100 protein-coding genes, 1 tRNA gene, 2 pseudogenes and 1 riboswitch (2 of these 104 running past the window's edge) are annotated in these 115,343 nt (G+C 58.7%); of the genes and pseudogenes, 67 read left to right on the top strand and 36 right to left on the bottom strand.

Features of this window, described 5'->3' with window-relative positions:
• The 5 genes from mnmE to FPY71_RS18145 all read left to right on the top strand — a co-directional run.
• A protein-coding gene (gene mnmE, locus FPY71_RS18165) for a tRNA uridine-5-carboxymethylaminomethyl(34) synthesis GTPase MnmE (protein ID WP_246160717.1) crosses the window boundary here: on the top strand, positions 1-359 show its end. Its footprint begins 964 nt before the window's first position; only the last 359 of its 1,323 coding nucleotides appear in the window; the start codon falls outside the window, past its left edge; its stop codon occupies positions 357-359.
• Positions 360-404: 45 nt separating this feature from the next.
• Positions 405-2,279, top strand: a complete 1,875-nt coding sequence (gene mnmG / locus FPY71_RS18160; RefSeq protein ID WP_149301759.1) for a tRNA uridine-5-carboxymethylaminomethyl(34) synthesis enzyme MnmG — start codon at positions 405-407, stop codon at positions 2,277-2,279.
• Between the two features lie 18 nt (positions 2,280-2,297).
• Positions 2,298-2,957, top strand: a complete 660-nt coding sequence (gene rsmG / locus FPY71_RS18155) for a 16S rRNA (guanine(527)-N(7))-methyltransferase RsmG (protein WP_149301758.1) — start codon at positions 2,298-2,300, stop codon at positions 2,955-2,957.
• 91 nt (positions 2,958-3,048) lie between these two features.
• Positions 3,049-3,843 (top strand): ParA family protein, encoded by a 795-nt coding sequence (locus tag FPY71_RS18150; RefSeq protein WP_149301805.1) that lies wholly within the window; start codon positions 3,049-3,051, stop codon positions 3,841-3,843.
• 126 nt (positions 3,844-3,969) lie between these two features.
• A complete protein-coding gene (locus FPY71_RS18145) occupies positions 3,970-4,914 on the top strand; it encodes a ParB/RepB/Spo0J family partition protein (protein WP_149301757.1) in 945 nt (314 codons plus the stop codon).
• Between the two features lie 34 nt (positions 4,915-4,948).
• Here the strand turns inward: FPY71_RS18145 and holA are convergent, their stop codons facing one another.
• From holA to leuS, 3 genes are read right to left on the bottom strand one after another with little or no spacing between them, the layout of a single operon-like run.
• Positions 4,949-5,989 (bottom strand): DNA polymerase III subunit delta, encoded by a 1,041-nt coding sequence (holA, locus tag FPY71_RS18140; protein WP_149301756.1) that lies wholly within the window; start codon positions 5,987-5,989, stop codon positions 4,949-4,951.
• A gap of 12 nt (positions 5,990-6,001) precedes the next feature.
• Entirely contained in the window at positions 6,002-6,658 is a 657-nt protein-coding gene (lptE, locus tag FPY71_RS18135; protein WP_149301755.1) for an LPS assembly lipoprotein LptE, read from the bottom strand.
• Complete coding sequence (gene leuS / locus FPY71_RS18130) at positions 6,645-9,275, bottom strand: leucine--tRNA ligase (RefSeq protein ID WP_149301754.1); 2,631 nt, start codon at positions 9,273-9,275, stop codon at positions 6,645-6,647. The genes lptE and leuS overlap by 14 nt, the downstream gene beginning before the upstream one ends.
• Before the next feature lie 176 nt (positions 9,276-9,451).
• Between leuS and FPY71_RS18125 the strand changes: the two genes are divergently transcribed.
• The 4 genes from FPY71_RS18125 to FPY71_RS18110 all read left to right on the top strand — a co-directional run bounded on the left by FPY71_RS18125 (position 9,452) and on the right by FPY71_RS18110 (position 18,012).
• A complete protein-coding gene (locus tag FPY71_RS18125) occupies positions 9,452-10,114 on the top strand; it encodes a YggS family pyridoxal phosphate-dependent enzyme (protein ID WP_149301753.1) in 663 nt (220 codons plus the stop codon).
• Entirely contained in the window at positions 10,114-13,719 is a 3,606-nt protein-coding gene (locus FPY71_RS18120) for a hydantoinase B/oxoprolinase family protein (protein WP_149301752.1), read from the top strand. The genes FPY71_RS18125 and FPY71_RS18120 overlap by 1 nt, the downstream gene beginning before the upstream one ends.
• Before the next feature lie 131 nt (positions 13,720-13,850).
• Positions 13,851-15,806: an acetate--CoA ligase gene (gene acs / locus FPY71_RS18115; protein ID WP_149301751.1), complete on the top strand. Its 1,956-nt coding sequence runs from the start codon at positions 13,851-13,853 to the stop codon at positions 15,804-15,806.
• Between the two features lie 223 nt (positions 15,807-16,029).
• Positions 16,030-18,012: an oleate hydratase gene (locus FPY71_RS18110; protein ID WP_149301750.1), complete on the top strand. Its 1,983-nt coding sequence runs from the start codon at positions 16,030-16,032 to the stop codon at positions 18,010-18,012.
• A 110-nt stretch (positions 18,013-18,122) separates the two neighbouring features.
• Here FPY71_RS18110 and FPY71_RS18105 read toward each other — a convergent pair whose 3' ends face one another.
• Entirely contained in the window at positions 18,123-21,254 is a 3,132-nt protein-coding gene (locus tag FPY71_RS18105) for an efflux RND transporter permease subunit (RefSeq protein ID WP_149301749.1), read from the bottom strand.
• A gap of 12 nt (positions 21,255-21,266) precedes the next feature.
• On the bottom strand, positions 21,267-22,481 hold the full coding sequence (locus FPY71_RS18100; protein WP_149301748.1) for an efflux RND transporter periplasmic adaptor subunit: 1,215 nt from the start codon (positions 22,479-22,481) through the stop codon (positions 21,267-21,269).
• Between the two features lie 259 nt (positions 22,482-22,740).
• On the opposite strand from FPY71_RS18100, the gene FPY71_RS18095 reads away from it, so the two are divergent.
• Positions 22,741-23,931: an acetyl-CoA C-acyltransferase gene (locus FPY71_RS18095; RefSeq protein ID WP_149301747.1), complete on the top strand. Its 1,191-nt coding sequence runs from the start codon at positions 22,741-22,743 to the stop codon at positions 23,929-23,931.
• A gap of 58 nt (positions 23,932-23,989) precedes the next feature.
• Here the strand turns inward: FPY71_RS18095 and FPY71_RS18090 are convergent, their stop codons facing one another.
• The 4 genes from FPY71_RS18090 to FPY71_RS18075 all read right to left on the bottom strand — a co-directional run bounded on the left by FPY71_RS18090 (position 23,990) and on the right by FPY71_RS18075 (position 27,709).
• On the bottom strand, positions 23,990-25,120 hold the full coding sequence (locus FPY71_RS18090) for an iron-containing alcohol dehydrogenase (RefSeq protein WP_149301746.1): 1,131 nt from the start codon (positions 25,118-25,120) through the stop codon (positions 23,990-23,992).
• 75 nt (positions 25,121-25,195) lie between these two features.
• Positions 25,196-26,098: a dihydrodipicolinate synthase family protein gene (locus tag FPY71_RS18085; RefSeq protein ID WP_149301745.1), complete on the bottom strand. Its 903-nt coding sequence runs from the start codon at positions 26,096-26,098 to the stop codon at positions 25,196-25,198.
• Positions 26,099-26,102: 4 nt separating this feature from the next.
• On the bottom strand, positions 26,103-26,933 hold the full coding sequence (gene pdxY, locus FPY71_RS18080; protein ID WP_149301744.1) for a pyridoxal kinase: 831 nt from the start codon (positions 26,931-26,933) through the stop codon (positions 26,103-26,105).
• Positions 26,933-27,709 (bottom strand): YggS family pyridoxal phosphate-dependent enzyme, encoded by a 777-nt coding sequence (locus tag FPY71_RS18075; RefSeq protein WP_149301743.1) that lies wholly within the window; start codon positions 27,707-27,709, stop codon positions 26,933-26,935. Before FPY71_RS18075 ends, pdxY begins: the two co-directional genes overlap by 1 nt.
• 97 nt (positions 27,710-27,806) lie before the next feature.
• On the opposite strand from FPY71_RS18075, the gene pdxR reads away from it, so the two are divergent.
• Positions 27,807-29,279: a MocR-like pyridoxine biosynthesis transcription factor PdxR gene (pdxR, locus tag FPY71_RS18070; protein ID WP_149301742.1), complete on the top strand. Its 1,473-nt coding sequence runs from the start codon at positions 27,807-27,809 to the stop codon at positions 29,277-29,279.
• On the opposite strand, the gene thiC is transcribed toward pdxR, so the two are convergent.
• From thiC to FPY71_RS18055, 3 genes are all read right to left on the bottom strand, one after another.
• A complete protein-coding gene (thiC, locus tag FPY71_RS18065; protein ID WP_149301741.1) occupies positions 29,252-31,060 on the bottom strand; it encodes a phosphomethylpyrimidine synthase ThiC in 1,809 nt (602 codons plus the stop codon). The genes pdxR and thiC overlap by 28 nt on opposite strands.
• 92 nt (positions 31,061-31,152) lie before the next feature.
• Positions 31,153-31,271: riboswitch (TPP riboswitch) on the bottom strand.
• A gap of 27 nt (positions 31,272-31,298) precedes the next feature.
• Positions 31,299-31,742, bottom strand: a complete 444-nt coding sequence (locus FPY71_RS18060) for a YqaA family protein (RefSeq protein WP_425457914.1) — start codon at positions 31,740-31,742, stop codon at positions 31,299-31,301.
• A gap of 5 nt (positions 31,743-31,747) precedes the next feature.
• Positions 31,748-33,061: an MFS transporter gene (locus tag FPY71_RS18055; protein ID WP_149301739.1), complete on the bottom strand. Its 1,314-nt coding sequence runs from the start codon at positions 33,059-33,061 to the stop codon at positions 31,748-31,750.
• A gap of 257 nt (positions 33,062-33,318) precedes the next feature.
• Between FPY71_RS18055 and FPY71_RS18050 the strand changes: the two genes are divergently transcribed.
• The 4 genes from FPY71_RS18050 to FPY71_RS18035 all read left to right on the top strand — a co-directional run bounded on the left by FPY71_RS18050 (position 33,319) and on the right by FPY71_RS18035 (position 37,510).
• Positions 33,319-33,861, top strand: a complete 543-nt coding sequence (locus FPY71_RS18050) for a biliverdin-producing heme oxygenase (RefSeq protein WP_149301738.1) — start codon at positions 33,319-33,321, stop codon at positions 33,859-33,861.
• A complete protein-coding gene (locus FPY71_RS18045) occupies positions 33,848-35,995 on the top strand; it encodes a histidine kinase dimerization/phosphoacceptor domain -containing protein (RefSeq protein WP_149301737.1) in 2,148 nt (715 codons plus the stop codon). The genes FPY71_RS18050 and FPY71_RS18045 overlap by 14 nt, the downstream gene beginning before the upstream one ends.
• A 42-nt stretch (positions 35,996-36,037) precedes the next feature.
• Entirely contained in the window at positions 36,038-36,808 is a 771-nt protein-coding gene (locus FPY71_RS18040) for a DUF899 domain-containing protein (RefSeq protein WP_149301736.1), read from the top strand.
• Between the two features lie 66 nt (positions 36,809-36,874).
• On the top strand, positions 36,875-37,510 hold the full coding sequence (locus FPY71_RS18035) for a LysE family translocator (protein ID WP_149301735.1): 636 nt from the start codon (positions 36,875-36,877) through the stop codon (positions 37,508-37,510).
• Between the two features lie 23 nt (positions 37,511-37,533).
• On the opposite strand, the gene acnA is transcribed toward FPY71_RS18035, so the two are convergent.
• The 9 genes from acnA to FPY71_RS17990 all read right to left on the bottom strand — a co-directional run bounded on the left by acnA (position 37,534) and on the right by FPY71_RS17990 (position 48,693).
• Entirely contained in the window at positions 37,534-40,158 is a 2,625-nt protein-coding gene (gene acnA / locus FPY71_RS18030; protein WP_149301734.1) for an aconitate hydratase AcnA, read from the bottom strand.
• Positions 40,155-40,985, bottom strand: a complete 831-nt coding sequence (locus tag FPY71_RS18025; protein WP_149301733.1) for a citryl-CoA lyase — start codon at positions 40,983-40,985, stop codon at positions 40,155-40,157. The genes acnA and FPY71_RS18025 overlap by 4 nt, the downstream gene beginning before the upstream one ends.
• A 48-nt stretch (positions 40,986-41,033) precedes the next feature.
• Complete coding sequence (locus FPY71_RS18020) at positions 41,034-42,188, bottom strand: iron-containing alcohol dehydrogenase (protein ID WP_246160714.1); 1,155 nt, start codon at positions 42,186-42,188, stop codon at positions 41,034-41,036.
• Complete coding sequence (locus tag FPY71_RS18015) at positions 42,188-43,624, bottom strand: NAD-dependent succinate-semialdehyde dehydrogenase (protein ID WP_246160713.1); 1,437 nt, start codon at positions 43,622-43,624, stop codon at positions 42,188-42,190. Before FPY71_RS18015 ends, FPY71_RS18020 begins: the two co-directional genes overlap by 1 nt.
• A 14-nt stretch (positions 43,625-43,638) precedes the next feature.
• Positions 43,639-44,652, bottom strand: a complete 1,014-nt coding sequence (locus tag FPY71_RS18010; RefSeq protein WP_149301731.1) for an NADP-dependent oxidoreductase — start codon at positions 44,650-44,652, stop codon at positions 43,639-43,641.
• On the bottom strand, positions 44,649-45,446 hold the full coding sequence (locus tag FPY71_RS18005; protein WP_149301730.1) for an ABC transporter permease: 798 nt from the start codon (positions 45,444-45,446) through the stop codon (positions 44,649-44,651). Before FPY71_RS18005 ends, FPY71_RS18010 begins: the two co-directional genes overlap by 4 nt.
• 37 nt (positions 45,447-45,483) lie before the next feature.
• Positions 45,484-46,359, bottom strand: coding sequence for an ABC transporter ATP-binding protein (locus FPY71_RS18000; RefSeq protein ID WP_149301729.1), 876 nt, complete (start codon positions 46,357-46,359; stop codon positions 45,484-45,486).
• A gap of 3 nt (positions 46,360-46,362) precedes the next feature.
• Positions 46,363-47,388, bottom strand: a complete 1,026-nt coding sequence (locus FPY71_RS17995) for an ABC transporter substrate-binding protein (RefSeq protein WP_149301728.1) — start codon at positions 47,386-47,388, stop codon at positions 46,363-46,365.
• Positions 47,389-47,460: 72 nt separating this feature from the next.
• On the bottom strand, positions 47,461-48,693 hold the full coding sequence (locus FPY71_RS17990; RefSeq protein ID WP_149301727.1) for a CaiB/BaiF CoA transferase family protein: 1,233 nt from the start codon (positions 48,691-48,693) through the stop codon (positions 47,461-47,463).
• Between the two features lie 180 nt (positions 48,694-48,873).
• On the opposite strand from FPY71_RS17990, the gene FPY71_RS17985 reads away from it, so the two are divergent.
• The 7 genes from FPY71_RS17985 to FPY71_RS17955 all read left to right on the top strand — a co-directional run bounded on the left by FPY71_RS17985 (position 48,874) and on the right by FPY71_RS17955 (position 57,574).
• Positions 48,874-49,587 (top strand): IclR family transcriptional regulator, encoded by a 714-nt coding sequence (locus tag FPY71_RS17985; RefSeq protein WP_188052410.1) that lies wholly within the window; start codon positions 48,874-48,876, stop codon positions 49,585-49,587.
• A 155-nt stretch (positions 49,588-49,742) separates the two neighbouring features.
• Positions 49,743-50,537, top strand: a complete 795-nt coding sequence (locus FPY71_RS17980; protein ID WP_425457913.1) for a FadR/GntR family transcriptional regulator — start codon at positions 49,743-49,745, stop codon at positions 50,535-50,537.
• A complete protein-coding gene (locus FPY71_RS17975) occupies positions 50,534-52,051 on the top strand; it encodes an ABC transporter substrate-binding protein (protein ID WP_149301725.1) in 1,518 nt (505 codons plus the stop codon). The genes FPY71_RS17980 and FPY71_RS17975 overlap by 4 nt, the downstream gene beginning before the upstream one ends.
• Positions 52,052-52,138: 87 nt before the next feature.
• On the top strand, positions 52,139-53,086 hold the full coding sequence (locus FPY71_RS17970; protein ID WP_149301724.1) for an ABC transporter permease: 948 nt from the start codon (positions 52,139-52,141) through the stop codon (positions 53,084-53,086).
• Complete coding sequence (locus tag FPY71_RS17965) at positions 53,083-53,952, top strand: ABC transporter permease (protein ID WP_149301723.1); 870 nt, start codon at positions 53,083-53,085, stop codon at positions 53,950-53,952. The genes FPY71_RS17970 and FPY71_RS17965 overlap by 4 nt, the downstream gene beginning before the upstream one ends.
• A 21-nt stretch (positions 53,953-53,973) precedes the next feature.
• Positions 53,974-55,755 (top strand): gamma-glutamyltransferase family protein, encoded by a 1,782-nt coding sequence (locus FPY71_RS17960; RefSeq protein WP_149301722.1) that lies wholly within the window; start codon positions 53,974-53,976, stop codon positions 55,753-55,755.
• Position 55,756: 1 nt separating this feature from the next.
• Positions 55,757-57,574, top strand: coding sequence for an ABC transporter ATP-binding protein (locus tag FPY71_RS17955; RefSeq protein ID WP_149301721.1), 1,818 nt, complete (start codon positions 55,757-55,759; stop codon positions 57,572-57,574).
• A 6-nt stretch (positions 57,575-57,580) separates the two neighbouring features.
• On the opposite strand, the gene FPY71_RS17950 is transcribed toward FPY71_RS17955, so the two are convergent.
• Positions 57,581-58,495, bottom strand: coding sequence for a LysR substrate-binding domain-containing protein (locus FPY71_RS17950; RefSeq protein ID WP_188052409.1), 915 nt, complete (start codon positions 58,493-58,495; stop codon positions 57,581-57,583).
• A gap of 89 nt (positions 58,496-58,584) precedes the next feature.
• Here FPY71_RS17950 and FPY71_RS17945 point away from each other — a divergent pair, with 89 nt between their 5' ends.
• Positions 58,585-59,514 carry an MBL fold metallo-hydrolase gene (locus FPY71_RS17945; RefSeq protein WP_149301719.1) on the top strand — a complete coding sequence of 310 codons (930 nt, stop codon included), beginning with the start codon at positions 58,585-58,587 and terminating at the stop codon, positions 59,512-59,514.
• Positions 59,515-59,540: 26 nt separating this feature from the next.
• On the opposite strand, the gene FPY71_RS17940 is transcribed toward FPY71_RS17945, so the two are convergent.
• Positions 59,541-60,446: a LysR family transcriptional regulator gene (locus FPY71_RS17940; protein ID WP_149301718.1), complete on the bottom strand. Its 906-nt coding sequence runs from the start codon at positions 60,444-60,446 to the stop codon at positions 59,541-59,543.
• A gap of 103 nt (positions 60,447-60,549) precedes the next feature.
• Here FPY71_RS17940 and FPY71_RS17935 point away from each other — a divergent pair, with 103 nt between their 5' ends.
• The 3 genes from FPY71_RS17935 (at position 60,550) to FPY71_RS17925 (ending at position 63,646) form a co-directional block, all read left to right on the top strand.
• The gene (locus tag FPY71_RS17935; protein ID WP_149301717.1) at positions 60,550-61,722 is read left to right on the top strand and encodes an MFS transporter; all 1,173 of its coding nucleotides are present in this window, start codon (positions 60,550-60,552) and stop codon (positions 61,720-61,722) included.
• 256 nt (positions 61,723-61,978) lie between these two features.
• Positions 61,979-62,236 carry a hypothetical protein gene (locus FPY71_RS17930; RefSeq protein WP_149301716.1) on the top strand — a complete coding sequence of 86 codons (258 nt, stop codon included), beginning with the start codon at positions 61,979-61,981 and terminating at the stop codon, positions 62,234-62,236.
• Between the two features lie 126 nt (positions 62,237-62,362).
• Positions 62,363-63,646 (top strand): hypothetical protein, encoded by a 1,284-nt coding sequence (locus tag FPY71_RS17925; protein ID WP_149301715.1) that lies wholly within the window; start codon positions 62,363-62,365, stop codon positions 63,644-63,646.
• A 125-nt stretch (positions 63,647-63,771) separates the two neighbouring features.
• Here the strand turns inward: FPY71_RS17925 and FPY71_RS17920 are convergent, their stop codons facing one another.
• From FPY71_RS17920 to FPY71_RS17900, 5 genes are all read right to left on the bottom strand, one after another.
• Entirely contained in the window at positions 63,772-65,328 is a 1,557-nt protein-coding gene (locus FPY71_RS17920; RefSeq protein WP_149301714.1) for a hypothetical protein, read from the bottom strand.
• Positions 65,329-66,042: 714 nt separating this feature from the next.
• A complete protein-coding gene (locus tag FPY71_RS17915) occupies positions 66,043-69,651 on the bottom strand; it encodes a DEAD/DEAH box helicase (RefSeq protein WP_149301713.1) in 3,609 nt (1,202 codons plus the stop codon).
• Positions 69,638-70,600: an aminotransferase gene (locus FPY71_RS17910; protein WP_149301712.1), complete on the bottom strand. Its 963-nt coding sequence runs from the start codon at positions 70,598-70,600 to the stop codon at positions 69,638-69,640. Before FPY71_RS17910 ends, FPY71_RS17915 begins: the two co-directional genes overlap by 14 nt.
• Before the next feature lie 426 nt (positions 70,601-71,026).
• Positions 71,027-71,722: a hypothetical protein gene (locus FPY71_RS17905; RefSeq protein WP_149301711.1), complete on the bottom strand. Its 696-nt coding sequence runs from the start codon at positions 71,720-71,722 to the stop codon at positions 71,027-71,029.
• A gap of 106 nt (positions 71,723-71,828) precedes the next feature.
• Positions 71,829-74,120 (bottom strand): AAA family ATPase, encoded by a 2,292-nt coding sequence (locus FPY71_RS17900; protein ID WP_149301710.1) that lies wholly within the window; start codon positions 74,118-74,120, stop codon positions 71,829-71,831.
• 457 nt (positions 74,121-74,577) lie between these two features.
• On the opposite strand from FPY71_RS17900, the gene dcm reads away from it, so the two are divergent.
• The 3 genes from dcm to FPY71_RS17885 are packed head-to-tail and all read left to right on the top strand — an operon-like array spanning position 74,578 to position 77,518.
• Positions 74,578-75,846 (top strand): DNA (cytosine-5-)-methyltransferase, encoded by a 1,269-nt coding sequence (dcm, locus tag FPY71_RS17895; RefSeq protein ID WP_149301709.1) that lies wholly within the window; start codon positions 74,578-74,580, stop codon positions 75,844-75,846.
• Positions 75,839-76,294, top strand: a complete 456-nt coding sequence (locus FPY71_RS17890; RefSeq protein WP_149301708.1) for a very short patch repair endonuclease — start codon at positions 75,839-75,841, stop codon at positions 76,292-76,294. The genes dcm and FPY71_RS17890 overlap by 8 nt, the downstream gene beginning before the upstream one ends.
• 3 nt (positions 76,295-76,297) lie before the next feature.
• Positions 76,298-77,518 carry a type II restriction endonuclease gene (locus FPY71_RS17885; protein ID WP_149301707.1) on the top strand — a complete coding sequence of 407 codons (1,221 nt, stop codon included), beginning with the start codon at positions 76,298-76,300 and terminating at the stop codon, positions 77,516-77,518.
• A 3-nt stretch (positions 77,519-77,521) separates the two neighbouring features.
• Here FPY71_RS17885 and FPY71_RS17880 read toward each other — a convergent pair whose 3' ends face one another.
• Genes FPY71_RS17880 through FPY71_RS17865 form a run of 4 tightly spaced genes read right to left on the bottom strand, consistent with a single transcriptional unit; the run spans position 77,522 to position 82,307 of the window.
• On the bottom strand, positions 77,522-78,382 hold the full coding sequence (locus tag FPY71_RS17880; RefSeq protein ID WP_149301706.1) for an HNH endonuclease: 861 nt from the start codon (positions 78,380-78,382) through the stop codon (positions 77,522-77,524).
• Entirely contained in the window at positions 78,372-79,982 is a 1,611-nt protein-coding gene (locus FPY71_RS17875) for an ATP-binding protein (RefSeq protein ID WP_149301705.1), read from the bottom strand. The genes FPY71_RS17880 and FPY71_RS17875 overlap by 11 nt, the downstream gene beginning before the upstream one ends.
• Entirely contained in the window at positions 79,979-80,407 is a 429-nt protein-coding gene (locus FPY71_RS17870; RefSeq protein ID WP_149301704.1) for an EcoRII N-terminal effector-binding domain-containing protein, read from the bottom strand. The genes FPY71_RS17875 and FPY71_RS17870 overlap by 4 nt, the downstream gene beginning before the upstream one ends.
• A 10-nt stretch (positions 80,408-80,417) precedes the next feature.
• Entirely contained in the window at positions 80,418-82,307 is a 1,890-nt protein-coding gene (locus tag FPY71_RS17865; protein ID WP_149301703.1) for a DEAD/DEAH box helicase, read from the bottom strand.
• 603 nt (positions 82,308-82,910) lie between these two features.
• On the opposite strand from FPY71_RS17865, the gene FPY71_RS17860 reads away from it, so the two are divergent.
• The 3 genes from FPY71_RS17860 to FPY71_RS17850 all read left to right on the top strand — a co-directional run bounded on the left by FPY71_RS17860 (position 82,911) and on the right by FPY71_RS17850 (position 84,416).
• On the top strand, positions 82,911-83,438 hold the full coding sequence (locus FPY71_RS17860) for an antirestriction protein ArdA (RefSeq protein ID WP_149301702.1): 528 nt from the start codon (positions 82,911-82,913) through the stop codon (positions 83,436-83,438).
• Between the two features lie 194 nt (positions 83,439-83,632).
• Positions 83,633-83,848 carry a transcriptional regulator domain-containing protein gene (locus FPY71_RS18735; RefSeq protein ID WP_149301701.1) on the top strand — a complete coding sequence of 72 codons (216 nt, stop codon included), beginning with the start codon at positions 83,633-83,635 and terminating at the stop codon, positions 83,846-83,848.
• Positions 83,849-83,894: 46 nt separating this feature from the next.
• Positions 83,895-84,416, top strand: a complete 522-nt coding sequence (locus FPY71_RS17850) for a DUF2285 domain-containing protein (protein ID WP_149301700.1) — start codon at positions 83,895-83,897, stop codon at positions 84,414-84,416.
• Positions 84,417-84,435: 19 nt separating this feature from the next.
• Here FPY71_RS17850 and FPY71_RS17845 read toward each other — a convergent pair whose 3' ends face one another.
• Positions 84,436-84,723, bottom strand: coding sequence for a DNA -binding domain-containing protein (locus FPY71_RS17845; protein WP_149301699.1), 288 nt, complete (start codon positions 84,721-84,723; stop codon positions 84,436-84,438).
• A 125-nt stretch (positions 84,724-84,848) separates the two neighbouring features.
• Here FPY71_RS17845 and FPY71_RS17840 point away from each other — a divergent pair, with 125 nt between their 5' ends.
• From FPY71_RS17840 to FPY71_RS18800, 9 genes and pseudogenes are all read left to right on the top strand, one after another.
• Positions 84,849-85,070 (top strand): helix-turn-helix domain-containing protein, encoded by a 222-nt coding sequence (locus FPY71_RS17840; protein WP_149301698.1) that lies wholly within the window; start codon positions 84,849-84,851, stop codon positions 85,068-85,070.
• A gap of 192 nt (positions 85,071-85,262) precedes the next feature.
• Entirely contained in the window at positions 85,263-85,532 is a 270-nt protein-coding gene (locus FPY71_RS17835) for a helix-turn-helix transcriptional regulator (protein ID WP_137709403.1), read from the top strand.
• Positions 85,533-86,609 (top strand): annotated as a pseudogene (locus FPY71_RS17830) (replication initiator protein A).
• 61 nt (positions 86,610-86,670) lie between these two features.
• A complete protein-coding gene (locus tag FPY71_RS17825) occupies positions 86,671-87,189 on the top strand; it encodes a DUF2840 domain-containing protein (protein ID WP_149301697.1) in 519 nt (172 codons plus the stop codon).
• A complete protein-coding gene (locus FPY71_RS17820; protein WP_149301696.1) occupies positions 87,186-87,731 on the top strand; it encodes a S26 family signal peptidase in 546 nt (181 codons plus the stop codon). The genes FPY71_RS17825 and FPY71_RS17820 overlap by 4 nt, the downstream gene beginning before the upstream one ends.
• Positions 87,732-87,766: 35 nt before the next feature.
• The gene (locus FPY71_RS17815) at positions 87,767-88,099 is read left to right on the top strand and encodes a DUF736 domain-containing protein (protein WP_149301695.1); all 333 of its coding nucleotides are present in this window, start codon (positions 87,767-87,769) and stop codon (positions 88,097-88,099) included.
• Positions 88,099-89,031: a lytic transglycosylase domain-containing protein gene (locus FPY71_RS17810; protein WP_149301694.1), complete on the top strand. Its 933-nt coding sequence runs from the start codon at positions 88,099-88,101 to the stop codon at positions 89,029-89,031. Before FPY71_RS17815 ends, FPY71_RS17810 begins: the two co-directional genes overlap by 1 nt.
• Entirely contained in the window at positions 89,028-89,357 is a 330-nt protein-coding gene (locus FPY71_RS17805; protein WP_149301693.1) for a hypothetical protein, read from the top strand. The genes FPY71_RS17810 and FPY71_RS17805 overlap by 4 nt, the downstream gene beginning before the upstream one ends.
• Positions 89,354-91,408 (top strand): relaxase/mobilization nuclease domain-containing protein, encoded by a 2,055-nt coding sequence (locus FPY71_RS18800; protein ID WP_149301692.1) that lies wholly within the window; start codon positions 89,354-89,356, stop codon positions 91,406-91,408. Before FPY71_RS17805 ends, FPY71_RS18800 begins: the two co-directional genes overlap by 4 nt.
• Before the next feature lie 33 nt (positions 91,409-91,441).
• On the opposite strand, the gene FPY71_RS17795 is transcribed toward FPY71_RS18800, so the two are convergent.
• A complete protein-coding gene (locus tag FPY71_RS17795) occupies positions 91,442-92,176 on the bottom strand; it encodes a helix-turn-helix transcriptional regulator (protein WP_246160712.1) in 735 nt (244 codons plus the stop codon).
• Between the two features lie 159 nt (positions 92,177-92,335).
• On the opposite strand from FPY71_RS17795, the gene FPY71_RS17790 reads away from it, so the two are divergent.
• The 24 genes from FPY71_RS17790 (at position 92,336) to FPY71_RS17680 (ending at position 111,672) form a co-directional block, all read left to right on the top strand.
• A complete protein-coding gene (locus tag FPY71_RS17790) occupies positions 92,336-93,904 on the top strand; it encodes an MFS transporter (RefSeq protein ID WP_149301690.1) in 1,569 nt (522 codons plus the stop codon).
• A 199-nt stretch (positions 93,905-94,103) separates the two neighbouring features.
• Entirely contained in the window at positions 94,104-94,379 is a 276-nt protein-coding gene (locus FPY71_RS17785) for a LysR family transcriptional regulator (protein ID WP_149301689.1), read from the top strand.
• Positions 94,355-94,975 (top strand): LysR family substrate-binding domain-containing protein, encoded by a 621-nt coding sequence (locus FPY71_RS17780; protein ID WP_149301802.1) that lies wholly within the window; start codon positions 94,355-94,357, stop codon positions 94,973-94,975. Before FPY71_RS17785 ends, FPY71_RS17780 begins: the two co-directional genes overlap by 25 nt.
• A gap of 155 nt (positions 94,976-95,130) precedes the next feature.
• Positions 95,131-97,119, top strand: a complete 1,989-nt coding sequence (locus FPY71_RS17775; protein ID WP_149301688.1) for a conjugal transfer protein TraG — start codon at positions 95,131-95,133, stop codon at positions 97,117-97,119.
• 10 nt (positions 97,120-97,129) lie between these two features.
• Positions 97,130-97,609: a CopG family transcriptional regulator gene (locus FPY71_RS17770; RefSeq protein ID WP_188052408.1), complete on the top strand. Its 480-nt coding sequence runs from the start codon at positions 97,130-97,132 to the stop codon at positions 97,607-97,609.
• A gap of 146 nt (positions 97,610-97,755) precedes the next feature.
• Positions 97,756-98,739: a P-type conjugative transfer ATPase TrbB gene (trbB, locus tag FPY71_RS17765; protein ID WP_149301686.1), complete on the top strand. Its 984-nt coding sequence runs from the start codon at positions 97,756-97,758 to the stop codon at positions 98,737-98,739.
• On the top strand, positions 98,736-99,068 hold the full coding sequence (locus tag FPY71_RS17760) for a TrbC/VirB2 family type IV secretion system protein (protein ID WP_149301685.1): 333 nt from the start codon (positions 98,736-98,738) through the stop codon (positions 99,066-99,068). Before trbB ends, FPY71_RS17760 begins: the two co-directional genes overlap by 4 nt.
• Complete coding sequence (locus tag FPY71_RS17755) at positions 99,068-99,349, top strand: VirB3 family type IV secretion system protein (protein WP_149301684.1); 282 nt, start codon at positions 99,068-99,070, stop codon at positions 99,347-99,349. Before FPY71_RS17760 ends, FPY71_RS17755 begins: the two co-directional genes overlap by 1 nt.
• A gap of 14 nt (positions 99,350-99,363) precedes the next feature.
• Positions 99,364-101,856: a conjugal transfer protein TrbE gene (trbE, locus tag FPY71_RS17750; protein WP_149301683.1), complete on the top strand. Its 2,493-nt coding sequence runs from the start codon at positions 99,364-99,366 to the stop codon at positions 101,854-101,856.
• Positions 101,853-102,632: a P-type conjugative transfer protein TrbJ gene (trbJ, locus tag FPY71_RS17745; protein WP_149301682.1), complete on the top strand. Its 780-nt coding sequence runs from the start codon at positions 101,853-101,855 to the stop codon at positions 102,630-102,632. Before trbE ends, trbJ begins: the two co-directional genes overlap by 4 nt.
• A gap of 14 nt (positions 102,633-102,646) precedes the next feature.
• Entirely contained in the window at positions 102,647-102,913 is a 267-nt protein-coding gene (gene trbK-alt / locus FPY71_RS17740; protein WP_149301681.1) for a putative entry exclusion protein TrbK-alt, read from the top strand.
• A gap of 2 nt (positions 102,914-102,915) precedes the next feature.
• Complete coding sequence (trbL, locus tag FPY71_RS17735) at positions 102,916-104,274, top strand: P-type conjugative transfer protein TrbL (RefSeq protein ID WP_149301680.1); 1,359 nt, start codon at positions 102,916-102,918, stop codon at positions 104,272-104,274.
• On the top strand, positions 104,271-104,960 hold the full coding sequence (gene trbF / locus FPY71_RS17730; RefSeq protein ID WP_149301679.1) for a conjugal transfer protein TrbF: 690 nt from the start codon (positions 104,271-104,273) through the stop codon (positions 104,958-104,960). The genes trbL and trbF overlap by 4 nt, the downstream gene beginning before the upstream one ends.
• A complete protein-coding gene (trbG, locus tag FPY71_RS17725) occupies positions 104,957-105,958 on the top strand; it encodes a P-type conjugative transfer protein TrbG (protein ID WP_149301678.1) in 1,002 nt (333 codons plus the stop codon). The genes trbF and trbG overlap by 4 nt, the downstream gene beginning before the upstream one ends.
• Entirely contained in the window at positions 105,955-107,082 is a 1,128-nt protein-coding gene (locus tag FPY71_RS17720; protein ID WP_149301677.1) for a TraB/TrbI/VirB10 family type IV secretion system protein, read from the top strand. Before trbG ends, FPY71_RS17720 begins: the two co-directional genes overlap by 4 nt.
• A gap of 2 nt (positions 107,083-107,084) precedes the next feature.
• Entirely contained in the window at positions 107,085-107,303 is a 219-nt protein-coding gene (locus FPY71_RS17715) for a DUF2274 domain-containing protein (RefSeq protein ID WP_149301676.1), read from the top strand.
• A 60-nt stretch (positions 107,304-107,363) separates the two neighbouring features.
• The gene (locus FPY71_RS17710; protein WP_149301801.1) at positions 107,364-107,867 is read left to right on the top strand and encodes a winged helix-turn-helix transcriptional regulator; all 504 of its coding nucleotides are present in this window, start codon (positions 107,364-107,366) and stop codon (positions 107,865-107,867) included.
• Positions 107,868-107,879: 12 nt separating this feature from the next.
• On the top strand, positions 107,880-108,203 hold the full coding sequence (locus FPY71_RS17705; protein WP_149301675.1) for a YciI family protein: 324 nt from the start codon (positions 107,880-107,882) through the stop codon (positions 108,201-108,203).
• A gap of 89 nt (positions 108,204-108,292) precedes the next feature.
• Positions 108,293-108,925, top strand: a complete 633-nt coding sequence (locus tag FPY71_RS17700) for a LysE family translocator (RefSeq protein ID WP_149301674.1) — start codon at positions 108,293-108,295, stop codon at positions 108,923-108,925.
• Positions 108,926-109,139: 214 nt separating this feature from the next.
• The gene (locus FPY71_RS17695; RefSeq protein WP_149301673.1) at positions 109,140-109,457 is read left to right on the top strand and encodes a hypothetical protein; all 318 of its coding nucleotides are present in this window, start codon (positions 109,140-109,142) and stop codon (positions 109,455-109,457) included.
• Positions 109,454-109,807, top strand: coding sequence for a toxin-antitoxin system TumE family protein (locus FPY71_RS17690; RefSeq protein ID WP_149301672.1), 354 nt, complete (start codon positions 109,454-109,456; stop codon positions 109,805-109,807). The genes FPY71_RS17695 and FPY71_RS17690 overlap by 4 nt, the downstream gene beginning before the upstream one ends.
• Entirely contained in the window at positions 109,804-110,202 is a 399-nt protein-coding gene (locus FPY71_RS17685) for an HVO_A0114 family putative DNA-binding protein (RefSeq protein ID WP_149301671.1), read from the top strand. The genes FPY71_RS17690 and FPY71_RS17685 overlap by 4 nt, the downstream gene beginning before the upstream one ends.
• Positions 110,199-110,705 (top strand): recombinase family protein, encoded by a 507-nt coding sequence (locus FPY71_RS18725; RefSeq protein ID WP_246160711.1) that lies wholly within the window; start codon positions 110,199-110,201, stop codon positions 110,703-110,705. Before FPY71_RS17685 ends, FPY71_RS18725 begins: the two co-directional genes overlap by 4 nt.
• Entirely contained in the window at positions 110,650-111,672 is a 1,023-nt protein-coding gene (locus FPY71_RS17680) for a recombinase family protein (RefSeq protein ID WP_246160709.1), read from the top strand. The genes FPY71_RS18725 and FPY71_RS17680 overlap by 56 nt, the downstream gene beginning before the upstream one ends.
• On the opposite strand, the gene FPY71_RS17675 is transcribed toward FPY71_RS17680, so the two are convergent.
• A tRNA-Arg gene (locus FPY71_RS17675) sits at positions 111,643-111,719 on the bottom strand. The genes FPY71_RS17680 and FPY71_RS17675 overlap by 30 nt on opposite strands.
• A 284-nt stretch (positions 111,720-112,003) precedes the next feature.
• On the opposite strand from FPY71_RS17675, the gene FPY71_RS17670 reads away from it, so the two are divergent.
• Complete coding sequence (locus FPY71_RS17670) at positions 112,004-113,533, top strand: aldehyde dehydrogenase (NADP(+)) (protein ID WP_149301670.1); 1,530 nt, start codon at positions 112,004-112,006, stop codon at positions 113,531-113,533.
• Positions 113,534-113,695: 162 nt separating this feature from the next.
• On the opposite strand, the pseudogene FPY71_RS17665 reads toward FPY71_RS17670, so the two are convergent.
• Positions 113,696-113,962 (bottom strand): annotated as a pseudogene (locus tag FPY71_RS17665) (cell wall hydrolase); the annotation flags it as partial.
• Between the two features lie 381 nt (positions 113,963-114,343).
• On the opposite strand from FPY71_RS17665, the gene FPY71_RS17660 reads away from it, so the two are divergent.
• Positions 114,344-115,343, top strand: the 5' portion of a protein-coding gene (locus FPY71_RS17660) for a serine hydrolase (protein WP_149301669.1). It continues 224 nt past the right edge of the window; the window shows 1,000 of its 1,224 coding nt (coding positions 1-1,000); its start codon is at positions 114,344-114,346; the stop codon falls past the right edge of the window.

The following is a 115,343-nucleotide window of genomic DNA, read 5'->3' as shown; positions in this document are numbered from 1 at the left end:
CAAATGAGGCGCCCGTTCTGAAAGTTCGCTCGAAATCGGATCTGGGAACTGCACAAGATGGCGAGCTCGCAATATCCACTCGCACAGGCGAGGGGCTTGATGAACTTGTGGAGCGCATAGCGCAAATCGCTGCCGAAGCAGCAGGAGATCCTTCGCAGCTTGTGCCGGTGCACACGAGGCAAAGGGATATCATCGGACAGGCTATTCTTGTTCTGTCGGATTGCCAGGATGATCTGCCATTGGAAATCTACGCAGAAGTTCTGCGCTCGGCATCGGAGCGGCTTGGTGCGCTGACCGGGCAACGCGGCGTGGAAGACATGCTGGATGTTATCTTTTCGCAATTCTGCATTGGTAAGTAACCACGGAATTGACACGCGGCGATGAATGGCGCTTAACCCAAAGCTATGGATAAAGAATTTGATTTTGATGTGGTGGTGATCGGTGGGGGTCACGCCGGGTGTGAGGCAGCAGACGCGGCGGCCCGTGTTGGCGCGCGCACGGCATTGGTGACACATCGTGCAGACACGATCGGCATTATGAGCTGCAACCCGGCCATTGGCGGTATCGGCAAGGGCCATCTCGTGCGGGAGATTGATGCTCTGGGCGGCCTGATGGGCAGGGTGGCTGATCAGTCCGGTATCCAGTTTCGTCTGCTCAATCGTCGCAAGGGGCCAGCGGTTCGCGGACCACGCACTCAGGCCGATCGCAAGCTTTACGCCGCAGCCATGCAGGCTGCCATCAACCAGCGATCCGGACTGACAGTCCTGACCGGTGATGCGTTTGACATTGGTTTTGATGGCGCGGGAAATATTGCTTCGGTGATTATGGCGGACGGCCGCGCACTGACGACACGCAGCGTTGTCATCACCACTGGCACGTTTCTTCGAGGGCTGATCCATATTGGTGAAAAGCAGATACCTGCTGGGCGCGTGGGGGAGGATCCCTCTGTTGGACTGTCGGCAACACTGGGTCGCCTGGGGCTTCGACTGGGCCGCCTGAAAACAGGCACTCCGGCGCGACTGGATGGACGCAGCATTGACTGGTCGGGGTTGGACCGCCAATCGGCAGATGATGAGCCATATCCATTTTCTTATCTGACGAAACAGATCACCACGCCGCAGATTGATTGCGGCATAACCCGCACGACTGCAAAAACCCATGCCATCATCCGTGACAACCTGTCCCGTTCGGCGCTCTATGGAGGCAGGATTGAGGGCACAGGACCGCGGTATTGCCCGTCTATCGAGGATAAGGTTGTCAAGTTCGGCGATAGGGAAGGGCACCAGATTTTTCTTGAGCCTGAAGGCCTGGACGATCACACGATTTATCCCAACGGTCTGTCCAGCTCCTTGCCGGAAGACGTGCAGGCAGAGTTTCTCCGCTCAATTCCCGGGCTGGAAAATGTGGTGATCCTCAAGCCGGGCTACGCGATTGAGTATGACCATGTTGACCCGCGCGAGCTGACCCGTGGTCTGGAGCTCAAGGCACAACAAGGCCTGTTTCTGGCGGGGCAGATCAACGGCACGACTGGATATGAAGAAGCGGCGGCGCAAGGGCTTGTCGCCGGGCTGAATGCTGCTCGCTTCGCCTCCGGCGCGCAAGCAGTGACCTTTGGCCGGGAAGACGCTTATATCGGCGTGATGCTGGACGATCTGACACGCACGGGCGTCAGCGAGCCCTATCGCATGTTCACCTCTCGTGCTGAATTCAGGCTGTCACTGCGCGCAGACAATGCCGACAGGCGATTGACCCCGATGGCATCAGAATGGGGCTTGGCGGAGCGTGACAGAGAACGGGTGTTCAAGGCCAGCGAGACTGCGTTGATTGATGCAGAAACCCGTTTGAAAAATCTGTCACTGACGCCCAATGAGGCTGCCCGCCACGGTTTGGCGGTCAATCAGGATGGACGCCGTCGTACAGCATGGCAGTTGCTGGCTCAGGGCGATGTCAGCCTGATGACCCTTGCAAATATATGGCCGGAACTGTCGACTGTGCCTGCGCCCATTCGGGAACGGGTTGAGATTGAGGCCGCCTATGATGTTTATCTGGACCGTCAGAGGCGCGATCAAGCCAATTTGAAAAGGGACGAGCAGCGGCTTATTCCCTCAGGCATTGACTATTCCCAGCTGAAAGGACTCTCCAACGAGATTGTTCAGAAACTGACAGCTTACCGTCCAACAACAATTGCTGAAGCCGAGCGGATTGATGGAATCACGCCAGCAGCCCTGGCGATCATTCTTGTCGCGATCCGCCGACACGAAATGTCGAAAGCTGCCTGAGAGTTGAGCGACCACACAATGCATTCATCATCTGTTGTTTCGCAGGATGCCAATCTGAAAGAGGATCGAGCGGAGGTCTTAGCCCGGAACATTGTTTCACGTGAAACGACAGACAAGCTGGATCGGCTGGTTGAACTGACGTTGCAATGGCAACGCAGCATCAATCTCATCGCTCCCTCGACAGTTTCTCACATATGGACGCGTCACATTGAGGACGGTCTGTGGTTGGATCACGTTGCAGGCCGTCAATCGCTCTGGGTCGATATTGGTTCAGGCGGGGGATTCCCCGGGCTTGTGCTTGCCATAACGGCCTCCGCGAATCCGGGCACCAAAGTGGCAATGATCGAATCGAATGCAAAAAAATGTGCGTTCCTGCGAACTGTTGTCCGTGAGTTGGCACTACCGGCTGAAGTGCATTGCCAGCGAATTGAAAGCAGCGCCGCGGTCGTGGAGGCAGCAACTGCGGTCAGTGCCCGGGCCTTGGCGTCTCTGCCTGACCTGCTCAATCTGGTTGCACCCAACTTGAACAAAGAAGCTGTGTGTTACTTCTTCAAAGGACGCGCGCATCAGCAGGAAATCGATGAAGCCTCTGCCAATTGGCGATTCAGCATGGTAAAGCATTCGTCAACAGTTGAAGTGGATTCTGTCATTCTCGAGTTGCGAAGCGTTGAAGCCTGACTAAGGCCAGCATTTGCTTCACGTGAAACAATCCACCTCGCAATGGTAATATGACAGGAGCTTATCGGTGGATAGTCATTCTCGCAGCAGAATGCGCGTCATCACGATAGCCAATCAAAAAGGCGGTGTGGGCAAAACCACCACCGCAATAAATCTGGCTACTGCACTTGCAGCCATCGGCCGTCGAACGCTGCTTGTAGATCTGGATCCGCAGGGCAATGCATCGACCGGGCTCGGCGTTGAAAAGGATATGCGTGATCGCTCTTCCTATGATGTGATACTTGGTCACGCGACCGTTGCTGAATCGGCCATGCCAACCGTGGTGCCCAATTTGACCCTCGTGCCTTCAACGCTCGATCTTCTGGGCGTTGAAATGGAAATTGCTTCGGCAAATGAACGCGCCTACCGCCTGCGTGATGCCTTGCACCGCCATTCGGTTGACGCTCGCCCGGCCGAACAATTTGATTTTGTGCTGGTGGACTGTCCACCCTCACTCAATCTTTTGACCATCAACGCAATGGCCGCTGCCGATGCTATCCTTGTGCCACTGCAGTGCGAATTTTTTGCGCTGGAAGGCCTAAGCCAGCTTTTGGAAACCGTAGAGCAGGTTCGCGATACATTGAACCCGGCATTGGCGCTGCATGGCATTGTTCTGACCATGTACGACGGACGCAACAATCTGGCAGAACAAGTGGTTGCAGATGTGCGCACCTATATGGGTGACCATGTCTACGACACGGTTATTCCGCGCAATGTCCGCGTGTCGGAAGCTCCGTCTTTCGGTAAGCCAGCCATACTTTATGATATGAAATGTCCCGGCAGCCAGGCCTATATCCGGTTGGCGTCGGAGGTTATTCAACGCGAACGAGAAATGCTGGCGGCTTAGACAAACAGAGTTGCCTTCAACTCGGGCGTTAGACGGCGGAACAGTGTGACAGACAATGAGGTGGGACGTTGAAGTTGATCGAAGGATCACATTTAACGGTCCAGGCCTGAACAGGAGAGAGTTTCGATGAGAGAAGAAAAGTCACGCGCTCGCCTTGGCAGAGGTTTGGCGTCGTTGATTGGCAATGCGCCATCGGCGGATCGTGTGACCACGCCATTCTCCGTCAATGCAACCGCGGCTGTTGTGCCGGGTGAGGCCAAGGCTCCTGTTGCATCTCTGGTTCCCAATCCAAAAAATCCGCGGCGCAGCTTCAACCAGGATGAGCTGGCCGAACTGACGGCGTCGGTTCGTGTTCATGGCGTCGTCCAGCCAATTCTCGTCCGTCGGATTCCAGGCATGGATTCTCTCGAAATTGTAGCGGGGGAGCGTCGCTGGCGCGCTGCCCAGGCCGCCGGTCTGGTTGAGGTGCCTATTGTCGAGAGAGAAATTTCTGATCGGGAATCGCTTGAGATTGCCATCATAGAAAATGTGCAGCGCGCTGATCTCAATGCGATTGAAGAAGCGCTTGGCTATGAAATGCTGATCGATGAACATGGTTACACGCAGTCTGACCTTGCCGATATTGTCGGCAAAAGCCGGAGCCACGTGGCCAACACATTGCGGCTTTTGAAACTGCCGGAAACTGTGCGTGGCATGGTTGAGCGGGGAGAGCTTGCACCCGGCGCGGCGCGAAGTGCGGTGTCGGTGGACGATCCCGAACTGTTTGCCCGGCAGGTTGTCGCCGGCGGTATGAGCGTTCGTGACGCGGAAAAGCTGGCGCGTGGTGAATCGGTTATAGCGCTGCCTCAGGAAAAAGGCCGTAAGGCCCGCACCAAGGCCGACACGTCTGCTAAAGACGAAGACACCAAGGCGCTGGAAAGATTGCTCTCAGAGGCACTGTCTATGCCTGTTTCCATCGGTCTTCAGGGGCAGGCGGGCCAGTTGGTTCTCAATTTCCGAAATCTTGAGCAACTGGACGAAATCTGCCGCCTTTTGCAGGCTGGCTCCGCCTACAGCCCGGCAACTGAATAGACACCCGCACCAGGGCGGGCGAAGGATCACCCCACTATCTGCGGGCACGCAGCCTTGCAGCCTCGACGCTGATTTCCATCAGGGTCCGGTGCATGATGCTTTGCTGAAGGATCGCTTCCTTGCGGCTTTGCAGAATGTCCGCTTCCAGCCTCGACAAGACGCTGGAGATGGCAGGGACGGGCCAATTGGCCAGCGCCAGCTCCATAGATCGGGCGCGGCTGAAATGCACACGCTTTCGTGCAACCACGTCGCTTGCGGTCAGGCCCTGCTTTTCCAGTTCCTCGCGCATCAGCAGCAATTGCTGGAAATAGCGCAGAAGCGGGTTTTGAAGTTGAAAACCGCTCACTCCGGCGGAAATCAGCCTCTCTATCAGATAAGGCAGCTTACGCACTTCGCCCGTTGCGGCAGCATCCACCGCTTCATCCACAGTCTCGGCTGATACATCGCCCACAACTGTGGTGACATCGCTGAGGCTGATGGTTGATTTGCCAAGGGCATAGAGGCAGAGCTTCTGCACCTCTGCACGGGATGCAAGGCGATTGGCTCCCAGCCGCGCTTTCAATCCTTCACGCCCGGCACGGTCAATCGTCAGACTGGCATTTGCCAGCTCCTCATCGATCAGCCGGTCCAAAGCTCTGGCCTCGTCCTGATAACAGGGCAGGGCCATTGCAGCCTTGCCACGCTCAGCATTCACCCGTAGCCCGGCCGTTTTCTTCAGCTCACCCGCCTCGATGATAATGGTTGTGTCGGTTGGTGGGTTGGACGCCAGATCAGCCACGGCGTCGGCCAGGGCTTTGCCGTTGCCTGCACCCTTGATGCGTATCAGCCGTCTTCCGCCGAACATGGAGACTGTGCCGGCTTCATCAAAAAGCCTTCCGATCGATTTTTCCAACTCGTCCGCCATCAGCACAATGCTGGCAAACGGGTCGGTGTTATCAACACCAGACAGCGCAGCCAGTTTGGTGGCGCGCTCAGACACCAGTCCGGAATCCGGCCCATAGAGCAGAAGAACAGGGAAGGATGTGTCAGGTCGAGACAGAAATGCCTCGACCTCGCCGGCTTTTTTCTGGGCCATGGTTCAAACGGATCAGTTTACAGGGGTCGGTTCACCTTCGCGCTTCAACACGGGCAAAAGTGCCATGCCGACCCGCTCCGCCAGATCCTTGCCCGCCCGTTCGCGCGCATCTTCCACGGCGCTTTGCGAGGCATAAAGCTGCGAGTTACGGTCATATGGCACGGTGCTGAAACGTGTGCCCGCGCCAATGGTCTGCCCGTCAGAAAGCCGGATGAGCGTGTAATCAGCCTGCATGCGATAAGTGCTTGCCGCAGGCACACCAGAGCCACTTTCAATCGAGGTCACCGTGTCCATAGCGCTGACGAAATACCGCACCTCGAACAGAGGTGACGATACGGGTTCAGCGCCATTCAGCCGAAACAGCAGAGCATTGCGGAAAATCTGATCCGTCCGCGTGTTTGGCTCTGCCACCGCCACCCTGCCTCGCATCGTGGTCAGAAGGGCTGGCTGAGACGGAGAAGCCGCCCCCGCCTGCTGCGGCCCACCATTGCTGTAAACCGGCCCGGAGGTGCAGGCAGCAAGACCGCCCATCGCTACCAAAGCAGCCACCACAGCGGCTTTTCGCAAGGAAAAACCGTTCCGCACTCTTGCTGGAATTGGCTCAGCTTTCGCAATTCCGAACGCAAAACCGCTCCACACTTTTGCTGGAATTGCTTTAAACCACAACATTGATAATCCTTCCCGGCACCACAACAACACGTTTAGGCTGGCCACCCGCCAACAATTCCTGAACAACAGGTAGTGCCAGAGTCGCCCGCTCAATCTCTTCCTTGGTGGCCGTCGCCGCAACGCTTACATCGCCGCGCTTCTTGCCATTGACCTGCACTGGCAGCACCAGTTCATCGTCGGTAAGTAGCGTTGCATCATAAACCGGCCAGCCTTGAGAAGCTACCAGCCCCTTTCCACCCAGAACCACCCAGCATTCTTCCGCCAAATGAGGCATCATCGGCGCAACCAGCTGAACCAGAATTGCCAAAGCTTCACGTGTGGCCGCTGGCGCAGACATCTTTTCAGCAGAAATACTGGCTGAAAGTGTGTTCACAAGCTCGTAAAGCCGAGCCACAGCCTTGTTGAACGCCAGGCGCTCAATATCGTCACTGACGCCGGCAATCGCGCGGTGAGCGGCCTTCCTCAGCTGCTTCGCAGCACTCTCGTCATCGCTTTCCTCCGCTGCCACGGAATTCAGCCGCTCCGCACCCTCGTTCACCACACGCCAGAGCCGCTGCACAAATCTATGCGCACCCTCGACACCGGATTCCGTCCAGATCACATCGCGGTCTGGCGGAGAATCGGACAGCATGAACCAACGCGCCGTATCCGCCCCGTAGGAGCCGATTATGTCATCGGGATCGACGACATTCTTTTTCGACTTCGACATTTTTTCGATCGAGCCAATCTCGATGGGCGCTCCGGTAGACAGGCGTCGCGCACTGCGCGTTCCATCCTTTTCCTCAACCACCACATCATTGGGTGATACCCATTCGCCATTATCGCGGTAGGTCTCGTGCACCACCATCCCTTGTGTGAACAGGCCTTTGAAGGGCTCGTCCAAATTCACATGGCCGCACACACTCATCGCACGGGTGAAAAAACGCGAGTAAAGCAGGTGCAGAATGGCGTGCTCGACACCGCCTATATACTGATCAACCGGCAGCCAGGCGTTGGCCACCGCGGGCACAGTCGGCTCTGCCGCATGTGGCGCAGTAAAGCGGGCAAAATACCAGGATGAATCGACAAACGTATCCATCGTGTCGGTCTCGCGCAGGGCTTTGCCGCCACATTCCGGGCAAGTTGCATTGCGCCACGTCGGGTGGCGGTCCAACGGGTTCCCAGGTTTGTCAAAATCAATATCATCCGGCAGTTTCACCGGCAGATTTTCGCTTGCCTCGGGCACTACTCCGCATGTCTCGCAATGCAGTACGGGTATCGGACAGCCCCAGTAGCGCTGCCGTGAAATGCCCCAATCCCTGAGCCGGAAATTGACCTTGCGCTCGGCCTGCGGCCGGTTGCTCAAATTGCCGGTTTCCAGCATTTCGGCGACTTTGTTAAAGCCCTCAGCCGGTGTCAGCCCATCCAGAAATTGCGAATTGAACAAGGTGCCTTCGCCCGTGTATGCTTCATTGGCAATGCTGAAGCATGCCGCATCAGATCCGGTGGGCAACACAACCGGCTGCACCGGCAGTTGATAGGCACGTGCAAAATCCAGATCGCGCTGATCATGTGCCGGGCAGCCAAAAATTGCTCCGGTGCCATAATCCATAAGGACAAAATTGGCGACATAAACCGGAACAGTCCACTGAGGGTCCAGGGGATGCACCGCGCGCAGGCCAGTGTCGTAACCCTTTTTCTCTGCAGTTTCGATCGCCTCGGTTGACGTGCCGCTGCGCCTGATTTCCGAAATGAAGTCGGCCAGGCGCGGATCGGTGGCTGCGGCGGCGCGCGCCAGCGGGTGGTCTGCTGCGACGGCGATGAACGAAGCACCAAACAAGGTGTCAGGCCGGGTGGTGAAAACCTCCACCTCGCGGCCAACGCCTTCACCCGTGGCCTGCGCCGTGGCGCGGCGCTCATTGTCAGCCAGGGCCCAGCGCACCAGCAAACCCTCTGAGCGGCCGATCCAGTTCTTCTGCATGATGCGAACTTTTTCAGGCCAGCCGGGCAAGTGGTCCAGCGCTGTCAGCAATTCATCAGCAAATTGCGTAATGCGGAAAAACCACTGTGTCAGCTCTCTCTGCTCCACCAGAGCACCGGAGCGCCAGCCCCTGCCGTCAATCACCTGTTCGTTGGCCAGAACCGTCTGGTCCACCGGGTCCCAGTTGACCTTGCTTTTGCGTCTGTAGGCCAGACCGTTCTTCAAAAGGTCCAGAAACAAGATTTGCTGGCGGTGATAGTAATCGACATCGCAAGTGGCAAACTCACGGCTCCAGTCCAGTGAAAGACCCATGGACTTCAATTGCTCGCGCATGGCGGCAATATTGGCATATGTCCAGTCCCGCGGGTGCACCTTGTTTTGCATCGCGGCATTTTCCGCAGGCATGCCAAATGCATCCCAGCCCATGGGGTGCAGTACGTTGAAGCCTTTTGCGCGCTTGTAGCGGGCCACAACATCGCCCATGGCATAGTTGCGCACATGGCCTATATGAATTCGTCCGGAAGGGTAGGGGAACATTTCAAGGACGTAATATTTTTCGCCCTCGGCACCATCCTGCGTTTCAAAAAGCTTCGCGTCGGTCCATGCCTTTTGCCAACGGGTTTCAGCGGCGCGGGGATTATAACGTTCAATGGCCATGATAACGCAGCGATCTTTCAAAAATTTCACGACGAAGGAATTGCAGTGCTTCACCATGACAGAAGCACTACGTCAACCATTGCAAGCTTCATGCCATGGTTGAACTGGGCTATGGAACCGATAAACGGATGACATGGATAGGGCAATCCGAAGTCTTCACGGGAGAGGCATATATAATGAATGTGACAGCACGCTACGAGTCGGTGAAGGCAGATATTGCCAATGCGGAGCTTGCCGCAGGGCGCAATCCGGGTTCAACACGGCTTGTTGCGGTTTCCAAAACCTATCCGGCGGATGCCGTGCTGCCATTGCTTCATGCCGGACATCGGCATTTCGGTGAAAACCGCGTGCAGGAGGCGGCTTCGAAATTTCCTGCGTTGCGCAGTGAATTTCCCGATCTTGCGCTGCATCTGATCGGGCCGCTGCAATCCAACAAGGCGGCGGATGCCGTGGCGCTTTTTGATGTGATCGAGACCGTTGACCGGGAGAAAATTGCCCGGGAACTGGCGCGTGAAATGGACAGGCAGCAAAAATGGCCGGAACTCTATGTCCAGGTGAACACGGGCAACGAGGCGCAAAAGGCTGGCATCCTGCCTGACGAGGCGGTGGCATTTGTGGCGCGGTGTCGTCTGGAACATGGGCTGACGATCAGCGGGCTGATGTGCATTCCCCCCGTTGACGAGCAGGCCGGTCCGCATTTTGATCTCTTGCGAAAACTGGCGGGTGAGGCGGGTGTTGACGTGATTTCAATGGGCATGTCCGGTGATTACGAGATTGCGGTGGCACATGGCGCAACCAGCGTGCGGGTGGGCAGTGCAATCTTTGGAGTGCGTTCCTGATGCGGCAAGACACAGGGGTTTGGGATTTCTGGATTGACCGGGGCGGCACGTTTACCGATGTGATCGGGCGGGATCCGCAGCAAAATCTGCATGCGCTGAAGGTGCTGTCGGAAAACCCGCAAGCCTATGGCGATGCTGGCGTGCATGGCATTCGACAGCTTTTGGGTTTGCGCTTGGGCGAGCCGATTGCACCGGGTCTTGTGGGGGAGGTGCGAATGGGCACCACCGTTGCCACCAATGCCTTGCTGGAGCGCAGAGGTGAGCGGCTTGCCCTTCTGACGACCAAAGGCTTTCGCGACGCACTCGCTATTGGCTATCAGGAGCGGAAGGATATTTTCGCCCGCAATATCATCAAGCCCGATGTCCTTTATGATCAGGTTTCGGAAATTGCCGAGCGCGTCCTGGCCGACGGTACGGTGGAAATCGAGCTGGACGAAGCGGAAGTGCGTTCGACACTCAGGCGTTTGCAAAGCGAAGGCTATGAGGCTGTCGCCATTGTTTTCATGCATGCACACCGCTTTCCCGAACATGAAAAGCGCATTGCAGCCATTGCTCGGGACATTGGCTTTGCGCAGGTTTCCGTCAGTCACGAAGTGTCCCCACTGATCAAGCTGGTCGGGCGTGGGGACACGACTGTGGTCGATGCCTATCTGTCACCAGTGTTGGCGCGCTATGTCCAACGCGTGGCGCAAGAACTGAACGTTGAACACTCGGGAATTCGCCTGATGTTCATGATGTCATCCGGTGGGCTGACTGCGGCTGAGCTGTTCCAGGGCAAGGACGCCATTTTGTCCGGTCCGGCGGGCGGTCTGGTCGGCATGGCGGAAACGGGTCGTCTGGCGGGCTTTGACCGCGTCATTGGATTTGACATGGGTGGCACATCCACCGACGTGGCGCATTATGATGGCGAATATGAGCGAACACTGGAAACCGAGGTTGCCGGAGTTCGCGTGCGCGCACCCATGATGCAGATCCACACGGTTGCAGCCGGCGGTGGTTCGATATTGAGCTTCGAGGCGGGGCGTTTTCGGGTGGGGCCGGAATCGGCCGGCTCTGATCCCGGCCCAACTGCCTATCGCCGCGGCGGGCCGCTGACCGTTACCGACGCCAATCTGATGCTGGGCAAACTGCTGCCAGACTATTTTCCCGCATTGTTCGGGCCGGAGCAGAACCAGAAACTCGACGCAGCAGCCGTGCGGGAAAAATTCGATGCCATGGCTGCAGAGCTGGACGATGGCCGCAGTGGCGAGGAAATAGCGGATGGCTTTGTCACAATAGCGGTGGCAGCCATGGCCGAGGCTGTGAAAAAGATCTCCGTACAGCGTGGGTATGATGTATCCGCCTATGCACTGAACTGTTTTGGCGGGGCTGGCGGGCAACATGCCTGCCTGGTTGCTGATGCATTGGGCATGCGTCAGGTGCTCATTCATCCATATTCCGGCCTTCTGTCGGCATTTGGCATGGGGCTGGCCTCCATTCGCTCGGTTCGTCAAAAATCGCTCGATGTTCCGCTGGATGATGAAGCGCCCGCCAAAATTGCTGAACTGGCTAAGGAGCTGCGTCACAGTTGTCTGGATGAGCTGATTGCGCAGGGCATAGGAGCACAGAACAGCGATTATTATTGCAGGGTGCATATTCGCTATGCCGGTACAGACACCAGCCTTGCCGTTGCCACAGACCAGAGTGTGGCCATGCTTCGATCGCGGTTTGAAGAGTTTCACGTGAAACGCTTCGGCTTCAGCGATGAAAATAAGCCGTTGGTGGTTGAGGCGGTCGAGGTTGAACTGGTTGGAGGCGGGGCAGAATTGCCGGCGTTGCAAATCGACGAAGGTGATGGCCAGCCACGAATTGATCAAACCACGAGACTGTTTTCCGGGGGGAAATCACATCAGGCTGCGGTCGTACTGCGTCAGGATATCCAGGCCGGTCAGGCAGTAAATGGTCCAGCGGTGTTGATCGAGCCGAACCAGACTGTCGTGATTGAGCCAGGTTGGCAGGCCCGTCTGACCACCGGTAATGATATTGTTTTGACGCGCGTGGAAGCACTGCCCGCTCGCAAGGCGGTGGGTACGCAGGTTGATCCGGTTATGCTGGAAATTTTCAGCAATCTTTTCATGTCGATAGCCGAGCAAATGGGTGTAACGCTTCAAAACACCGCCTATTCGGTGAACATCAAGGAGCGGCTGGATTTTTCCTGCGCGATATTTGATGCGGATGGCCAGCTCGTCGCCAATGCCCCGCATGTGCCGGTTCACCTTGGCTCTATGGATGCATCGGTTGATGCCGTCATCAAGCAGAACCCAACCATGCGACCGGGGGACGTTTTCTGCCTGAATGCACCCTATAATGGCGGAACCCATCTGCCGGACATCACTGTGGTCACGCCTGTCTTTGACAAAGCCGGCAAAGCAATTCAGTTTTTTGTAGCGTCCCGTGGTCACCATGCCGATGTCGGCGGCATTGCACCGGGCTCCATGTCTCCGCTGGCCACCACTATTGAGCAGGAAGGCGTGTATATCGACAATTTCAAGCTGGTGGAAAAAGGCCGGCTTCGAGAGGAAGCGTTGACACGGCTGCTGACGGAGGCACCCTATCCTGTTCGCAACGTGGCGCAAAACATCAATGATCTGAAAGCGCAAATCGCTGCAAATGCCAAAGGTGTTGCCGAGCTGACTCGAATGATCAGCGATTACGGGCTTGATGTCGTGCAGGCCTATATGGGGCATGTGCAGGACAATGCGGCCGAAAGTGTGCGCCGGGTGCTGGAGCAATTGCCGGACGGGCAGTTTACGCTGGAAATGGACCAGGGGTGTGAAATCAAGGTCTCGGTCTCGATAGACCGGCAGAAACGTGAAGCTACGGTCAACTTCACCGGCACATCGCCACAGCGGGACGATAACTTCAATGCTCCCTCAGCCGTTACGCGTGCCGCGGTGCTGTATGTATTCCGCGTGCTGGTCAGCGATCCCATTCCTATGAATGCCGGCTGCCTGCGGCCAATCAAGCTGATTGTTCCGGATGGCTCAATGCTGTCGCCGCGCTATCCAGCGGCGGTGGTTGCCGGCAATGTCGAGGTCAGCCAGGCGGTCACCAACGCATTGTTCGGGGCGGTCGGGGCGCTGGCCGCTGCGCAGGGCACCATGAACAACCTGACCTTCGGCAACCAGAACTACCAGTATTATGAAACAATCTGTTCCGGTGCACCGGCGGGGCCGGGGCATGATGGCGCGGATGCAGTGCACACCCATATGACAAATTCCCGGCTGACCGACCCGGAAATTCTGGAAAGCCGTTTTCCTGTGGTGCTGGAGGATTTTCACATCTGCAAAGGGTCTGGCGGCAAAGGGCGCTGGCATGCCGGAGATGGCACGGAGCGTACGATACGTGCGCGTGAGCGGCTGGAATTTGCGATACTTTCCGGCCATCGCCGTGTTGCGCCTTTTGGTTTGGCGGGCGGTGAGCCGGGGCAGATTGGCAAAAACCAGGTGCGGCGAGCCGATGGCGTTGTGGAAGACCTGCCGGGCTGCGCCGCCACTGTGCTGCAGCCGGGTGAGGCCTTTATTCTAAAAACCCCTACCGGTGGTGGTTACGGCGAGCCGCAATAAAGAGTAGTGCAATATTGCGACAGGCACCGGCAGTTAATCTCACAAAGGGTATTTTTTTGCTTCGGTGAGATGGTCTAGATTGTGACGAGGCACTCTGAATTTCGGTGCATATTCATGCGGGAGGAACAGGAATGGAACCTACGGTCGTCGATATCAAGGACGAGTGGAAACAAGGCGCCGGGCTTGATGAGGCGGGTTATGCCGCGTGGTATGCGCAAAGCTTGCAGGATCCGGATGGATTCTGGGGAGAGCAGGGCAAGCGGATCGACTGGATCAAGCCATATACCCGTGTGAAAAACACGTCCTTTGAACCCGGCAATATTTCCATCAAATGGTATGAAGATGGAACGCTGAACGTTTCAGCCAATTGCATTGACCGTCATCTGGAAAAGCGTGGCAACCAGACCGCCATTATCTGGGAAGGAGACGACCCGGCAGATTCACGCGCCATCACCTATCGCGAACTGTATGAGGAGGTTTGCCGCATGGCCAACCTTCTTAAAGAGCGCGGGGTAAAGCGCGGCGACCGGGTGACGCTGTATATGCCAATGATACCGGAGGCGGCCTTTGCGATGCTGGCATGCTCCCGCGTTGGAGCCATCCACTCCGTGGTGTTTGGCGGCTTTTCGCCAGATGCACTGGCGGGCAGACTGGAAGGTGCTGCGTCTTCGGTTTTGATAACGGCTGATGAGGGGCTGCGCGGCGGCCGTAAAATCCCGTTGAAGAAAAATGCAGATCGGGCGGTCGAGATTGCCGGCAAGGCTGGTCAGGCCGTGGACACGGTGATTGTTGTGCGTCGCACGGGTGGCGATATCAATGTCGTCGAAGGGCGAGATGTCTGGTGGCACGAAGCGCGGCTTACCGTTGCGGCCGAATGCCCGCCGGAAGAAATGAGCGCTGAAGATCCGCTTTTCATCCTCTACACCTCGGGTTCAACCGGCAAGCCAAAGGGTGTTCTGCACACGACGGGCGGCTACCTCGTCTATGTTTCGCTGACCCATCAATATGTTTTCGATTATCGCGATGGCGAAGTTTACTGGTGCTCTGCAGATGTGGGCTGGGTGACGGGCCATAGCTACATCGTCTATGGCCCGCTGGCCAATGGCGGCACGACATTGATGTTTGAAGGTGTGCCGAATTACCCGGATACATCGCGGTTCTGGCAGGTTGTCGACAAGCATAAGGTGTCGATTTTCTATACGGCACCAACTGCCATTCGCGCGCTGATGGGCGCGGGCGATGAGCCGGTGCTGAAAACCTCACGCAAATCCTTGCGGGTTCTGGGGTCTGTGGGTGAGCCTATCAACCCTGAAGCGTGGAACTGGTATTACCGTGTCGTCGGGCAGGAGCGTTGCCCCGTGGTGGACACGTGGTGGCAGACGGAAACCGGGGGCATCCTCATCAGTCCGCTGGTCGGGGCAACAAAGCTGAAGCCCGGCTCAGCCACATTGCCGTTCTTTGGCGTTGTGCCGCAGCTTGTGGACAATGAAGGCAAGGTGCTGGAAGGTGCGGCGGATGGAAATCTGTGCCTGACGGATTCATGGCCATCACAAATGCGAACAATTTTCGGCGACCATGACCGGTTTGAGCAAACCTATTTCTCCACCTATCCGGGCAAGTATTTCACCGGCGATGGATGCCGTCGTGATGAGGATGGCTATTACTGGATCACAGGCCGGGTGGATGATGTCATAAACGTTTCAGGCCATCGCATGGGCACAGCAGAGGTGGAATCCTCGCTGGTAGCGCATCCGCTTGTGTCTGAGGCCGCTGTGGTCGGCTATCCGCATGACATCAAGGGGCAGGGCATTTACTGCTATGTCACCCTGATGGAAGGGGTGGAGCCAACGGATGAGTTGCGCAAGGAACTGGTCCAGCATGTGCGCAACGATATAGGCGCGATTGCCTCACCGGACAAGATTCAGTTTTCTCCGGGCCTGCCGAAAACCCGATCGGGCAAAATCATGCGGCGCATTCTGCGAAAGATTGCCGAAGATGATTTTGGCGCGTTGGGAGATACATCAACCCTGGCAGATCCGGGTGTGGTGGATGATCTGATCGGAAATCGCCAGAACCGCAAAGGCTGATGACGTCTCGTTGAAACGGATCGTTTTGACGTCAAGATAACGTGACCTGGCAAAGAAATACTGCGCAACAGGTGATCAAAGGATCACCTGTTGCGGGCGTGCGCGGTAATTTGTTCTTCGTATAACGCAGGCCGGCATGAAAATGCGGGCGACCTTGCCAATAATGGTTCACGCAGAAATAGTATATCGGCTGTGTAACTGAGTTTGGTGGAGGTAAACTGGCATGACAAAGGCAAAATTCCCCGTCGTGGATAATGGCGCGCCGTTCCGCGTGGAAAACGACACGACGGCTGGCTACTGGCATCATCGCCCCGAAAATACTCTTCCTCCACCCGACATGATGGGCGCTTATATGCGCAACCGGCCAGTGCCCGGAAATCAGATCAAAGGGCGCAGAGCATGGATCATCGGTAGCGGCATCGCCGGGCTGGCGGCCGCGTTTTACATGATCCGCGACGGCGGAATGGCGGGCGAAAACATCACCATCCTCGACGCCATGGATATAGAAGGTGGCTCGCTCGATGGAGCCGGCAATCCGGATGACGGCTACATCATTCGCGGTGGCCGCGAGATGAACTGGAACTACGACAACCTGTGGGACATGTTCCAGGACATACAGGCGTTAGAGCTGCCCGAGGGTTACAGCGTTCTGGACGAATACCGGCTGGTCAACGACAACGACCCGAACTACTCGAAAGCTCGCTTGATGCACAAGCGGGGCGAGATCCGCGACTTTTCAACTTTGGGCCTGTCCCATTCGCAGCAATGGGAGCTCATCCGCCTGCTGCTGAAGCGCAAGGAAGATCTCGACGACATCACCATTGAGCAATATTTCAGCGCTGGCTTCCTGGAAACCAATTTCTGGTATCTCTGGCGCTCGATGTTCGCGTTCGAGAACTGGCAAAGCCTGCTCGAAATGAAACTCTACATGCACCGTTTCCTTGATGCACTCGACGGCCTCAAGGACATGTCGGCGCTGATTTTTCCCAAGTACAATCAATATGACAGCTTCGTGCGGCCGTTGGTCGACCATCTGAAGAAGCAGGGTGTCAAGGTCCAGTTCGACACGCGTGCCTACGACCTCGACATGGCGGTGGAAGGCGCAGCTCACACTGTCACCGCGATCCGCACAAAAATTGGTGAAAAGGATGAGGTGATCGCCGTCGGCCCGAACGACGTGGTGTTTGCCTTGACAGGATCAATGACCGAAGGCACCGCCTACGGCGACATGGAAACCGCCCCTGTCCTCCAGCGCGGACAGCACGAACCCGGCGAAACGAGCGACTGGGCACTGTGGAAGAATCTCGCGAAGAAATCCCCGGTGTTTGGAAACCCGCAAAAATTCTATGGCGATATCGATCAATCGATGTGGGAGTCGGTCACCCTCACATGCAAGCCGTCGCCGTTTGTGGAAAAGCTGAAGGAGTTGTCGGTCAACGATCCCTATTCGGGTAAGTCCGTTACCGGCGGCATCATCACCTTTACTGATTCAAACTGGGTGCTCAGCTTCACCTGCAACCGCCAGCCGCATTTTCCCGACCAGCCCGGTGACGTGCTCGTTGTCTGGGTCTATGCGCTGCTGATGGACAAGCAAGGCAACTACGTCAAAAAGCCAATGCCCGCCTGCACCGGCCGGGAGATCATCGCCGAGCTTTGCTATCATCTCGGGATTGAGGATCAGGTTGATGCGGTTGTCGCCAATACCAAAGCGCGCCTCGCCCTCATGCCCTACATCACATCCATGTTCATGCCGCGAGCGGCCGGGGACCGGCCTCATGTCGTTCCCGCTGGCTGTAAAAACCTGGCGCTGCTGGGCCAGTTCGTTGAAACGTCCAATGATATCATCTTCACCATGGACAGTTCGATCCGAACTGCGCGCGTCGGCGTTTACACCCTGCTCGGGCTTCGCAAGCAGGTGCCGGACATCAGCCCCGTTCAATATGACATTCGCACGCTTTTCAAGGCTGCGCGGGCGCTAAACAATGACCAGCCGTTTCCCGGCGAGCGCCTGCTTCACCGATTGCTCGACAAGACTTACTTCGCGCATATACTTCCGCCGCTTCCAGAGCGTGAAGGGTCTATACGCGAGAGGGCGGAAAGCGAATTAGCAGGGCTGCTGGGCGCAGGCGAACAGGCGGCCGGTCGTGTCTTTGGCTGGCTGGAAAAGCTGCGCGAGGATTTCACCGACCGAAAAAAGGGTGGCTGAAATGCAAAGAAGCGTGTCAGCCTATCTTGCGATCACCGACACGCTCCAACTCTTTGATCTGGCCATTTTATTGCCGTTGAAACAACCGCGTTTCAACGGCAATACCAGTTTTAAGCGCCGGTTTCCGGCTTTTGGTCAGCGGGTTTGTCGCGGTTGAAAATCCGCATAACAAACACGAAGAACACTGGCACAAACAACAGGGCCAGAACGGTTGCCGAAATCATGCCGCCAATAACGGCGGTACCAATTGCATTCTGGCTGGCGGCGCTGGCTCCGGTGGCAATCGCCATCGGGATAACACCCATGGTGAATGCCAGCGACGTCATCAGAATTGGCCGGAAGCGCAAGTGCGCCGCTTCAACAGTGGCGTCTGCCAGGCTCTTGCCTTCCTTGCGCAGATCTTTGGCAAATTCCACAATCAGAATGGCGTTTTTGGCAGACAGACCGATAATGGTGATGATGCCAACGGTGAAGTAGACGTCATTGTCCAGCCCACGCAACATGACGGCGATGACGCAACCTATAACGCCCAGGGGCACGACAAGCATGACCGAAAACGGAATGGACCAGCTTTCGTAAAGCGCTGCCAGACACAGGAACACGAACAGAATGGACAGGGCTATCAGGAAAGGTGCCTGGGAGCCTGACTCGATCTCCTGCAGCGACTGGCCGGTCCACTCGAAGGCAAAGCCCTCGGGCAGGGCTGAAGCCAGCCTTTGCATTTCAGCGATTGCATCGCCACTGGAATAGCCGGGGGCGGCGCTGCCGCTGATGCGGGCAGACGGATAGCCATTATAGCCGATCAGCTGCGAGGTACCGACAGTCCAGTTTGCAGTGGCCACCGAAGACAGCGGCACCATTCCACCCTGAGAGTTGCGCACATTGAGGTTCATAATGTCTTCAATGCGCATTCTTGCCCGTTCATCGGCCTGCACAGTCACGCGTTGCATGCGCCCGACATTTGGAAAGTCGTTCACATAGGCCGAGCCCAGACTGGTGGAAATGGTGGAGTTGATATCCGCAAAGGTGATTCCAAAGGTGTTGGCCTTTTCGCGGTCAATGTTGATTTCCACCTGTGGCCCGTCTGGCAGGCCATCAAATCGCACATCGGCCAGCACAGGGCTTTCCATCGCAGCGCCGAGCAACTGGTCGCGTGCCGCACTTAATGCTTCCGGTGTCTGGCCAGCGCGATCCTGCAGGCGGAATTCAAAGCCGCCGGTGCTGCCAAGACCCTGAATGGGTGGTGGTGAAAGGGCAAATGCAATGGCATCGCGGAATTGCAGGAGACGCATGGTGAAGGCGCCACCCAGCGCGCCGGCGCTCTGGTCAGCCTCTTTGCGCTCTGACCAGTCCTTCAGCGTTATGAAGGCAAGGCTGGCGTTCTGACCCTGACCAGAGAACGAAAAGCCCTGAATGGTGATCATTTTATCAACCGAAGGATTTGCGAGGATATAGTCCTCACTGGCCTTGGTGACTTCCCGCATGCGGTTGCTGGTGGCACCAGCCGGACCCTGGAAGTTGGCGATCAGATATCCCTGATCTTCCTGAGGCAGGAAGGCCGTTGGAATTTGCACAAATGTGTAGCCAAGCCCAACCAGCAGAGCCAGATAAATTATCATCAGTCGGCCCGCACGGCGCGTGGAACCGCGCACCATGCCGCTATAGCCATGGGATGTCTTGTCAAAACCGCGGTTGAACCAGCCGAACAGTCCGCCCTTCTGGTGATGATGGCCCGCTTTGACCGGCTTGAGGAAGGTGGCGCAAAGCGCGGGCGTCAGTGACAGCGCCATGAGCGCCGAGAACAGAATTGACGTTACCATTGTCAGCGAGAATTGCTGGTAGATAATGCCGACGGAGCCGGGGAAGAATGCCAGAGGCACGAACACCGATGTCAGGACCAGTGTGATACCGATGATCGCGCCGGTGATCTGGTCCATCGCCTTTTTGGTTGCCTCTTTCGGTGGCAACCCTTCTTCCGACATGATGCGCTCAACGTTTTCGACAACCACAATCGCGTCATCCACCAGAATGCCGATGGCGAGCACCATGGCAAACATGGTCAGCACGTTGATCGAAAATCCTGCCACGAGCATGACCGCCAATGTGCCGGACAACGCGATGGGAACGACCAGCGTTGGAATGATCGTGTAGCGGAAGTTCTGAAGGAATATGAACATCACCACAAACACCAGCACCATGGCCTCGATGAGTGTGTGAATAACCTTTTCAATCGACGCCTTTACGAAGGGCGAACTGTCATAGGGTATGTCATAGCCCACGCCTGCCGGAAACAGCGGCGCCAGATTCTCCATAACGCGCGCCACACCTTCGGCAGCATTCAAAGCGTTGCCATCGGGCGAAAGCTGCACGCCCACGGCAGCGCTTGGCTGGCCGTTGAGGAAGGTGTTGAACGCATAGGATTCGGCGTCAATTTCAACATCGGCAACGTCGCGCAGACGCACCAGTGAACCGTCGGCGTTGGTGCGCAGAACAATAGCGCCGAACTCTTCCGGCGTGGAAAGCTGCCCACGCACCAGAATGGTTGCGGTGGTCTGCTGGCTGATCGGGTTGGGCTCTGCACCGATGGAACCGGCAGCGACCTGCGCATTCTGAGACTGGATAGCGTTGGTGATGTCGCTGGTCGAAAGGTTCAGGCCAATCAGCTTGTCGGGATCAATCCATATGCGCATTGCCCGTTCGGATGCGAAAAGCTGGGCGCGGCCCACGCCCGGCACGCGGCGTATTTCGTTGATGACGTTGCGCGAAAGATAGTCGCCCAGTCCGACAGCATCGAGATTTGAGGATTCATCAGCGGTCAGCGCAACGACCATCAAGAAGGCAGAGCTGGCTTCTTCAACCTGCAAACCCTGCTGCATCACCTGTGTCGGCAGCGAGGATTCCACACGTTTGATGCGGTTTTGCGTGTCCACCAGCGCCTGTGAAATATTGGTGCCGGATGCAAAGGTTACGTTGATGGATACCGCGCCGGTGGCGTCACTTGTCGATTCAAAATACAGCAGCCCGGGAATGCCGTTCAGCTCTTCCTCAATGGGCTTGGTAACCTGCAGATACAGGTCTTCTGGCGCAGCACCGGGATAAATCGTGGAAATCGTCAGCTGCGGCGGTGCGACGTTTGGATATTGGGCAATGGGCAGGCTGGGGATAGCGAGTACCCCGGCCAGCACGATGAAAATTGCTACCACCCAGGCAAAGATTGGACGGTCAATGAAAAAACGGGGCATTGGACCTGATCCTTATTCCGCCGATTGATCAGGATCGGCCGCGTCGGTCGCTGCCTCTTCCGATGGGTTTTGCGTGGTTGTCGGATCTGTCCATTCCACAGGTTCAACAGTAGCGCCCGGGCCGGTTTTCTGAAAACCGTCCACCACAACGCGTTCCCCCGGCTTCAAACCGGTGGAGATAATGGCCAGATTGCCCAGGTTTCGGTTGATCGTCACAACGCGGCTTTCAACCGTGTTCTGGTCGTCCAGCACGTAAATCAACGACCGTCCAGCCGTGTCGCGCTGTATCGACTGGTCGGGAACGGCAATCGAGCTTTGGTCAATGCCCTGTTCAAGCGCAACACGGACATACATACCGGGCAGCAGGTCATTATCGGGGTTGGGAAACTCTGCCCGCAATGTCACCTGGCCACTGGAAGGGTCCACCGTGGCTTCTGAGAAGAGCAGGCGACCTGGATGCGGATATGTTGAACCGTCATCCAGCAACAGCTTGGCGCGTGCAACATCGGGCGCAATCTGTTCCAGTGCACCGTCCTTCAGCGCCTGGCGCAGGCGGATCAATTCGCCCACAGGCTGCTGTACGTCGGCATAAACCGGGTCAAGCTGTTGAATGGTGGCCAAGGCTTCAGCGTTGTTCTGGCTGACAAGGGCACCCTCTGTCACCAGTGCGCGGCCAGTACGGCCGGCAATCGGGGCGCGAACAATGGTGTATTCCAGATCAATTTCAGCGGCGCGTTGCGAGGCCCTTGCAGATGCAAGATCAGCCTCGGCTTGTTTCTGATTGGCGATGCTTGTGTCCAGCGTCGCCTGGCTGGTTGTGCGGCTTGCCACAAGCTGTCGTGAGCGGTCCGCATCCTGCGTTGCCTGCAGCAGCACGGCTTCTGCTTTCATGACTGCAGCCTTTGCAGCATCAACCTGCACCTCATAGGTGGCGCGGTCGATTTCAAACATCGGCTGCCCTTCCTCGACGTCAGAGCCTTGCTCAAAAACCCGGCGCAGAATAATGCCGCCCACTCGCGGCCGCACTTCGGCAATGCGTGTGGGTGAAACGCGACCTGGCAAATCAGAAATCACCGGAAGAGGCTCTTGCTTCGCCGTAATAATTCCGACTTGCGAGGGCGGCATCTGTGGCGCCTCGGCCGCAGATTTGTCTTCGCCCTGGCATGCTGCAAGCAGAAGTATAGAGGCCAGCAAAGGCCCGGTGGCGGCGATCTTCAAACTACGCATTAAATTTGCCTCTGAAATATTCGGCTGCGCCGCTTATACATGTTGGTGTGCCGGTTTGGTAGACGTGCCAACACAGGTTGCGCGCCATATAAATACGTTGATGAATGTATAAGTGCAAGGTGTCATCCGGCGATAAATCGACGTAAAAATTCCTATGAATGTTTGCATCCTGCTACTGGTTCCGACGTGCAGCATCGCTCATATGTGCATTTGCAGATGGAAATTTCCCACTGCAACAAGCTCCGGGGAGAGAGTGAAAATGTCTGACGTGCACGATCCTGTTGTCATCATATCCGCCACGCGCACGCCGTTGGGCCGATTTCTGGGCGATCTGTCCGGCCTGACGGCGCCTGCCCTGGGCGCGCATGTTATTGCGGAGGCTGTGGCGAAAAGTGGCATCGATGGCGCTTTGATTGATGAGGTGCTGATGGGCTGCGTGCTTCCCGCCGGGCAGGGGCAGGCACCGGCGCGGCAGGCCGCGCGAGGCGCAGGTCTGGGGGATGGTGTTGGCGCAACCACGGTTAACAAGGTGTGTGGTTCCGGCATGAAGGCAACAATGCTGGCGCACGACATTTTGATGGCGGGTTCTGCCAGGGTGGCTGTTGCCGGGGGCATGGAATCAATGTCGAATGCGCCCTATCTGCTGGCGCGGGCGCGGGCCGGCTACCGCGTGGGCCATGACCGGATCTTCGACCATATGATGCTGGACGGGTTGGAGGATGCTTATGAAGTGGGCCGTCCGATGGGAGATTTTGGCGAAGCGGCGGTTTCTGCATATCAGTTCACGCGCGACGATCAGGATGCTTACGCGGTTGAAACCCTGACACGTGCGCGTGCAGCGATTGAATCCGGAGCGTTCCAATCAGAGATTTCGCCCATTCCCATTGCCATCAAAGGCGGTGAGCGGCTGGTGGATACAGATGAGCATCCGCTGAAAGTCTCGCCTGACAAAATTCCAAGTCTTAAGGCGGCATTCCGGCCAGATGGAACGATCACTGCCGCCAGCGCGTCGGCCAATGCCGATGGTGCTGCCGCAATGGTTCTGGCGCGCCGCTCTTTCGCAGAAAAGCACAATCTGCCGGTTCTGGCGGTTATTCGTGGTCATTCCACCCATGCACAGGAGCCAGCGTGGTACTCAACCGCACCAATTCCGGCCATTCGCAAACTGCTTGAAAAAACTGGCTGGACGATGGGTGACGTGGATCTGTTTGAAATCAATGAAGCCTTTGCGGTGGTCGCCATGGCGGCAGCAAAGGAACTTGGCATTCCACGCGACAGGCTGAACGTTAATGGCGGTGCATGTGCACTGGGGCATCCCATTGGTGCAACCGGTGCGCGGCTGATTGTGACCCTGCTGCACGCGCTTAAAAATCGCGGGCTCAAGCGCGGCGTTGCCTCTTTGTGTATCGGTGGGGGCGAGGCAACCGCAATTGCTATTGAAGTGGCCTGAACCCTCGAAATGAATGGGCATTTTCGCTGACTGAACCACACGAAAATGCCCTTATTATTCAACCAGACACTTCGTCGAACAGTTTTGCATAATCATCTGCTGAAACCGGGCGACCATTGGTGATAGTGGAATGGTCGGCAAGCGCACGTTCCACCATCAACGGCAGCACATCCGCCGGAACGCCCATTTGCGACAGACTTTCAGGCATGCCCAGTTCTTTATTCAGAGTGGAAATGGCTTCTGCCACATCGGCATTTTCCGACAGCCCCATTGCAGTGCGCAAAGCAGCGTATTTTGCTTCATTTCCGGCTTTGTTAAACCGCAGAACAGCCGGGAGAATAACGGCATTCAGCGTGCCGTGGTGCAGGCGCAGTTCCTTCAGGCCTCCCAGCGCGTGGCTCATGCCATGCACTGCGCCCAGTCCTTTTTGAAATGTCATGCCACCTTGCAGCGACGCCATCATCATGCCTTCGCGCGCTTCCAGATCGCCGCCATCACGATAGGCACGGGCGATGTAACGCACGGCACGCGCCAGGCCGTCCAGAGCAATGGCGTCGGCGGGCGGGTTGAAGCGCGGCGATAGAAAGGTTTCGATGCAATGGGTCAGGGCGTCCATGCCGGTGGCGGCAGTCAGGCCAGCGGGCAGCTTCAGGGTCAATGCAGGATCACAGATCGCAACATTCGGAATCATGTAAGGCGACAGGAAACCGAGCTTGCGGCCATCTTCCAAGGTGATGAGCGCGGCACGCCCGACTTCGCTGCCGGTACCTGCTGTGGTCGGAATGGCAATAACGGCCGGTTTGTCCGGGCCAATTCGTTCTATCCCGCCCAATATGGCCGCATATTGCTCCAGTGCGCCGGGATGGGTTGCCAGAAGGGAAACGGCTTTTGCCAGATCAAGCGGTGAGCCGCCGCCAACAGCAACAATGCCGTCACAGCCAGCGGAAAGGTAAAGATCTCGTGCGGCCAGTACGGCGCTTTCAGTCGGGTTGCCCGGCGTGTCGTCAAAAATTGCCGGCTGGCTCAGCCCGCCACCGGCCAAAACAGCATCCAGGACACCGGCTGCGCGCACACCCTTGTCGGTCACGATCAAAGGCCTGTTGATTTTCAACAGCGCCAGTTCACTGGCAAGCAGGTCGATAGCGCCAGTTTCAAACTGAATGCGCGTCAGGTAGGTGATCAGGCTCATGCCAAGGCTCCGTATGTAACTTTGCAAACCAGTGGTAGCACAAGCTATTGCGGGAGCAATCCGGGAACGGCACAGTCACTGCATAAGTTCGGCAGGCATGGCTGACAGACGTGATATGATTTCCTGTCTGGTCGCCTCTGGCAGCGACAGAAGGGGCCGTGGTGGTGCGGCGTTGCTTAGCCCCATCTCATTGGCCAGCACATGCATGACCCGCAAACTGCTGTGGTTCCGGAACAAAGTCCAGATCGGTTCCAGCTCAGCGTTCAATCGGCGCGCTTCAACCGTGTTTCCAGCTTTGGCCGCATGCATGACTTTCAGGCAGACCTTTGGCCATAAACCGGCCAGAACACTGTACCATGCGTCCGCGCCGGCGATCATCGATTCAGTGCAAAGCCAGTCGCCACTATAGCCAATGGAAAATCCATCATGCGTCAGTTTTCTCTGATCAGCCAAATGCAGGGCGGTGTTCTGCGGCTCCTGACCCGGATTTTTAATTGCAATGATCTCCGGAAGTCTGGCGAGTTCACTGATAAGCGCATCAGAAAATTTGAAATGCGTGGTTCCGGGATTGTCGTATATGATCAGGGGAAGCTGGCTCTCGCGTGCAACGCTGGCAAAATGTTCATACACTTCGCTATCCGTTAGACCCGTATAGGAAACCGCAGCCAAAAGTCCGGCCGCGGCACCCATCGCCCGGGCATCCTGCGCCAGTGCGATCGCCTCATCCGTGCGCAGCGCGCCAACACCGACAATGACAGGAACGCTGCCGAACGTTTGCGACAAGGTGATTTCAAGGGCGCGACGGCGCTCCTGCCTGTTCAGATACATGTATGTGCCGGTGCTGCCCAGAAGGCCAATCGAGTCCACCCTGGCATCTGCCAGTCTTTTGACCAATCTGCCCAACGCCAAACAGTCGACTCGCCCCAGCGCATCTGCCGGCGTTAATGGAAATGCGCAAAGCCCCTGAAAAACTGTCATCGGACTATTTTTCCTGCCCGCATGGAATGAAAGGAAAGCCGGTGATCCGCATTTCGGTAGCAGGATTTTCTGCCGTGCGTTGCAGAACCTGAAAAATCTCTGCTGTTGCTTCCTGGGCGGCTTGCGCCAGCGGCTTATTCTCACAAAGCCGGGCTATCATCAAAGCCGTGAACAAATCCCCCGTGCCGCACGGGCGTATGGGCAGTCGCCGGACCGCCGTCCGGGCGAGGCCGTCAGTTGGCGACCATGTCACGCTTTCAACCATGCCAGGCGGCGTGTCATGCAGTACGCAGCCGGTGATTGCCCCGGATTGCACGCCGCGTGCAGCCAAGGCTTCCATTGCGTCGGCCAGTGCAGGCGCGGTGCGGGCGCTCAGGCCGGTCAGCAACTCCAGTTCATATTGATTGGGAGTCATCACCGTTGCCATTGGCACAAGCACATCGCGAAAGGCTGGTATCAAACCATCCTGGACAAAAATGCCGATATCATCGTCACCCATAACAGGATCGCAAACAAAGATCAGATCCGGATTTCTTTGCAGTGCGCGTTCAATGAATGCGGCAACCACAGCGGCGTTTTCAGCCGACCCAAGATAGCCGGTCACCACAACTTTTGCTTCATCAACCAGGCCGCGCTCTTCAACGCCTTGCAAAAGCGCTGCCACCAGCTCCGGTTCCAGTATCTTGCCGTGTATGGTCGGGTAATGCGGGTGGTTTGACAAAAGTGCCGTTGGCACTGCGGCCACTTCCAGGCCCTTGGCCTGCATTGGAAAAACCGCTGCACTGTTGCCAACATGGCCGTAGACAACCTGACTTTGAATAGAAATGACGTCCATTACAAACTCCCGGCGAAGCCTGGCCAATAATCAGAATCCGGTGTGGGTCGCCGACCAAAAATGGCTTGGCCCACGCGCACCACATCCGCGCCCTCCATAATTGCCTCTTCGAAGTCGCCAGACATGCCCATCGACAGTTCGGTCAAGGCTGCATTGTGCTTTATGGCTGTGTCGCGCAGGCGTCGAAGCCGCGCAAAACACGGGCGCACCTTGGCCATGTCCGTGCTGAACAGCGCCAAAGTCATCAACCCTCGTGGGCGCAGGCGGGGAAACAGCGCAAGCATGTCGGCAAATTCCGGCAAGTCATCTGGTGACAGCCCGAACTTGCTGTCTTCGTTCGATGTGTTGACCTGCACGTAAACGTCCAGCGTACGGTCTTCCAGTTCCAGCCTACTGTTCAGCAGTGCGGCAAGCTTCAAACTGTCGAGCGCGTGAAACTCCTGCGCGAACCGCGCCAGATATTTGGCCTTGTTGGTCTGAAGGTGGCCGACAACACACCAATCTATGGCCAGATCCTGCAAGGCCTCCTGCTTTGACATTGCTTCCTGAATTTTGTTTTCACCAAAAGACCGAAGGCCAGCCTGCCAGGCATGACGCAAAATCTCCGCAGGGACAGTTTTGGTAATGGGCAGAAGGCGGATGGACGTCGCATTGCGGCCTGATGCTGCGGCGGCGCGGGCAATTCGCGCCTGCACTTCTGCAATATTGTGCTGAAAGGTTGCGAGGGGGTCTGTGCCGAAGCGCTCTGCTGTTTCAGTTTCGAATAATGTGGCCATGGGTAATACGCGCCATCCTGACTTGAATTTCTTCAATTTATGGCAATAACTGGACCAATAGAAACGTCCAGTTAATGAGGAAAATAGTGGGCCAGTGATGACCAAGGGTCGTGTACGAACCTCACTCGGCGCCCGGCAGATATACGAGGCGCTGAAAGATCAGATCCGAAGTGGTGTTTTCGGCGATGATGGGCAATTGCCGTCATCACGAATACTGGCAAACGAGCTCTGCGTTTCGCGCACTACAGTCACCGCGGCTTACGAACAATTGCTGGCTGAAGGGTTCATAACTGTCAGGCAGGGCTCGCGCCCTCGGACAGCGGCGGCAGTTCATCCTGCGCCTCCAGTCAAAGCGCATCAGCCTTCAGCGGCCATGCACCTTTCTGCATTCGGTCAGCGGGTCAGCTCCATGCCAGAGCAACGGCGAAGCCAGGCGGCAGGCAGGCTGGTGGCAGATTTTCGATATGGAGATCTGGCACAATCAGACTTTCCGGCCGTCAATTGGAAACGGGCAATGAATGCCGCCATGGCGACCAGACCTGATCGGCTGGCATATGATGATCCGCGCGGATCGCAGCGCCTGCGCAAGGCTCTGCAGGGTTATTTGTGGCGCGCGCGTATGTTGCAGTGTGAACCGGAGCAGATCGTTGTCGTCAACGGTTCTCAGCAGGGGCTGGATCTGTGTGCGCGGTTGCTGCTGGATGCCGACGACAAGTTCGTGATTGAAAACCCGTGCTACGCGATGGCGCGCCAGATTTTCAGCAGCACCGGTGCTGCTGCTGTGCCGATTGATGTCGATGGTGAGGGGATGCAAACCGGGGCGCTTGCAGATGTTTCTGCCCGGCTGGCATATGTTACCCCGTCCCATCAGTTTCCGCTTGGTGGTGTCATGCCGGTTTCACGCCGGCAGCAATTGCTGGAATGGGCACAGCGCAATGATGCCTGCGTCATCGAGGATGATTACGACAGTGAATATCGCTACGATATCAGCCCGATACCGACTCTTTACGGGTTGGCGAAAAGCCATGTGATCTATCTCGGCACCATATCCAAAACGCTCTCTCCCATGCTGCGCATTGGCTATCTGGTGATACCGTATGATCTGCAGCAGGTTTTCGCCACGGCCAAACAACTGACAGATCGCCATTCGCCTGTAGCAGAGCAGGAGGCGCTGGCTTCGCTGATAGAAAGTGGGCTGTATGAACGGCATGTGCGCAAGGTCCGCCGGTTAAACGGCCAACGGCGTGAAATGCTCATGGGCGCATTGGCCAGAAGATTTGGCGATTCCATCAGCATTGAGGGCGCAGATGCTGGCCTGCATCTGGTGCTCTGGTTCAGGGATCTGCCCGCAGCACTGGAAAACGAACTGGTTGACGGCGCACGAGAGGCTGGCCTCGGCGTTTACTCCGTATCGCGCCTTTATCAGACCCCGGCTGCCGGCTTTCACGCCGGCTGCCTGGGTCTGATCATGGGTTACGCCGCATTGGATGCGCGCCAGATTGCGCGTGGTGTCGACATTCTGGCGCAGGTGGTTGCAAGAGTTCAGGCTTTCGCTTTCAAAGGCACATAGAGATCGCCGCCGCCACGATACTTCTCTGCCATTTCCATCATCCCCGCCTCGGCGCGGGCGGCATCGCGAATGTCATGACTGATTTTCATCGAGCAGAATTTTGGCCCGCACATCGAGCAGAAATGTGCCACCTTATGCGCATCCTTTGGCAAGGTCTCATCGTGAAACGCCCGTGCAGTGTCCGGGTCGAGTGAAAGATTGAACTGATCTTCCCAGCGAAACTCGAAACGGGCACGGGAAAGCGCGTCATCGCGTAAGCGTGCTGCCGGATGGCCCTTGGCAAGATCGGCTGCGTGAGCGGCGATCTTGTAGGTGATAACCCCGGTCTTCACGTCGTTGCGGTCCGGTAGTCCCAGATGCTCTTTCGGAGTCACATAACAAAGCATCGCAGTTCCGAACCAGCCGATCATCGCTGCCCCTATGCCGCTGGTGATATGGTCATAGCCGGGCGCAATGTCCGTGGTCAGCGGCCCGAGTGTATAGAATGGAGCTTCGCCGCACACGGCCAGTTGCTTGTCCATATTCTCCCTGATTTTGTGCATTGGCACATGGCCCGGGCCCTCAATCATCACCTGGCAGTCATGCTTCCAGGCGATCTGCGTCAGTTCGCCCAATGTTTCCAGCTCGGCAAACTGGGCGGTATCATTGGCATCGGCAATCGAGCCGGGGCGCAAACCATCACCCAGGCTGAAACTGACATCATAGGCACGCGCAATCTCGCAAATCTCTTCAAAATGCTCGTAGAGAAAGCTTTCACGATGGTGGTGAAGGCACCACTTGGCCATGATCGAACCGCCACGTGAGACGATGCCGGTCACGCGGTCCACGGTCAGCGGAATGTGAGCAAGCCGAACCCCGGCATGGATGGTGAAATAATCGACGCCCTGTTCGGCCTGCTCGATCAGCGTGTCGCGGAATATATCCCAGTTCAGGTTTTCAGCGATGCCTCCCACCTTCTCCAGTGCCTGGTAAATCGGCACGGTACCAATCGGCACGGGTGAGTTGCGGATGATCCATTCGCGGATATTGTGGATGTTGCGGCCGGTGGACAAGTCCATCACGGTGTCCGCACCCCAGCGAATGGCCCAGACCATTTTTTCCACCTCTTCCGCCATGGAGGAGGTAACTGCGGAGTTGCCGATATTGGCATTGATCTTGACCAGAAAGTTTCGGCCAATTGCCATTGGCTCGACTTCAGGATGGTTGATGTTGGCCGGAATGATGGCGCGCCCTCGTGCCACCTCGTCACGTACAAATTCCGGGGTGACGAAATCAGGAACAGCCGCGCCAAAACTATCGCCATCCCGGATCAGGCTTTTGTGCATTTCTGATCGCCCGAGATTTTCCCGAATGGCGACAAACTCCATTTCAGGAGTGATTATACCGGCGCGCGCATAGGCAATCTGACTGACTGCTTTTCCGCCAACTGCACGCCGGGGAGAATTGTGAACAGGAAACTCCGGCGTCAGCCTGTCGGCCGAAACGAAGCCATTATCAGCCGGCTTAACATGCCTGCCAATATATGCCTCCGTGTCAGCGCGTGCCGCTATCCAGCCATCTCGCAAGCGAGGCAGCCCGTGCTCAATGGAAACGTTCCCCTCCGGATCAGTGTAAGGGCCGGAGGCATCGTAGACGGTCAAGGGTGGCTCGATTGCGCTGGGATGCAGGGCAATTTCCCGCATGGGCACGCGAATATCGGGGTGCATCGCGCCAGGTTTGAACACTTTGGTGGAAGCGGGCAAAGGACCGGTCGTTACCGTTGGTGGAGTATAGGTCGTCATGTCAGGCTCCTCGCTGATCAGCGGTGGAGACCCAGCACGAACTGGAAGGGGGAATGAATGCCCGGCGACGTGACAATGATCCATAGCAGACCATAGGGGCATCCGCACCGTCCCTACGCCAGTATGAACTGGATCAGGTTCATCGGGTCCCTGCGCTGCCTTGCGGCCAGCAGTATCTCAGCCCCTTGTCGGGACACCCCTGGTGAGACCTGGATTTTGGGCAGGCCAAGCCCGCTTGTCAACTTGCCAGAAGCCTGACAGTCACAAATGCGAGCACACAATAGCGACCAGCCTTGGCAATCGTGACCAGCAGCACAAAGCTCCAGAACGGTTCTCGCAGAACCCCGGCCGCAACAGTCAGGGCATCCCCCACAAGAGGCGCCCAACTGAGAAGCAGGCTCCAGCGGCCCCATCGCCCATACCATCCTGTTGCACGCTCAAGTGCCTTGTCGCTGACCGGAAACCAGCGTCGATGTCTGTAATGCTCAATCCAGCGGCCAAGCAGCCAATTGGTTATGGAGCCGAGCACATTGCCGATTGTTGCTACAATCACCAGCAGAACCACGGATTGCTGACCCAGCACCAGAAGACCAACCAAAGCGGCTTCGGATTGGGCAGGGAGTATGGTTGCTGCAACAAAGGCGACGGCAAACAGCCCGGTCAGGGGAATCAAATCATCCACTTTTGCTAACCCTGACGAGGCCATACGGCATGAAGATCGTCGATCACATAGGCATGGGCATGGCGGTAGCCTGGAGTGGCATCGGCCAGATGTGGATGATCCGGCGGAAGATTGTCATGGCGATGCTCGACAATCTGCGGCTCTGATGCGGGCCAGACGACCAACGCTGTGGCAAGGGCAATGGATGCCAAGGCGGCAAGAAGACCTGCCGCCACTGGCAGGCCAAACACAGCTCCAGCCCAGCCCGCCAGTGAATAGGCCCCAAGCCAGCACAGATGCGAAAGAGCAAACTGGGCGGCAAAAAGTGATGGGCGGTCTTCTGCATGGGCGGAGCGGCGCAGCAGCCTGCCGGAAGGTGTCTGCGCTGTGGAGTAACCCAGTCCCAGAACAAACCATAAAACAAGCAGCCAGCCATAGCCGGGAAGCGTCGTTGCCATAAAAGTGCCTGCTGCCAGCACCAATGCGCCAGCCAGCATGACGGTGCGATCTGCCAGGGTTTCCAGAAGCCTTGGCAGTGCCAGAGCTGCCAGCATGGAACCGCCGCCGAATGCCGCAAGAGCAAGTGCAGTGGCCTGATTGTCCAGTGCGTAGGCGCCTTGCACATAGACCACGGTGTTGACAATCACCAATGCACCCGCCGCAGCAACGGCAAGGTTGATTGCCAGAAGACCGCGCAGCCTGGGCGTTGCCAGGTAAATGCGAATGCCGCGGGTTGTCCGGTCATAGATACCGCGTTTCTGCGCGGGTTTGGGGCTGGGCAGCACGACGCTTAACACCAGCATTGAAGAGATGGCGAAACCAATTGCCGTTGCGGCGAACAGGCTGTGAAATGAAATGAACGCCAACATCGCGGCGGCCAGTATCGGGCTGACCAGACTTTCCAGATCATAAGCCAGACGTGAAAGCGACAGTGCCCGCGTGTAGTCTTTTTCGTCAGGAAGAATGTCGGGAATTGTTGCCTGAAAGGTTGGCGTAAACGCGGCCGATGCCGATTGAAGCAGAAAGATCAGCACATAGACCTGCCAGATTTCGGTAACAAAGGGCAGGAGAATGGCAATTGCCGCCCGCACCACATCCAGCACGACCAGCATGGCCCGGCGAGGGAAACGCTCGGTCATTGCAGAAGCAACAGGTGCAATACAGACATAGGCGCACATTTTGATCGCCAGTGCGGTGCCGAGAACGGCTCCCGCATTCGCACCAGCCAGATTGAAAGCAAGCAGCCCAAGCGCCACCGTGGCTATGCCGGTTCCCACCAAAGCAACGATTTGCGCAAAAAACAGATACCGATAAGTCCGGTTTTTCAGAATTGACAGCATCTCAGCCACTTTTCGGCAAAAGGCAGCACAAAAACCCATGTCAGTGATTGTTAAGCTAGCTCACAGTGTGAAAAGGAAAGGTTAAGTCTGTGCTGCGTGATGCATGTGGACGAACTGATTCTGAGCCGATTGCCAACCGAACCTGAAGCATCTGTTCCATGAAAGAGGGACAAAATGTCACTGGGCGTAACGTCGCAATGTTCGTTATTTTGCCGCACATCCGGTTCTCCACTTCGGGTTCCGGCCGGAGTTCTCTATTGACCGACGACAGTTTACGCAGTGCGCTCAAGCGCCACACTCTCGATCTTCACCATATTCTGGAAAACGCAATTGGTTCATTTGACGATATTGAACAGTACAAGATCTATCTTGTCGGTAGTTTCCGGTTCCGGAGCGTCGTAGAGCCAGCCTTGAAAGATTCGGACTTCTGGTCTGCGCAACTGATATTGGATGCCATCAGCCACGATCTCGCCGATCTCGATCTGGCGCGCCCGACGCCGATTGATCCTGTGCTTGAATTTGGCTCTGAAGGCGAGAAACTTGGTGCATTCTATGTGCTGGAAGGTTCGTCCCTGGGCGCAAAGCTTCTTTTGCGCCGTGCCGCAGCGCTTGGCTTTGACGCAGAATGGGGTGCTCGCCATCTTGCCCTGCAATCTGCGGACATGAGGCGCTGGCAGGCTTTCCGTCAATTGTTGGAAACCGTTCCCAATGTTGACCATGCTGCGGCTTTGGCGGCAGCCAGGCGCGTTTTTCAAACTGCCCTTACCGCATACGAAAGTGACGTTAATGAGCGAGTTTAATGCAAGCGACCTGACCTCCTGCGATCGCGAACCAATTCATATACCCGGTGCGATTCAGCCATATGGGGTTATGTTGATTTCCGATCTCTCGGGAACAGTGGTTGGCTATGCAAACAGCGAGCAGAACGTTCTGGGCCGCGCCATTGCAGACTTGATCGGGCTGGATTGCACAGCCTCGGTGTCGGCCAGAGCCGGCCTTGTGGCACTTGGCGTCGTCACATTTGAGGGCTCGCTCTTTGATGCGGTGGCCTATCGCAGCGAAAATCATCTTGTTGTTGAATTGACGGCAACGGTTCGCGGTGAGGCGCTTGATGCTGCGTTTCTGGCAGACATGGAAACCATTGGTGTCAGTCTTGATCAGACGGGCTCACTTGGCGACCTGTCTCAGCAGGCCGCCCGTATTTTCCAAGAACTGACCGGTTACAGCCGCGTCATGATCTACCGGTTCACTGATGATGATGCGGGTGTTGTTCTTGGCGAAAGCATTAACGACCAGTCTGCCAGCTTCATGAATCACCACTTTCCTGCTTCGGACATTCCTAAACAGGCGCGGGCGCTTTACGTGCGCAACAAGGTGCGGGTGATTGCCGATGTGCATTACACGCCCGCGCCGGTTGTCAGCGCGAGCACGGATTTATCGTCCATCGATATGAGCGATTCCACCCTGCGCAGCGTTTCGCCGGTTCATATTCAGTATCTTAAAAACATGGGGGTCGCGGCTTCTGCATCCATGTCGATTGTTATTGACGGCATTTTGTGGGGTCTGGTGGCTTGCCACCACCATGAGCCAAGGGTCCTTTCCCTCACCACGCGGCTTGCCTGCCAGACAGTTGCCGCTGCCCTGGCCCGTCAAATCAAGACACGGGACGAAAACGAGCTTTACCGTGAGCGCATGCGCCTTCGTGCCCATGAGGACAGGGTCATTCGGCATCTGGGATCAAATGACGGGCTTGCCGGATTTTTTGAAAGTTCGGGCGAGGAACTGGCAACGTTGATGCATGCTGATGGCTTTGCCGCGGCCCAGGGAGGTGACATTTTCTGTGCGGGAAATTGCCCCGAAAACCTGGATTTGCGGGCTGTGGCCGAGCATGTACGGCAACCGGCGGCCATAAAGCCCTTTGTGACCAGCACGCTGTCAAAACGCATGCCGGGTGCAGAGGCATACAAGGATGTTGCCAGCGGCTTGCTGGCGGTGACTATGTCGACTGAGGTGCCAACCATTCTGATGTGGTTTCGTGCAGAGCAACTGCAAACCGTCAAATGGGCAGGCAATCCTCATAAGGACGTGGAATATTCACCCGATGTCACGCTGGCGCCCAGAGTATCTTTTGAAGCGTGGTCTGAAAGCGTTTCCGGCCGCTCGCGCGAATGGACGCATGCCGAAACGGAATCGGCGACCAGAATCGTCAAGCTGATGCTGGAAGTACGGAACAATCGGCGCATGCGGGAACTGAATCGCGAATTGACAACGACATTGCGAGAGAATGAAAGCCTGATCCAGCAGAAGGATTATCTGCTCAAGGAAGTGAACCACCGGGTGCAGAACAGTCTGGCGCTTGTGGCTGCATTTTTGCGGATGCAAAGCCGAAATGCCGACGCGGAAGTTAAAAAGCAGCTCGATGAGGCTCAAAGGAGACTGGTGTCTGTCGGTCTTGTGCATCGTCGCCTTTATCAGGCCGACAGTGTCAGCGTCATCGACCTCTCGCGCTATTTGGAAGAGCTGGTCGACGAATTGAAGACGACAATGGACGCCGACTGGGATAGGCGGATAACGGTGGATCTGACGCCAATTCTCATCAGCACGGACAAAGCCGTGCGGCTTGGCCTTGTGGTGAATGAGCTGATCACCAACGTTTCCAAATATGCCTATGACGGGCAACCCGGACCGGTTGTTGTGCGGCTGGAGCAGTTCCGGGAGAATCTGCGCCTTATCGTGTCGGACCGCGGCAAGGGTTACAGTGGCAAGACGGAAGGTACCGGGTTCGGGTCAAAGATGCTGACATCGCTGGTGCAGAGCCTGAACGGCACAATTCAGGCCGAAGACAACGCACCGGGCCTGAGGATTGTCATGACATGCCCCATTATGGATGCAGACGAAGCGCGCCATGCCGATGCCGGACTTGATTCAGTATGATTTTCATACTAAGCTTCCGCCGGGTTTACGGAGGAAGCAAGAATGGTTCACCATGCCGTCGTATCTCAAAAAGAATGGACACAGGCTCGCGTCTCACTGCTTGAAAAAGAAAAGGCACAAACGAGGCTGAGAGACGCTATCGCCGCCGAGCGTCGCGCTTTGCCCTGGGTGAAAGTTGAGAAAGATTATTCATTCGACACCGAAGACGGCCCCAGAAGCCTGAGCGATCTGTTCGATGGTCGCAGCCAGCTCATCATCAAGCACTTCATGTTTGGGCCCGAATGGTCAGAGGGATGCACCGGCTGCTCCTTTGAGATGGACCATTTTGAAGGCGCAATGCTGCATATCCCACACCATGATCTGACCCTTGTCGCTGTATCGCGGGCTCCTTTGAAAGAACTTCTGAAGTTCAGGCAACGTATGGGATGGACTATCCCGTGGGTGTCTTCGGCATCAAGCGACTTCAATTTCGACTTTGGTGTTTCGTTCACCGAAGAACAGCGAGCCGCAGGGCGCGTCGTCTATAATTATCGGGAAGAAAACTTTCAGATCGACGAATTGTCAGGACTGAGCGTTTTTTACAAGGACGAGGACGGTGTGGTTTATCACACATATTCGACCTTTGGGCGCGGCGCGGAGGAAATACTGACCAGCTATATGCTGCTTGACCTGACACCCAAAGGGCGCAATGAGACAGGCCCGAACCATAATCTGACCGACTGGGTGCTCCATCACGACAGATATGGCGACAATGGGCAGGTTGCCAATGCTGACAGGATTGAGGCAGAAGCAGGCGCGTGCTGCAAATCCTGATTGGCAACTGTGGGTCAGGGCCTCGGCGCTTGCACCAGGTTGTCATTGTGGTGTCCGGAGCGGTAGATGCCTGATCTGACCAGTCTTTTGGCCTTTGCGTTGATCGCACTGGGCATGGTTCTCACGCCCGGGCCGAATATGGTCTATCTGGTCTCCCGTTCGATTTCACAGGGACGAATGGCCGGTTGGATTTCCCTTGGCGGCGTTGCCGCCGGCTTCATATTCTATATGCTCTGCGCTGCATTCGGCATAACGGCGTTGGTCATGGCCGTGCCTTTTGCCTATGATGCCTTGCGCATTGCCGGCGCCGTTTATCTGCTTTTTCTTGCCTGGCAGGCCGTGAAGCCGGGCGGTCAATCGGCATTTGAAGTTCGGGTTCTTGTCAAAGACAGTCCACGCAGGCTGTTTGCAATGGGCTTTCTGACCAACCTTCTCAATCCCAAGATCGCCGTCATGTATCTGTCAATGCTGCCGCAATTCATTGATCCGGCAGCGGGCAGCGTGCTTGGTCAGTCGGTTATACTGGGCTTTGTACAAATAGCGGTCAGTGTCAGCGTCAATTCAGTCATCATCACGCTCGCCGGCTCAATCGCCGTTTTTCTGACGGCCCGCCCTGGCTGGATTCTGGTGCAGCGCTGGTTGATGGGATCTGTGCTCACTGCTTTGGCATTGCGGATGGCCACAGAGGCGCGTCGAGCCTGAACGCTGCCCTTCACGCCAATCCATCAGCCTTGTACTGACGCACGGGCCATCACGTCTCCTGCGATGGACTGCAATATTCCGCCATTCTGAAAATAGCGAAGCTCTTGCGCCGTATCGATCCGGACCAGCATATCAATCGGCGCAATGTCCACCGGGCCGCCGCTGATCTCCAGCCGCACGGACATTCGCGGTTCCAGCGCTTCCATTGTTGTAGCAATGGAAAACCGGTGCTCTCTGCCAAGGTTCAGCGTTGCCACAGAAAATCCGTCGGGAAATTGCAGTGGCAGCACACCCATACGCACCAGGTTGGAACGGTGGATCCGCTCAAAACTTTCCGCCAGAATCGCGCTGACGCCCAGCAGCCGGGTTCCTTTTGCAGCCCAGTCGCGTGCAGAACCAGCACCATAATTTTTGCCAGCAATGACCACCGCTGAGCAGCCTTGTTGGGCAAAGTTCTCAGCGTCACTGAACACCGTCATCGCGGCATTGCCATTTCCGCTTTCGGCAAGTCGGTTTTTCAGGCGGGGGTTGGCAAAGGTGCCTCTGGCCATAACCTGATGATTGCCACGTCTTGCGCCATAGGTGTTGAAGCTTTCGCGTTCCACGCCCAGTGAAACAAGATATTGGCCAGCCGGGCTGTCTGGCCCGATAGAACCGACAGGCGATATGTGATCGGTTGTGACGCTGTCGCCCAGCAGCAGAAGCGGCCGGGCTTGATTCAGCACTGGTGAATGGGGTGCGGCAACCGGCGGCATGTCAAAAAATGGCGGCCGTTTAAAATAGGTGCTTTCCTCTGCCCAGGAAAAGCGTTCGCCCGTGTCCGCTGGCAGGTCTGCCCACAACGGTCCACCGTCAAAGACGCCGGAATATCGCGCAGCAAAACGCTCGGGGTTTTCCGCCACAAGCGCGGCGGTCTCAATTTCCCCGGCTGTTGGCCAGATATCGGAAAGATGCACCGGATTGCCTGAAGTCGAGATGCCGATCGGCTCTGAGGTCAGATCGCGCAACACTGTTCCCGCCAGAGCATAGGCAACAACCAGAGGCGGTGAGACCAGAAAATTGCTTTTGATCTTCGAATGGATGCGCGCTTCAAAGTTACGGTTGCCCGACAGAACGGCTGCAACATCCAGACCGTGCGCATCAATAGCAGTGCTGATCGGGCCTGCCAGTTCGCCGGAATTGCCGACACATGTTGTGCAACCAAACCCCACCAGATCAAACCCCAAGGCAGATAAATCTTCCATGAGGCCGGTTTCCTGCAGGTAATCGGCAACAACGCGGGAACCTGGTGCCAGCGATGTTTTGACATGATCCGGCACGTTCAGCCCCAGTATGCGAGCTTTTCGAGCCAGAAGCCCTGCCGCAAGCATGGCCACCGGGTTGGATGTGTTGGTGCAACTGGTGATTGCCGCAATGACGATGTCACCATCCCGCACCACGGCTTCATCCGGTATCGCTGCGCCTTCGGGACGCTTTGAAATCAGGCCGGGCAGTTCAGACAGGTCCCGTCGCTGCTCGGGACGGGCTGGCCCTGATGCAACACGGCCGACCGTAGAAAGGTTGAACTCCACGACATCGGCAAACAGCGGCTCCACATCGTCATTGCGCCAGAAGCCATTGCGTTGGAGATAGGTTTGCGTTCGGTGCTGTTGCGCTGGTGTGCGGCCGGTCAGCGCAAGGTAGCGCATAGTGCTGCTATCGCAGGGAAACAGCGAAATTGTCGCGCCAAATTCCGGCGTCATATTGGCAATTGTTGCGCGATCGGCCACCGAAAGGGCTGCAACGCCCGGCCCAAAAAACTCCAGAAATGCACCAACGACGCCGCGCTTGCGCAGGCATTCCGTGAGGGAGAGAACAATATCCGTGGCCAGAATTCCCTCGCTGATCGAGCCGGTCAACCGCACGCCGATCACCGGCGGAACCAGCATCGACACGGCTTCACCCATCATCACAGCTTCTGCCTCAATTCCGCCGACGCCCCAGCCCAGTACGCCAAGGCCGTTGATCATGGGTGTGTGACTGTCGGTGCCGATCAGCGTATCGGGCACCAGCCAATCGCCATCCTCTGCGGTGATGTGGCTGACAACATCAGCCAGATATTCCAGATTGATCTGGTGAACAATGCCTTGGCCCGGCGGCACGATGCGCAGATTGTCAAAGGCTTGTTGTGCCCATTTCAGAAATGCGAAACGCTCGTAATTGTCTTCAATCTCGCGTGCTTGGTTGATGCCAAGCGATTGCGGAGAGCGTGCGTCATGAACAATGATCGAATGGTCTACCACAACGTCAGTTCGCACTCGCGGATTAACCGCCTGCACTGAAAGCCCGCTGGATGCCACATAGTCACGCAGCGCTGCCAGGTCGATCAGGGCCGGCATGCCTGCATAGTCCTGCATCAGCACGCGCGTCGGGTAGAAGGCGATTTCCAGTTCTTCCGTGTCGCCATACGCACGCCGTGCGAGAGCTTCAATATCGGCAGAGGTGACTGAGGTGCCATCCTCATTGCGCAGCATGTTTTCAAACAGCAGCCGAAGAGAGATCGGCAGCCTGTTCAGGCCCGGAAAACAGGCATCAGCGGCATGCATGTCCACAAACTGCTGACCGGCATCGGTCCGCAATGTTCTGAAGCTGTTTTTGCGGGCAATCATTGCTGTTCAGGCACGGTGCGTTTCGGCTCGCCGGTATAGCGATATCCAAGCGAGGGCGGGGTAGGGCCTTTAATCCGTCCGCCCATCTGCGACTGCTCATAGGCATGCGAAAGAATGCCGATGGAACGCGAGATGATGAACAGTCCGCGGGCCATTGTCGGATCAAATCCAAGCTCGCCATAAATTGCGGCGGTGATACCATCGATGTTCATCGGCAGGTGCTTACCCTTTGCGGCGGCCAGCCAGCTTTCCACCGAAACGGCAATATCGAGAAACCGCCCGGTAATCTGCCCATGCGTGCGCGCAACGGTTGCCAGCTCAATCAGACGCGGCGTGCGTGGGTCAATCGGGTGAAAGCGATGTCCGAACCCCGGCATGATCTGCCTTGCATCCAGCATCGGCCGCAACACAGAATCGGTTGCCGTATCAAGCGGTTCACCCTGTTCCATGCGTTCGGAAATCTGGCAATAGACAACCAGTGCGCCTTGCCCCGCGCCGCCATGCACATCATCCAGCACATTGATGGCGGAAGCCATGGCGTTGTTGACACTGCCGCCGCAAGTCATGGCCATTCGGGCAATCGCAATGGATGGTGCCTGCGGGCCATGATCAACCGCCGCAACCAGCGCCGCTTCAAGCAATTTTGCCTGTTCGCGCGCAGGCAATTCGCCGCGCACCATCAACCAGATCATTTCAACAAAACTGACTGAACCGATGAGCTGTTCGATGGGGTAGCCGCGAATGCCGATACGCCCGGGCTCCATGTCGATAATTGCGGTCTGCCACCAGTCCTGAACTGCATTTCTGGTTTTGTCGTGCTCTGTCATAGTCGAACGGCTCCCCGCTTTGCTGCGCAAAGCTTGCAATTTCTGCTTTTAAAACACCGTCGCGATCAGCTCTCGATAGCCGGAAGCATCGATCTGACGGGGATTGGTCTTGTGAGCATTGTCGAGCAACGCCTTCTCAGGAATGGCGTCCAGTTGCTCAACCGTCAGACCCAACTGTGACAGGCGGCGCGGTATGCCCAATCTGTCATTGAGGTTGTCCAGATGGTCGGCAAGGTCGCCGGTAGCGCCGTCGGGCAGTGCAGCGGTCAAAGCCTGATACTTATCGCCCAGCGCTTGCCGGTTGTAGCGCAGCACAGAAGGCATGAAGATGGCGTTCAGCGTGCCATGATGATGGCCAAGCGCGCCTATCGGATGGGAAAGTGCATGCACTGCTCCCATGCCTTTCTGAAAGCAGACGGCACCCTGCAGCGATGTCATCATCATATGCCAGCGTGCCGCTTTGTCAGTCGCGCCATTGGCAACGGCGTTTTCCACATGGGCCAGCCCACGCTTCAGGCCATCCAGCGCAATGGCGTCGCATGGCGGGTTGGCCACCGGCGAAGAATAGGTTTCGATGCAGTGGGAAAGCGCATCCATTGCCGTAACGGCCGTGACGCTGGCAGGCAGACGCAATGTCAGGTCCGGATCGCAGATTGCGGCACTCACCAGACCCGATGCCCCGACCCCGGCCTTGATGCCATTGTCAAAAACAATGACTGCAGAGCGCCCGACTTCACTGCCGGAGCCGGACGTGGTGGGCATCAGCAGAAGTGGAGCAGGGTTTTTTATCGGGCGCGATGCGCTGTGGCGGTTGCAGAATTCCCACAGCGGTGCGTCCGTTGTGGCAAGAATGGCAATGGCCTTCGCCAGATCCAGCGCGGCCCCGCCACCCACACCAATAACGGCGTCGCAGCCCTGTCTGACATAGAAATCAGCGCCTGCGCGGGCGGCTGCCTCGGTCGGGTTTGCCGGCGTATCAAGGAAGCGTGGATGGTCCGACGCCGAATTCAGGGCAGACAGCGCCTGGTCGAGCACCCCTGCCTTGGCCACTCCGTGATCCGAAACGATCAAGGGCTTTTTGCTTCCCACCTGCTCAAGCAGAGCGGGCAACCTTTGCGATGCGCCGAAGCCGAAATGCACTGTGGTGAGAAATTGCAGAATACTGATCGTGTCAGGCGCTTGCAGTGACGGTGTTCCAATCATCAGTCGAGATCTCCGCCTGCAACGCGCGTCGTCACTGTCTTGCTGACCAGATAGGCATCCAGACCCTCAATGCCGCCTTCCAGCCCGTCGCCGCTTTCCTTCATGCCGCCGAATGGAGAATAGGGGGTGGAAACGCTGAAGTGGTTCACCACGACCATTCCCGCCTCTATCTCTTCACTCAACCGCGCCGAACGGGACAATGAGCGGGTCATCACATAACCGGCCAGTGCATAGGGCAGGCTGTTGGCCTTGCAGAGGGCTTCGTCCAGCGTGTCGAATGACTGGAATGGCACAACCGGTCCAAAGGGTTCTTCCGTCATGATGCGAGCGCTGTCCGGCACATCGGCCAGCACAGTTGGCTCATGGAAAAACCCGCGATTGCCAATTCGCTTGCCGCCAGTGGTCAGCCTGGCACCGGCTGCCACAGCATCTGCAACAAAGCTTTCCGCAGCTTTGAGCTGACGCTCATTGGCCAGCGGCCCCATATCAACCTTGTCTTCAGTGCCCTCTCCAATGCGCAGGGCCTTGGTGGCTGCTGTGAAAGCCTCGACAAAGGGCTCGTAGACACCCTTTTGCACAAAGAACCGCGTCGGGCTCGTGCAGACCTGTCCGGCGTTGCGGAACTTCGATTTCGCTGCAAGTCGGGCAGCACTGTCGACATCCACATCATCGCAAACAATGACAGGGCCGTGCCCGCCCAGTTCCATGGTTGCGCGTTTTACACCCTGTGCAGCGCGCGCCTGCAAAATCTTGCCAACCGCGGTAGATCCGGTGAAGGTGATTTTACGGATGATCGGCGAGTCAATCAGATGCCCGGAAATCAGCCGGGAGTCGCCGAACACAAGATTGATAACGCCGGCTGGAACGCCAGCATCGGCAAAAGCGCGTACCAGCTCAACCGCGGTGAACGGTGTTTCTTCAGACGGCTTGAGAATGATGGAACATCCGGCTGCAAGCGCCCCGCCAATCTTGCGCATCGGCGTCAGCGCAGGAAAATTCCATGGCGTGAAGGCGGCTACCGGGCCGATGGGGGATTTGCGAACAATCTGCTCAATTCCCGGCGTGCGGGGAACCAGCAAACGTCCATAAGCCCTGGTGGCTTCCTCTGCCATCCATTCCAGATTATCGACGCTGGTCTGCACTTCACCAACCGCCTCAGCAACTGGCTTACCCTGCTCGGCGGAAAGAATGCGCCCGATGCCTTGTGCACGTTCCCGAATGATATCGCAGCCCTTGCGCATGATGGCCGCCCGCTCGTGGGCCGGCACATTGCGCCAATGTGCAAAGCCTTTGCGGGCTGCTTCAAGGCTGCGGTCAAGCAGGGCCGCATCGGCCCGGCTGACTGTGCCGATGCCTTCCCCGCTGGCCGGATTGAAGACAGTGGCTGTGGCTTGCGCTTCGATCCACTGCCCATCGATGAAGAGAGGAGCGTGCATGTCAGATTCCATTACTAAGTTACAATTCGGATGAGTTGCTTGCCAACATTTCCGCCCTGCAACATGGACACAAAAGACGCAGGCGCGTTCTCAAGCCCGTCATGAATGGTTTCCTCATACACAAGGTCACCATCGGCATAAGCGGCTTCGAGTTCGCTGGTGGCGGCTGCAAAAACATCGCGGTGATCTGAAATGACAAATCCGCGGATGGTCAGGCGCTTGTTGAAGACTTCGCGCATGTTTTTCACGCCATATGGCTCGGTCGCGTTGTATTGTGACACCAGACCGCACAGCGGAATTCTGCCGAAATTGCGCATCAGCGGCAGGGCTGCATCAAAGATAGGGCCGCCGACATTGTCATAATAAATGTCGAAACCATCTCCCGCTGCCTGTCCGATTTTCTCAAGAAAATCGTCGGCCTTGTAATCGATGCAGTCATCAAAGCCGAATTTTTCCCGCACAATGCCGCATTTGCGCGCGCCGCCAGCTATGCCAACCACCCGGCAGCCTTTGCGACGGGCCAACTGGCCTACAACGCTGCCCACCGCGCCGGAGGCTGCAGACACCAGCACGGACTCGCCTTCACGAACACCGCCAATGTGAACCAGCCCGACCCAGGCGGTAACGCCGGTTGACCCAAGCGCACCCAGATAGGCAGAGGCGGGAGCTTTGGCAGTATCGATGCTCTGAAGTTCCGACGGGGTGGCGGTGCTGTAATCCTGCCAGCCCAGCCGCCCGACAACCCATGCACCTTCTGCAACGCCAGGCGCGCGGCTTTCCACAACCTGCCCGGCAGTACGGCCGATCAGCACGTCGCCCAGCGCCATCACCGGCGCATAGGAATCCTTTTTCTCCATCCGCATACGGATGTAGGGGTCCAGCGCAAGATAGTGATTGCGCACCCGGACCTGCCCCTCGGCCAATGGCTCAATAGGGCGTGTTTCCAGCGTGAAACATTCAGTGTCAGGCATGCCCTCCGGATGGCGGGCAAACCTGATCTGGCGATTGGTGGCAGGGGTGCTGCTCATGTCACAGCACCTCCAACAGTTGCGGCATCGCGCGGCTGCCAGTGCAACAGACGTTTTTCGGCAACGGTTACGATTGCATCAAGGGCAATGGCAAAAAATGTCAGAAGGATGACCCCGGCAAACACGCCATTGATGTCGAAAAGGCCTTCAGCCTGCAGAATGAGATAGCCGACACCAGCAGCCGAACCCATGTATTCACCGATAACGGCACCAACAAAGGCCATGCCCACGGCAGCGTGCAGGCTGGAGAACACCCAGCTTGTAGCCGAAGGAATGTAGACTGAACGCAGCAACTGTCGCTTCGAGGCACCCAGCATGCGGGCATTGGCCAGAGTAACCGGACTAACTTCCTTGACGCCCTGATAAACGTTGAAGAACACCACAAAGAACACCAGTGTGATACCGAGGGCAATCTTGGACGTCATGCCAAGTCCGAACCAGACCGAAAAGATCGGTGCAAGGATTACGCGTGGCATGGCGTTGAAGCCTTTGAGATAGGGCGAGGCCAGCCGTGAGGCCGATTCACTCAATCCCAGCCACAGCCCGGCCATCAGGCCCAGCAAAGACCCAATGACAAACGCCACCACGGTTTCAGTCAGCGTGACAAGCAGGTGCCGGAAGATCATTCCGGAAAGGAACCAGTCGATGATGCGGCGGAAAACGATGAACGGATCGCCGACGAAAAATGCCGACATCAGATCGAAGGCCGTCAGCGACTTCCAGAACGCGATAAAACTGACAAAGATCAGCAGGTGATAAAGAAGAAGGTTCTTGTCGTTGGGGAAAAGGCGCATCGCCCAACTCTTGCGATTTACACGAGCGTCCAAAACGCTACTTCTGCTTTTGCTGGGCATAGCCTTTAAGAACCTCCTCCTTCATCACATCCCAGATTTGAGCGTGAAGATTATTGAATTCATCGAGATGACGGATGTCTGCAACGTCGCGCGGGCGCGGCAGGTTGATGACAAATTCGCCAATCGGGTGCGTGCCCGGCCCTGCGGAAAGGGCGATCACGCGGTCTGAAAGGGCAATGGCCTCTTCAAGATCGTGGGTGATGAACATCACCGATTTGCGGTCGGCCTGCCAAAGGTCCAGGAGCTCGTTTTCCATGAGCTGCCGTGTCTGCACATCCAGCGCGCTGAACGGCTCGTCCATCAATATGATCTTGGGATCCATGATAAGCATCTGCGCAAGGGCCACGCGTTTGCGCATGCCGCCCGACAGGTGGTGAGGGTAGCTCTTTTCAAATCCGGCCAGTCCGACACGCGCCATCCAGTCAACGCCACGCGCTTCGGCCTCGCGTTTGTCCACTCCGTTGAACTCAAGCCCGGCAACCACATTTTCCAACGCCGTGCGCCAAGGCATCAGCGCGTCCGTCTGAAACATGTATCCAGCCTTGCGGTTGATACCTTTCAGCGGCTCGCCGAAAATCTCGATGCGCCCCGTGCTGGGGCCAAGCAGCCCCGAAGCAACGTTCAACAGAGTGGATTTGCCGCAACCGGTCGGTCCGACAATCGAAACAAATTCGCCATCCGCCACGGTGATCGTGGTGTCGCGAACGGCGGTGTAGGTTCCACCCGGATTGCCGCGCGCCGGAAATGTGCACGTGACATCATAGATGCCCAGCGCGGGCACCGCGGTTTCCGGCTGGAATGCCGCTGCCTCACCACCCGGTGAGACAGCGTTGAGTGGCTTGACAGCGTTCATGGGTCATTCCGCTCCATGGGCAGCTTCAACAAAGCTGTTGGTGTAAGTGGCTTCAAGATTGATTTCGCCCGCGGCGCGAACGGTTTCATTATAGATCTTGAGCGCGTTGTAAGTGGTTTCGACAGCCTCTTCAGACAAAAGTCCGTCCGGCGAAAAAGCTGGCTTCACCAGTTCCAGCATCTTGGCGTAGGCGGCCTCGTCCCCACCGATCAGATATTCCTGCGGCAGAACTGCAACAATTTCCTCAGGGGAAGAATTGTCGATGAATTCCAGTGCCTTAACAACGGCGTTGGTCAGTGCCTGGACAGTTTTGGGATTGGCGTCAACAAAACGCGTCGTTGCCATCATCGCCGCGGCAGGCATCGGACCGCCATAAACCTGTTCCGTTCCTTCCAGGTTACGGGTGTCAACCACCGGCACGGAAAGTCCGGCCTGCTCCAGCAGCGTGGTTGCCGGGTCTGCTTGCACAGTGGCGGCAACAGAACCGTTCTGGAATGCAGCAAGAACGCTCGGTCCTGCTCCAATGCCAACGATAGACACGTCAGAAGGGGCCAGGTTTTCGCCGATCAGCAGAAGATCAACCATTTTATTGGTGCTGGAACCGGGTGCGGTCACGCCGACATTTTTGCCCTTGAGCGAGGCCATACCATCCCAGTTCTGGGCAATTTCCGGTGTCACGCTCAGCACAAAGCCGGGATAACGGCCCATAAGCGCAAAGCTGGTCAGAGGCTGCCCCTGTGCCTGCATGGTGACGGAGTGCTCAAAGGCTGCGGCCAGAATATCCGCACTGCCGCCAACGACCGCCTGAACAGAGCGGGAGCCGCCCTGAAAATCGACGATGTCGACATTGATGCCCTCTTCGGCAAAGTAGCCATTGATCTCGGCAATGTTCAACGGAAGGTAGTAAAGCGCCACGCGTCCGCCGACAGCGAGCGTGACATTGTTGCGTTCCAGCTCCTGCGCGATCGATGGCGCTGATGCCATTGCAAGCGTCAGGCCGGCAACGGTGGCAACGAAAAATTTCCTCATGCTAGTCCTCCCAGATTTGCCGCCAATATGGTCGGCAATGTGTTGGCTCTCCAAGCCGGTGGTTAAAGATGTTCAAAAATTTGCGGCGCAAGCCTCTTCGGTACTCGATGTCGGGCTGACGTAAATCACCGAAGATTTTATCAGGCGTTCGATCTCGGACCGGCTGTATCCGGCAGCGAGAAGGATTTCATCGCTGTCTTCGCCAATCTGCGGCGGACTGGACACCAGATCCGTATTGGCAGTTTCCATAACGATTGGCAGTCGTGGCAGCCCGGCTTTAATGCCGCCGGGAAGAATGGTCTCCAGCAAGCCATTGGTCGCCTTGAGATGCGGATCGTTGAACAGGTCCTCCGGCCGGGCGACCGAGGCGAACGGAATTCTCGCCTTAAGGCACAGTTCGCTGGCCGCCTCTGTATCAAGTGTCAGAAACATCTTGCGCAATTGCGGCATCAGGCGGTCGCGCGCCTTGATGCGTTGATTGTTGGTTGCAAGGCTTTCGTCTGACGCCAGATCGTCGCGGTCCAGCGTGGCACAAAACCGCTTCCAGTGCTGGTCGGTGGTTATGCCCACAAACATCTGGGTTCCGTCAGCCAGGGTGAACAGGTCATAGACTGCCCATGCCGACACGCGTTCGGGCATTGGCGGAATTGGCTTATCCGACTGCGCGGCATAGCAGAGATGCTGGCCCATCAAAAAGACGGCTGTTTCAAAAAGCGCGGTTTCAACCTTCTGTCCGTTGCCAGTGGATTCACGTTCACGCAGGGCCAGCAGAATGCCAATCACACCAAACATGCCGCCAGCAATATCGATGACCGAGGTGCCTGCTCGCAGGGGGCGGCCGGTAGGTCCGGTCATATAGGCAAGCCCGCTCATCATCTGCACAATTTCGTCAAGCGCCAATCGCTCGCGATAGGGCCCGTCCAGAAAGCCCTTCAGGCTGGCAAAGATGATGCGAGGGTTCATCTGCCGGATGGCGTCATAACCCAATCCCAGTCGCTCCATTGTTCCGGGCGCAAAATTCTCCACAACAATGTCAGCACTCAAAAGCAGACGGCGGACAATTTCATGGCCTTCAGGAGTTTTCAGGTCGATGGAGAGGCTGCGCTTGTTGCGGTTGAAATAGCCAAAATATCCTTGCCCGAATCCTCGAAGATTGCGGGTCGGATCTCCAGCCGGAGCCGGCTCGATCTTGATGACCTCCGCACCCAGATCGGCAAGCACCATAGTACAGGAAGGCCCCATTACCGTGTGACCAAAATCGAGCACCCGCAGGCCACGAAGCGGTTTAGCGTCAGAATGCGTCATGGGTCTCCCAGTATCCTCCGATGCCAGCTTCCACCCTGGCATTTTGTTCTGTCTAGCAGAACTTAATTCTGACTAATAGAACGATAAATCGCGCAGGGTTGTCAAGTGGTGTCTTGTCGGCCTTCAAACCGCGTGAGAAAAGCAGCTATGATTAAGGATCAGGAAAAGCGGAATCCGGCCGTGTCTCAGCCAAAGGGTGTGGAAGCAGTTGACCGCGCAATTTTGATTTTGCGCAGCTTCGACATGCATTCAGGAAAGCTGACGCTGGCGCAGATCGCAGAGCGCACAGGGTTTTACAAAAGCACCATTCTGCGGCTGGTTGCCTCGCTTGAGCGGGAGGGTTTCATTGTCCGCACGCAGGACAAATCCTATTCGCTGGGACCGGAGTTGCTGCGGCTGGGCAGCCTGTACCAGCGGTCTTTGAAGCTGGAGGAATATATCCGCCCCGCTTTGAAACGGTTGCTTCAGGCAACAGGGGAAAGCGCCTCTTTCTTCATCCGAAGCGGTGAAGGGCGCTCCTGCCTGTTTCGCGAGGATTCCAGCCACACCGTGCGTGACCACGTGGTGGAGGGAGAAACGCTGGTGCTGAAGCAGGGGGCAGCGGGCCACGTGCTGGTTGATTACGCACTGCAACTCGGCCAGGACAGCGCCACAGTCGCAAAAGGCACTTTGCCGCGCTTCTCATTCGGCGAAAGAGTGCCTGATGTTGCGGCATCTGCCGTGCCGGTTTTCGGACTTCAGCACTCCAGCACCGTTCTGATTGGAGCATTGACCTTGTCTGGCCCAAAAAGTCGGTTCACCCCGGAACTCTGCGAGATGATGGGGCCGCATCTATTGCGGGAAGCCAAAGCGCTCTCGGATATTCTCGGTGCAAGAATCACTTGGGTTGATTGATTGGTTCGCCCGCAGGTTCGCGGCATAAACAACCCGCAATGGCCTGAAAATTAGACCATATGCTCCAAAAACGAGCTTTTGTTGCCTATGATTGATGCTTGCCTTGCTAACTTAAGGTGTTAATCTGAGACCAATTCAAGAGATTGGTTCGGGGCGTGAGCAGTAATTTCCATGACAGTTCCGTGGTGAAGCTGGACGAGGACGGGAGCAATTCCGATGTCGCGCTGGAACGACTGCGCCATTACCTGCAGAACAGCAAAGTTCCTGCCGATGGCAAGCTGCCAACAGAGCGGCAGTTTGCTGAACTTTTCGGCGTTGGTCGCCGGGCAGTGCGCCGTGCATTGGAGGCTTTGGAAGCAGAAGGCGTCTTATCACGCAGGCAAGGTGCGGGCACCTTTTTCGGCGGGCAGGGCGCTTTGCTCGAGACCGGGCTGGTTGATGTTTCCAGAACGGATTTCATCGAGATTATGGAAGTTCGGCTGCGGCTGGAGCCGCAGCTGGCGCAATTGGCGGCTTTGCGTGCAAAGCCCGAGCATGTGGCACGCATGCGCGCGCTGGCGGTTAAAATTGGCCAGCTGACAGATTTTGATGAGCGCGAATTGTGGGACGGCCAGCTTCATCGCTCTATTGCGCTGGCGGCCGGAAACCGGCTGTTTCTTTCGCTTTTTGACGCAGTGAACCGCATTCGCCAGGACGAAGCATGGCGGGCAGTCCGCGAACGGGCACGCAATACCAATCGTTCCGGCGATGTTACGACCGAACAGCATCTGCATATCGTAGACTGTATCGCCCGGCGCGATCCTGTTTCCGCAGGCGAGGCGATGAGCAGTCACCTTCTGATCCTTCAGGAAAGTCTTATGCGGCAAACGTCGCTGGATGGCGCGGTTGGCCCGGTGGAAAAAGACAGTGAAGACCCTGGATTCTTAAACAACGGAGCATTCAAGAGATGAAAAGACACAGCGTTTACAGCTATGCGTGGGGAGCAGCACTGGCGCTTGCTCTCGCCGGTCCGGCCGCTGCCGCCGATCTGCGCATTGGCATGCAGGATGATCCGGACGTGCTGGACCCTGCGCAGTCGCGCACTTTTGCCGGTCGTTTGATTTACACCAGCCTGTGCGACAAGCTTGTGGACATCTCCAAGGACGTGCAGATTGTTCCGCAGCTCGCAACCGACTGGACGCTGTCTGATGACGGGCTGACAATGGTGATGAACCTCGTGGAAAATGCGACTTTCCACGATGGCACGCCTTTCAACGCCGAGGCCGTTGCCTTCAACATCGAGCGCGGCAAAACCTTGCCGGAATCCGTTCGCAAGTCGGAACTGGCATCTGTTGAAAAGGTCGAAGTGACTGGCCCATATCAGGTCACAATCACTCTGGCAAAACCCGACGCATCGCTTCTGTCGCAGTTTTCCGACCGCGCTGGCATGATGGTTTCGCCCACTGCCGCCAAAGAGGCGGGCGCCAATTTTGGTCAGAAACCGGTCTGTTCAGGCCCGTACAAATTTGTAGAGCGTATTCAGCAGGACCGCGTCGTCCTTGAAAAGTTTGCCGAACATCGCAATGCCGATGACTATCATTTTGACAAGCTGACGTTTCTGCCACTTCCTGATTCCACCGTCCGCCTCGCCAATCTGCGCTCCGGTGATCTGGACTTTGTAGAGCGTATGGCAGCAACCGACGCCGGCACAGTTGAGGCCGACCCGAACCTGAAGGTCCTGGACGTAACCAGCCTTGGTTACATCGCCATCTACATGAATGTCGGCAATGGCGAACGCGCCAAGACGCCAATCGGTGAAGACAAGCGGATTCGCCAGGCGTTTTCCAAGGCGATTGATCGTGAAGCGCTGATTCAGATCGTTTATGATGGCAAGGCTACAGCGGGCAACCAGCCTTTCCCGCCGAACAGCATCTGGTACAACAGCGAATTTCCGGTTGAAGAACGTGATGTCGAAGGTGCCAAGGCCCTGCTTGCCGAGGCAGGCCATGAACGTCTTGAAATTGAGCTTCAGCACCCGAACAATCCTGTCGTGACCCAGATGATGCAGGTTATTCAGGCAATGGTCGCGGAAGCCGGCTTTGATGTCCGGTTGCGTGCGACGGAATTTGCCACCCTGCTTTCGGAACAGACTGCCGGCAACTACCAGCTCAGCCGCATGAACTGGTCAGGGCGTCCTGATCCGGACGGCAGCATCCACCAGTTTGTGACCTGTGGTGCCGGGCTGAACGACACGCGTTACTGCAATGAGGAAGTTGACAGTGTCCTGAACGAGGCGCGCACGATCATCGACTTCGATCAGCGCAAGGCGCTTTACGACCAGGCGACAGCCACTCTCATTGATGAAGTGCCAATTCTGTACCTTGCTCATGAATCCTATGTCTATGGCATGAAAAAGGGTGTGGAAGGCTTCGAGCTTTATCCCGATGGCATGATCCGCCTGAACGGCGTGACATTGGCCGACTGATCCTGGTTTCCCCCTCCGGGCCTGTTTTCCGGAGGGGGACAACTTCCGATTTGGCCCTGATGATTGAACCTGTGGCGACGATGAAACATGATTCCATATATCGCTAAGAGAATTCTGGTTGCGCTGCCAACACTGATCATTGTTTCGATCATCGTGTTTCTGCTGCAGAAGCTGCTGCCCGGTGACCCGATACTGGCGCTTGCCGGTGAGGAGCGGGATCCAGCCACCCTTGAGTTCCTGCGCGAGCAATATCACCTCAACGATCCGGTGCCATTGCAGTATATCCGCTGGCTTGGGGGCGTTGTCACAGGCGATTTCGGGATTTCCCTGCGCACAAACCAGCCTGTTCTCGAATTGATTTTGCAGAAACTGCCGGTCACTCTGCAACTGGCGCTGATGTCGATCATGTTCGCACTCGCCATCGGCATTCCCACTGGCATTATTGCCGCTGTCTACAAAAACAGTGTGTTTGACTGGCTGGCCAATTTCGTTGCGCTTTCGGGCATGTCCATTCCCAATTTCTGGCTGGGCATCATGTTGATTCTGCTGGTGTCGGTCAAACTCGGATGGTTGCCTGCTTCGGGTTATGAGCCATTTTTCAGCGATCCGGTACGTTCACTTCAGACTATGATCATGCCATCCTTTGTTCTTGGCACTGCACTGGCTGCAACCATTATGCGCCATACGCGCTCGGCGATGCTGGGGGTTCTCAAGTCCGATTACATTCGAACGGCACGGGCCAAGGGTCTGACCCGCCGCGAGGTCATTCTCAGCCATTCCTTCCGCAACGCGGTTCTGCCCATCATCACACTGACTGCTGTTCTGTTTGGTGAGTTGATGGCGGGCGCAGTGTTGACCGAGCAGATCTTTGCCATTCCAGGCTTTGGCAAGCTGACTGTGGACGCGGTTTTCAACCGTGATTACGCCGTTGTTCAGGGCGTTGTGCTTTGCACCGCCATCGGCTTCCTCATCGTCAATCTCATCGCCGATATCCTGTACGGCGTTTGCAACCCGCGTATCAGGGCTTCGCAATGACGATGTCAGCCGCCACCTTACCAAAGGCTTCCACATCGCGCAGCCGTGGCTGGCAGAAGTTTCGGCGCAATCGCGCCGCGCTTGTCGGTCTTGTCATTGTCTCCATCATTGCCGCACTGGCAATTCTTGCCCCCGTGCTGCCCATTGCAGACCATCTGCAAACAAGCTGGACCGCCATTCGCAAACCACCCTCGGCAGAATACTGGATGGGCTCGGACGACCTTGGTCGTGACATTCTTTCCCGCATGATCTGGGGTGCGCAATCCTCGCTGCTTGCAGGTGTTGTCTCGGTAACAATCGCCGTGGTCATTGGCGTGCCCATCGGGCTGATTGCCGGCTATTTTGGTGGCTGGACGGATATTGTCATTTCCCGCTTCACCGACGCGCTGCTGGCCCTGCCCTTTCTGGTCATGGCCATCGCGCTTGCCGCATTTCTCGGGCCGAGCCTGACAAATGCAATGATTGCGATTGGTCTTTCAGCCACGCCAATCTTCATCAGGCTGACGCGCGGCCAGGTTCTGGCCGTGCGCAGCGAAGAATATATCGAGGGTGCACGCTCGGTCGGCCTGGGACATGTAGAGATCATGAGCCGCTATGTCCTGCCGAATATTCTTCCGCCCATCATCGTGCAGGCGACATTGACTATTGCCGCGGCAATCCTTGCCGAGGCAAGCCTCTCGTTCCTTGGCCTTGGGCAGCAGGCACCGGAGGCCAGTTGGGGCTCCATGCTCAGCACTGCCAAGAACTTTCTGAATCAGGCACCGTGGATGGCGATGTGGCCGGGTGCTGCAATCTTCCTTGTCGTCATTGGCTTCAACCTCCTGGGCGACGGGCTGCGTGATGCGCTCGATCCGCGCGAAAATTGACACATACTGAACGGACAAAACATGACAGCCTTTACAACCCGCCCTGAAATCGTTGGTACTTTTGGCGTTGTCGCCTCCACCCACTGGATCGCCACATCCGTTGGCATGCGCATGCTCGAACTTGGCGGCAATGCCTTCGATGCGGCAGTTGCCACGGGTCTTGCGCTTCAGGTTCTGGAGCCTCACCTGAATGGGCCTGCAGGTGATCTGCCTGCCATTATCCATAGCGCCAAGACCGGCAAGACCGAGGTCATTTGCGGGCAGGGACCAGCACCCGCCGCCGCTACAATCGAGCGCTACCGGGCCGAGGGGCTGGACCTCATTCCTGGTGACGGGCTGCTTTCAACGGTTATTCCGGGTGCATTTGATGCGTGGATGCTGATGCTGCGCGATTATGGCACGCTGCCGCTGCGCACTGTTCTGGAGCCGGCAATCCACTATGCCGAGCACGGCCACCCCTTGCTGGGTCTTGTGGCAGATGCAATTTCAGGACTGGAAGAGTTCTTTAAAACCGAGTGGCCAACCTCTTACGCAACCTGGGTTCCGGGTGGCACAGTGCCAAAGGAGGGCGAGTTGTTCCGCAATCCCGCTCTGGCGCAAACATGGAAGCGGGTGCTGGAAGAGGCTGAAGCAAAGCCGGGTCGTGAGGCGGGCATTGATGCTGCTCGCGATGCATTCTATCGCGGCTTCATTGCCGAGGCGATTGACAGTTTTGTCCGCAATAATGAGGTTCTGGACGCCAGCGGCAAAAAGCACCGTGGCGTGCTGACCGCTGAGGATATGGCCAACTGGTCGGCCACGATCGAAGAGCCGCAATTTGGCAGCTACAAGGAATGGACGATTGCCAAGACCGGACCTTGGGGGCAGGGACCGGTTCTGTTGCAAGGGTTGAAGATTCTTGAAGGCTATGACCTCGCATCGCTTGATCCCAATGGCGCAGACTTCGTGCATCTGGTGGTCGAGGCCCTGAAGCTGGCCTTTGCCGACCGCGAGATCTATTACGGCGACCCGGCCTTCAGCAAAGTGCCGATGGAGACGCTGTTGAGCGAAGCCTATGCGGCGACCCGGCGTAAGGAAATTGGTGAAACAGCCGCGCGTGACCTTAATCCGGGTACGGTTCCGGGTTTTGAGACGCAGCGTGAAGAGATGCTGAACCTGCTCAACAATCTCGGCACTGGTGCGATTTACGAGCCGACAATGGCGCATTTGAGCGACAAGAAAGGCGACACCGTTCATATTGATGTCATCGACCGCTGGGGCAATATGGTATCGGCCACACCTTCGGGTGGCTGGCTGCAAAGCTCGCCCATCATTCCGGAACTGGGTTTCTGCCTCAATTCGCGGGCGCAGATGTTCTGGTTGAAAGAAGGTCTGCCGTCTTCTCTTGCGCCGGGCAAGCGCCCGCGGACAACGCTGACTCCGTCCATTGCTCTGCAGGATGGCAAACCGCGGCTGGCCTTTGGTACGCCAGGCGGTGACCAGCAGGACCAGTGGCAGCTGGTTTTCTTCCTGCGCTACGTCAATCATGGCCGCAACATGCAGGCGACCATCGACCAGCCGCTGTTTCACTCAACGCATTTCCCCGGCTCTTTCTTCCCGCGCACGCGGGTTCCAGCCGGAATGATGATTGAGTCGCGCGTGGGCGCAGATGTCATTGCCGAGTTGCGCAGGCGCGGCCACGACGTGACCGTTGCTGGCGACTGGGATATCGGACGCCTGACTGCAACCCGCCGTGAAGATTCCGGTCTGGTGCGTGCGGCGGCAACGCCGCGTTTGATGCAGGCCTACGCAGTGGGAAGATGATGTGACCCGGCCCGTTCTCTCCGTCAAAAACCTCACCACTTCCTTTCGTTCGGATGGCGATTGGAAAAGCATTGTGCGCGACATTTCATTCGATGTCGCGCCGGGCGAAACGCTGGCCATCGTGGGAGAAAGCGGGTCTGGCAAAAGCGTGACCTCCATGTCGATCATGCGGCTTCTGGATCCCGCAGCTTCGCGCATCGAGGGTTCGGTGCAACTGGACGGGCGCGAACTGCTGACGCTGTCGGAAGGTGAAATGCGGCATGTGCGCGGGCGCGACATTGCCATGATTTTTCAGGAGCCAATGACCTCGCTGAACCCGGTGTTCACGGTTGGACGCCAGATTGGCGAGGTTTTGACCCGGCACAGGAAAATGTCGAAAGGTGAGGCCCGCAAGGCAGCGCTGGCGATGATGGATCGTGTGCGCATTCCCAATGCCGCCCAACGCATTGACGAATATCCGCACCAATTTTCCGGTGGCATGCGCCAGCGCATCATGATTGCCATGGCGCTGGCCGCGCGGCCACGGCTGTTGATTGCGGACGAACCGACAACCGCGCTCGACGTGACCATCCAGGGGCAGATTCTTGACCTGATCAAGGAATTGCAGCGCGAGGAACAGATGGCGATGCTGTTCATCACGCATGACATGGGCGTTGTGGCAGAAATAGCCGACCGAACCTTGGTTATGCTGCGCGGCGACCTTGTGGAAACCGGCACGACAGAGGATATTTTTGCGCGCGGCACGCATCCTTACACGCGGGCCTTGCTGGCGGCTGTGCCGCGCATCGGCTCCATGGAGGGCGAGGCAAAGCCACTGCGTTTCCCGGCCATTGATCCGGCAACCGGCGAGCCAAAGCCCTTGCCACCTGTTGCATCAGATATTGACCGCAATGCAGCGCCGCTGTTGTCGGTGCGTGATCTGGTTGTCCGCTTCAAATCCGGCTCAGATATTCTCGGCCGTCCCACCGGTGCTGTTCATGCCGTCGAAAAAGTGTCCTTTGATCTTTTCCATGGCGAAACCTTGAGTCTTGTTGGCGAGTCAGGCTGTGGCAAGTCCACGACCGGGCGTGCAATTCTGCGATTGGTCGAGCCAAAGTCTGGCGACGTTGTGCTGGATGGAATGAATGTGCGAGAGCTTGGGCATTCCGAACTGTTGCGTCTGCGCCGCCGCGGCCAGATGATTTTCCAGGACCCGTTTTCCAGTCTCAATCCGCGCATGACAATTGCCCAGACTGTCGCCGAACCGCTGCTGAAGCACCGGATCGTTGATCGCAAGGGTGCCCGGGACATGGCGGGCGATCTTTTGCGGCAGGTGGGGCTGGATCCGGTGATGCTGGATCGTTACCCGCACGAGTTTTCCGGTGGTCAGCGCCAACGGGTTGCCATTGCACGGGTGCTTGGCCTCAAGCCCGAAGTTATTGTGGCAGACGAAAGCGTTTCGGCGCTGGATGTCTCCATCAAGGCGCAGGTGTGCAATCTCCTGATGGACCTTCAGGAGCGCCACGGCATCGCGTTTTTGTTCATCAGTCACGACATGGCCGTGGTGGAGCGGATGAGCCACCGTGTTGCAGTCATGTATCTTGGCGAGATTGTGGAAATCGGCACCCGCGAGCAGATCTTTGCTGATCCGCAGCACCCCTATACCAGAAAGCTGCTGTCAGCCGTTCCTGTGCCGGATCCCACGCGCCGCAGCGAACGACGCAATCAGCCGATTGAAGAGCTGAAAAGCCCGATCAGGCCGCTTGGCTACGAGCCACCGGCGCGCCACTGGCGGGAAGTGGTGCCGGGCCATCTGGTTATGCATGAGGCCATCGCCTGAGGCGCTTCAGGACCATTCGGCTTTTGGCAGGGCGAAGCTGGCCGCAGTGTCCAGAAACCGCTCCACCAGCGGATTGTCGTGTCTGACAGGCACGGCAAACGCCATGTCGTAAACCAGCGGCTCACCATTTTCGAGCAGCGGAATAAAGACCACATCCGGCATCGGTACCGCGGTAAAAGCGATTGGTATCAACGCGATCCCTGCACCTGTCGCCACCAGCATCAGCTTGGTGAGCATTTGCGACACTTCCTGGCTGATTGTTGGCGAAAAGCCGGCGCGCTGGCAGGCTGAAAGGAACTGGCTTTCAAAACCCGGCCCTTCGGAAAATGGAAATGTGAGGAAAACTTCCTCGGCAAGATCGCCAATTTCAACAGTTTGCGCGCCCGCCAGTCTGTGTCCACGCGGCACAGCAAGAACCATTTTTTCCTGGCGAAACGGCACCAGCCGGATGTTGCTTCGGTCTTGCAACGGCACAACCACCAGCGCAACGTCGGATCGCCCATGGCGCAGGGCGGCAAGCTGGCTGCCGGTCGTATCGCTATCAAGCCTCAGTTCCGTATCGGGGTGCTGTTCCCGGAAACGGCGAACCAGTTGCGGCAGAACGCCCAGCGCCGCGCTGGCCACGAATGTTATGCGCAAGCTGCCGACAATTCCGTCCCCAGCGCGTCGCGCAATATCCACTGCATGCTCTGCCTGGGCCAAGGTGCGCCGCGCCTCGCGCAGAAAAATCTCGCCGACCTGCGTCAGGCGTACACTGCGGCTGTTGCGATCCAGAAGGGTTTCACCAAGCTCCTGCTCAAGCCGGTTGATGGCCATGCTCAAGGGCGGCTGAGACATGTTCAGCCGTATGGAAGCGTTGCGAAAGCTGAGTTCTTCAGCGACGGCAACGAACTGCCGCAACTGTCGCAGATCAATGGGCATTGATATATTCCAGATATCAATCGAGCAAAAAATGATATTTGTCATATCGCACTTGTGAAGCCAAGCTGGCTTTGAACAAGGAGATATCAATGAGCACCAATGATCTGCAGGATGTAAGCCTGCAACTGACCCATTACGGGGCCGCTGCATGGCGAATTACCGATGGTAAAACGTCGATCCTGCTGGATCCATATTTTACGCGGCTGCGCTATTCCGGTCGTTTCATGGGCGCCGCGGATTCGCCGACCGCACCCGGCGACACACGGCCGGTTTATAAGGATAATGATGCGCTGCCATCCGACGCCGCGCTGATCGACAAGCACATCGATGGCGCTGACCTGATTGTCCATTCGCATTCTCATTTCAATCACTGCATGGACATGCCGCACATTGCCAAAAAATATAAATCACTGGTGATGGGCACGGAAAGCACAACCAATATTGCGCGTGCCAATGGTGTTGCTGATGACCAGTTGCTGACGGTCAAGGGTGGCGAGGACTACCAGTTTGACGGGTTTTCCATGCGTGTGCTGCCCAGCCTGCATTCGCCATTGTTGGAAAAGCGCTATTACGAAGGTGGCACAGTGCCGCGCGATATCGCTGCACCAATGGTGATGTGCGAATATTGCGAGGGCGGCACGCTTGGCTATTACCTGCGATGGGGAAAGCACCGCATCGTCATGTTTGGCTCCATGAACTACATCGAGCGCGAATTGCATGATCTTGACACAACCATGGTTCTGGTTGCTGCGGCTGCACCGCGCCTGCATATTCATGACTATACTGGCCGGCTGCTGCGCAGGCTTGGTCAGCCGCCTGTCGTGGTGGCAACGCACTGGGATGTGCAGGCGTTTCCCTACGGTGCCTCACAGGATGCAGCCCTGAAGCAGGCCGAAACCTTCGTTGCGGAAGCAAAGGCAGCATCTCCGCAATCTCAGATTATTGTTCCGCGCCACTTCGACACAATCCATGTCGACGCAAACTGCAAGGTCACGGGCGTGGTGCCGGGCGCATCCTGAGCTCATACAGCAGGCGCTGCTGCCTATCAGCTGACCTTGCCCTTATCAGCAAGGAAGTCCAGCAGCGCCCGCACGCGTGAGGGTAAGGGGCCGCCTTGGCCGACATAAACGGCGTAGAAGGCCTCCTTCTCACTGACACTGAAATCGGCAAGGATCGGTACAAGTCGTCCGGCTTCAATGTCATTTTTCACGGTAAAGCTGGCCAGGCGGGCAATGCCAACTCCTGCCAGCGCCAATTGACGCAGACCTTCACCATCGCTGACCTGCACCTGGCGGGTCGCAGGCAGGATGATCGTTTGACCATTCTTCACAAGCGGCCAGCCATTGACCTCTCGGGTATAGCCCGGGCCCAGGCGGTTGTGATGTTCAAGCTCGGCCAGATTCCGCGGCTCTGAAAAGCGCGCGAGATAGGACGGCGCCGCCACAATGGTCAACGCTGTCTCTCCCAGTTTACGTGCAACAAGGTTTGAGCTTTTCATTGGTCCGGCCCGAATGGCCACATCGGTGCGCTCTGCCAGAAGGTCGATCACCATGTCGGTTTGAACAATATCCAGCGTGACATCCGGATAGGCGGCCAGAAACTCCGGCAAAGCTGACGAAAGAATATGATTGAAGTAGGCGGCACTGGTGTTGATGCGCACACGACCCACCGCGCGTTCGCCGACGCCAGCCGACCGCTCCGCATCCTCGAGATCTGCAAGAATTCGCGTTCCGCGTTCGTAGTAAGCGCAGCCTTCCGGCGTTAGCTGCAATTGCCGTGTGGAGCGGTTGATCAATCTCGAGCCAAGGCGGTTTTCAAGCCTCGTCATCAGTTTGCTCACCGCCGATGGTGTCATGTGTGAGGCGCGTGCGGCGGCGGAAAATCCGCCGAGTTCGACCACACGAACAAACATCTCCATTTCGCCGGATCGGTTGACGTCAAGTCGCGCCATGGTGACTTCATCTCACAAGTGATGTTCCTGAGCGCATTCTATTTCATTGAAAACCAAACCGCTATGTGTTCCGCACAGTTGCGAATGAAGATCGAGAAACACAATGCATTTGGCACTCTATGCTCTTACGGCCGGGGCTTTTGGCATCGGCGTCACCGAATTCGTCATCATGGGCCTGTTGCTGGAGGTCAGTCGTGAGCTGAATGTGACGATCTCCGCTGCCGGCCTTCTGATATCTGGTTATGCGCTGGGCGTCACAATAGGCGCCCCGATCCTGACAGTGCTAACTGCCCGCTGGCCACGCAAACAGGTGCTGGTCGGGCTGATGGTCATCTTCGTCATAGGCAACGCCGCGTGTGCTCTTGCGCCAAGCTATGGCTGGCTTATGGCGGCGCGCATCTTGACTGCATTGACCCACGGAACGTTTTTCGGTGTCGGTGCGGTGGTTGCAACTGGTCTTGTCGCACCGGACAAGCGCGCATCGGCCATCGCCATCATGTTCACAGGCCTGACGGTCGCAACCGTGCTTGGGGTGCCATTCGGCACATGGCTGGGCCAGCATTATGGCTGGCGTGCAACATTCTGGGCGGTGACACTGGTGGGGCTGGTGGCACTGGTTGTGCTTGCAGCGCTCGTGCCGCGGGATCGGTCGCAACCCGAGGCATCCGACTGGCGGGCCGACATCCGCGCAATTGCGCGTGGGCCGGTGCTGCTGGGCCTGTTGACGACGGTCTTTGGCTATGCGGGTGTTTTTGCCGTCTTCACATATATCGCACCTTTGCTGACCCAGATCAGCGGGTTTGCGGATAGCGCCGTGTCTCCCATCCTTCTGATTTTCGGTGGCGGGCTTGTTGCGGGCAACCTTCTGGGCGGCAGGTTGGCAGATCGCAATCTGAGCCGCTCCATCATTGGCACCCTGGCAGTGCTGGCCGCCACTTTGGCATTGATGACTTTTGCCTTTACCAACCAGATAGCGGCCATCGCGTTTACCGGCTTGCTTGGCGCGGCCGGGTTTGCAACCGTCGCACCTTTGCAGATGTGGGTGTTGTCCAAGGCAGATGGGGCAGGGCAGAGCCTTGCTTCCAGCTTCAATATAGGGGCGTTCAACCTTGGCAACGCCATAGGAGCCTGGGCGGGTGGAATGGCCATCGCCTATGGTCCGGGCCTTGCCCTGGTGCCACTGGTTGCTGCAATATTTCCGCTGTTTTCCATTGCAGCAGCGCTGCTTGCCATCAGGGCAAGCAAGCAGCCCGTCCTGGCAACAGCCTGCACTTAGGGGGCATAAATCTCTCCGTCACCGACCGCCGAGCCACTGAAAATGATCTTTAATTTGCTTGTTATCGGGTGCAGCCTTCATATGGCTCGTCAAAGCTTCGATGAAATTTTGATCTTACGTGGATCAGTTTTTGTGCCGCCATCAAGCTTCTCATTCAGATAGCTCAGTTTCATCGGTTTTTGGCTAGTGATTTGAAGGAGCAACCCTCAGTGCAAGGTGCGTGGCCTACGCCTCTGGCAACGTGGAGCCGTAACTGATGCGGCTCACTTCTGACCTGATTAAAGTTGATTTTTGCGACCGGCCGGCGATCTGTGAGGAAAGCATCGCACGAGATATGATCAAATTTGGATTCGTTTTTTCCGGTGCCGAAATCTGGTCGGCTGCGTCCGTCGCGTTCCAGCAAGTTTTGCCATGCTCCAAAACAGACGGAAATTTCAGAGAGGAGCGGCAACGAAAAAATCTAAATTCAACTGTTTATCAAAAGGAAATGGTGCGCCACGCCGGGTGGAGATGACAGCTACGTCTACGCCATAGCCCTCTAAAACTGGCACTAGAAAAGGACAGAATCCCCCTCAAAAGACGGGGTCAATGCGTGTACCTGCAATGCGATATCGATGTTGAGGAAATTGAGACATTCGCTATGCAGGTGACACGCCTTGAGCTTTATAAATGGGTCTGTGAAAGGCCACTCAGCAAAGTCGCACCGGAGCTCGGAATTTCCGGCACCGCACTCGCAGCCATCTGCAAACGATATCAAGTACCCTATCCCGGATCGGGGTACTGGACCCGCAAGTCCTTAGGACTTCCGGCAGAGTTACCTTCCTTGCCAGAAGCATCCGATGAGACCATCGATATCGTGCCCCCAGCCGTCAAACCGCGCAAAAAGCGAACGATGGAGGAACGAGCCGCGCGCAAGCCAAAGCTCGTTGCAAAAACTCGCCGCCCGGTTCGTCACCCGCTGCTTTTTGGTGCAGAAGAACATTTGCGGAAAACACGGGAGGTCAAGAACAGCGAGTTCCTCAGGCCCTACAAGAGGATTCTGCCGGATCTGATCTCATCAGAAGCCGCGCTTCTGCGTGCTCTCTCCATCGCCAACGCTCTGTATCTTGCGCTTGATGAGCAAGGTTACCGCGTTCACATCGCGCCCGCCGCCGACAATCTTCTGCGGATTCATGTCGGGGAACAAGAGGTCGAGCGAAAGGATCGTAGATACGGTCGATACCACTCAGGAAGCATTTGGGCTCCTGACAGGCCGACTGTTTTTTATATCGACATGGTGCCAGTCGCGCTCGCCATCACCGAGATGACCGAGCGCGTAACGATGCGCTACTTCAATGGCGACTATCATCGTGAGGACAGCAAGCTCATACGCTCAGCCAAATCTTGGCAACTGACGCACTCGTGGACAACCGAACAGGATATGCCGTGCGGGCGTTTTCGGATCGTTGCCTACTCACCCAAAAAGGGCGTCAAGTGGTCTCGCAACTGGCAGGAAACGGAGCAGCAGTCGCTTGAGCGCCTGATCCCAGAAATTGTCGAAATGTTAGGTGCGTCCAAAGCTGATCTACAACGCCTTATGAAGGCCGAAGAAGCGGCGGAGGAGCAGAGGAAAAAAGAGCAGAAGGAGCGGTGGGAACGCTACGAACGGGAGGAAGATGCGCGAAAGACAGCCCAGGCTCTCGCTGACAGTCGGCAGCAGTTGGCTGAGATTATCGAGAAGTGGGGAAAAGCGATAACCGTAGAGCTCTTCTTCGCGGATGCAACAGAGCGCTTGAACAGCGCGGATGACGATCGTCGGAAGCGTTTAGAAGGACGTTTAGCGCTCGCCAGATCAGTGATGGGAAGCGTTGATCCGCTAGAGTTCATTGAAAACTGGGTCGCCCCGGAGGAAAGGCACCGTTCGAAATTTTCTAGCGGGTCGTAAGGTCGTTTGGACAATCCGCATGCATTGGGATGAGAGCATCCTAGGACAACAATGGGGCCGGTAGCGGACTAGCCGTTATTCTCCGCAGACGATGATTAGCAGACAGACGAAGTGGAGACCCTGGATTATGGCACTGTCTGTGAAACGTCTGGGTTGGCTTCCAGCCCCACGACGATCCTTAGCTCAAAGCGTGCGAGCTTTTCCACCCTCCGTACAAAGTGGTCGTAGCTCTCCAAGACCGGTTCACGCAGCAATTCAATCGTGGCAGTCTGCTTCCCTATTCTGCCGCGGCCTTGCCCGTCGTCGCCGTCCCGTTCAAACGAAAACGACATCGGAAGCGCTAGCCCGAATACACGTCCGTCACCCAACTGCGCCGCCGTTATGTAAATCCCATCCTGATCGTGCAGCTCCTGGGTGGAGTTCCAAACCACACCGAACGTCGCGTCTGTCCCGCCTTCCAGATACTGCCAAGTCTCATCAATGGCTTTGCGGTTCTCGTAGAGCGCTTCGAGCGAGACGGGAATATCCTCGGCGTTAGCCGCGTCCAAGATGCCCAGATAGCGACGCACCAGTCCGATGGCACGAATATGGGATGGCATCGGCTCCATCGTAAAGGCCCCGTCCATCAAACGTTGGCCTTCTGTCGACGTGACCACCATCGTGGATGAGCCGCTGCCCACTATTTTTGAAACCAGCAGGCCCGCCAGCCATTCTGTCGCCGGATGCGGATCGTCCCACCGGAGATTCTGAGTAAAATTGCAGTTGTTGGGCCCTTCGAACGCAAGCGCCACGCGGCCCATGGGCCAACTGAACACGGCTTTTTTTCCGCCATGATCGAAAATGTCTCTGGGCGGGAGATACACATCCACTTCGACAGAGACCCGCTCCTCCGAATTGTAAAACTCGGCGACGGCCCTTCCGACTGGTTGCGGTGTAATCTTAAGCTCTCCAGGTCCCTCGGGAACGGGGAGAGGCAGATCGATCTCAAACCTGCGCTCCATCATAGTCACGGACACGCCTTCAAGTGGCGACAGGCCAAGAAAGCCGTCAGCAAGGCTTATCGCATCGATGGCCGCGATATTGAGCGTTCCAAGGATACGAACCTCGTTGAAGCCCAGCTCCTCGATTTGTTGCGCCTTCGCATCGGCGTAGCTCTTCATGCCATCTGGCACAAAAGACGCGAGTGCGGCCCTCAAGGAAGGCGGCGAATACTCGATCTTGTTGCCCGCACTTGTGGCGAACGTCAGGGTCAGTTCGTTCAGTGCTTTGTCGGACCCCGTCGCCGCCCGCAACCTCGCGAGAACACGTCCCAGCGCAGCGCTTTGAAAATGAATCAAGTGCAAGGCGACGAACTGATCGTTCGCGTCGATTTTGAAGACGCATATCATGGACGGCCGCAGGTCGCGGGCAAGCCGCTCCGCAACCGAAAGCGTAAGGACGGCCGACCTGCGGTGTGAACGGATCGTTTTGACCTGGACTGCAAGCTGCAACGGGGCCGCCCTGCGATCGAACGATTGCCATTCCCCGATAGCTGGTGGCGGGAATTCGACGATGAAGTCTTTTCCGGTGCGGTCCGGTTCGACCTTCGAGCAGCTCAGCTTTGCAAGTTCGCAAAGACGCGCAAACTCAATCTCCCCCAGCCGGCCAATCCGGTCGTTGTCTACCCCCTCATCAGTGCCCAAAACCGAATCCCACCCGCGCACTTCTCTTTCACATCATGACGGGACGCTTCACTAGGGGCAAGAGATCGTGGATCGGCACCGATGCCATCTCACTGGCCGGTTACGCCGAGGACAATATGGGGGCTGGGGTGCCAGACCCAGCGTGTCGATCCGGTGGCATCAGCTTTTCAGAAGGCCCGCTAGTTCGCCGACCGACAGGATTGTGGGCGCGTTTGCTATTCGGCAGAGTCTGAGCCTAGGGGAGCACTAGGGCATGGCCTATTTCGGTTCCGTCTGTGGAGCTGGAGCCTTTTAAGAAATCGAAGAGATGGGGAGAATGCTGGCTGGGCGGGGCGGTAGAGGAATGGGGGGGCAAAAGTAGGCTGTCGACAGCGGACCCTAGCGCGATAGGCGGATGAAATTGTCCACCTCATTGCTCGCACCCGGACCGACATGACTTCCGAGTTATCCAGTGTCGGCGATCGCAACAAAGACTTCGTTCACCCCACCGGCCGTGGCGACGAATTTGGCATGTTGGGGCGGGAACAGTCAGCCGAGTGCGAGAGCCGAAGGATTTCCGGCAGCGCGATATCTATGTTCCGGACCTGCATATCGACAGCATTCGGGTGCGAGGACGGAACTTCACTGACATACGCACTTTCCGATAAAAGTGGACCTGTGATGTTAGGAGGTGTGGGCCTGTTCCACTAGTATTGCAGCGAAAATCTCCCCCTTCTAAAAAGTCTTTATCACCGAAACGCTGTTGCCCTGAACTATCAAGTCGTAGTCGCTGTTTTGGAGTGTCCCTCGAGGGAAGGTCTCGGGAACCTCTGAGACAGCAAGTTTATACCCGGAGGCATCAAGCCACCGGATCCGGTTCGGCGATCTGACTGGAATGACGGCGTAACGACCCCGTCGGCCGTCGGTACCTGACAGCGTGGCTTGGATTGGAAGTCGCTGCTCCGTGCTTGAACGGGTGGCGCGAAGAGATCGAGACCATTCGAGGAAGTGGTTCGGGTTGATGTGATCCTCTGCCGACACATCCCCATTCAGACTTTCGTGGAGCCAAGCCAAAAAGGTGACGCGCATCGCAGTCGCTTCTGGTCGTGATTTCGCGAGGCCCATTGAGAGCGCAAACGCCACAAATGGGTCAAGAGTGCCCCAACGCAGCAGTTCCTTAGCCCAGAAAGCGAACCAGGGTAGTTCGGTGACCTCCTGCCAGCTATCCAATGTGGGCGTATCAAACGCACCCTCAGCCTTCTGCGTCCAAATTCGAGCGACAACGGCGCCCACAGCCACACCGAGCCTGAATTCCAGATTGTCGGTAGTAAAAATCTGCCAAGCACGCAGATCGCCAGGGCTTGGCTGCGCCGCGCCTTCGACCGCCATCCACCACGCCAAGACATGTCGCCAGTTTGCGTAGAGGTTGCGCCCCATCTCGGTGTCCCGCACCGAAAATCCGAAGCCCCCATCGTCTGCCACGACATTTCCCAGGCTAACCAAGACAGCCAGCCTGTCAGCATCCGACTGGGCGCCGTAGTTCCCAGTGGCCTCCAGTATCGTTCGCAGTCTGGTCGCAGCGGTTTCAAAACGTCTGCCCACATGAGGGGAATAGCCATAGTCGTAGAGACGCTTGCGCTCCTCCGCATCGGGGTAAACAGTTTCAATGACGGCGTTGCCACGTTTGATAAATGCCGTCTCCATCCAGTCCTGGTGGACGGCGGAAACGCGAGTGAACGTTTGCCGCCAGAGAGCGGCCAACATTGCCTCGGTGGCTGCCGGGGTCGCTGCTGCGCCACTGATGGCTCGAGCCTCCTCAACGGCCGACAATATCATGGCATCAAGTTCATCAACGCTGTCCGCGAGCTTGGCGCGTGTCGTAGTTCGAGCTTGCCCAGCCAATGCCGAAATGTCGCCGGGCGCGACTGTCTCCAGCCAGTTGATGAAATCGCTGTTGTCATCTATTCCCGGTAGACGCAGTGCCTGCTTGCGGATTTCAGACATGAGCAGCGCGAGCGGACTTGAAGTTTGCCCAGCTCCTGCACCGGCCAGACGCGCAAGCAAATCATTGTAGTCGCTCCGGAATGCCCCTAACTGTCTGTCCTGCGTATTTACTTTGCTTGGGGCCGTCGTTGATCGAACCAGCGGCAATGCAACAAGGGTTAATCCCTCCATACCCCTCGCCGCGCCAGGCCGGCCCGCTCGCCCCGATAGATTACGAAACTCAGACGTCGACATCGGATATTCGTGTCGCTCCTGATTTTCGACGTCGAAGGACGTTCGCTTGAGCGAGGGCAAGAAGATCATATCGAAAGGTAGGTTGACCCCTTCAGTCAATGTCGCGGTCGCAACGGTTATCCGACAAATCGAACGGTCAATCAGGGCCACCATCATTCGCCTTAACCGCTGAGGCATTTGACCGTGATTTGTAGCGATGCCGCGGTCGAGTAGACGCAACTCGTAGGAATCCCGGCCGCAGTAATCCAGGCATACCGAGCGTGCCTCAGCAAACAGTTCAGCGTCCGGGCCTTCTTCCGGGGCAGAGAAGGAGGGCGAATTCTCCCACCCGGCCTGGTCGAAGGCTTTCGCATACCACCCGATTGTCACTTCAGGTGACTGTGTGAGCGAAATCAGGATGCGCCGCTCGCCGTCACTCAAATGCAATGCTGTCCAGAGAATGGTGTTTTGCATATAGTGGTTGAGGCTGTCTCGGACCTTGGCCAAAGGATCGGGCATAGGTGGAATACGGAGCGGAATGTAGACCGCTCCAGCATCTTCGACGTTCAAAACATGGTCGTTCAGTCGGCTCAGCTCGATACGGGGTGCGCCCTTCGAGATTTGAAGAATGCCAAGGGCCTGACGTGTGCTACGGTAGTGCGAGCCGACAGGCTCCGCTTCGTTGTCGGACTCAATCCAACGAGCTACTGGGCCCGCAGCACCGCCGGCAACGGCTGTCAACGCCAGCCGAACAACGTTCGGCTTGCGAGCCAGAAGGCGAGACACAAAGCTTTCCAGCCGGATAGCACGGTTAGTGTGCTCAGCCAGGCTATCTCGCTCGCGGTCGTTGTCCTCAATCACCACCTGATGGGCTTCATCAAGGATTAGGAGGCGTAGTCGCGCGAGCAGCATCGGTCCAAGATAGCGCATCAGCGCTTCGGCCTTTTCGACCGTAGCGATCAAAACCGTTGGTTTATCCGACGTAAGCCATGCATCCGTGACACCCCAGTCTGATCCTCCATATAGGCCAGTTACCAGTACCTCTCGCCCTAACTCCAATCCGAGTTTGGCCTCGACTTCGCTCGCAAGAGCACGGGAGGGCACGACATAGAGTGCAAGGGGAGCGAGTAGGTCATCGCTCCCGAGAATTAAGAGCTCCTTGAGAATGGCGAGATTGGCGACGAGGGTCTTTCCGGATCCGGTGGGGGTGCAGAGTGCAAAAGATGAGTCATTGACGAGGCGCTCAATGCCTTGTTGCTGCGACTGCCAAAGAATCCCGCGCCCCCGGGAATACTGGCGGCGGGCAAATGCCAAGGCGTGAAATTCGTGGGCCGGAGCCAAGGCAGCAAGTCGCCTTAGCGGATCGTAAATTGTGGCCTTGCCAAATTTTTCGCAGGTGGCACGCAGAAAATAGGCCAGGAGCGCGACGTCGTCTGATGCAGAGCGGACAAGAAAGCGCTCTACGTCTTGGAGCCTCGTCAATGCCGCGTCAAATCTCTTCGTGTCACCCCGGCGAAGAGACTGGGCAGCCAAACCGATGCTGCGGACAAGTTCGACGGTCCCAAACCATGCGGTGCTGTCGCGTGTGTCCTCGCCGAAAAAACGCCTCGAAGCCCCTGGTTCCGTCAGGGACCTGTTTTTGGCCCAGAAACGCGCCGCTTTTCGCAGAACACCATCAAAGTCTGCCCGCAGGAAATCCGCAAAAAGGCGTGTTCCTCGATCGTCAGATGCCACCTGGCGTAAAAGTCCAGCTGCCATGGCAGGTAAGCCCCCCAGCTGGTAGCACCCAGCTGCCAGGAGCGCCGCTGGCGTCTCAGCACCGATCTCATCATCAGATCTAGCCAACCATTCCAGGAGCTCTCCAGCACGGCGAAAGGCCAGGGCCGCCGTTTCGGGGTCGCCTTGCTCAACTGTGGTCAAGATGCGTCCAGCACGGATCAAGTGTCGAGCCTGATCAAGTGTCGTCCGCGAATCCCGTTCAGACCATCGAATTGCCTCGACTTCCCAGGTCAGCTGCATACAGCGAACAAACGATCGGGCCTGCAACGAGCTGAGCGTGCCTTCCTGGCCTAGGTCGTTCTGGATCGCGGTAGCCAGTGCAATGCGTTCGTCGTCAAATTCCGGCATCGGGTTTGTCCTTTGCCCATAGAACGTCATAGATGGAGTTGATCACCTCATCGCCGTCTTCGATGATCATTTCAACGACCTGCAAATCTCGGCCGGCCTTATATTCCTCGGGGATCGTTTTCCAAGGCAGAAGGGACGTTTGTGGCTTACGCTTTTTCGATGCACCGCCGGCCAGCAAAATCAGATCTGTTCGCTCGACTGGATCGGGGTTTCGATGTGCGAGGATACGATCGAGCGATGCAATTATAGAAGCGAACTTTGACGGCTCACGATCCAGCAGAATGGCTTGGAGCTGCTCAAGACCCAAAGGTACATTAAGCGCCCGGTTGACTTCGAACCATACACCACGATTGTTGTAGACCTTGTCCCCTTCCGGCCCTATCTTGGGTCCCAGCATGACGGTGGCTAAAGTCGAAGCGTTCCAAGTGCCTCGCCACTTGGCTTCACCAGCGATGAACCGCACCACCTTGCCGTCCTTGTCGACAACAATAGCGATGAAATCGTCACCTTTGCGTCCAAGCACCTCGCGCTTACGTTCGGGGTCCCGGTTCAAAGTGTAGATGTATTGCCCGGCATCTTCATGGTTGCGGAAGAGGAACACCGGGATCAGCCATTCGTGCTTGCCGACGAACTCGTACGCTTCGGTGAACATCCCTGACATTACTTCGCCAAACAGGCCCTTGCGGGTGATCAGGGGAAGCGCATTGGGATACTGGCAATCGCACCCTATGTCCCCGTCGTCTGGATGGAGGCTGATGCGGGCCAGGCGATGAAAGCACTCACGAGCATCCAGGTGAGCAGACTCAAAATAGGGGACTATCGATGCCTTTATTTCATCGTCGATTGCCTGCAGCTGTTCCAGCAGCAGGTGACCGTAATTATCAACCTCACTGGAATAGTCATCAAGCCACTTGAGCAGCGCTTTTTTTGGAGGTCGGACACTGTGCATGTTTTACTTCAAGGCAACGTAATTTATGCTTGAGGCGGCTATTGCTGCCTGTAGATTGGCTATGCAGTTTGTGAATGGCACCGGCAGCTCAAGTCAAGGCGCGTTCTCCAGGTTCAACAGAAGCTTGCACTACGGCTCCGGAATTACGCTTGATGGCGAGAAGAAGGAAAATGGCGCCCTAGTTACGTTTACTTTCCGATCCCAATATGGCCGTGTCCGATTTATGCTCGAAGTTACAAAAACCAGACGGACGGCATCCCACGCCATGCAGGTCGTTCGTTGGGCGAATGGTGATGTCCGCTTTCGGGAGTTCGCCAAGGGACGTTTAATGACCTGGATGGGGCGCATAACGGCCACTCTAAGCCCATACACGATGCCTACGATGGTAAGGAAACGCCCAATCGAAACTTTAGAAAGCACCCATTCCTAGCTTTCCATACGGAAGCTGCGCTCGCGCTTTCGCGCAACCATAGTCCCGAAGAATTGCCGAACAGGCCCCATATTTGCCAGCTCACGATGGAGTTTTCCCTCTGTGAAGAAACCGGCATCCGCGATCAAGAACTTGCCGTCACTGCGCCCTTTAAGCCAGCATTCGGGCGGCAACACATTATCATTAGGCCGCTTGTCAATCTTAAGATAGATGACGAAACTTCCGACTGAAAAACGCACCGAATTAATGCCGCCATGGCGTGCAGGTACCGGGGCACGGTAGAAATACACGTCGCCATCAAGTTCGACGAGACGGATCAACGCAATATCGAGCGTCGAAGGGATCGGCCCGTTGCCGAGCGCCACATCCTGTAGCACCGAGGCGTAGGGCCCGATATTGATGCGCCCGAACTGGGATTGCGTCGCAGTATATTTCCAAGCGATGCCGGCGGCGAAGCGGAGCATTATATCGCCGTCGATCGCCCCTATATCTACGATTGAACCCAGATCAGCCCGTATCGTACGCAACCGCCGGAGAAGTCTGAAGGCATAACCCTCATAACGGCCGAGAATTCCATCGCAGGTACCGCACAGCAGGTTAGAGTCATAGACGCCGGTATTGCTGACCTGTGGCTTCGTCATCTCCTCATGGAGAATCAGATGCTGCTCTCCTCGATCGGCTTTGACCTCCATTACGAAGGCCTCCGGAATTAGGTGCGCCTTGATGGTCTTGCTAGACCCGCAGTGCCGACATGCCATAGCTGATGCGACCTCAATCATTTGATAATTTCTGCGGCACCTATGCTCCTTCCATGCTAGGTCGAATCTTGGCGGTTTCTGTCACGAGCTCGAAGGCAGCGGCAGCAATCTCTTCGTTGGGGACGGGCGTGGCCTCCTCTGGCCCCATCATCATCTCGTAGTGCGCACCATGGTTGGTCGACTCGAAGATCAACTTGAAAACTGCGAGGTAGCGCTCCACGGTCGTATCGTCGGCTGCAACATAGAGGTCGTCCGCGAAGTTATGCGATCCGTCGTTGATCCACGAAAACAGCGATGCGCAGATCTGCTGATCGCGTCCTTCGAACTTGGCAATGACGGCATCCTTGTCCATGTTTCCGAGGATGGTGAAGTAGTGCTCCAAAATCCGCCGCAGGACATTCTGGATCGTCAGGTTTGATCGATTAGAATTCCTGACCTCGGCCCAGAGCAATTCGTACGAGGTGCGGATAGGATTCCTCTTGTAGCCTTCGACGATTGTGGCAGCTCCGGCTTTGCGAACGACCCAGAAAGTCTCGTGTGTACGGCGTTCTCCCTGCTGCCGCTTCGGATCGAACGACACCTCCTTGTGGAAGTAAATGTTGTGGGTCAGCACAAAGACCTGCTTCACGCGACCGTTGCCGTCGACGGCCTCAGCCAAGACGCGCTTGATAAGCGCGCTAACGATGAAGAGCACGTCGCTGTCGAGGCTTGATACCGGATCGTCGAAGACGACGATGCGATCGACGTTCACGCCGCTGGCGGACGTGCTACCCCGGATTAAATGATAGAAGTACAGGAAGGTGATGAAGCTGCGTTCACCCTCACTGAGCGTCTCCCGGGCGTCGCTGCCGTCGCCACGGACAATGGCGTAAAATTGCTGCTTATCACCGGCTGTCGCGAGCCTGAAGCTGGTGAAGCCGAAGGACGCGAGGGTTGCATTGATCTCGGTCACCGTGGGCTGAACGCTGGTCACCTGCTTTTCGAGGTCGGCCAATGTTGCTTGCGCTGCGGTTAGGACCTGGGTCTTGGCCTCGATGCCGGTGGATATTCCCGCGATGGCCTTATCGAGATTGCTCTTGGCGCTCGTATATTGCCCGATGACGTCCTTCTTCTCGTCGGTCAGGCATTTCCAGATTTCGGAGGTGAGCGTCTTGCGCTCAGCGACGAGATTATCGACCAGGGCATTGTGTTTCGCTATATCGCTGTTCGCCTGTTCGATGATGGTGGTCACGGCGGCCAAAGGCTCGGCGAGCGGCTCCAGCTTTACCGGTGTGCTGGGCTCCTTCCGCTTCCGTTCGATATGACCCTTGTTGAGAGTGATGAGCGTGCGCAGTCGATCGCAGAGGGGGCGCAGCTTCTCCACGTCGATATGCGGGCTCCCCGATGCGAGAACGGCATCGATCGTGGCCAGGATTGCGTTGGCGAAAGTGCGATAGGCTTCATCGGCGCGCGCGATCGCCTCGATGTCGGCGAGGTATGCTTCGTCGAAGAAGGCGTTCAGCTTGGCCAGAAGCTCCTCGTCGAGCGGCTTCTGGCAAAGCGGACATGGCGTGCCCGGCCCTTCCACGTATCGCAGTCCCTGGCGCACCCAATCGCTGTTGCCGAGGCGGCGAATGAGTGCGCCGATATCTATGTCCTCTTTGCCGACGACCTTCTTGGCGAGTACGGGCTTCTGCTCGATACCGAGCAGGTCCTCTGCGGCAATCGTTGGCACGGTCGCCAGTCGAGCGACCCCTTCGGCGAATACGGTTCGGGCGCGGGCCATCAGATCGTCGACTGGGTGAACAGCCGCTTGGTTGCCGTCTGTCTCCTCGAGCACCTTGTCGCAGAATCTCGTGCGCGAATTGCGCAAACCTGTGAATGCGCCCTGGAAGTGGGGATCATGCGTGGTCTTGATCTTCCAGCATTGCTCTTCGAATGCATTGCGTAGGTCGCGAACTTCGGCCCGCTTGCCGCTTGAGTGATCCGCGGCCCCGAGAGATGTTTTCAGGCTGCCGATCTGGGTTTCGATTTCGGCGACCTTGGCGCGGGCTTCTTCGATCTTTTCGAGGGTATCAGCCTCAACCTCTCCGAGAGTGAATATGCCACGAAGCTCAGGGGTGAAATTTCGATCAACGAAGTCGCTGTTGTAGACGAGTGTTTCAAGGGGACGAGCACCGCGCCAGTTCACGGCGCAGGACAGATGCTCATTTGGGTCAGCAATGACCCGAGAGATCGTCGTCTTGCCTGATCCGTTTGTGCCGAACAAAAAATTGATTTGGCTAAGGTCATAAAGACGCTGCGGCTGTTCCCCATAAGTTGCCACTTTGGCAATGCTTACTTCTTCAAGCATCGTATCCCCCACATGGCGACATTGTTGTTTATTTATCGCCAAGCCCGAGAGTGATTGAGCGTCAATGAGACAGAAAAATCAATCCGCCTCTGGCCGACTGGGTAGCAAAAGAGGCCATCGAGGGCGGATCGCGAAACGCCGTGAGAGGTCCAGAATGCACCATCAAACCAAAAAACGCACGAACACGCCGATAGCCGCCGCTTCTTCGCCTGAGGCCTTTGTGGAGCGTTTTTGTGCAGTAAACTTCGGTGTTTAGCGTTCTGAAATACGGCAGATTTCGAGGAAGTTGGCTCATCGATTCTGTCGGAGTCCAGCACTTGAACGGTATCCAGAAAATCCAATAAAGTTGGGGAGCCAAAGCGATGATCGCCGAACAAATCAAGAACATTTATTGTTTGTAAGGAAGAATAGTGTCAATCTGACAAAAATTTACCCAGAGGATGATTCGGGCCATATCATGCGAACCAAAAAACGGACGGAATTTAGCAGGTTAAGGGAGCAGGCGGGGCTCACTTTAGAGGAAACCGGGGCCCTTCTTGAGATTTCCTCCCGCACTGCCTACCGCTATGAAGACGGCACGTCCCGAGTTCCCAAGCTGGCCCTGAAAACCCTTAAGGTTGCTGCCGAACGCCGAATTCAGGAATGTGATGCCGGCAAGGCTGACTTCCGCTTCATTGACCTGTTCGCCGGAATAGGTGGATTAAGGCTTGGCTTTGAAAGCATTGGCGGGCATTGCGTCTTCACATCCGAGTGGGACCCGCACAGCCAGCAGACCTATTCTCTGAATTTCCCCGACAATCATCGCATTAACGGTGACGTGCGCGAGTTTTCCAAAAATCCGGACCTGATCCCGGAACACGACGTTCTGCTTGCCGGATTTCCCTGCCAGCCGTTTTCATTGGCGGGGGTTTCCAAGAAGAACTCTCTCGGTCGGCCACATGGCTTCTTGTGCGATACGCAGGGGACGCTGTTTTTCGATACTGCCCAGATCATCGCCCACCACCGGCCGGCTGCGTTCGTTCTGGAGAACGTCAAGAATCTCGAAAGCCATGATAAGGGCCGCACGTTTGCGACCATCATGAACGTTCTTCAGAACGAGCTTGGCTACCATGTCCAGCACCGTGTAATCAGCTCGGAGCCGTGGGTGCCGCAGAAACGTGAACGCGTATTTATCGTGGGTTTCCGCGAGCCGTCGAAGTTTGACTTCAGGGCCCTGAAACTTCCGGCTGCGAAAAGCGGCCCGAAACTCGGGACCATTCTCCAGCCCCATGACGAGGTTGATCCGAAATACACTCTTACCCCGCGCCTGTGGGAGTATTTGCAGGGCTACAAGGCCAAACATCAGGCGAAGGGCAACGGTTTCGGTTTCAGTCTGTTTGGACCCGATGATGTGGCCCGCACGCTGTCCGCCCGCTATTACAAGGACGGCTCCGAAGTTCTCATTGATCAGCCCGGTAAACGGCCGCGACGGCTGACGCCGCTTGAATGTGCGCGTCTGATGGGTTTCGATCGCGGCGACCGGCGCTTCCGGATCGAGGTATCCGATACCCAGGCATATCGCCAGTTCGGCAATGCCGTCGTGGTTCCGGTTGTCGAGTTTGTTGCCGAGGCCATGAAGGCTGACATCGAGACGGCACTTGCCGCAAGCGGGGAGCACCCCGTGTTTTCTGGTTCATCTTTTGCCGTGACACGTCCAGTTTCCCCATTGGCAGCCGTTCATGGCTGACATTGTTACCCCGGAGGTTCGCAGCCGGATGATGGCTGGCATCCGGGGTAAAAACACCAAGCCGGAAATGACGTTGAGACGTGGTCTGCATGCGGCCGGGTTTCGTTTCCGGCTGCATGATCGAGCCCTCCCAGGAAAGCCTGATATTGTTTTCCCGAAGCACCGGGCTGTTCTCTTCGCTCACGGATGCTTCTGGCACGGACACGATTGCCATCTGTTCAAATGGCCTGCCAGCAGACCGGATTTCTGGCAGGCCAAGATCCACAGGAATCGTGAGGTTGACGCTCTTGCTTCTGCCGCCTTGCAGGCAGCAGGATGGCGTCAGGGAGTCGTCTGGGAGTGTGCGCTGAAAGGTAAGGCCCGGTTGCCAGTCGAGACCGTCCTTTCCGAGTGCGCGGCGTGGCTTCGGTCCGACAGTCCGTTTTTCGAGATCAGGGGGAGCGCATAGGTCATGCGGCGGGGGCTGCTTTCAGATTATTTTGACGGCGTGGCGGTCAAGCGGCTGAGTGCCGTCGAGGCTAACGTCCTTCGTTCGAACCAGCACGAATTTAACAGTTCGAAGCAGCTCAAAAGCCTGCTCGGGACACCTGACCGGGTGCAGTACCAGTCAATATTCATCTGGATCGGCGGTGAGCAGGAGGCACTTTCCGAGGAAGGCTTCCTTACCTGGTATCAATCCCGGAAGCCCCCGAGACGGGAGCACAGGCTTTACTTTCCGACGAACGCGGTATGCGAGGCCGCCGCCGAAGGTGACGTGTTGTTTATAGCGAGGCGCACCGACAATACACTGATGGCGATTATTGTCCCCGGAGACAGCACGATCCAGAACCAGTTGCTGTGGCTGTTCGGGCTTGAGGCGCAACCGGCATTACAGTTTGAATCGCTGGAAATCAGCAAGGACAATGCGGCCGAGCTGGACTTTACCGCGCGATATATCCTCGACGAGCTCGGGATCGAGGTCGAGGAACCGGAGGCCGATCGTCTCGATACGCTGATCGGAAGATTCGGGCTGGTGTTTCCACCGACCCGCGTCCTGTCGGAACTTGCCCGGACCTCACTTTCGCATGTTTCCGCCGCCGATGATCCGGATGCTGCCCTGATGGCATGGATCGACATGGAAGAGCAGCTGTTTCGCCGCCTGGAACGGCATGTAGTCGCGGACCGGATCAGAAGCGGCTTTCATTCCGACGACGAGAGGGCGGACGTTGACGGCTTTATGGGCTTTTCCAAAAGTGTCCAGAACCGACGTAAAAAGCGTGCGGGCCTCGCACTCGAACATCACCTAGAGGCTGTCTTTTCTGCCCATAAGGTGCGGTTTGATCGTGAGGGCGAAACGGAAAACCGCAACAAGCCGGACTTTCTCTTTCCTGGTCAGGAGGAATACCGGAATCCGGTATTCCCGGCCGCTTGCCTCACCATGCTCGGTTCCAAATCAACGCTGAAGGACCGCTGGCGTCAGGTGCTCTCCGAAGCTGAAAGGATCACGCCAAAGCATCTGTTGACGCTGGAGCCCGGCATCTCGGAAAACCAGACCGACGAAATGCGGGCGAAGCAGCTTCAACTGGTGCTTCCGCAATCGCTCCACTCGACGTATCGCGATAGCCAGCGGGGATGGCTTATGACGCTTAGAAATTTCGTGGAGCTGGTGAAGGAGCGCCAGCGGGTAGAATAACTGTCAATTTTCGTGCGTCGACGCGAGCATTTCGCGGAGATCATCAACGGAATATGGCGGATTCCGGCGATGGGCGACCGAATGGCAGTTGGGACAAAGCGGCGTCAGGTCCGTTCTCGGATCAATGATGTAATCTTCCCCGAGCTGCGAAACCGGCGTGACATGGTGAACCTCTATAAAACCGGCAGCAGCTGAGCCGTAGCGCTCTCCCATATCCAACTTGCAGGCCTTGCAGGAATAGCCATGAATCGCGAGAGCGGCGGCACGGTTGCGTCGATCTCTTTCGTAGCGATTGACTTGGATGCGGGCCCTTGCTCCTTCCGGGAGGCCTGATACTTCAACAGACGTCTCAGCGCCATCGTCGTCAGCCTCCACGGGTAGCAGCGCCAGAAGGGCCGCCGTAACCCTGGAAGTCCAGAGTTCGACCTGACGAGCATCTTCTTCGGTGTTGCCCTCATTGATCGCCAGCATTCCCCGGCGCACATCAAGGCCAAAGCTGCGCCAAGGCGTATCCCAGATCGCTGAATCATCTGGCGAATATGCCGTGCCATTGATGGTCAGAGTAATTTCGGCCTCAGCATCGCGACACACATCCATCACTGCCCGGAAGGTACGACGGCCGGTCTCGTCTGCCGAGCCCATGGCGCTCATGAGATCACCGGCAAAATTGCCCGGCCGGAAATGCACATCCAGCCGCCGCCATCCTATAAGGGTCCGTAGCATGAAGGTCTGGCCGGGAGGATAGCCTGCCGGCTGAAGTTCGAGCCAGCGCGTACCGTCGTTGTCTCTTCCTTCCCGGCCGGAAAATTCCAACCCGGTTTCAGCGGAGATCCGCTCCGCAAGCGAACGTGGATCAGGCGACATCCTTATCCACATCAGGTTCGGGCAACGTTTCTACGAGCTTTTCCAGAATGCGCGAGACCTCAAAGCGCATGTCCCGGAACATCGAGGATGTGTGGTCCTGAACTGTCGAGAGTTCCGCAACGGCCAGCGCCCACATCAGCGAATCCAGCCCCTGCATGGTCACACTGCGATTGAGGTTCGGAATGTAGACCTTCTGGTAGTAGGGGTGGCTGGTGTTGATCCGGATACCCTTGTGCCCCTCGATCAGCGCCGGTTCGAACAGCAGACCGTTGTTGATCCCCTCCACCGGCTGCACGAAAACTTCACCAGGTCTTTTGGCGGACGTTATCGTCAGCTTGAGCCGGGTCGTGCCATGCTTGTTTTCAACGACGGCTTCACCGGTATTCGGGTCCGCTATGTTGACTTTGGGGCCGCCGGCCGCCGCCTCGCGATTGCGAATGTTGTTGTTGGAAGTGTCGTGCGCGCCCTCGCCCTTTTTGGACAACAGCTTCTGCTGTCCCTCTCGTGACCGGTTGTTTGCCTCGCGGCGTGGCGCAGTCAGGAACTCGCTTTGCAGCCAGCTTGCCAGATCATCATTGAGAATAATCTGGGATTTCTTGATATCCAAGTGGAAGGCATCATCCAGCTTGTGGTCGAATGAGAATTCGACGCGCAAGCCGGTCAGATGCGGCTCTTTCTGGTAAAGGCCGAGCCAGTCAGCATCATGGATCAGGCGGTTTTCGCGATAGATGTATATGCCCTGCCGGTCATTCGAAAGCTTCGCAGCCGAAGCAGCGGCATCATCCGGGAACTCCTCACGACGGGGCAGGATATATGCCCGTGCCGTGAAAGAAGCCGTTCGTTCATCCGGCAGTTCTGTCTCAATGGTTTCATTGGCGACCAGCTCGGAGAGCTTTGACTGGAACGGGTCCCATGCCACAACGGGTTTGCCGTTCAGCATGATGGCGACGTTTTTCGCCCGCTTATCGTCCGGATCAAGGAAGCGCTGGTAGACCATGGAAAGATGCTCGCGCAGACCATCTTCCTTTGCCTTGAGAGCCTTCCGTGCCGGTGCGCCTGACTTGTCCTGATAGTCCTTGATCAGGCGGTCGACATCTTCCCACAATACAACGGTGCCTGCGTGGCCGGGAGCCACGGCATCAAGCGTTTCCAGCGCTTCCGGATCGCATTCCTCGTTCAGGAGCAGCGCCCATTTATTGACTTTGGCGACGTGGTAGAGGTCCCAGGTCGCCATGAGTGCCGGTGTATTGCCGTCCGGCCGGGAGATTACCGAGAGCTTCTTGCAGAAAGCCGTCGAGGCCGTTTTCAGGCCGAGACCATATTTGCCGAGGCTGGCGGCGCTGGGCCTGGCTTTCGAGCCGTATTGCATTGCATTGATCAGGCCATCCCGGTTCATGCCGTCGCCGTTGTCGGCAATCATCAACCGGATGTTGCCACGCAGATCGGCGGCGAGCCAGAGTTCGACCTGGTTGGCGTTCGCGGCAATGGAATTATCCACGATGTCGGCCACGGCGGTGTCAAATTCGTAGCCTGTGTCACGCAGGCCGACGATAACGCGCTCCGGGTCCGGTGGCAGTTCGATTTCCTGAATGCTGCTCATCTTCCCCCCTGAATTTCGATCACGCGCCAGCCCGTACCGAGCTTGAGGACGCCCTTTGCCCGTTCTGCCTGCTGTTTGCGCTTGTGAGTGATGCGATAGCGGTCATCGTCATCTCTCACCAGAATGATTTCGTCGCCAGGAACCAGATTTGCCTGGCGTATGTACTTGGTCATTCTGGTCAACCTGTACTCGTTACGTGTACCGTCAAAAAACTTGTTGTTGTAATAGATGAAGGCAAATTCCCGGAAAGTGCCGCCATCATCCACAAAATTCAGGTGGCATCTCGGGTTGTACTGGACCGGGTCGAGGCGAGGAAAGAACGACAGAAGCCGTTCCTCCCTTGGCACCAGGATGCCCGCCTGGTGCCCGCCTGTCTCACCCGTGTCGTTGGCGCTCAGCACCTTTGCAATTGTCTGCTCTGCCATATCCTGCCCGTTAAGCCCCCTTTGACGGCGAGCGCATCAGCGCTGCGACGATATCGCCGTAATCATCTTCCCTGCCTTCGAGACCCACGACCGCAGTGCCGGAAATTACTCTCTTGCGTGTGAGCCGTTCATCCACCACGTCCTCGACCGTATCGGCCACGAGTAGCCGGTGGACTGTCACAGGCAATTGCTGACCGCGCCGGTGTGCGCGCGCAGATGCCTGGTCCTCCAGCGCCGGGTTCCATTCCGGATTATAGTGGATCACATGGTTAGCGGCTGTAATGTTCAGGCCAGCGCCTCCGGCCTTCGGGTTCAGCACAAGCGCCGCGCCGCCGTGGACGGCGCTGAAGCGGTCAATCAGCGGCTGGCGATCGTCAATAGGCAGACGACCGTCGATGACGCCGGCAAAAGCTCCGAAACGGGCCTTGATGTGCCGTGCGATCATATCGGCCATTGCCGTAAATGACGTGAAGATGATTACTTTCTCGCCGCGTGTGAAAATCTCTTCCACGATCTCGTCCATGCGCCGGAACTTCGAGAAGGACATGGCATCGGCCGTGGCGGCATTCCCGCTCATCAGGTCCGGGTGAGCGCAGAAGCGGCGCAATGATGTCAGCGCGACGAGCGTCGCGGCCGCACCATATTCCGCATGGATGCGTTCGCGCTCGGCGTCATAGGCCGCGATCTCGCCTTCATCCAGCTCAACCACTTGAGGGATGTCGATCCGGCTTGGCAGGTCCTGCGCTACCTCCGCAACGCGCCGGCGCAACATGAGAGGCGAGACCAGCGGTTCCAGCTTTGCCGCGCCATCAACATCATCGGCATATTCTGACCCGAAGGTCTTTGCGTCACCGAGATAACCGGGCAGCACAAAATCCACGATCGACCATAGATCGAGCAGGCGATTTTCGACAGGGGTCCCTGTCACGGCCAGACCAGCCTCACGCTGGAGGCGTTTGACGGCTTTGGTCCGTTGGGCGTCGGGATTCCGGATAAATTGTGCCTCGTCCAGCACGATTACCTTCCAGAGGATCATGTTGAGCAGGCTGTTGTCGCGCACCACGTTGTCATACGAGGTCACGACGACATCATAATCCTTCAGTTCCGACGGCCGACCCGTTCGAAGTGCTCCATGATGCTTCAGCACACTGAGATGCGGCGCGAACTTCGCAATTTCCCGTCGCCAGTTTTCAAGCAACGAACCGGGCGCAATGATCAGGGCCGGCCGCAGCGGCGCGCCACCGGAATCGCTGAGAGCGCTAATAATCTGCAAGGTTTTGCCGAGGCCCATTTCATCGGCAAGCAGTCCGCCGACACCTTCGACAAGGAGGAACTTCAGCCAGCGCCAGCCGGAAATCTGGTACGGATAAAGGGTTGCCTGCACCCCGGCTGGCACATCATCGCCGGGTGGTGTGAAAGCGAGCGGCGAAATCGCTTGGTCAGCTGTCCGGTCCTCGATTGACGCTCCAGTTCCCGCAGCCTTGCGAATGGCAAGAAACGCCTTGAGGGAAGCAGCTGCCCCGAGTGTTACGCCTGTGCTTTGCACCAGTTCGCGGATTTCGGCGCTGGCTGCCGGCTCGATCGGATACCAGACGCTGTCAGCCACCTTGTGGCCGCGTTCCAGGTCAGCGAGATCAAGCGGGACTTCCACGCCCCGGCTGGTTGATGTGATGCTGTAGGAAGGCGCTTTGTTATCGCTGCCTTCCGAGATCATCAGGGTTGGCACAAGCGGGTATCGCGAGGGGCGGAGACCATCGACGCTTGTTGGTATCCAGTCGGCCGAGGGCCGCTTTTCGACAAGGGCGCTGTAAATCTCGTCGGGCGACAGAAGACGTGTATCTCCGGCCTCATCGATGAGCGAAAGTGCACCTCCCTGAATTTCCCATCCCGGCGTCGTCATAGTCCCCTGAAGCTCAAGTATATCCGTAGCCTAATATATCGATTGCAAGAGCTACATGAAAGGCACCGGCTCAAATTGGACTGTCGAAATTCGTCTTCTGCAGGTTTCCGGGCGAAAGGTGTGCATCTGATTCAACAGTTTCACCTCTCATGCAGAGCGCCGGACCGGGGGGCAGTCGGTCCGGCTTCCCCTTCGGACCACTATGTTGAAGCTCCTGCGGCGGCCCGGTTTCCCGCTCCGGCGCGACGAGAATTCCCGAAACCCCGCCCTACGGACGTCGCTATGCTGATTTCTTCGATACTCTTCAATTTCCTAGTTTATTCTCGTCGCACGGCGCCCTCGGCTCCTCATCTCTGGCTGGCGCGGAGTGTTCCGCTTTATGTTCTAAAGTCTTGCTAAGGGCGTTGCCCTCGCGCCAGCAAGGTAAGTGGAACCGCCCGGGGCGGTATCCCCAGCCTTCCGCGCCCCAAGGGGCTTGTGCAGGCCGGGTGATCCCCCTCCACCCCGGCCGCCCTTGCTCGTTGCTACCCCAGTCTCGGCGACGGCCAGAAGGTCAGGCGCGGCGTTCCGCTTCGCTGACCTTCAGACCCGAGGATCAGAGACATGACCAACGTATCCGACAGCACCCCCCGCATCTATGTCGCCTGCCTTGCCGCCTACAACAACGGCTATCTGCATGGGGCTTGGATCGACGCGGATCAGGAAGCGGACCAGATCAGGGACGAGATTGCCGCGATGCTTGCCCATTCACCTATCGAGCACGCCGAGGAATACGCCATTCATGACTATAAGGGCTTCGAGGGGGTCAGCATGTCCGAATATGCCGGCATCGACACCGTGGCGCGGATGGCCGCGTTCATCGCAGAACATGGCGCACTCGGTGCGGACCTGCTGGAGCAGTTCGTCGGTGACATGGACCAAGCCGAAACCGCCTTACAGGACTGCTATCATGGTCAGTACGCCAGCCTGGCCGACTACATGGAGGAATTGACGACCGAGAGCGTCACGATCCCCGAGGCGCTGCGCTACTATGTCGACTGGGAGGGGATGGCACGCGACGCCGAGACGGGCGGCGACCTGTTCACTATCGAGACCGCGCACGGCGAGGTCCATGTGTTTTCCAACAGGTGAAGACATGACTGCCTGTCCGTGCTCATACGGGCAGGCATCTCGAAAGCACCGGCTGTCGCCAAGCTAAAAACACCAAAGAATGATCGGGTTAGCCGCTCAAGGTATCTGCTTTGAGCGGCTTCTATATTTCCAGTGATCCTTGAACCTCTTTTTGCCGGGTGCTGCCCAGCATCGCGGCTTGGGGAGGTGACGCCATGCTCAGCATCGATTGGCGATCTCCGGCGGCATACGGGCACACAAAGCACATACCTGCCGCTGGTTTCGCTTGGGAATATTTGCGCCGCAACGACGAATATCGTCGGGACTTCCAGACCATCGCGTTGAACGGAGAGCCTGCCGCCCGCGAGCATCAAGCGTTCGCGCATCGCTGGGGTTTGCGATTTCCCGTGCGATCCCGACGCGCCGCATGACTTGCAATCGCCGATCTGGAGTCCGCGCCTTCAACCGCAAGCCGTGATGTTGTCGCCGGTCGATCACAAGGACGACGACACCGAACCCATACTGACGTTGGCGCATCTCGAAGGCCTCGACCTGCGCCGCGCCGCCGATGGCTGGCACGGCATCTGGCAGGTGGATGGCGTCGCGCACCAATTCTGGCTGCCCGAGGCTGCGCCGGACGCCGACGCTTTCTATGCCGTCACCCTGCTCATGGATTCATTTATGGAACTGCGCGCCTACGCGGCCCGCCGTCTATGGCGATCCCTCAACGGTCGCGCGCCCGGTCCCGATTTTCGGGCCGTTCCCGCCCAACTCCGGCAATGGCATATCCTGTCCCTACGCGCGCTCGACGCTCGGCTGCACGGCGAGAGCTATCGCACCATCGCCGAAGTCCTGCTCGGTTTTCGCGGCACCAAGGAAGATTTCGAGAGCGACCCGCGCAAGAACAAGGCCCGCCGACTGGTTGCGCACGGCATCAAAATGATTCGCGGCGGCTATCGCCTGCTGCTCCATTATCCGATCAAGCCCGACAAGCGTTGATCGTTCTCGGCCTTTGACCTCACGCCTTGTTGGCTGCCTCCTGCTCCAGAATCTTTCGATAGCCCTCGCGCGAAAGCCATTGCGCGCGTTCGACATGGCTTTGCCAGCAACGGCGTGTCTGAAGTTCTTCGGCCACCGGATCGCGATGCAGCACGATTTGCGCGACTTCCTTCCAGTCTGCGCCCTCGGCCTTCGCATCGAGAAGTCGCAGATAGGTCACGAAATGCCGTTCGTCATAGACGGTTATGGCGTTGCCGGTCGGCGCTTCGTCATCCACATCGGGATCGAGTTCGAGATGTTCCTGCACAAGCCCCACCTTTCGATGCAACAATTCCGACAGTCACTCTGTGAGTAGCATGATCAGGCACGAATAGGAACGATCCTTCCTAGAAGGATCGTTCCTATGCTGGTTTCCATCTCTTCATGGATCTCATGGATCTCAAGGAGATCATGGCGAGAAATCTGCGTCGAATACGTCATGATAAGAAGCTGACGCAAGAAGAACTCGCGGATCGCGCGGGCCTGAGTATGCGCTATGTCGGCGCAATCGAACGAGCCGACGTTTCCGCCAGTGTAACTGTGCTTGGCCAAATCGCCGACGCCCTTGAAATCGATCCCACCGAACTGCTGAAAAAGACCTGCAAGCCGGCGTAACTGGTAACCTCGAAGTTCAAGCCCCAAGTTTTGGGGCGCACGGTAGAAACAACCGATACCAGCTAGACAGCCGGAGGGGTGCCGCCAGCGCATAAGCGCAAATGCGGCACGCTACGCGCCGCCGATCCCTCGCCATGGTTCGCCACAGTCCGCTGCCTCCCCAGGCAGCCCAAATCCGACTGGAGGTGATCCATGCCTAACCCGCTTGCGGGCCTGCCGCCGCGCCTGTTGCGCACCAAGGAAGCCGCGCGGTTCCTCGGCATATCCATCCGAACCCTTGAGAAACATCGCACCTACGGCACCGGCCCGACCTATCGCAAGGTCGGCGGTCGCGTCCTCTACACCGTCCGCGATCTGGAGGACTGGAGCGCGGTCGGCGAACGTAAATCCACCCGAGACAAGACCGCCGGCACCGTCTTCCCCGCACGTCCGCTCACACCCCAAGAACGGAACGAGCGCTAGATGCTGCGCGAGGATGACCACAACCACGCGCAGCCGACCGAGGACAGCGAGCGCAGCCGCCTGGACCCCTTCGTGGTCGCAACGGGCGATGCGCCGCCGCGCGACCAGCGCGATTTGATGGAACGGCCGTTTTTCTCGCTGGCGAAGACCCCGCGCACCAAGCCGATTCTCTACAAGGCCGCCGACATAGAGGTGCAGGTGTTCGGGATGCCCGAGCACGGCATGGCGACCATATGGGACGCCGACGTGCTGATATGGGCGGCCTCGCAGATCGTCGCGGCCGAGAACAGCGGCCTCACCACGTCGCGCTTCGTCCGGTTCACGCCCTACCATCTGCTGCGCGCCATCGGACGCCCGACCGGCAATCACCAATATTGACTTCTGAAATCCGCGCTGGCGCGGCTGCAATCGACCGTCATCGCCACCACCATCCGCAACGGCCCGCATTGGCGTCGCCGGCAATTCTCATGGATCAACGAGTGGGAGGAAATGACGACGCGCGCGGGCCGCGTGGAGGGCATGGAGTTTGTCCTGCCCGAATGGTTCCACAACAGCGTCATCGACCGTTCGCTGGTCCTGACCATCGACCCGGCGTATTTCCGGCTGACTGGCGGCATCGAGCGCTGGCTTTACCGCGTCGCCAGAAAGCACGCCGGGCACCAGCGCCATGGCTGGATTTTCGAGGTCGCGCACCTTCATCAGAAATCCGGCAGCCTAGCGCGGCCGTCTGACTTCGCGCTCGACCTGCGCCGGATCGCGGCCCGCCAGCAGCTTCCCGGTTACCTGCTCCAGATCGAGCGGGAAAACGGCCGCGAGCTGCTGCGCATCCGCCCCGATAATTCGTCAACAAGCACTGTTGATAACCCTGTTAATGCCATCGGCAGATCAGGCGCACGGGGTATCGGCACATCAGGCGCACCACTATCGGCACATCAGGCGCACGAACCGCAGCTAACGCTTTGGTCTGAAAAGCGGAATCCGACCGCTAACTTATCTAACAGAGAATCTAACTCTTTTTCTTTGACGCGCGCGCAGGCGAAGCGTGGTGCCGGTTCTGCCGGGAGCGGCGAGCCATGACGCCCGCCGTTGAAGCAGCGCACGCGCGCAACCGCCACCAGCACATCGCCGGAGACGCACAATGACCCGTCGCGCCCATCGTAGCGCGCACGGCCGTGCGCTGCCGGACGGGCCTGCGCCCTCCACCACATTGGTCGAGCTGACCTTCGAGAAACGCCACATCGAGCACTGGATACGCTTCGGCCGCAAGAGCTACGAGCAGATCATCGACCGCCGCCGCAGCGTCGTCGGCTTCGCGCCGGGCAGCGTCTTCGCCTTCGTCCGATGGGCATCTGGCGGGCACGGCACTGTCGTTTCGCGCATCGACATTGTGGGCGCCATCGGTCGCGGCGAGCCGTTCCAGACTTTGCCTTTCGTGCGCCCCGGCGGCGAAATCCTGTTGCGCCTCGATAGCTGGCCCAAGGTGCAGCGTGCGCTTGCCGCCATCGACGCCGTGGAATCGCTCGGCCTCGATGCGGCAGACGCCTCGCCGGAACACTGGCGGCATGTCCACAACCGTTTGACGGCCAATCTGGAGCCGCACGCCTACACGCCCGAGCGACATGCCGCTTGGCTTCATCGCCGTAGGATCGAGCCATGACGCGCCGCCGCACCCTCACGGTGACGGCGCTCGCCGTCATCGGCATCGCCGCCGCCAGCGCCGTCGATTGGCCCGTGAAACTCATCTGGAACGCGACGGCCAGCGCACCCATCGGCTTCTACACCGTCGAGCCGGCCGAGCGGATCGAGGTATCCGAACTGGTCGCCGTCATGCCGCCCCAACCGCTCGCCGGCTTCATGGTCGAGCGCGGCTATGTCGCGCGCGGCCTCCCGCTGTTGAAGCGCGTCGTCAGCCTGCCGGGACAGTGGGTTTGTCGCTTGCGATCCACGATCACGGTGAACGGGATCGAGATGGGCGAGGCGCTGGAGCGCGACAGCCTCGGCCGCGATCTGCCCGTGTGGCAGGGCTGCCGCGTCATCGGCGACGACCAGCTTTTCCTCATGAATTGGAAAGTCCGCGACAGCCTCGACGGCCGCTACTTCGGACTCACTCCCGCAGCTTCCGTCATCGGTCGAGCGGTCCCGCTCTGGACCGATGAGGAAGGCGTCGGCCGCTACGAGTGGCGCGCGCCGACGCACTGAAACCATCCCCCGAAAGCCAACCACAGGAGATTTCCATGGCAGAAATAGACACCTTCACCCGCACCGAAACCGGCTATGCCGGGGAGCTTCATTCGTTCGGCCTCCACGAAAAGCTGTTCATCGTCCCGGCCAAGCCGAGCGACGTGAAAAACGCACCCGACTATCGCGTGCGCCTCGATAGCGAGGACGGGCCGGACGCCGGCCCCGCATGGAAAGACTCCAGCGAAAATGCCGGCAACTTCGTGTCAATGAGGTTGGAGGGACCGATCTTCCCGTTCCCAACCCGGGCCAAGCTTTTCCAGTCCAACGACGATCCTTCCGTCTGGACGCTGCGCTGGAAGCACCCCCGGAAAGTCGAGGACGAGTAATGACGGCCCCGCGTGTCCGGCCCGCCATCCGGTCCAAGATCGTCATCCCTTTGTTCGCGGAAAAGCCGTCTCATCCCTCCGTCCCGCTCGGCGACCGGACGGCCGGCGCGCGCAGCGAAGGTCAGGGGCGGCCATCGGCCGGCGCTTGCGCCTTGCCCTTGACCGCAGCGAGCACGCTGGCAGGCTGGTGTCGAAGCGGAGACAAGACTGCATGGCATTATGCCGTCTTGATACTGGCCGGCGCGCTTTCCGTCTGCGCCGGATCGGGCGTCGCGGCCGCGCAATCCGCGCCCGTCGAGCGTCCGGCCGCCGCTCATCCCTACGCGGCCCACATCGCCGAAGCGGCGCAGCGTTTCGGTATGCCGGAGCATTGGATCATCGCGGTCCTGCGCGCCGAGAGCGCGGGCGACGTGCGGGCGGTTTCGTCGGCCGGGGCGATGGGATTGATGCAGGTGATGCCCAGCACATGGACCGAACTACGCGGCCGTTATGGTCTCGGCCGCGATCCCTACGACCCCCGTGAAAACATCCTCGCAGGCACGGCCTATCTGCGCGAAATGTTCGACCGCTACGGCAATGTCCCGGCGATGCTGGCGGCTTACAATGCCGGTTCCGGCCGCTATGACGAATACCTTTCGGCCGGCCGCACCCTGCCGGCCGAGACGCGCGCCTATGTCGCTGCGCTTGCGCCGATCCTCGGCGGCACAGCTCCATCGGATGCGCTGTTGCAACCACCGGCATCGCCGCCCGATTGGCGCGACGCACCGCTTTTCGTCATGCGCCCGGCCGACACGCGGGCTGCCGCCGCGCCGCCGTCCGAGGCGCAATCAGGCGACGGCCGCGCTGCCGTTCCGGCGCGCGGCCCCGCCCGTGCGGAGCCGCAGGACGGCGGCATTTTCGTGGCGAGCGCTAGCGATGGGGGAACGCCATGAGAGCGGCGTTCCCGCGCTCGGCGACGCTGGTTTCAGCATCCAGTCAGGCAGGTTTTTGCCCGGCTGGATTCCCGGCAGGAGAGGCAGAAAAGGCAGAAAAGGCAGAAAGGGCGGAGGGCAAGATTAAAGAAGACGGCACCATGTCGGGCCGCTTCTGGAAATTATTGTTGTCTGCACACTGGTTAGGTGCCCGGTTCCGGCACCATGGTTTTGAGGGACCGGGTGCCGCGATTTCGCGCAAAGCCTTGGCTTTGCAGGGTTTCGAGCGGCACCATAGGCCCATATCGGCCTGTTTTCGGCGGTTTTCGCTGGAGTCGCGCCCATGAGCGCCGACGACGAAAACCGCTTCCGCCCGAAGCCCGGTCGCATCCGATCCGACACGCCGAAGGCCGGTAAGACCAAGAGCTTTTTCACGCAGGTCAGGAAGATCGCCCGGCAGCATCAGGCAGCGGCCTCCCGCGATCCTTCCATGCCGTCATCCGCCCGCCCGTCATCGCCGGGCCGTTCCCGCGCCGTGGTCACCAGTGGCAAGGGTGTGAAGCGCGGCCGGGGCGCGAGCTTCGTGCGCGCCCGGAACATATCCGGCCAATGGCATCACCGGCAGCCCGGAAGCCGCCGCGTGATCGTCAAGCAGCGCAGCGTCAGGGCCGCATGGAAGGGCGGCCGTGCCCGCGCGCATCTGCGCTATGTCCAGCGCGACGGAACCTCGCGCGATGGCGAGCGTGGCCAGCTCTATTCGGCCCATGAAGACCGCTCCGATGGCGACGCCTTCCTTGATCGCGGCAAGAACGACCGCCACCAATTCAGGCTCATCGTCTCGCCGGAAGACAGCGCGGAGCTATTGGACCTCACGGCCTACACCCGCGATTTCATGAAACAGGTGGAAGCCGACCTCGGCACAAAACTCGATTGGGTCGCCGTAAACCACTACAACACCGGCCATCCCCATGTGCATGTCATCGTCAACGGTCGCGACGACATGGGCGGGGATCTAGTCATCAACGGCGACTACCTTTCCGCCGGCCTGCGCGAACGCGCCAGCGAGCTTGCCAGTCTGGAACTCGGCCCCGTGACCGAGATCGAGCAGACCCGCAAGCTGTCGGCCGAAATCGACCAAGACCGTTTCACTCGGATCGACCGCGCCATGTCCGAGGAAGCTGATGCCCGTTTCCTCGACCTGCGCCATGAACCGGCAGAGCCGAAACGGCAGTTCGAGCGGACGCTGCGCGTGCTCAGGCTCGCCAAGCTGGAGAAGATGGGGCTGGCGACCGAGCACGCGCCCGGCGTCTGGGAATTGAGCAAGGACATGGAACCGGCCCTGCGCGAGCTTGGCGAGCGCGGTGACATTATCCGCACCATGCAAAAGGCGCTCGGCCCGCAGGGCGGCGAACGCGACCCCATGAGTTTCCAAATCCATGAAGGAGCGCCCGAGACGCCCATTGTCGGCCGCCTCGTGGACAAGCATCTGTCCGACGAGTTGGGCGAGGACCTGACAATCGTAGTGGACGGGATCGACGGGCGGACGCACCACATCGCCGGCATCGCGCCCGAGCGGCTGGAGGATGCCCGCATTGGCAGTATCATAGAGATCGACCCGTCCGAAGCGGCAGCCCGGCCGTCCGACCGCACCATCACGGCCATCGCCGAAAACGGCATCTACCGGCCGAGCCGTCATCTGGAGCAGGCGAAATTCGAGGGCCGCGTTCCGGGTGGTGACTACGAGGGCTATGTCGATGCCCATGTGCGCCGGCTGGAGGCATTGCGCCGTGCCGGGATCGTCGAGCGAACCGACGCCGACCAATGGCGCATCCCCGATGATCTGGTCGGCCGCGCGGCTGATTACGATGCCGGCCGCGACCGGCAGGCCAGCGTTCGCGTCCTTTCCCCGGTCGATCTAGGCAAGCAGATCGGATCGGACGGCGCGACCTGGCTGGACCGGCGACTTATCCACGGCGAGAGCGCCGACCTTGCCCCGACCGGCTTCGGCCATGAGGTGCGCGAGGCCATGGATCAGCGCCGCGAGCAACATATCGGACAGGGCGACGCCAGCCGAGCGCGGGACGGCCGCATCTGCTACCGCCGCAACCTTCTCGCCCCGTTGTGCGAGCGCGAAGTAGCCCGCATCGGCGCGGAGATTGCCACGAGCAAAGGCTTGCCCTTCCGCGCAGCTACTGATGGCGAGATCGTCAGCGGCAAGTTCACTGGAACCGTGCAGCTATCCAGCGGCAAGTTCGTGGTGGTCGAAAAGAGCCATGAGTTCACCCTTGTCCCGTGGCGGCCGGTTATCGACCGCCAGCTCGGCCGCGAGGTCATGAGCGTCGTGCAGGGCGGATCGGTGTCGTGGCAATTGGGGCGGCAGCGTGGGTTGGGCATATGATCCGCTTCACGACCGCGCCACACAAGCTGTAACTCATTTATCTAATGCGGATGCACCGAAATAGACGACCATGCGCAGGTGCCGATGCTCATCCACGATGAGCATCTCGTGGGCGAAGTCGAGACGTTTGCCGTCAGGGGCAGTGATGGCACGGACGCCGCGGCTGTAGCCATCCATGTCCGGTTGCTCGAATCCGCGTCGAAAGACGGGCGACAGCTTCTTCAACTCGTCAATCAGCGCGAGCATTGCGGGATCGTCAGGTGCCGTAGCGAGGTCCGCGCGGAACTGCGCAAGCAGTCTGAGCGCATCGTCCTGCCATGCCGGCAGGCGACAGCGCATATCGGGATCGGCGAAGACCATCCGCATGACATTGCGATCCGCCTGCTCGCGACCGGAGAAGCCGAACAGATCGTCGGCCGCTGCGTTCCACGCGATCACATCCCAGCGCAGGTTGAGCACGTAGGCTGGACGAGCCGCGAGATCGTCCAGCATCTGTTGGATCAGGGGGCTCACGGACGGCCACTGATAGGCTTCCGGGGGTGGCGGACGGCGGTGCGCCAGCAGAAAAAGGCGGCTGCATTCCGCATCGTCCAACCGGAGCGCCTTCGCCACCTTGAGCAGAAAGCTCTCCGAGACCTGAACTTCGCGACCCTGCTCGAACCATGTATACCAAGTGAGGCCGATGCCGGCGCGCTGGGCGACTTCTTCGCGTCGCAAACCCGGCGTGCGGCGGCCGCCGGTCGTCGGCAATCCGACATCAGCCGGCATGAGCTTCGCCCTGTGCCGAATCAGAAAGTCAGAAAGGTCGCTTCGCGTGCGCGCAAGGGTTCGGCCACCCAAGGTATTACTCCTAGTAACAGGATAATTACTAACATTGTAACAGTTGCCATTCTGCCCCGAGTATCCTCCTCCGACAAGGAGGCAGTAATGACAGCCCAAGAAACGGAATTCTCCGAACCCGACGCGTTAGCCGAGACCGACTCGCAAACGCCCGCCAAGGCGGGCTTGCGCGAATGGCTCGGGCTGGCGCTGCTATCCCTTCCAACGATCCTGTTGGGGATGGATTTGACGCTGTTACACCTGACCTTGCCGGCGCTCGCGCTCGATTTGCAGCCGACCAGCACGCAGGCGCTCTGGATCATGGATGCCTATGGCTTCCTGATCGCGGGTTTTCTCGTCACGATGGGCACGCTGGGCGACCGCATTGGCCGTCGGAAGTTGTTGCTTATTGGCGCGGTCGCTTTTGCGGGTGCCTCGGTGGTCGTAGCCTTTTCATCCAGTGCGAACATGCTGATCGCGGCACGGGCCGCCCTTGGCGTAGCAGGTGCCACGTTGATGCCCTCGACGTTGGCGCTTATCAGCAATTTGTTTGCTGTTCCGCGTCAGCGCGCACTCGCCATAGGCCTTTATGTGGCGATGTGGGGGATTGGTTATGCATTAGGGCCAGTCGTGGGTGGCCTGATGCTGGAGTGGTTTTGGTGGGGGGCCGGGTTCCTTATCGCGGTGCCTGTCGTAATCGTGCTGCTGATACTCGCGCCGTTTCTGTTGCCTGAATACCGCGCGCCAAACAGCGGAAGGTTGGACCTATTCAGCGTCGCGCTCTCGCTCGCCGCCATGTTGCCCTTCGTCTATGGCATCAAGCAAATCGCCGGATCAGGCATCGCTCTTGATGCCGTTATCGCCATCTTGGCTGGAATGCTGTTCGGCTGGATGTTCGTCAGGCAGCAATGTCGGTTGGTCGATCCTCTGCTCGATTTGAGTTTGTTTGCTGATCGGGCCTTCTCGGTCGCGCTGATCGTGCTGCTGTTTGGCTTGGTGGCGGTCGGCGGCACCATGTTGCTGGTTACTCAGTATCTACAGTTGGTGGCAGGTTACACGCCTTTGGCCGCAGGCCTGTGGATGGGCTTGGCGGCGCTGGCGATGATTGTCGGCGGCACCGGCGCGTCTCTTGTTGCTCGCGTGATACGGCCCGGCTTCGTGGTTGCCGGTTCGCTGGCGCTGTCGGTTATGGGCTACCTGATGCTGACGCAATTGGGGCATGGCACCGCTGGCGTGGCGTTGGCGGTCGCTGCTCTGGCACTAGCTTTCTTAGGCAATGGCACCATCACCGCCGTGGGAACCGACTTGGTGATCGCGGCTGCTCCAGCGGAGAAGGCAGGCTCTGCCTCTGCGATGACGGAGGTGATGCAGGACCTTGGGGTTTCGCTGGGCATCGTTCTGCTAGGGAGCATTGCCAGTGCGATCTATCACCGCGCGATAGCCGGTCATTTACCGAATGACCTTGAAGCAACGGCGCGCGAAGCCGTCAGCGACAGCTTGTGGGCGGCGTCTTCCATAACATCGGAGTTGCCGGCGGGATTGCTAGAACAAGCGCAGACCGCGTTCATCACAGGACTTCAAGGCGCAGCCGTCTTTAGCGCGGTGATCGTTAGCGGGCTTGCTGTGCTTTCTGCTGTGACGTTGCGCAAGGTGGGCGCGAACGTCCGCAAGGTCTGACAGGGATTGGAGACATGATTAGTTCCAGTTTCGGCGGTCTGCGCTACCCAGAGAGAGGAAGCCGAATGAGAGAGCTTCTTGGTCTTCTCCTTCTGTCTTCTCTCTCAGTCAATCTGTCCGGCTAGGCGCGATGCGGCGGCGATTACGAACGACAGCCGATGCCGACATTTCCTCCCCGCTGCTTGGCGGCCGGATACCTATGGCTGCACTCGTTCAGACGCTTGCGGTCGCCGAACACCTGAACTTCCGCCATGCCGCCAACGCACTCGGCATAGCGCAGTCCAGCGTCAGCGCGCGTGTGAAGGCGCTGGAGGAAGACCTTGGCATCCTCCTATTCGAGCGTCACGCGCGCGGCGTCCGGCTGACCGAAGCCGGCCGACATTTCATCGAACAGGTGGCGACCGGCATCGACCAGCTCGACCATGCGGTCAGGACCGCCGGCATGGCCGGCTGCGCATCGGCATCCATGCCCTGATCCCCGGCAGTTTCCTCGCCACCCTAGTCGAACGCTACCGGGAGCAGCATCCGGGCATTGACGTTGAGATTGCCGAAGGCACCGCCCGCGAGAGCGTCATGCGGCTTCGGGCCAACAGGCTGGACCTGACATTCGTGGCGGGCGCGCCAGAGTTTTCCGACTGTCATGCCCGACCGATATGGCGCGAACGTCTTCTGGCCGCGCTCCCCGCGCGCCATCCGCTTGGCGATGGGGCGGGCGTGACTTGGGCCGATCTGGCGGGGGATACGTTTATAGTCTGTCAGGGCGGCACCGGGCCACAGGTGCATGACCACATCGTCGTGCGCCTTGCTGGCACTTCACCAGACCTGTCCATCCTGCGCTTCGACGTTGAGCGCGGCACGCTGCTGTCGATGGTTGCGCAGGGCTATGGCGTCACCATCGTCGGCGAGGCGACATCGCTGATGCACTTATCCGGCGTGAGATTCCTTCCAATTCTTGACGAGCTCGAACCTCTGCCGTTTTCCGCCATCTGGTCCCCGCACAATCGCAGTCCCGCTCTGCGAAGCCTTCTCGATATTGCGGGCCAGATGAGTCGGTCCGGCCGGTCAATCTGAATTGTCGCCAGTTCTCGACCCGGTGCTCCCGGTACGACCCATCCTATTTACCGCCGATAGTATCCGCCAGCCCTCCCGCACCATCTTTCCTGTTGCCTGTTCCGATTTTGCCTACTCTCTGATCGGCTCCGTCTCTTTGCCGACTGGAGCCTGCATTGCGTGGAGGCCGAATCCTTTGGGGTCAGATCGCCGTCGTCTTCACCATCGTTCTGGTGATGACGTGGGCAGCGACGCAATGGGTCGCGTTCCGCCTTGTCTTCCAACCGCAGCTTGGCAATCCGTGGTTCGAGTTGGTTGGCCTGCCGGTCTATTACCCACCGGCCTTCTTCTGGTGGTGGTTTTCGTTCGACGCCTACGCGCCCGCGATCTTCGTCGAAGGCGCGATTATCGCAGCGTCGGGCGGCTTCATCGCCATCGCCGCCGCCATCTTCATGTCGATCATCCGGGCACGGGAGGCGCGCAGCGTTGCCACCTACGGATCGGCGCGATGGGCCGAGGACAAGGAAATACTAGGGGCTGGATTGCTCGGCGCCGATGGCGTCCTGCTCGGCCGATACGACAGGGACTATCTGCGCCATGACGGTCCCGAGCATGTTCTATGCTTCGCCCCGACGCGCAGCGGCAAGGGCGTCGGATTGGTGGTGCCGACGCTGCTGACATGGCCGGCATCTGCCATTGTCCACGACATAAAGGGCGAGAACTGGACGCTGACAGCAGGCTTCCGCGCGAAGCATGGCCGCGTGCTGCTGTTCGATCCAACCAACGCCAGATCGTCGGCCTACAACCCGCTGCTGGAGGTCCGACAAGGCGAATGGGAAGTCCGCGACGTGCAGAATATCGCGGATATTCTGGTCGATCCCGAAGGCAGTCTCGACAAGCGCAACCATTGGGAAAAGACCAGCCATTCACTGCTGGTCGGCGCGATCCTGCATGTTCTCTATGCGGAGAAAGACAAGACCTTGGCGGGTGTCGCCAACTTCCTGTCCGACCCGCGCCGCCCGGTCGAGGCGACCTTGCGCGCGATGATGGACACGCCGCATCTCGGCGAGGCGGGTGTTCATCCCGTCATCGCGTCGTCGGCGCGCGAGCTGTTGAACAAATCCGAAAACGAGCGGTCGGGCGTATTGAGCACCGCCATGTCGTTTCTCGGCCTCAACCGCGATCCCGTGGTGGCGCGGGTGACGGCACGATGCGACTGGCGCATTGCCGATCTGGTCGACAGCCGTCAGCCCGTCACGCTCTACCTTGTCGTGCCGCCGTCCGACATAAACCGCACCAAGCCGCTGATCAGGCTCATCCTCAACCAGATCGGCAGACGGTTGACCGAGGAATTGACCACCTCCGGCAAGCGCCATCGCCTGCTATTAATGCTCGACGAATTTCCCGCGCTCGGCCGTCTGGACTTCTTCGAGAGCGCCTTGGCCTTCATGGCGGGCTACGGCCTCAAGGGCTTCCTGATCGCGCAGAGCCTCAATCAGATCGAGCGCGCCTATGGGCCGAACAATGCGATCCTCGACAACTGCCATGTGCGCGTCAGCTTTGCCACAAATGACGAGCGGACAGCCAAGCGGGTGAGCGACGCGCTCGGCACCGCGACCGAACTGCGCGATTCCACCAACTACGCCGGGCACCGACTAGCGCCATGGCTCGGGCATCTCATGGTGTCGCGGCAGGAGACGGCCCGGCCGCTGCTCACGCCGGGCGAGATCATGCAGCTTCCGCCCACCGACGAAATTGTCATGGTCGCGGGCACGCCCCCGATCCGCGCCACCAAGGCCCGCTACTATGAGGACGCGCGGTTTCAGGAACGCATCCTGACCCCGCCCGATCTGATCGCCGATCCGCTGGCGCCCAGCCCATCCGCGGATGACTGGTCCGGCCGCGTGGTCCCGGCGGAAAGCCGTTCCGCGCTGGCCGCCGCAGACGGGGCCGAGGGCGATCCGGCCAATGCGGGCATCCGCCGCGAGCCGGAGTTGCCGGAGCATGAGGAAATCGTTGCCCCGCCACCATCATCCGAACAGGAGTTCGAGTTTGTGGACGACGAGCCGGACGTTGACGCGGCCAAGGCCCGCGCCATACGCCAGCGGATGAGGATGGTCGCGCGGCAGGTGGCATTGAACCCCGATGACGGAATCGACATTTGAGGACACGCCGATGGCAACCAGAACCCGCCTGAATATCTATTTCGACCCCGCGCTCATTCCGCAGATCGAGGCGATGGCGCTGCGCCGCTCGGTTGCGTTACGCCGCAATGTCTCGAAATCCGCCATCGTGGAGGCGGCGGTCATGTCCTACCTGTCCGGCGATGCCGCCGACCAGCTTGAAGCAGCCATGTCGCGCCGCTTGGACAAGCTCGGCCCCCAGATCGACACCCTCGACCTGGATCTCGCCGTCCTCGGCGAGACGGTCGCGCAGTTCATCCATTTCTGGATGACCATCACACCGCCGCTTACGGGAGTCGCACAATCCGCTGCTCGCGCGAAAGGCGCGGAGCGGTTCGAGGGCTTCATGCAGAATCTCGGCCGGCGTCTGGCGACGGGCGACAGGTTCCTCAAAGAGCTGTCGCGTGACCTCGACTCACTTCCCGACGTTCAGTTGCCGGACGAGTCCGAGAGCAACGGCGATCAAGAGTAAGTATTCGGACCCATCCTATTTACCGCCGATAGCCGCCGATCACCGCCGCCGCTTAGATACTTGTTGAACCGGCCGCATTTCGGTCTCTCTTAATCGACCCCGATCCGGGGATCGCCTGTCGCGCCCCATGAAGAAACGGGGCCGACATGACCATCAACCACCAAAGACCGGAAGCCATTGCGCGCGGCGCGCGCATGTTGCGCACCGCACTCGGCCCCGCAATCGCCCGGCTGCTCGAAGACCCGGCCGTGGTCGAGGTGATGCTGAACCCGGACGGTCGGTTGTGGATCGACCGCCTGTCCGAAGGACTGTCCGATACGGGCGAGCGTCTGTCCGCCGCCGATGGTGAACGCATCGTTCGGTTAGTCGCGCATCATGTCGGTGCGGAAGTTCATGCCCGCAGCCCGCGCGTCTCGGCCGAGCTGCCGGAGAGCGGGGAGAGGTTCGAGGGCTTGCTGCCGCCCGTGGTCGCCGCCCCGACCTTTGCCATCCGCAAGCCCGCCGTCGCGGTGTTCACGCTCGACGATTACGTGGCGGCGGGCATCATGTCTGCCGATCAGGCGGATACGCTGCGCGCTGCTGTCCAGTCCCGCGCCAATATCTTGGTGGCGGGCGGCACCTCGACCGGCAAGACCACGCTGACCAACGCGCTGCTCGCCGAGGTGGCGAAGACGGCGGATCGCGTCGTCATCATAGAAGACACGCGTGAGTTGCAATGCGCCGCGCCGAACCTTGTCGCCATGCGAACGAAAGACGGCGTGGCGACGCTTTCCGATCTGGTCCGGTCCTCGCTGCGCCTGCGCCCCGACCGCATCCCCATCGGCGAAGTGCGCGGATCGGAAGCCTTCGACCTGCTCAAAGCATGGGGCACCGGGCACCCCGGCGGGATCGGAACCATCCACGCCGGCACAGGCATCGGCGCGCTCCGTCGCCTTGAACAACTAATCCAAGAGGCTGTCGTCACCGTCCCCCGCGCGCTCCTCGCCGAGACCATCGACCTTGTTGCCGTTCTCGTCGGGCGCGGTTCCGCGCGCCGGCTGACCGAACTCGCCCACATCGAAGGTCTGGGGCCGGACGGCGACTACAGCATCGTCCCCGCAATCCCCGACCACACAGGAGACCTTTCATGATCCGCACTCTTTCGCGTGGCTATCGCACCATGGCGACCGCCGCATCCACCTTTGCCATCAGCCTCATGCTTGCCCCGGCCGCCCATGCGTCCGGTTCGTCGATGCCATGGGAGCAGCCCTTGCAGCAAATCCTCCAGTCCATCGAGGGGCCGGTTGCCAAGATCATCGCCGTCATCATCATTATCGTAACCGGCCTGACGCTGGCCTTCGGCGATACGGGCGGCGGCTTCCGCAAGCTGATCCAGATCGTCTTTGGACTCAGCATCGCCTTCGCGGCGTCGAGCTTCTTCCTGTCGTTCTTCTCGTTCGGCGGCGGGGCGCTCGTTTGATGGCGGGCGGCCTCGAACCGCTCGACGCGGTGCCGGGATTTTCGGTCCCGGTTCACAGGGCGCTGACCGAGCATATCCTGCTCGGCGGCGCACCGCGCTCCATCGCGATTCTGAACGGGCCGCTTGCCGGAGCCGTGGGTCTCGGCCTGCGCCTCTGGCTGGTCGGCCTTGCAATATGGGCCATCGGCCATTTCGCGGCCGTGTGGGCTGCAAAGCGTGATCCGCAATTCGTCGAGGTCGGGCGCAGGCATCTGCGCATCCCGGCCTTTCTGACGGTTTGAGCGGGAGCCAATTCATGATGAACCTTTCCGAATACCGCCGCACCGCCGCCCGTCTCTCCGACTACCTGCCCTGGGCGGCGCTGGTCGGCTCGGGTGTTGTCTTGAACAAGGACGGTTCATTCCAGCGCACCGCGAAGTTTCGCGGCCCCGATCTGGATTCCGCCGTCGCCGCCGAGCTGGTCGCTGTCGCAGGCCGCATTAACAACGCCGTGCGCCGTCTCGGCTCCGGCTGGAGCATTTTTGTCGAGGCGCAGCGCAGCGAGGCGGCGACCTATCCCGACAGCATGTTTCCCGATCCCGCATCGGCGCTGGTCGATGCGGAGCGTAAGGCCGGTTTCGAGGAAGCGGACGCGCATTTCGTGTCCGGCTATTTCCTGACCTTCCTCTGGCTGCCCCCGGCCGAGGAAGCCGCCCGCGCCGAAACATGGCTCTACGAGGGCCGCGAGAAGACCGGCGTGGACCCGTGGGAGTTGCTGCGCGGCTTCATCGACCGCACCGACCGCGTGCTGGCCTTGCTCGACGGCTTCATGCCGGAGTGCCGTTGGATGGATGACGGCGCGACGCTGACCTATCTCCATTCCACCATCTCCACCAACCGGCATCGGGTTCGCGTGCCCGAGGTGCCAATGCACCTCGACGCGCTGCTCGCCGACCAGCCCTTGACCGGCGGGCTGGAGCCGCGCCTTGGCGACGCGCATCTGCGCGTGCTGACCATCGTAGGCTTCCCGACCGCGACGACGCCGGGCCTGCTCGACGACATGAACCGGCTGCCGTTCCCCTATCGGTGGAGCACGCGCGCGATCCTGCTCGACAAGACCGATGCGACGCGGCTGCTTGCGAAGATCAGGCGGCAGTGGTTCGCCAAGCGCAAATCCATCGCCGCGATTCTGAAAGAGGTGATGACGAACGAGGCGTCCGCGCTTGTGGACACCGACGCCGCGAACAAGGCGCTCGACGCCGACATGGCCCTGCAGGAACTCGGCGCGGACGTTGCGGGCATGGCCTATGTCACGGCCACCGTCACCGTTTGGGATGCCGACCCGCGCATTGCCGACGAGAAATTGCGCCTGGTAGAGAAGATCGTTCAGGGCCGCGACTTCACCGCCATGGCCGAGACCGTCAACGCGGTTGACGCATGGCTCGGCAGCCTGCCCGGACACGCCTACGCCAATGTCCGCCAGCCGCCCATCAGCACTTTGAATCTCGCCCACATGATCCCGTTATCGGCGGTGTGGGCAGGGCCGGAACGGGACGAGCATTTCGGTGCACCACCCTTGCTCTATGGCCAGACCGAAGGCTCAACCCCGTTCCGGTTTTCTCTCCATGTCGGCGACGTGGGGCACACCCTCGTCGTCGGCCCTACGGGCGCGGGGAAGAGCGTGCTGCTCGCCCTCATGGCGCTCCAGTTCCGCCGTTACGCAAGATCGCAGGTTTTCGCCTTCGACTTCGGCGGCAGCATCCGCGCCGCCGCGCTCGCCATGGGCGGCGACTGGCACGATTTGGGCAATGGCCTCACGGAAGGGGACGAGGCGTCCGTTTCGCTCCAGCCGCTTGCCCGCATTCACGACACCTATGAACGCGCATGGGCGGCGGACTGGATTGTGGCCATCCTCATGCGCGAAGGCATCGCCATCAACCCCGAGGTGAAAGAGCATCTTTGGACGGCGTTGACCTCGCTGGCGTCTGCGCCGGTTGAAGAACGCACCATCACCGGCCTTGCCGTGCTGCTCCAGTCGAACGACTTGAAGCAGGCATTGCGCCCGTTCTGCGTCGGCGGTGCCTATGGCCGGCTGCTCGACGCCGAGACAGAGCATTTGGGATCGGCGGACGTGCAGGCGTTCGAGATCGAGGGCCTTGTCGGGACCGGCGCGGCTCCGGCGGTGCTCGCCTATCTGTTTCATCGCATCGGCGACCGGCTCGACGGGCGGCCGACGCTGCTCATCATCGACGAAGGCTGGCTTGCGCTGGACGACGAGGGATTCGCCGGCCAGCTCCGCGAGTGGTTGAAAACCCTGCGTAAGAAAAACGCTTCCGTCATCTTCGCCACGCAGTCGCTCAGCGACATCGACGGCAGCAACATAGCGCCCGCCATCATCGAGAGCTGCCCGACGCGGCTCCTGCTGCCGAACGAGCGCGCCATTGAGCCGCAGATCGCGGCGATCTATCGCCGCTTCGGCCTCAATGACCGCCAGATCGAGATTTTGGCACGGGCCACGCCCAAGCGGGATTACTATTGCCAGTCGCGGCGCGGCAACCGGCTGTTCGAGCTGGGCCTGTCCGAAGTCGGCCTCGCGCTCTGCGCCGCATCCTCCAAGTCCGACCAGACGCTCATTGCGCAGATCGTCGCCGAACACGGCCGCGCCGGCTTCCTCGCCGCATGGCTGCACGAGCGCGGCGTCGATTGGGCGGCCGACCTGATCCCGAACCTCACCAATCTTGCCGACCGGCCGGAATCCGCCGTGCCGGCCGTGCCGGATACCCACTCCACACAGGAGATTCTTCCATGACCTATCCCAAGATCGTCGGGGCCTCGGCCCTCGCGCTGGCGCTCGCCGTGCCCGTAGCATTGTCGCCCATGCTGGCAAGCCCGGCCCATGCCCAGCTCTTCGGCTTCGGCCGCATCGTTTATGACCCCAGCAATTATGCGCAAAGCGTCCTGACGGCCGCACGCACGCTGGAGCAGATCAACAACCAGATTCAGAGCCTCCAGAACGAGGCGCAGATGCTCATCAACCAGGCCCGCAATCTGGCGAGCCTGCCGCATTCCTCGCTCCAGCAGCTCCAGCAGAATGTCCAGCGCACGCAGCAACTATTAGGCCAAGCTCAGAACATCGCTTTCGAGGTCGGGCAGATCGACCAGGCGTTCCAGCACCAATACGGCAATGTCTCGCTTTCGGCGACCGAACAGCAACTCGTCGCCGACGCGCGTTCGCGCTGGGAGAACACTGTCGGCGGCTTGCAGGACGCCATGCGCGTGCAGGCAGGTGCGGTCGGCAATATCGACAGCAACCGCGCCGAGATGGCCGCGCTTGTCGGCCAGAGCCAAGGCGCGACCGGGGCATTGCAGGCGACGCAGGCCGGCAACCAGCTCCTTGCCCTCCAATCGCAGCAGCTTTCCGATTTGATCGCGGTCATCTCGGCATCCGGCCGTGCCGAGGCGCTGACCGAGGCGGAACGCGCGACCGCCGCCGAGCAGGGCCGCATCCAGCGCGAACGGTTCCTGACGCCGGGCACCGGCTATCAGCCGGGCAACGCGCAGATGTTCAGCAACGGCAACAACTGATCGGGAGGTTCGCCATGGACGGCAAGATGCTGGCTCGGCTCGGGGCCGTGGTGTTCGTCGCCATCGCCGTGACAGTGACCGCAATCGACATGACGCGGAAGGACGAACCTTCCGCGTCACCGGCCGCGCCGGCCCTCCAGCCGCCAGCCGATCCGCTGCGCGAGGAACAACGCCGCTGCCAGCAACTCGGCGAAGCCGCCGCCAGTGATGCCGAGTGCCTGCGCGTCTGGGCCGAGACCCGCGACCGCTTCCTCGGCCGTGACCGCAGCGAGGCGCGCTGACCATGGGCAACACGGGCGTCATCGACAATTTTCTCGGCGTCTTCACCTCCTACATCGACAGCGGTTTCGGCCTGCTCGGCGGCGAAGTCGCATTCATCGCAACGACGCTGATCGTCATCGACGTGACGCTGGCTGCGCTGTTCTGGGCTTGGGGCGCGGATGACGACATCATCGCCCGGCTGGTAAAGAAGACCCTGTTTGTCGGCGTCTTCGCGTACATCATCAGCAACTGGAACAACCTTGCCCGGATCGTCTTCGACTCGTTCGCCGGCCTTGGCCTCATGGCGTCGGGCACCGGCTTTCCCGTCGAAGACCTGATGCGTCCCGGCCGTGTCGCGCAGACCGGCCTTGATGCTGGCCGTCCGCTGCTCGATTCCATTTCCGACCTGATGGGCTGGATCGCCTTCTTCGAGAACTTCATCCAGATCGCCTGCCTGCTCTTCGCCTGGGCGCTGGTCGTGTTGGCTTTTTTCATCCTCGCCATCCAGCTTTTCGTGACGCTGATCGAGTTCAAGCTGACGACGCTCGCCGGGTTCGTGCTGATCCCCTTCGGCCTGTTCGGGAAGACCGCCTTCATGGCCGAACGCGTGCTCGGGAATGTCGTCTCGTCCGGCATCAAGGTCTTGGTCTTGGCCGTCATCATCGGCATCGGCTCGACCCTGTTTAGCCAGTTCACGGCAGGGTTCGGCGGCCAGACCCCGACCATCGACGAGGCCATGGCGATTGTGCTGGCCGCCCTGTCGCTGCTCGGCCTCGGCATCTTCGGCCCCGGCATCGCTAACGGCATCGTTTCGGGCGGCCCGCAGCTCGCCGCGGGCGCGGCCGTGGGAACCGGCCTTGCGGTCGGCGGCGCGGCCGTCGCCGCAGGCGGTGCAACCGTGCTCGCCGCCAAGGGCGGTGCCACCGCCCTGTCCGGAGGGGCCGCGGCCGTCCGCGGCGGTGCGGCAACCGCGGGCGCGGCGACCGCCGCCTATAGCGTCCGCGCGCTCGGCCAATCCGGGGCGGGCGCTGCCGCTTCCGGCGTTGGCGGTGTCGCGCGTGCCGCTGGATCGGCCGCCATCTCGCCCCTCAAACGTGCCGCCGCAGGTACGTCCCAATCAGTCAAATCCAGCTTCAGCGAGGGCGTGCGCACGGGCTTTGCCGCCAGCGGGGGCACGTCCTCCATGGGCACGGTCGACGGCGCAGGCGCCGCCCCAACCGCATCATCCGCAGCGATGGGCGACCCTCCCGCGTGGGCGCAAAAGATGCAGCGCTCCCGGGCCATGATCCACGGCACGACCATGGCCGCCCATGCGGTGCGCTCCGGCGACAGCCACGGCTCCGGCTCTTCCATCAACCTTTCCGAAAGTGACCGCTCATGAGCATCTTCAAACGACCGGCAACCCACTACGGCAAATCGCCGGAACCCGAGACGCCCTATCAAAAGGCCGCGCAGGCATGGGACGAGCGTATCGGATCGGCCCGCGTGCAGGCGAGAAACTGGAGGCTCATGGCCTTCGGCTCCCTGATCCTTTCGGCCGGCTTTGCTTCGGCGCTGGTCTGGCAATCCGCACGCGGGACCGTGGTGCCGTGGGTGGTGCAAGTCGATAATCTTGGACAGGCGCAAACCGTCGCGCCCGCGAACGCCGATTATCGCCCGACTGACCCACAGATCGCTTTCCATCTCGGCCGTTTCATCGAGCAGGTGCGCGGCCTCCCGTCCGACGCGATCATCGTCCGACAGAACTGGCTTCGCGCCTACGAGTTCACCACGGATAGAGGCGCGGCGGCACTCAACGACTATGCCCGCGCCAATGACCCGTTCACCCGCGTCGGCCGCAGCCAAGTCGCCGTCGAGGTCTCGAGCGTCATCCGGGCGTCCCCGACCAGTTTCCGCGTGGCGTGGACCGAACGGCATTATGAGAACGGCCATCTCTCCACCACCGAACGCTGGACCGCCATCCTGACCATCGTCATTCAGACGCCCCGCAATGCCGAGCGCCTGCGCGCCAACCCGTTGGGAATCTACGTCAACGCAATTTCGTTGTCGCGGGAGATGAGCCAATGAAGACGATCACCCGCACCCCTGCAATTGCGGCCGTGCTGCTTTCGGCCACCATGCTCGCAGGTTGCGCCACCAACCGGCCGCCGCAATTCAGCTACGACGCCAGCGTGCCGCCACTGCCGACTGTGCACGCGGCGGCAACCGACAACACGGCCCGGCCTCTGCATGTGCCGCCGGCATGGACAGTCGCGCGCGGCGGCACCGCCGCCGGCACACCGACCGGCCGCGTCGAGAACGCCAACGCAGCCGCCCGCGTCGAGCCGCGCCGCGAAGGCTATTACAATGCCATACAGGTTTTCCCGTGGAGCGAAGGCGCGCTTTATCAGGTCTATGCCGCAGTCGGACAGATCACCACCATTGCGCTGGAGCCGGGCGAAAGCCTGACCGGCGCAGGGCCGATCGCGGCCGGCGACACCGCCCGCTGGATCATTGGCGACACCGAGAGCAGCAGCGGTGCGAACCGCCGTGTCCATATCCTCGTGAAGCCGACGCGCGAGGACATTTCGACAAACCTTGTCGTCACCACCGACCGGCGCATCTACATGATCGAGCTGCACGCCCGCGAATCGCTTTACATGCCGGCCGTAGCCTGGGCCTATCCCGCACCGCCGCCCGGCCAGCGCCAGACCGTTCCGGCCGCGCCCGTCATCCCGGCCGAAGCCGCGCGGAACTATCGCTACGCATTGCAGGTGCAGGGCGACAGCCCGCCATGGCGGCCGGTCTCCGTCTTCGACGATGGCCGCCGCGTCTATGTCGTCTTCCCGGCCGGGATCGTGCAGGGCGAGATGCCGCCGATCTTCGTGCTCGGCTCAGACGGCGAGCCGCAGATCGTCAACAGCCGGGTTCACCAGAACGTCCTGATCGTGGATCGCCTGTTCGGCGCGGCCGAGCTGCGCCTTGGCAGCGGCAACCGCCAGCAGGTTGTCAGGATCGTCCGCACCAACCCGACGCAGGCTGCCGCCGCGCAGCCCGCCAGCGCGACCGGAGATTCCCCGTCATGACCGACAACACAATCACCGATACCGCCGCACCGATGCGGCTGCGCGCCGAACCGCCGCGCGTCACCCGCCTGTCCCGCAAAATGCTGGCCGGCGTCGGAGCCGTTGCCATGCTTGGCATCGGCGGGGCGCTGATCTACGCGCTCCATACCCGCGATGCGGGACCGGGAGGGGACGAGCTTTATTCGACCGAAAACCGGCCTACGGCGGACGGCCTCTCCGGTCTGCCACGCGACTATACCGGCCCTGTCTTGGGGCCGGCGCTGCCCGGCGACCTCGGCCGCCCGATCCTCGACGCTCAGAACCGGGGACAGCCGGTTGCGCCGCCCGCGATAGTGACGCCCGCCGTCGATCCCGAGGAAGAACGCCGCCGCGCAGAAGAAGAAGCCGCGCGCTTGAGCAATGTGTTCTTCCAGTCCGGCCCGCGCGCAGGAGCCGCCCCCGGAGCAACCAGGCCCGGTCTTGGCCTCGGCGGCCAGCCTGCGACACAGGACCGGCACGCGGCTTTCCTCAATGGACCTGTGGACCGGCAGACCGTCGCGCCGGATCGCGTCACGCCGCCGGCATCGCCCTACATCCTTCAGGCCGGGGCCGTGATCCCGGCCGCGCTCATCACCGGCATCAGGTCCGATCTTCCGGGCCAGATCACCGCGCAGGTGACGGAGAACGTCTACGACAGCCCGACCGGCTCGTTGCTCCTGATCCCGCAGGGAACGCGCATCATCGGTCAATACGATGATGGCGTGACTTTCGGCCAGCGCCGCGTGTTGCTGGTGTGGAATCGCCTGATCCTGCCGGGCGGCCGTTCCATCGTCCTTGAACGCCTGCCGGGCGCGGACGCCAGCGGCTATGCCGGACTGGAAGACGGGGTTGATTACCACTGGTGGGATCTGATGAAGGCCGCAGGGCTGTCCACGTTGCTCGCAGTCGGCACGGAGCTGGCGACCAGCGACGAGGACCGGCTGATCCGCGCCATCCGCGACGGGGCGCAGGATACCGTCAATCAGGCGGGCCAGCAGATCGTCCAGCGTCAATTGCAGGTTGCGCCGACGCTCACGATCCGGTCGGGCTTCCCGGTCAGGATCATCGTGACCCGCGACCTTGTGTTCGAGCCGGCAGGAGGCTGACCATGACGAAATTGAAGCTCGGCCCCATCGTCGAGGACAAGCCCGTGAAGGTGACGGTGGAGCTGCCCGCTCCGCCTCACCGCGATCTGGTCGCCTATGCCGAAGTGCTGGCCCGCGAGAGCGGCCAGCCCGCTGCCGATCCCGTCAGGCTGATCGTGCCTATGCTGGAGCGGTTCATCGCCACGGATCGGGGGGTTGCCAGAGCGCGGCGCACAAACTGATTGCAAAGTAAGGACGGTGTGCTAGAAATTAACCGATTGCACTTTGCCTTCGGTTTTCTGATGCCAACATATTCTCGTTCCGGCTGTCCCATAAATCTCGCAACCGAGGTCGTCGGTGATCGCTGGAGCATGATTGTCCTGCGCGACATCATTTTTGGAGAACGCAGGACATTCCGGGATATTCTAACCAACTCCCTTGAAGGGATCGCCAGCAACATTCTCGCCGACAGACTTCGAAAGCTTGTCGAAAACGGCATGCTCACGGCTGCCGCCGATCCGCATCACAAGCAACGAACCATCTACAGTTTGACAGAGAAATCCATTGCACTGCTTCCAGCGCTGGTAGCGCTGGGCGCCTGGGCGCGGATGTTTCTCTCGGTATCTCCTGAATTGGCAATAAGAAACCAAGTCCTCGAAGAGGGGGGGGTGGCTCTGCAAAATGCCTTTATGGACGAACTGCGTACCCAGCATCTGGGCGCTTCGGCCCCCGAAGATAATCAAGCGATCTCAGAAAAATTACGAGCCGCCCATGCGGCTTTTGATGCTGCTTCCCGCAAACCCTGAAAGGAAAGACAAATGCCCAAATTCGTTACCATCGGATATGGCGACCAGGCCGGATACGACAGGACAGCTAGCACAGTCAGGGATGCTGCCCACGCCCAGGATCAAAAACTTCGCGCCGAGGGAGCGCTTATCGGAATAGCGGGTGCACCTGTTCAGGTCAGGAACCACGATGCGAAAGGTGTTGATGTCGTTGAAGGTGCCTTCATGACGACTAGTCTGCCGATTGCCGGCTTCGCCGTGATCGAAGCGGCCGATCTTGACGAAGCGATCCAAAAGGTCTCGCAGGTCCCTTGCGCGGTTGCCCATGGTGTCGTTGAGGTTTGGCCATTGCGATAGTGGGATAGACGAAGCCAAGCGCCAGAGATCGCGGCGTACGGTATTTCCCAGTAATTTTCGGATTTTTCCTGTTTGTCGCGGATCAGCAGATGCCAGAAATTGCCAATCTTATTGCTTTTGCTTTTATAGCGCTGGGAATGGTCCTGACACCGGGACCAAACATGGTCTACCTCATTTCCCGATCTATCTCCCAAGGGCGCTTGGCAGGATTGATTTCGCTTGGCGGGGTCGCGCTGGGCTTTGTATTCTATATGCTTTGCGCAGCATTCGGTATCACCGCCTTAGTCATGGCGGTGCCATTTGCCTACGACACATTGCGATTTGCCGGGGCTCTATACCTGCTCTACCTCGCGTGGCAGGCGGTCAAACCTGGAGGGCGCTCGGCATTCGAGGTGCGCGAACTTCCTAAAGACAGTCCACGCAAGCTGTTCATGATGGGGTTCCTGACCAACCTCCTGAACCCCAAGATTGCCGTTATGTACCTATCGCTGCTGCCGCAGTTCATCGACCCCGCCGCAGGTAGCGTTCTGTCTCAATCGATCGCTCTGGGATTGACCCAGATTATGGTCAGTGTGAGCGTAAATGCGCTGATCGCTATTGCCGCCGGTACGATAGCTATGTTTCTCACTTCTCGGCCGACCTGGATCGTTGTGCAGCGTTGGTTGATGGGAACGGTACTGGCTGCACTGGCTCTAAGGATGGCTACAGAAGCGCGGCGTTAAACTCGGCGCCCACAGTCAACCATCCATACTCCATCGCATCCATCCCCACTGCACTTGCTCATAGCTTATGGTAACAACCCCGGCTTGTTACGGGAGTGCCGCCAGCGCATAGGCGCAAATGCGGCACGCTACAGTCCACCGACTGCCCTCCATGGTTCGCCTAATCCGGGGGCCTTCAGCGCCCCGGAATCCACACCGAACCAAGGAGGATTCCATGTGCGCAGAGCGCCACCGCGCCCGCAAAGGGCGACCGCGACACCCGGCCCCCGAAGCACTTCCCGACGATCTGTTCGACTACGCCGACGATCCCGCACAGGAAGGCCGGGCACGAGCTGCCGACGCGCCGCTTCTCGGCCCGAACGGACAGAGCATGCGCGTCACCGACGACTGGCCCGAGGATGTGCCTGTCACCGACGCCGAGATTGACGTGTTCGAACGTTGGTTTGGCGACGTGTTTGACGAACTCTTGAATCCGCGAAAGCCGGATGATGTTTTGCATTTCCTATCAGATATTGATAGGAAAAAGACATGAGCGTGGATCGTGATCCGGGCCTCGACACGCTTCTGGACCTTGATGGACAGATGCTCTTTGTCGATCCCGAGGGCGGCCATTGGGTGAAGTTCGTCGTAACCCGCGTTCCGGCATCGCCGGAAAAGCCGCACGGCCTCGATTATTCGCTTACGCTTCACGGGCCTTCGGGCGAGCGGCTGGTCGGCCTCGATAACGCCCATCCGGTCGGGCGGGGCAAGAGGGGCGAGCCGATGGACCATCGGCACCGCCTCCAAACTGTGAAGCCCTACGCCTACGAGGATGCGGCCACTTTGCTGGCCGACTTCTGGCAGGCGGTTGACGCAGTGTTGAAGGAGCGAGGTTCCCTATGACCACATTGAAAGTCGGGATTGCCGACTACGAAGAAATGAAGGCCCGCACCATGCGGATTGCCAAGGGCGAGGAAAAGCCCGCGCCCGGCGACCCCAAGGTGTGGTTCACCTCGACCGAATCCTTTGCCAAGGTGCTGTCGGCCAGGAACCGCGAGTTGCTGCGCGTCATCGCCGAGAAAGCCCCGGCGTCGCTGGAGGAACTGGCGGAAATCACCGGCCGGGCCGGCTCCAATCTCTCACGCACCCTGAAAACCATGGAGAGCTATGGCCTCGTGAGGCTTGAGCTGGGGCATGGGCGTAAACTCGCGCCCAAGGTCGTGCATGACCGGGTGGAGCTGGCGTTGCCCCTGATCGACCGCCCCAAGGCGAAGAAGGCTATAGGAGGCCGACCATGAACATGCACAGCCCAACCGCTACCGCCCGCGCCGCGCTCTATCTGCGCGTCTCCACTGCCCGGCAGGCCGAGCATGACATTTCCATTCCCGATCAGAAGCGGCAGGGCGAAGCCTATTGCGAGCAACGCGGCTACCAACTCGTTGAAACCTATGTCGAGCCGGGCGCAACCGCCACCAACGACAAGCGCCCCGAGTTCCAGCGCATGATCGAAGCTGGCACGTCCAAGCCCGCGCCCTTCGATATTGTCGTGGTGCATAGCTTCTCGCGCTTCTTCCGCGATCATTTCGAGATGGAGTTCTACGTCCGGAAGCTGGCGAAGAACGGCATCAAGTTGGTGTCTATCACGCAGGAAATGGGGGATGACCCCATGCACCAGATGATGCGGCAGATCATGGCGCTGTTCGACGAGTATCAGTCGAAGGAGAACGCCAAGCACGTCCGGCGCAATGGGCGTCAAGGCTATTGCCACTTATCTCAACGAGCGCAACTTCTTCACCCGTGACGGTGGCAAATGGGGGCTGGCGCAAATCCACGCCATCCTGACCCGGACCACCTATATCGGCGAACACAGGTTCAACACACGCTCGCATAAAAACCGGGAGAAGAAGCCGGAGAGCGAGGTCGCCATCATGACGGTGCCTCCCTTGATCGAGCGCGATATATTCGACGCTGTGCAAGCGCGTTTGAAGTCGCGTGATCCTTTGGTGACGCCGGCACGGATCTCCAGCGGTCCCACGCTGCTGACGGGCATTTGCTTCTGCGCAAAGTGCGGAGGTGCCATGACGCTACGCACTGGAAAGGGAAGCGCTGGGCAAACATACCGATACTACACCTGCTCGACCAAGGCGCAGCAGGGCAACACCGGCTGCAAGGGTCGAGCGATTCCGATGGGCAAGCTGGCCCATCTCGTCGCCGATCATATTGGAGATCGCTTGCTCCAGCCCAAGCGGCTGGAATCCATCCTTTCCAGCGTCATCGACCGGCGTCAGGAGCGTGTCGAGCGTCGCCGAGCGCATCTGGCAGAGCTTAACAGACGAATCACAGAGACTGACCAACGGATCGGCCGTCTGTTTGACGCCATCGAAGGTGGAATGATCGACAAGTACGACGCTATGGCGAAAGAGCGCATGGCAAGTCTCAAGGCATTGCGTGACCAAGCCACCGCCGACGTCGAGCGAACGCAGCTCGCCCTCAATAGCTCAGGTAGTCAGGGTGTCACGCCCGACATGCTCAAGGCCCTCGCCTGTAAGGCGCGTGAACGGATACGGCTCGACAATGGCGGATATCATCGCGACCACCTTCGCGCCCTGGCGCAGCGGGTCGAGGTTGCTGACGATGAGGTTCGTATCATGGGATCAAAGTCAGAACTTCTGCGAACGCTGGTCGCCGCTTCCAGCGTAGAAACGGCGGCGTTCGGCGTTCAGAGTTCTGTACTAAAATGGCGCACCCGACAGGATTCGAACCTGTGACCTCTGCCTTCGGAGGGCAGCACTCTATCCAGCTGAGCTACGGGTGCATGCGGTAAACCGCAATGCGCTGCACGACCCGGAAGCCAGTGCAGATGAAAACTCTCCTAGCCGATAGTTCGTTCATCGGCAAGCACGATACCAAACTTCTCATCCCGAAAAGCACTCTCTCGTGAAACAATAAGTCACACAATTTGGTTGTCCATGCTTGACGATGCCGCTCGTATGGGAAAGGAACTAACCGTGGCGTGCATCCAGCCTGCGGCAAAATTCCCTGGCCCGGGCATAAGCAATTCGGCAGATGCAGCCACCCTTAAAAGCACGGGAGAATTTCATGCCGATTACCGGCGAAAACCTGATTGATGGCAAAGCCATCCACGGCACAAACGGCGAAGTTCGCGCCTTTAACCCAAACACCGGTGAAACGCTGGAGCCAGCTTTTGGCGGTGCAACGCAAGCCGATCTGGATCGTGCCTGCGCTCTGGCCTCAGAAGCCTTTGACGATTATCGCAACCGGCCCCTGGAAGAGCGCGCAGCATTTCTGGAAGCGATTGCCGACAACATTATGGCGCTTGGCGACGAGCTGGTAGACCGTTGCGTGGCCGAAAGCGGCCTCATGCGCGGGCGCGTGGAAGGCGAGCGTGGCCGCACCGTGGGCCAGCTTCGCTTCTTTGCGCAAATCGTCCGTAAGGGCGACTTTTTGCGCGTTGTCAAAGATGCCGCAGACGAAGACCGCAAGCCCGCACGCAAGCCAGAGCTGAAAGCCCGCATGGTTGGTTTGGGTCCGGTTGCAGTGTTTTCGGCCTCCAACTTTCCCCTGGCCTTCTCGATTGCGGGCGGCGATACCGCATCTGCACTGGCTGCTGGTTGCCCGGTTATAGCCAAGGCGCACTCCGCACATCTCGGCACCTCCGAGTTGATCGGCCGCGCAGTACAGAAGGCTGTGGCCGATGCAGGTCTGCCATCCGGCACCTTTGCGCTGCTGTTTGATACCGGCCGCAAAGTTGGTCAGGGCCTGGTTGCAGATTCGCGAATCAAAGCCGTCGGCTTTACCGGATCTCGCGGCGGCGGCACCGCCTTCATGAAGATTGCACAGGAGCGGGCCGAGCCAATTCCGGTTTACGCCGAAATGAGCTCAATCAATCCGGTTCTTCTGTTGCAGGGCGCATTGTCTGAACGCGCAGAGAAAATCGGCGCGGCATTTGCGCAGTCTGTCACGCTGGGCGCTGGTCAGTTCTGCACCAATCCTGGCCTGTTGCTGGCAGTCGCAGGCGATGACCTGACGCGGTTTGAAAAATCTGCTGCCGAAGAGCTGGCCAAGCTGCCCGCACAAACCATGCTGACCGCCGGAATTCACAAATCCTACGAAGAGGGCGTTTCACGGCTTGAAAACCATGCCGCTGTCACCACCCTGGCGCACGGTCAGGCCGGGCAGAACTGCCAGGGGCAGGCTGCGCTGTTTACGGTGTCGGGGCAGGAGTTTCTGTCGGATCCGGCTTTGCACGAAGAGGTCTTCGGCGCCGCATCCCTGCTGGTTCGCTGTCAGAACATGGCCGAGTTGCAGACCATCCTTGAAAAGCTGGAAGGCCAGCTAACCATTGCGGTTCACCTGGCTGATTCCGATTCAGAGAGTGTTCGGTCGTTGTTGCCGCTTATGGAACGCCGTGCGGGCCGCTTGCTCGTCAATGGGTTTGGCACTGGTGTCGAGGTTTCCACCGCTATGGTTCATGGCGGACCGTTCCCCGCCACCTCCGATGGTCGGTCCACCTCGGTCGGCGCTCTGGCCATTGACCGGTTCCTGCGTCCGGTTTCCTACCAGGACTTCCCCGCAGCCCTGCTGCCCGCTGAGCTGCGCGATCTCTGAATGCGCTGTTCCGGTGGTCTGGCGGCAAGTTTGCTGCCGGGCCACCAAAGCCGTTGCGCCATTTGCCGCAACATGAGCGCTCTGGCGCTTGCGCGCTTCCGACTGCGAACGCATGCGCTTGCCGCTGCGAAGCTCGCGCGAAACTCGTTCATAAAAAGCATTGCCGCCGGCAATCGCCACATAATTCATGTTGGGATAGCCGAATGACAGCCCGGCGGTGTGAAAAAACATCGCATCGCCCACCAACGCATGCCGTTCGCCAACAAGAACCCGCTCTGCATTGCGCTCGGCGCGCGCTTTGTCTTCGGTCATTTTCCGCGTGAGAACACCTTGGGCGAACTGGTTTTTCTGCCCGACAACCTCGCAGACAGATTGCGGATAGTTGCCTGAATTAACCCGGTTCATCACCACGGTGCCAACTGCAAGCATGCCTTCGTCACTGGATCGGTTGGACTCAAAATACATGGCGCGAGCCATGCATTCCTTTTCCGCCGGATCGACCTTTGGCTCAGGAGCCAATGCCGCCATATCTGTTGACTGACAACCCGCAAGCGCCCCCACCCCCAGAAGCAACATTGCTGCCAGAATGGCGCGCGAAACAGTCTGCGAAAATAGCATTGATAACCGTGAAGCTGTTTGTCCCGTTACAGCGTTTATGTTCCAGATAAGGCAAGATAAGGGCAAGGCTGCTGCGGCGCTTGCGCGCAGGATGATGTGGCTGATGATAACGGATATTATCGTGTGTCTGACGATACTTGATTGGAGACAAAATCAATCTGCCTTATAGCATCACGCGGATTGGAGAATGCTATGTTTGCGACCATGGATGGCCCGTTTGAAATGCTCATGATTCGGGCTGTATTGGCTGCCGCAATGGGCTGTCTTCTGGCCGTTTCGCCCGCGCAGGCACAGGAAATCGGCACCATACAGCAGCTCTATGAAGGACGCCTGCTGCCCGATATGCAGGTGAGAACATTTCGGGATGCCGACAAGCTGGCAAATGTGGCTGTTTCACGTGCGGAAGGGCCTGTGCGGATGTTTCTGCCATCCTCCCGATCACTGGATGGTCTGGTCATACCGTCCGGCGGCAAGAATTATGACCTTTACGACTATATGTCGATGAACCGGGTAGCCGGCCTCCTGGTCCTTAAAGATGGGCAAACTGCCTTTGAGGATTATGAGCTCGGCAATGATGAAACCGCACGCTGGATGTCCATGTCAGTCACGGCATCGATAACATCGGTTCTTGTCGGCGCGGCAATTCATGACGGGGCCATTGGAAGCATAGACGATCGGCTGGACAAGTATCTGCCGCAGCTTGAAACCACGGCCTATGAGGGTGTCACCATTCGTCAGGCGCTTCTGATGTCGTCTGGTGTCAAATGGAATGAGCGCTATTCCGACCCGGCGTCTGAACATCGCTTGTTGCTGGATGCGCAGGAAGCCGAAAACAGGCAGCAAATCGATGATTTGTTTTCAGGGCTGGAACGTGCAGGTGATCCGGGAACCTTGTGGAACTATTCAACCGGCGAAGCTTATCTTCTCGCATCCGTAGTTACGGCCGCAACTGGCACGAGGCTTTCAGACTATCTGTCTGAAAAGATCTGGCGGCGAGCCGGCATGGAAAGTGATGCCGTTTGGTGGCTGGATTCCGCAGATGGGCAGGAGCTTGGGGGAACCGGCTTTTCCGCGCGGTTGCGGGATTTTGCCCGATTGGGCCAGTTCATTCTTGAAGACGGCGTGATCGATGGTGAGCGTATTTTGCCGGAGGGCTGGGTCAGAGCCGGCGGCACATCACACGAGATCGGTG

The sequence above is a fragment of the Aureimonas fodinaquatilis genome (assembly GCF_008369445.1).
Classification (GTDB): domain Bacteria; phylum Pseudomonadota; class Alphaproteobacteria; order Rhizobiales; family Rhizobiaceae; genus Aureimonas; species Aureimonas fodinaquatilis.
Note: the sequence above shows the minus strand (reverse complement) of the source record. Positions and strands in the feature narration are given on the sequence as shown.

Excerpts from the sequence above, each read along its gene's own strand:
- mnmG (WP_149301759.1), top strand. The coding sequence starts at position 405 with ATGGATAAAGAATTTGATTTTGATGTGGTGGTGATCGGTGGGGGTCAC.
- rsmG (WP_149301758.1), top strand. The coding sequence starts at position 2,298 with ATGCATTCATCATCTGTTGTTTCGCAGGATGCCAATCTGAAAGAGGAT.
- FPY71_RS18150 (WP_149301805.1), top strand. The coding sequence starts at position 3,049 with ATGCGCGTCATCACGATAGCCAATCAAAAAGGCGGTGTGGGCAAAACC.
- FPY71_RS18145 (WP_149301757.1), top strand. The coding sequence starts at position 3,970 with ATGAGAGAAGAAAAGTCACGCGCTCGCCTTGGCAGAGGTTTGGCGTCG.
- holA (WP_149301756.1), bottom strand. The coding sequence starts at position 5,989 with ATGGCCCAGAAAAAAGCCGGCGAGGTCGAGGCATTTCTGTCTCGACCT.
- lptE (WP_149301755.1), bottom strand. The coding sequence starts at position 6,658 with ATGTTGTGGTTTAAAGCAATTCCAGCAAAAGTGTGGAGCGGTTTTGCG.
- leuS (WP_149301754.1), bottom strand. The coding sequence starts at position 9,275 with ATGGCCATTGAACGTTATAATCCCCGCGCCGCTGAAACCCGTTGGCAA.
- FPY71_RS18125 (WP_149301753.1), top strand. The coding sequence starts at position 9,452 with ATGAATGTGACAGCACGCTACGAGTCGGTGAAGGCAGATATTGCCAAT.
- FPY71_RS18120 (WP_149301752.1), top strand. The coding sequence starts at position 10,114 with ATGCGGCAAGACACAGGGGTTTGGGATTTCTGGATTGACCGGGGCGGC.
- acs (WP_149301751.1), top strand. The coding sequence starts at position 13,851 with ATGGAACCTACGGTCGTCGATATCAAGGACGAGTGGAAACAAGGCGCC.
- FPY71_RS18110 (WP_149301750.1), top strand. The coding sequence starts at position 16,030 with ATGACAAAGGCAAAATTCCCCGTCGTGGATAATGGCGCGCCGTTCCGC.
- FPY71_RS18105 (WP_149301749.1), bottom strand. The coding sequence starts at position 21,254 with ATGCCCCGTTTTTTCATTGACCGTCCAATCTTTGCCTGGGTGGTAGCA.
- FPY71_RS18100 (WP_149301748.1), bottom strand. The coding sequence starts at position 22,481 with ATGCGTAGTTTGAAGATCGCCGCCACCGGGCCTTTGCTGGCCTCTATA.
- FPY71_RS18095 (WP_149301747.1), top strand. The coding sequence starts at position 22,741 with ATGTCTGACGTGCACGATCCTGTTGTCATCATATCCGCCACGCGCACG.
- FPY71_RS18090 (WP_149301746.1), bottom strand. The coding sequence starts at position 25,120 with ATGAGCCTGATCACCTACCTGACGCGCATTCAGTTTGAAACTGGCGCT.
- FPY71_RS18085 (WP_149301745.1), bottom strand. The coding sequence starts at position 26,098 with ATGACAGTTTTTCAGGGGCTTTGCGCATTTCCATTAACGCCGGCAGAT.
- pdxY (WP_149301744.1), bottom strand. The coding sequence starts at position 26,933 with ATGGACGTCATTTCTATTCAAAGTCAGGTTGTCTACGGCCATGTTGGC.
- FPY71_RS18075 (WP_149301743.1), bottom strand. The coding sequence starts at position 27,709 with ATGGCCACATTATTCGAAACTGAAACAGCAGAGCGCTTCGGCACAGAC.
- pdxR (WP_149301742.1), top strand. The coding sequence starts at position 27,807 with ATGACCAAGGGTCGTGTACGAACCTCACTCGGCGCCCGGCAGATATAC.
- thiC (WP_149301741.1), bottom strand. The coding sequence starts at position 31,060 with ATGACGACCTATACTCCACCAACGGTAACGACCGGTCCTTTGCCCGCT.
- FPY71_RS18055 (WP_149301739.1), bottom strand. The coding sequence starts at position 33,061 with ATGCTGTCAATTCTGAAAAACCGGACTTATCGGTATCTGTTTTTTGCG.
- FPY71_RS18045 (WP_149301737.1), top strand. The coding sequence starts at position 33,848 with ATGAGCGAGTTTAATGCAAGCGACCTGACCTCCTGCGATCGCGAACCA.
- FPY71_RS18040 (WP_149301736.1), top strand. The coding sequence starts at position 36,038 with ATGGTTCACCATGCCGTCGTATCTCAAAAAGAATGGACACAGGCTCGC.
- FPY71_RS18035 (WP_149301735.1), top strand. The coding sequence starts at position 36,875 with ATGCCTGATCTGACCAGTCTTTTGGCCTTTGCGTTGATCGCACTGGGC.
- acnA (WP_149301734.1), bottom strand. The coding sequence starts at position 40,158 with ATGATTGCCCGCAAAAACAGCTTCAGAACATTGCGGACCGATGCCGGT.
- FPY71_RS18025 (WP_149301733.1), bottom strand. The coding sequence starts at position 40,985 with ATGACAGAGCACGACAAAACCAGAAATGCAGTTCAGGACTGGTGGCAG.
- FPY71_RS18020 (WP_246160714.1), bottom strand. The coding sequence starts at position 42,188 with ATGATTGGAACACCGTCACTGCAAGCGCCTGACACGATCAGTATTCTG.
- FPY71_RS18015 (WP_246160713.1), bottom strand. The coding sequence starts at position 43,624 with ATGCACGCTCCTCTCTTCATCGATGGGCAGTGGATCGAAGCGCAAGCC.
- FPY71_RS18010 (WP_149301731.1), bottom strand. The coding sequence starts at position 44,652 with ATGAGCAGCACCCCTGCCACCAATCGCCAGATCAGGTTTGCCCGCCAT.
- FPY71_RS18005 (WP_149301730.1), bottom strand. The coding sequence starts at position 45,446 with ATGCGCCTTTTCCCCAACGACAAGAACCTTCTTCTTTATCACCTGCTG.
- FPY71_RS18000 (WP_149301729.1), bottom strand. The coding sequence starts at position 46,359 with ATGAACGCTGTCAAGCCACTCAACGCTGTCTCACCGGGTGGTGAGGCA.
- FPY71_RS17995 (WP_149301728.1), bottom strand. The coding sequence starts at position 47,388 with ATGAGGAAATTTTTCGTTGCCACCGTTGCCGGCCTGACGCTTGCAATG.
- FPY71_RS17990 (WP_149301727.1), bottom strand. The coding sequence starts at position 48,693 with ATGACGCATTCTGACGCTAAACCGCTTCGTGGCCTGCGGGTGCTCGAT.
- FPY71_RS17975 (WP_149301725.1), top strand. The coding sequence starts at position 50,534 with ATGAAAAGACACAGCGTTTACAGCTATGCGTGGGGAGCAGCACTGGCG.
- FPY71_RS17970 (WP_149301724.1), top strand. The coding sequence starts at position 52,139 with ATGATTCCATATATCGCTAAGAGAATTCTGGTTGCGCTGCCAACACTG.
- FPY71_RS17965 (WP_149301723.1), top strand. The coding sequence starts at position 53,083 with ATGACGATGTCAGCCGCCACCTTACCAAAGGCTTCCACATCGCGCAGC.
- FPY71_RS17960 (WP_149301722.1), top strand. The coding sequence starts at position 53,974 with ATGACAGCCTTTACAACCCGCCCTGAAATCGTTGGTACTTTTGGCGTT.
- FPY71_RS17950 (WP_188052409.1), bottom strand. The coding sequence starts at position 58,495 with ATGCCCATTGATCTGCGACAGTTGCGGCAGTTCGTTGCCGTCGCTGAA.
- FPY71_RS17945 (WP_149301719.1), top strand. The coding sequence starts at position 58,585 with ATGAGCACCAATGATCTGCAGGATGTAAGCCTGCAACTGACCCATTAC.
- FPY71_RS17940 (WP_149301718.1), bottom strand. The coding sequence starts at position 60,446 with ATGGCGCGACTTGACGTCAACCGATCCGGCGAAATGGAGATGTTTGTT.
- FPY71_RS17935 (WP_149301717.1), top strand. The coding sequence starts at position 60,550 with ATGCATTTGGCACTCTATGCTCTTACGGCCGGGGCTTTTGGCATCGGC.
- FPY71_RS17930 (WP_149301716.1), top strand. The coding sequence starts at position 61,979 with ATGCGGCTCACTTCTGACCTGATTAAAGTTGATTTTTGCGACCGGCCG.
- FPY71_RS17925 (WP_149301715.1), top strand. The coding sequence starts at position 62,363 with ATGCAGGTGACACGCCTTGAGCTTTATAAATGGGTCTGTGAAAGGCCA.
- FPY71_RS17915 (WP_149301713.1), bottom strand. The coding sequence starts at position 69,651 with ATGCCGGAATTTGACGACGAACGCATTGCACTGGCTACCGCGATCCAG.
- FPY71_RS17910 (WP_149301712.1), bottom strand. The coding sequence starts at position 70,600 with ATGCACAGTGTCCGACCTCCAAAAAAAGCGCTGCTCAAGTGGCTTGAT.
- FPY71_RS17905 (WP_149301711.1), bottom strand. The coding sequence starts at position 71,722 with ATGGAGGTCAAAGCCGATCGAGGAGAGCAGCATCTGATTCTCCATGAG.
- FPY71_RS17900 (WP_149301710.1), bottom strand. The coding sequence starts at position 74,120 with ATGCTTGAAGAAGTAAGCATTGCCAAAGTGGCAACTTATGGGGAACAG.
- dcm (WP_149301709.1), top strand. The coding sequence starts at position 74,578 with ATGCGAACCAAAAAACGGACGGAATTTAGCAGGTTAAGGGAGCAGGCG.
- FPY71_RS17890 (WP_149301708.1), top strand. The coding sequence starts at position 75,839 with ATGGCTGACATTGTTACCCCGGAGGTTCGCAGCCGGATGATGGCTGGC.
- FPY71_RS17885 (WP_149301707.1), top strand. The coding sequence starts at position 76,298 with ATGCGGCGGGGGCTGCTTTCAGATTATTTTGACGGCGTGGCGGTCAAG.
- FPY71_RS17880 (WP_149301706.1), bottom strand. The coding sequence starts at position 78,382 with ATGTCGCCTGATCCACGTTCGCTTGCGGAGCGGATCTCCGCTGAAACC.
- FPY71_RS17875 (WP_149301705.1), bottom strand. The coding sequence starts at position 79,982 with ATGAGCAGCATTCAGGAAATCGAACTGCCACCGGACCCGGAGCGCGTT.
- FPY71_RS17870 (WP_149301704.1), bottom strand. The coding sequence starts at position 80,407 with ATGGCAGAGCAGACAATTGCAAAGGTGCTGAGCGCCAACGACACGGGT.
- FPY71_RS17865 (WP_149301703.1), bottom strand. The coding sequence starts at position 82,307 with ATGACGACGCCGGGATGGGAAATTCAGGGAGGTGCACTTTCGCTCATC.
- FPY71_RS17860 (WP_149301702.1), top strand. The coding sequence starts at position 82,911 with ATGACCAACGTATCCGACAGCACCCCCCGCATCTATGTCGCCTGCCTT.
- FPY71_RS18735 (WP_149301701.1), top strand. The coding sequence starts at position 83,633 with ATGCTCAGCATCGATTGGCGATCTCCGGCGGCATACGGGCACACAAAG.
- FPY71_RS17850 (WP_149301700.1), top strand. The coding sequence starts at position 83,895 with ATGTTGTCGCCGGTCGATCACAAGGACGACGACACCGAACCCATACTG.
- FPY71_RS17840 (WP_149301698.1), top strand. The coding sequence starts at position 84,849 with ATGGATCTCAAGGAGATCATGGCGAGAAATCTGCGTCGAATACGTCAT.
- FPY71_RS17835 (WP_137709403.1), top strand. The coding sequence starts at position 85,263 with ATGCCTAACCCGCTTGCGGGCCTGCCGCCGCGCCTGTTGCGCACCAAG.
- FPY71_RS17825 (WP_149301697.1), top strand. The coding sequence starts at position 86,671 with ATGACCCGTCGCGCCCATCGTAGCGCGCACGGCCGTGCGCTGCCGGAC.
- FPY71_RS17820 (WP_149301696.1), top strand. The coding sequence starts at position 87,186 with ATGACGCGCCGCCGCACCCTCACGGTGACGGCGCTCGCCGTCATCGGC.
- FPY71_RS17815 (WP_149301695.1), top strand. The coding sequence starts at position 87,767 with ATGGCAGAAATAGACACCTTCACCCGCACCGAAACCGGCTATGCCGGG.
- FPY71_RS17810 (WP_149301694.1), top strand. The coding sequence starts at position 88,099 with ATGACGGCCCCGCGTGTCCGGCCCGCCATCCGGTCCAAGATCGTCATC.
- FPY71_RS17805 (WP_149301693.1), top strand. The coding sequence starts at position 89,028 with ATGAGAGCGGCGTTCCCGCGCTCGGCGACGCTGGTTTCAGCATCCAGT.
- FPY71_RS18800 (WP_149301692.1), top strand. The coding sequence starts at position 89,354 with ATGAGCGCCGACGACGAAAACCGCTTCCGCCCGAAGCCCGGTCGCATC.
- FPY71_RS17795 (WP_246160712.1), bottom strand. The coding sequence starts at position 92,176 with ATGCCGGCTGATGTCGGATTGCCGACGACCGGCGGCCGCCGCACGCCG.
- FPY71_RS17790 (WP_149301690.1), top strand. The coding sequence starts at position 92,336 with ATGACAGCCCAAGAAACGGAATTCTCCGAACCCGACGCGTTAGCCGAG.
- FPY71_RS17785 (WP_149301689.1), top strand. The coding sequence starts at position 94,104 with ATGGCTGCACTCGTTCAGACGCTTGCGGTCGCCGAACACCTGAACTTC.
- FPY71_RS17770 (WP_188052408.1), top strand. The coding sequence starts at position 97,130 with ATGGCAACCAGAACCCGCCTGAATATCTATTTCGACCCCGCGCTCATT.
- trbB (WP_149301686.1), top strand. The coding sequence starts at position 97,756 with ATGACCATCAACCACCAAAGACCGGAAGCCATTGCGCGCGGCGCGCGC.
- FPY71_RS17760 (WP_149301685.1), top strand. The coding sequence starts at position 98,736 with ATGATCCGCACTCTTTCGCGTGGCTATCGCACCATGGCGACCGCCGCA.
- FPY71_RS17755 (WP_149301684.1), top strand. The coding sequence starts at position 99,068 with ATGGCGGGCGGCCTCGAACCGCTCGACGCGGTGCCGGGATTTTCGGTC.
- trbE (WP_149301683.1), top strand. The coding sequence starts at position 99,364 with ATGATGAACCTTTCCGAATACCGCCGCACCGCCGCCCGTCTCTCCGAC.
- trbJ (WP_149301682.1), top strand. The coding sequence starts at position 101,853 with ATGACCTATCCCAAGATCGTCGGGGCCTCGGCCCTCGCGCTGGCGCTC.
- trbK-alt (WP_149301681.1), top strand. The coding sequence starts at position 102,647 with ATGGACGGCAAGATGCTGGCTCGGCTCGGGGCCGTGGTGTTCGTCGCC.
- trbL (WP_149301680.1), top strand. The coding sequence starts at position 102,916 with ATGGGCAACACGGGCGTCATCGACAATTTTCTCGGCGTCTTCACCTCC.
- trbF (WP_149301679.1), top strand. The coding sequence starts at position 104,271 with ATGAGCATCTTCAAACGACCGGCAACCCACTACGGCAAATCGCCGGAA.
- trbG (WP_149301678.1), top strand. The coding sequence starts at position 104,957 with ATGAAGACGATCACCCGCACCCCTGCAATTGCGGCCGTGCTGCTTTCG.
- FPY71_RS17720 (WP_149301677.1), top strand. The coding sequence starts at position 105,955 with ATGACCGACAACACAATCACCGATACCGCCGCACCGATGCGGCTGCGC.
- FPY71_RS17715 (WP_149301676.1), top strand. The coding sequence starts at position 107,085 with ATGACGAAATTGAAGCTCGGCCCCATCGTCGAGGACAAGCCCGTGAAG.
- FPY71_RS17710 (WP_149301801.1), top strand. The coding sequence starts at position 107,364 with ATGCCAACATATTCTCGTTCCGGCTGTCCCATAAATCTCGCAACCGAG.
- FPY71_RS17705 (WP_149301675.1), top strand. The coding sequence starts at position 107,880 with ATGCCCAAATTCGTTACCATCGGATATGGCGACCAGGCCGGATACGAC.
- FPY71_RS17700 (WP_149301674.1), top strand. The coding sequence starts at position 108,293 with ATGCCAGAAATTGCCAATCTTATTGCTTTTGCTTTTATAGCGCTGGGA.
- FPY71_RS17695 (WP_149301673.1), top strand. The coding sequence starts at position 109,140 with ATGTGCGCAGAGCGCCACCGCGCCCGCAAAGGGCGACCGCGACACCCG.
- FPY71_RS17690 (WP_149301672.1), top strand. The coding sequence starts at position 109,454 with ATGAGCGTGGATCGTGATCCGGGCCTCGACACGCTTCTGGACCTTGAT.
- FPY71_RS17685 (WP_149301671.1), top strand. The coding sequence starts at position 109,804 with ATGACCACATTGAAAGTCGGGATTGCCGACTACGAAGAAATGAAGGCC.
- FPY71_RS18725 (WP_246160711.1), top strand. The coding sequence starts at position 110,199 with ATGAACATGCACAGCCCAACCGCTACCGCCCGCGCCGCGCTCTATCTG.
- FPY71_RS17680 (WP_246160709.1), top strand. The coding sequence starts at position 110,650 with ATGGGCGTCAAGGCTATTGCCACTTATCTCAACGAGCGCAACTTCTTC.
- FPY71_RS17670 (WP_149301670.1), top strand. The coding sequence starts at position 112,004 with ATGCCGATTACCGGCGAAAACCTGATTGATGGCAAAGCCATCCACGGC.